General features: G+C 70.7%; 112 protein-coding genes, 1 tRNA gene and 1 other RNA gene. 46 read left to right on the forward strand and 68 right to left on the reverse strand.

Features of this window, described 5'->3' with window-relative positions:
* Window positions 1-274: hypothetical protein (locus VHU88_14225; GenBank protein HEX3612839.1), on the reverse strand; the 274-nt coding region annotated here is incomplete at its 3' end.
* 29 nt (window positions 275-303) lie between these two features.
* The gene (locus tag VHU88_14230; protein HEX3612840.1) at window positions 304-720 is read right to left on the reverse strand and encodes a hypothetical protein; all 417 of its coding nucleotides are present in this window, start codon (window positions 718-720) and stop codon (window positions 304-306) included.
* Window positions 721-779: 59 nt separating this feature from the next.
* Between VHU88_14230 and VHU88_14235 the strand changes: the two genes are divergently transcribed.
* Together VHU88_14235 and VHU88_14240 are read left to right on the forward strand one after the other, a co-directional pair.
* Window positions 780-1,370 (forward strand): TetR/AcrR family transcriptional regulator, encoded by a 591-nt coding sequence (locus VHU88_14235; protein HEX3612841.1) that lies wholly within the window; start codon window positions 780-782, stop codon window positions 1,368-1,370.
* A gap of 1,041 nt (window positions 1,371-2,411) precedes the next feature.
* Window positions 2,412-3,395: a patatin-like phospholipase family protein gene (locus VHU88_14240; protein ID HEX3612842.1), complete on the forward strand. Its 984-nt coding sequence runs from the start codon at window positions 2,412-2,414 to the stop codon at window positions 3,393-3,395.
* 8 nt (window positions 3,396-3,403) lie between these two features.
* Here the strand turns inward: VHU88_14240 and VHU88_14245 are convergent, their stop codons facing one another.
* The 3 genes from VHU88_14245 to VHU88_14255 all read right to left on the reverse strand — a co-directional run bounded on the left by VHU88_14245 (window position 3,404) and on the right by VHU88_14255 (window position 4,718).
* Window positions 3,404-4,027 (reverse strand): hypothetical protein, encoded by a 624-nt coding sequence (locus VHU88_14245; protein HEX3612843.1) that lies wholly within the window; start codon window positions 4,025-4,027, stop codon window positions 3,404-3,406.
* Between the two features lie 48 nt (window positions 4,028-4,075).
* Window positions 4,076-4,369, reverse strand: a complete 294-nt coding sequence (locus tag VHU88_14250) for a hypothetical protein (protein ID HEX3612844.1) — start codon at window positions 4,367-4,369, stop codon at window positions 4,076-4,078.
* 97 nt (window positions 4,370-4,466) lie between these two features.
* Window positions 4,467-4,718 (reverse strand): hypothetical protein, encoded by a 252-nt coding sequence (locus VHU88_14255; protein HEX3612845.1) that lies wholly within the window; start codon window positions 4,716-4,718, stop codon window positions 4,467-4,469.
* A 134-nt stretch (window positions 4,719-4,852) separates the two neighbouring features.
* On the opposite strand from VHU88_14255, the gene VHU88_14260 reads away from it, so the two are divergent.
* A complete protein-coding gene (locus tag VHU88_14260) occupies window positions 4,853-5,476 on the forward strand; it encodes a hypothetical protein (GenBank protein HEX3612846.1) in 624 nt (207 codons plus the stop codon).
* An 85-nt stretch (window positions 5,477-5,561) separates the two neighbouring features.
* Here the strand turns inward: VHU88_14260 and VHU88_14265 are convergent, their stop codons facing one another.
* The 3 genes from VHU88_14265 to VHU88_14275 all read right to left on the reverse strand — a co-directional run bounded on the left by VHU88_14265 (window position 5,562) and on the right by VHU88_14275 (window position 10,473).
* Window positions 5,562-8,561 carry a bifunctional [glutamine synthetase] adenylyltransferase/[glutamine synthetase]-adenylyl-L-tyrosine phosphorylase gene (locus tag VHU88_14265; protein HEX3612847.1) on the reverse strand — a complete coding sequence of 1,000 codons (3,000 nt, stop codon included), beginning with the start codon at window positions 8,559-8,561 and terminating at the stop codon, window positions 5,562-5,564.
* Window positions 8,562-8,648: 87 nt separating this feature from the next.
* Window positions 8,649-9,986 carry a glutamine synthetase family protein gene (locus VHU88_14270; GenBank protein HEX3612848.1) on the reverse strand — a complete coding sequence of 446 codons (1,338 nt, stop codon included), beginning with the start codon at window positions 9,984-9,986 and terminating at the stop codon, window positions 8,649-8,651.
* Between the two features lie 172 nt (window positions 9,987-10,158).
* Window positions 10,159-10,473: an EthD family reductase gene (locus tag VHU88_14275; GenBank protein ID HEX3612849.1), complete on the reverse strand. Its 315-nt coding sequence runs from the start codon at window positions 10,471-10,473 to the stop codon at window positions 10,159-10,161.
* Between the two features lie 92 nt (window positions 10,474-10,565).
* Here VHU88_14275 and VHU88_14280 point away from each other — a divergent pair, with 92 nt between their 5' ends.
* The 4 genes from VHU88_14280 to VHU88_14295 all read left to right on the forward strand — a co-directional run bounded on the left by VHU88_14280 (window position 10,566) and on the right by VHU88_14295 (window position 15,051).
* Entirely contained in the window at window positions 10,566-12,320 is a 1,755-nt protein-coding gene (locus VHU88_14280; protein ID HEX3612850.1) for an NAD+ synthase, read from the forward strand.
* 587 nt (window positions 12,321-12,907) lie between these two features.
* Window positions 12,908-13,552 (forward strand): hypothetical protein, encoded by a 645-nt coding sequence (locus VHU88_14285; GenBank protein HEX3612851.1) that lies wholly within the window; start codon window positions 12,908-12,910, stop codon window positions 13,550-13,552.
* Window positions 13,553-13,730: 178 nt separating this feature from the next.
* A complete protein-coding gene (gene panB, locus VHU88_14290) occupies window positions 13,731-14,591 on the forward strand; it encodes a 3-methyl-2-oxobutanoate hydroxymethyltransferase (protein HEX3612852.1) in 861 nt (286 codons plus the stop codon).
* A 142-nt stretch (window positions 14,592-14,733) separates the two neighbouring features.
* A complete protein-coding gene (locus VHU88_14295; GenBank protein HEX3612853.1) occupies window positions 14,734-15,051 on the forward strand; it encodes a hypothetical protein in 318 nt (105 codons plus the stop codon).
* Here the strand turns inward: VHU88_14295 and VHU88_14300 are convergent.
* The gene (locus VHU88_14300; GenBank protein ID HEX3612854.1) at window positions 15,048-15,869 is read right to left on the reverse strand and encodes a helical backbone metal receptor; all 822 of its coding nucleotides are present in this window, start codon (window positions 15,867-15,869) and stop codon (window positions 15,048-15,050) included. The genes VHU88_14295 and VHU88_14300 overlap by 4 nt on opposite strands.
* 19 nt (window positions 15,870-15,888) lie before the next feature.
* Between VHU88_14300 and map the strand changes: the two genes are divergently transcribed.
* Complete coding sequence (gene map, locus VHU88_14305; GenBank protein ID HEX3612855.1) at window positions 15,889-16,734, forward strand: type I methionyl aminopeptidase; 846 nt, start codon at window positions 15,889-15,891, stop codon at window positions 16,732-16,734.
* A gap of 58 nt (window positions 16,735-16,792) precedes the next feature.
* On the opposite strand, the gene VHU88_14310 is transcribed toward map, so the two are convergent.
* Both VHU88_14310 and VHU88_14315 read right to left on the reverse strand, forming a co-directional pair.
* The gene (locus VHU88_14310; GenBank protein ID HEX3612856.1) at window positions 16,793-17,629 is read right to left on the reverse strand and encodes a hypothetical protein; all 837 of its coding nucleotides are present in this window, start codon (window positions 17,627-17,629) and stop codon (window positions 16,793-16,795) included.
* A gap of 233 nt (window positions 17,630-17,862) precedes the next feature.
* On the reverse strand, window positions 17,863-18,555 hold the full coding sequence (locus VHU88_14315; protein ID HEX3612857.1) for a hypothetical protein: 693 nt from the start codon (window positions 18,553-18,555) through the stop codon (window positions 17,863-17,865).
* 404 nt (window positions 18,556-18,959) lie between these two features.
* On the opposite strand from VHU88_14315, the gene VHU88_14320 reads away from it, so the two are divergent.
* On the forward strand, window positions 18,960-19,238 hold the full coding sequence (locus VHU88_14320) for a hypothetical protein (protein ID HEX3612858.1): 279 nt from the start codon (window positions 18,960-18,962) through the stop codon (window positions 19,236-19,238).
* Between the two features lie 172 nt (window positions 19,239-19,410).
* Window positions 19,411-20,469, forward strand: coding sequence for a polysaccharide deacetylase family protein (locus VHU88_14325; protein ID HEX3612859.1), 1,059 nt, complete (start codon window positions 19,411-19,413; stop codon window positions 20,467-20,469).
* 64 nt (window positions 20,470-20,533) lie between these two features.
* On the opposite strand, the gene VHU88_14330 is transcribed toward VHU88_14325, so the two are convergent.
* Complete coding sequence (locus tag VHU88_14330; protein HEX3612860.1) at window positions 20,534-21,589, reverse strand: NAD(P)-dependent alcohol dehydrogenase; 1,056 nt, start codon at window positions 21,587-21,589, stop codon at window positions 20,534-20,536.
* 198 nt (window positions 21,590-21,787) lie between these two features.
* Between VHU88_14330 and VHU88_14335 the strand changes: the two genes are divergently transcribed.
* Entirely contained in the window at window positions 21,788-21,997 is a 210-nt protein-coding gene (locus VHU88_14335; protein HEX3612861.1) for a hypothetical protein, read from the forward strand.
* Window positions 21,998-22,009: 12 nt separating this feature from the next.
* On the opposite strand, the gene VHU88_14340 is transcribed toward VHU88_14335, so the two are convergent.
* Both VHU88_14340 and VHU88_14345 read right to left on the reverse strand, forming a co-directional pair.
* On the reverse strand, window positions 22,010-22,471 hold the full coding sequence (locus VHU88_14340; protein ID HEX3612862.1) for a hypothetical protein: 462 nt from the start codon (window positions 22,469-22,471) through the stop codon (window positions 22,010-22,012).
* Window positions 22,472-22,689: 218 nt separating this feature from the next.
* On the reverse strand, window positions 22,690-22,905 hold the full coding sequence (locus tag VHU88_14345; protein HEX3612863.1) for an ANTAR domain-containing protein: 216 nt from the start codon (window positions 22,903-22,905) through the stop codon (window positions 22,690-22,692).
* Window positions 22,906-23,533: 628 nt separating this feature from the next.
* Here VHU88_14345 and VHU88_14350 point away from each other — a divergent pair.
* Together VHU88_14350 and VHU88_14355 are read left to right on the forward strand one after the other, a co-directional pair.
* Window positions 23,534-24,127, forward strand: coding sequence for a hypothetical protein (locus tag VHU88_14350; protein ID HEX3612864.1), 594 nt, complete (start codon window positions 23,534-23,536; stop codon window positions 24,125-24,127).
* A 12-nt stretch (window positions 24,128-24,139) separates the two neighbouring features.
* A complete protein-coding gene (locus VHU88_14355; GenBank protein HEX3612865.1) occupies window positions 24,140-24,586 on the forward strand; it encodes a Rieske (2Fe-2S) protein in 447 nt (148 codons plus the stop codon).
* 16 nt (window positions 24,587-24,602) lie between these two features.
* On the opposite strand, the gene VHU88_14360 is transcribed toward VHU88_14355, so the two are convergent.
* On the reverse strand, window positions 24,603-26,756 hold the full coding sequence (locus VHU88_14360) for a LuxR C-terminal-related transcriptional regulator (GenBank protein HEX3612866.1): 2,154 nt from the start codon (window positions 26,754-26,756) through the stop codon (window positions 24,603-24,605).
* Between the two features lie 332 nt (window positions 26,757-27,088).
* On the opposite strand from VHU88_14360, the gene VHU88_14365 reads away from it, so the two are divergent.
* The 5 genes from VHU88_14365 to mobF all read left to right on the forward strand — a co-directional run bounded on the left by VHU88_14365 (window position 27,089) and on the right by mobF (window position 31,695).
* Window positions 27,089-27,250 (forward strand): hypothetical protein, encoded by a 162-nt coding sequence (locus VHU88_14365; protein ID HEX3612867.1) that lies wholly within the window; start codon window positions 27,089-27,091, stop codon window positions 27,248-27,250.
* Window positions 27,251-27,272: 22 nt separating this feature from the next.
* Window positions 27,273-27,674, forward strand: a complete 402-nt coding sequence (locus tag VHU88_14370; GenBank protein ID HEX3612868.1) for a PIN domain-containing protein — start codon at window positions 27,273-27,275, stop codon at window positions 27,672-27,674.
* Window positions 27,675-28,332: 658 nt separating this feature from the next.
* Entirely contained in the window at window positions 28,333-28,881 is a 549-nt protein-coding gene (locus tag VHU88_14375) for a hypothetical protein (protein ID HEX3612869.1), read from the forward strand.
* A 236-nt stretch (window positions 28,882-29,117) separates the two neighbouring features.
* Window positions 29,118-29,591, forward strand: a complete 474-nt coding sequence (locus tag VHU88_14380; GenBank protein HEX3612870.1) for a GNAT family N-acetyltransferase — start codon at window positions 29,118-29,120, stop codon at window positions 29,589-29,591.
* Between the two features lie 730 nt (window positions 29,592-30,321).
* Entirely contained in the window at window positions 30,322-31,695 is a 1,374-nt protein-coding gene (gene mobF, locus VHU88_14385) for a MobF family relaxase (GenBank protein ID HEX3612871.1), read from the forward strand.
* 149 nt (window positions 31,696-31,844) lie between these two features.
* On the opposite strand, the gene VHU88_14390 is transcribed toward mobF, so the two are convergent.
* Complete coding sequence (locus VHU88_14390; GenBank protein ID HEX3612872.1) at window positions 31,845-32,222, reverse strand: hypothetical protein; 378 nt, start codon at window positions 32,220-32,222, stop codon at window positions 31,845-31,847.
* Between the two features lie 202 nt (window positions 32,223-32,424).
* Here VHU88_14390 and VHU88_14395 point away from each other — a divergent pair, with 202 nt between their 5' ends.
* Window positions 32,425-32,550 carry a hypothetical protein gene (locus tag VHU88_14395; protein ID HEX3612873.1) on the forward strand — a complete coding sequence of 42 codons (126 nt, stop codon included), beginning with the start codon at window positions 32,425-32,427 and terminating at the stop codon, window positions 32,548-32,550.
* 64 nt (window positions 32,551-32,614) lie between these two features.
* Here the strand turns inward: VHU88_14395 and VHU88_14400 are convergent, their stop codons facing one another.
* Window positions 32,615-33,328: a helix-turn-helix transcriptional regulator gene (locus VHU88_14400; protein ID HEX3612874.1), complete on the reverse strand. Its 714-nt coding sequence runs from the start codon at window positions 33,326-33,328 to the stop codon at window positions 32,615-32,617.
* A gap of 327 nt (window positions 33,329-33,655) precedes the next feature.
* Here VHU88_14400 and VHU88_14405 point away from each other — a divergent pair, with 327 nt between their 5' ends.
* Entirely contained in the window at window positions 33,656-33,808 is a 153-nt protein-coding gene (locus VHU88_14405) for a helix-turn-helix domain-containing protein (protein HEX3612875.1), read from the forward strand.
* A 2-nt stretch (window positions 33,809-33,810) separates the two neighbouring features.
* Entirely contained in the window at window positions 33,811-34,977 is a 1,167-nt protein-coding gene (locus VHU88_14410; GenBank protein HEX3612876.1) for a site-specific integrase, read from the forward strand.
* 2 nt (window positions 34,978-34,979) lie between these two features.
* Here VHU88_14410 and rnpB read toward each other — a convergent pair.
* An RNA gene (gene rnpB, locus VHU88_14415) (RNase P RNA component class A) lies at window positions 34,980-35,382 on the reverse strand.
* A 105-nt stretch (window positions 35,383-35,487) separates the two neighbouring features.
* Between rnpB and VHU88_14420 the strand changes: the two genes are divergently transcribed.
* Together VHU88_14420 and VHU88_14425 are read left to right on the forward strand one after the other, a co-directional pair.
* Entirely contained in the window at window positions 35,488-38,094 is a 2,607-nt protein-coding gene (locus VHU88_14420; GenBank protein HEX3612877.1) for a circularly permuted type 2 ATP-grasp protein, read from the forward strand.
* Complete coding sequence (locus VHU88_14425; protein ID HEX3612878.1) at window positions 38,091-38,981, forward strand: transglutaminase family protein; 891 nt, start codon at window positions 38,091-38,093, stop codon at window positions 38,979-38,981. Before VHU88_14420 ends, VHU88_14425 begins: the two co-directional genes overlap by 4 nt.
* On the opposite strand, the gene VHU88_14430 is transcribed toward VHU88_14425, so the two are convergent.
* Genes VHU88_14430 through VHU88_14455 form a run of 6 tightly spaced genes read right to left on the reverse strand, consistent with a single transcriptional unit; the run spans window position 38,974 to window position 43,540 of the window.
* On the reverse strand, window positions 38,974-39,447 hold the full coding sequence (locus tag VHU88_14430) for a VOC family protein (GenBank protein HEX3612879.1): 474 nt from the start codon (window positions 39,445-39,447) through the stop codon (window positions 38,974-38,976). The genes VHU88_14425 and VHU88_14430 overlap by 8 nt on opposite strands.
* A 45-nt stretch (window positions 39,448-39,492) precedes the next feature.
* Window positions 39,493-40,122: an NUDIX hydrolase N-terminal domain-containing protein gene (locus tag VHU88_14435; protein ID HEX3612880.1), complete on the reverse strand. Its 630-nt coding sequence runs from the start codon at window positions 40,120-40,122 to the stop codon at window positions 39,493-39,495.
* Window positions 40,119-41,291, reverse strand: coding sequence for a bifunctional RNase H/acid phosphatase (locus tag VHU88_14440; GenBank protein ID HEX3612881.1), 1,173 nt, complete (start codon window positions 41,289-41,291; stop codon window positions 40,119-40,121). Before VHU88_14440 ends, VHU88_14435 begins: the two co-directional genes overlap by 4 nt.
* Entirely contained in the window at window positions 41,288-42,001 is a 714-nt protein-coding gene (locus VHU88_14445; protein ID HEX3612882.1) for a C4-type zinc ribbon domain-containing protein, read from the reverse strand. The genes VHU88_14440 and VHU88_14445 overlap by 4 nt, the downstream gene beginning before the upstream one ends.
* Window positions 42,002-42,027: 26 nt before the next feature.
* Window positions 42,028-43,221: a Nif3-like dinuclear metal center hexameric protein gene (locus VHU88_14450; protein ID HEX3612883.1), complete on the reverse strand. Its 1,194-nt coding sequence runs from the start codon at window positions 43,219-43,221 to the stop codon at window positions 42,028-42,030.
* 34 nt (window positions 43,222-43,255) lie between these two features.
* Window positions 43,256-43,540, reverse strand: coding sequence for a hypothetical protein (locus tag VHU88_14455; protein ID HEX3612884.1), 285 nt, complete (start codon window positions 43,538-43,540; stop codon window positions 43,256-43,258).
* A gap of 278 nt (window positions 43,541-43,818) precedes the next feature.
* On the opposite strand from VHU88_14455, the gene VHU88_14460 reads away from it, so the two are divergent.
* Together VHU88_14460 and VHU88_14465 are read left to right on the forward strand one after the other, a co-directional pair.
* Window positions 43,819-44,043 carry a hypothetical protein gene (locus tag VHU88_14460; protein HEX3612885.1) on the forward strand — a complete coding sequence of 75 codons (225 nt, stop codon included), beginning with the start codon at window positions 43,819-43,821 and terminating at the stop codon, window positions 44,041-44,043.
* A gap of 216 nt (window positions 44,044-44,259) precedes the next feature.
* A complete protein-coding gene (locus VHU88_14465) occupies window positions 44,260-45,420 on the forward strand; it encodes a thrombospondin type 3 repeat-containing protein (GenBank protein HEX3612886.1) in 1,161 nt (386 codons plus the stop codon).
* A gap of 7 nt (window positions 45,421-45,427) precedes the next feature.
* Here VHU88_14465 and VHU88_14470 read toward each other — a convergent pair whose 3' ends face one another.
* The 3 genes from VHU88_14470 to VHU88_14480 are packed head-to-tail and all read right to left on the reverse strand — an operon-like array spanning window position 45,428 to window position 48,225.
* Window positions 45,428-45,808, reverse strand: coding sequence for a limonene-1,2-epoxide hydrolase family protein (locus VHU88_14470; GenBank protein ID HEX3612887.1), 381 nt, complete (start codon window positions 45,806-45,808; stop codon window positions 45,428-45,430).
* Window positions 45,809-45,844: 36 nt separating this feature from the next.
* Window positions 45,845-47,593 carry a helix-turn-helix domain-containing protein gene (locus tag VHU88_14475; GenBank protein HEX3612888.1) on the reverse strand — a complete coding sequence of 583 codons (1,749 nt, stop codon included), beginning with the start codon at window positions 47,591-47,593 and terminating at the stop codon, window positions 45,845-45,847.
* Window positions 47,590-48,225: an MEDS domain-containing protein gene (locus VHU88_14480; protein ID HEX3612889.1), complete on the reverse strand. Its 636-nt coding sequence runs from the start codon at window positions 48,223-48,225 to the stop codon at window positions 47,590-47,592. Before VHU88_14480 ends, VHU88_14475 begins: the two co-directional genes overlap by 4 nt.
* Before the next feature lie 293 nt (window positions 48,226-48,518).
* Here VHU88_14480 and VHU88_14485 point away from each other — a divergent pair, with 293 nt between their 5' ends.
* Entirely contained in the window at window positions 48,519-48,692 is a 174-nt protein-coding gene (locus tag VHU88_14485) for a hypothetical protein (protein ID HEX3612890.1), read from the forward strand.
* Here the strand turns inward: VHU88_14485 and VHU88_14490 are convergent.
* From VHU88_14490 to VHU88_14500, 3 genes are all read right to left on the reverse strand, one after another.
* Complete coding sequence (locus VHU88_14490; protein HEX3612891.1) at window positions 48,686-49,084, reverse strand: type II toxin-antitoxin system VapC family toxin; 399 nt, start codon at window positions 49,082-49,084, stop codon at window positions 48,686-48,688. The genes VHU88_14485 and VHU88_14490 overlap by 7 nt on opposite strands.
* Complete coding sequence (locus VHU88_14495; protein HEX3612892.1) at window positions 49,081-49,314, reverse strand: hypothetical protein; 234 nt, start codon at window positions 49,312-49,314, stop codon at window positions 49,081-49,083. The genes VHU88_14490 and VHU88_14495 overlap by 4 nt, the downstream gene beginning before the upstream one ends.
* A gap of 269 nt (window positions 49,315-49,583) precedes the next feature.
* Window positions 49,584-50,051: a hypothetical protein gene (locus VHU88_14500; protein ID HEX3612893.1), complete on the reverse strand. Its 468-nt coding sequence runs from the start codon at window positions 50,049-50,051 to the stop codon at window positions 49,584-49,586.
* A gap of 152 nt (window positions 50,052-50,203) precedes the next feature.
* Between VHU88_14500 and VHU88_14505 the strand changes: the two genes are divergently transcribed.
* Window positions 50,204-50,848, forward strand: a complete 645-nt coding sequence (locus VHU88_14505) for a hypothetical protein (protein HEX3612894.1) — start codon at window positions 50,204-50,206, stop codon at window positions 50,846-50,848.
* 21 nt (window positions 50,849-50,869) lie between these two features.
* Here the strand turns inward: VHU88_14505 and VHU88_14510 are convergent, their stop codons facing one another.
* The 3 genes from VHU88_14510 to VHU88_14520 form a co-directional block, all read right to left on the reverse strand.
* Window positions 50,870-51,187: an STAS domain-containing protein gene (locus tag VHU88_14510; protein ID HEX3612895.1), complete on the reverse strand. Its 318-nt coding sequence runs from the start codon at window positions 51,185-51,187 to the stop codon at window positions 50,870-50,872.
* Between the two features lie 124 nt (window positions 51,188-51,311).
* A complete protein-coding gene (locus tag VHU88_14515) occupies window positions 51,312-51,779 on the reverse strand; it encodes an ATP-binding protein (GenBank protein HEX3612896.1) in 468 nt (155 codons plus the stop codon).
* Window positions 51,780-51,992: 213 nt separating this feature from the next.
* On the reverse strand, window positions 51,993-52,691 hold the full coding sequence (locus tag VHU88_14520) for a hypothetical protein (GenBank protein HEX3612897.1): 699 nt from the start codon (window positions 52,689-52,691) through the stop codon (window positions 51,993-51,995).
* A 116-nt stretch (window positions 52,692-52,807) separates the two neighbouring features.
* On the opposite strand from VHU88_14520, the gene VHU88_14525 reads away from it, so the two are divergent.
* Both VHU88_14525 and VHU88_14530 read left to right on the forward strand, forming a co-directional pair.
* Window positions 52,808-53,158 (forward strand): hypothetical protein, encoded by a 351-nt coding sequence (locus VHU88_14525; GenBank protein HEX3612898.1) that lies wholly within the window; start codon window positions 52,808-52,810, stop codon window positions 53,156-53,158.
* 27 nt (window positions 53,159-53,185) lie between these two features.
* Window positions 53,186-53,383: a hypothetical protein gene (locus tag VHU88_14530; GenBank protein ID HEX3612899.1), complete on the forward strand. Its 198-nt coding sequence runs from the start codon at window positions 53,186-53,188 to the stop codon at window positions 53,381-53,383.
* Window positions 53,384-53,392: 9 nt separating this feature from the next.
* Here VHU88_14530 and VHU88_14535 read toward each other — a convergent pair whose 3' ends face one another.
* The 6 genes from VHU88_14535 to VHU88_14560 all read right to left on the reverse strand — a co-directional run bounded on the left by VHU88_14535 (window position 53,393) and on the right by VHU88_14560 (window position 56,520).
* Window positions 53,393-53,899 carry a DUF664 domain-containing protein gene (locus VHU88_14535; GenBank protein HEX3612900.1) on the reverse strand — a complete coding sequence of 169 codons (507 nt, stop codon included), beginning with the start codon at window positions 53,897-53,899 and terminating at the stop codon, window positions 53,393-53,395.
* 28 nt (window positions 53,900-53,927) lie between these two features.
* Window positions 53,928-54,188, reverse strand: a complete 261-nt coding sequence (locus tag VHU88_14540; GenBank protein HEX3612901.1) for a hypothetical protein — start codon at window positions 54,186-54,188, stop codon at window positions 53,928-53,930.
* A 145-nt stretch (window positions 54,189-54,333) separates the two neighbouring features.
* Entirely contained in the window at window positions 54,334-55,329 is a 996-nt protein-coding gene (locus tag VHU88_14545) for a substrate-binding domain-containing protein (GenBank protein HEX3612902.1), read from the reverse strand.
* Window positions 55,330-55,435: 106 nt separating this feature from the next.
* Window positions 55,436-55,507 (reverse strand) — tRNA-Val (locus VHU88_14550).
* A gap of 30 nt (window positions 55,508-55,537) precedes the next feature.
* Window positions 55,538-56,044 (reverse strand): peroxiredoxin, encoded by a 507-nt coding sequence (locus VHU88_14555; protein ID HEX3612903.1) that lies wholly within the window; start codon window positions 56,042-56,044, stop codon window positions 55,538-55,540.
* Window positions 56,045-56,088: 44 nt separating this feature from the next.
* Window positions 56,089-56,520, reverse strand: a complete 432-nt coding sequence (locus VHU88_14560) for a DUF3052 domain-containing protein (GenBank protein ID HEX3612904.1) — start codon at window positions 56,518-56,520, stop codon at window positions 56,089-56,091.
* Between the two features lie 306 nt (window positions 56,521-56,826).
* On the opposite strand from VHU88_14560, the gene aceE reads away from it, so the two are divergent.
* Window positions 56,827-59,526, forward strand: coding sequence for a pyruvate dehydrogenase (acetyl-transferring), homodimeric type (gene aceE, locus VHU88_14565; GenBank protein ID HEX3612905.1), 2,700 nt, complete (start codon window positions 56,827-56,829; stop codon window positions 59,524-59,526).
* Between the two features lie 221 nt (window positions 59,527-59,747).
* Window positions 59,748-61,001, forward strand: coding sequence for a DUF1906 domain-containing protein (locus tag VHU88_14570; protein ID HEX3612906.1), 1,254 nt, complete (start codon window positions 59,748-59,750; stop codon window positions 60,999-61,001).
* Window positions 61,002-61,025: 24 nt separating this feature from the next.
* On the opposite strand, the gene VHU88_14575 is transcribed toward VHU88_14570, so the two are convergent.
* Window positions 61,026-62,081: a PHP domain-containing protein gene (locus VHU88_14575; protein HEX3612907.1), complete on the reverse strand. Its 1,056-nt coding sequence runs from the start codon at window positions 62,079-62,081 to the stop codon at window positions 61,026-61,028.
* A gap of 40 nt (window positions 62,082-62,121) precedes the next feature.
* On the opposite strand from VHU88_14575, the gene VHU88_14580 reads away from it, so the two are divergent.
* The 5 genes from VHU88_14580 to fabF all read left to right on the forward strand — a co-directional run bounded on the left by VHU88_14580 (window position 62,122) and on the right by fabF (window position 66,894).
* Window positions 62,122-63,315 carry a helix-turn-helix domain-containing protein gene (locus VHU88_14580; GenBank protein HEX3612908.1) on the forward strand — a complete coding sequence of 398 codons (1,194 nt, stop codon included), beginning with the start codon at window positions 62,122-62,124 and terminating at the stop codon, window positions 63,313-63,315.
* Between the two features lie 78 nt (window positions 63,316-63,393).
* On the forward strand, window positions 63,394-64,320 hold the full coding sequence (locus VHU88_14585; protein ID HEX3612909.1) for an ACP S-malonyltransferase: 927 nt from the start codon (window positions 63,394-63,396) through the stop codon (window positions 64,318-64,320).
* A complete protein-coding gene (locus VHU88_14590) occupies window positions 64,317-65,315 on the forward strand; it encodes a beta-ketoacyl-ACP synthase III (protein ID HEX3612910.1) in 999 nt (332 codons plus the stop codon). Before VHU88_14585 ends, VHU88_14590 begins: the two co-directional genes overlap by 4 nt.
* Window positions 65,316-65,374: 59 nt before the next feature.
* Complete coding sequence (locus VHU88_14595) at window positions 65,375-65,623, forward strand: acyl carrier protein (protein ID HEX3612911.1); 249 nt, start codon at window positions 65,375-65,377, stop codon at window positions 65,621-65,623.
* Window positions 65,624-65,658: 35 nt separating this feature from the next.
* The gene (gene fabF / locus VHU88_14600) at window positions 65,659-66,894 is read left to right on the forward strand and encodes a beta-ketoacyl-ACP synthase II (protein HEX3612912.1); all 1,236 of its coding nucleotides are present in this window, start codon (window positions 65,659-65,661) and stop codon (window positions 66,892-66,894) included.
* 176 nt (window positions 66,895-67,070) lie between these two features.
* Here fabF and VHU88_14605 read toward each other — a convergent pair whose 3' ends face one another.
* Both VHU88_14605 and VHU88_14610 read right to left on the reverse strand, forming a co-directional pair.
* Window positions 67,071-67,568 carry a DUF3145 domain-containing protein gene (locus VHU88_14605; protein ID HEX3612913.1) on the reverse strand — a complete coding sequence of 166 codons (498 nt, stop codon included), beginning with the start codon at window positions 67,566-67,568 and terminating at the stop codon, window positions 67,071-67,073.
* Window positions 67,569-67,816: 248 nt separating this feature from the next.
* Entirely contained in the window at window positions 67,817-70,423 is a 2,607-nt protein-coding gene (locus tag VHU88_14610) for an EAL domain-containing protein (protein ID HEX3612914.1), read from the reverse strand.
* 703 nt (window positions 70,424-71,126) lie between these two features.
* Here VHU88_14610 and VHU88_14615 point away from each other — a divergent pair.
* Window positions 71,127-71,342 carry a hypothetical protein gene (locus tag VHU88_14615; protein HEX3612915.1) on the forward strand — a complete coding sequence of 72 codons (216 nt, stop codon included), beginning with the start codon at window positions 71,127-71,129 and terminating at the stop codon, window positions 71,340-71,342.
* 65 nt (window positions 71,343-71,407) lie between these two features.
* Window positions 71,408-75,412: an ATP-dependent RNA helicase HrpA gene (hrpA, locus tag VHU88_14620; protein HEX3612916.1), complete on the forward strand. Its 4,005-nt coding sequence runs from the start codon at window positions 71,408-71,410 to the stop codon at window positions 75,410-75,412.
* On the opposite strand, the gene VHU88_14625 is transcribed toward hrpA, so the two are convergent.
* The 5 genes from VHU88_14625 to VHU88_14645 form a co-directional block, all read right to left on the reverse strand.
* Entirely contained in the window at window positions 75,409-76,905 is a 1,497-nt protein-coding gene (locus VHU88_14625; GenBank protein HEX3612917.1) for a methyltransferase, read from the reverse strand. The genes hrpA and VHU88_14625 overlap by 4 nt on opposite strands.
* Window positions 76,906-77,091: 186 nt before the next feature.
* A complete protein-coding gene (locus tag VHU88_14630; protein HEX3612918.1) occupies window positions 77,092-77,544 on the reverse strand; it encodes a hypothetical protein in 453 nt (150 codons plus the stop codon).
* A 93-nt stretch (window positions 77,545-77,637) separates the two neighbouring features.
* On the reverse strand, window positions 77,638-80,508 hold the full coding sequence (locus VHU88_14635; protein ID HEX3612919.1) for a vitamin B12-dependent ribonucleotide reductase: 2,871 nt from the start codon (window positions 80,506-80,508) through the stop codon (window positions 77,638-77,640).
* Window positions 80,509-80,608: 100 nt separating this feature from the next.
* Window positions 80,609-81,112, reverse strand: coding sequence for a transcriptional regulator NrdR (nrdR, locus tag VHU88_14640; protein HEX3612920.1), 504 nt, complete (start codon window positions 81,110-81,112; stop codon window positions 80,609-80,611).
* Between the two features lie 260 nt (window positions 81,113-81,372).
* Entirely contained in the window at window positions 81,373-81,807 is a 435-nt protein-coding gene (locus VHU88_14645) for a LysM peptidoglycan-binding domain-containing protein (protein ID HEX3612921.1), read from the reverse strand.
* A gap of 204 nt (window positions 81,808-82,011) precedes the next feature.
* Here VHU88_14645 and lexA point away from each other — a divergent pair, with 204 nt between their 5' ends.
* Window positions 82,012-82,758, forward strand: coding sequence for a transcriptional repressor LexA (lexA, locus tag VHU88_14650; GenBank protein ID HEX3612922.1), 747 nt, complete (start codon window positions 82,012-82,014; stop codon window positions 82,756-82,758).
* Between the two features lie 291 nt (window positions 82,759-83,049).
* Here the strand turns inward: lexA and VHU88_14655 are convergent, their stop codons facing one another.
* From VHU88_14655 to VHU88_14680, 6 genes are read right to left on the reverse strand one after another with little or no spacing between them, the layout of a single operon-like run.
* The gene (locus tag VHU88_14655) at window positions 83,050-85,140 is read right to left on the reverse strand and encodes an ATP-dependent DNA helicase (protein ID HEX3612923.1); all 2,091 of its coding nucleotides are present in this window, start codon (window positions 85,138-85,140) and stop codon (window positions 83,050-83,052) included.
* A gap of 36 nt (window positions 85,141-85,176) precedes the next feature.
* On the reverse strand, window positions 85,177-86,610 hold the full coding sequence (gene hflX, locus VHU88_14660) for a GTPase HflX (protein ID HEX3612924.1): 1,434 nt from the start codon (window positions 86,608-86,610) through the stop codon (window positions 85,177-85,179).
* Complete coding sequence (gene dapF, locus VHU88_14665; protein HEX3612925.1) at window positions 86,607-87,512, reverse strand: diaminopimelate epimerase; 906 nt, start codon at window positions 87,510-87,512, stop codon at window positions 86,607-86,609. The genes hflX and dapF overlap by 4 nt, the downstream gene beginning before the upstream one ends.
* A gap of 19 nt (window positions 87,513-87,531) precedes the next feature.
* Window positions 87,532-88,446, reverse strand: coding sequence for a tRNA (adenosine(37)-N6)-dimethylallyltransferase MiaA (gene miaA, locus VHU88_14670; protein HEX3612926.1), 915 nt, complete (start codon window positions 88,444-88,446; stop codon window positions 87,532-87,534).
* On the reverse strand, window positions 88,443-89,072 hold the full coding sequence (locus tag VHU88_14675) for a hypothetical protein (GenBank protein ID HEX3612927.1): 630 nt from the start codon (window positions 89,070-89,072) through the stop codon (window positions 88,443-88,445). The genes miaA and VHU88_14675 overlap by 4 nt, the downstream gene beginning before the upstream one ends.
* Window positions 89,069-90,316 carry a deoxyguanosinetriphosphate triphosphohydrolase gene (locus VHU88_14680; GenBank protein ID HEX3612928.1) on the reverse strand — a complete coding sequence of 416 codons (1,248 nt, stop codon included), beginning with the start codon at window positions 90,314-90,316 and terminating at the stop codon, window positions 89,069-89,071. Before VHU88_14680 ends, VHU88_14675 begins: the two co-directional genes overlap by 4 nt.
* Before the next feature lie 219 nt (window positions 90,317-90,535).
* Here VHU88_14680 and VHU88_14685 point away from each other — a divergent pair, with 219 nt between their 5' ends.
* Window positions 90,536-91,228: a hypothetical protein gene (locus VHU88_14685; GenBank protein HEX3612929.1), complete on the forward strand. Its 693-nt coding sequence runs from the start codon at window positions 90,536-90,538 to the stop codon at window positions 91,226-91,228.
* Between the two features lie 57 nt (window positions 91,229-91,285).
* Here the strand turns inward: VHU88_14685 and VHU88_14690 are convergent, their stop codons facing one another.
* Window positions 91,286-91,741, reverse strand: coding sequence for a hypothetical protein (locus VHU88_14690; GenBank protein ID HEX3612930.1), 456 nt, complete (start codon window positions 91,739-91,741; stop codon window positions 91,286-91,288).
* Window positions 91,742-92,443: 702 nt separating this feature from the next.
* On the opposite strand from VHU88_14690, the gene VHU88_14695 reads away from it, so the two are divergent.
* Entirely contained in the window at window positions 92,444-93,442 is a 999-nt protein-coding gene (locus VHU88_14695) for a hypothetical protein (protein HEX3612931.1), read from the forward strand.
* Window positions 93,443-93,472: 30 nt separating this feature from the next.
* Here the strand turns inward: VHU88_14695 and ppdK are convergent, their stop codons facing one another.
* The 6 genes from ppdK to VHU88_14725 form a co-directional block, all read right to left on the reverse strand.
* Complete coding sequence (gene ppdK / locus VHU88_14700; protein ID HEX3612932.1) at window positions 93,473-96,166, reverse strand: pyruvate, phosphate dikinase; 2,694 nt, start codon at window positions 96,164-96,166, stop codon at window positions 93,473-93,475.
* A 141-nt stretch (window positions 96,167-96,307) separates the two neighbouring features.
* Window positions 96,308-97,891 (reverse strand): glycosyltransferase family 39 protein, encoded by a 1,584-nt coding sequence (locus VHU88_14705; GenBank protein ID HEX3612933.1) that lies wholly within the window; start codon window positions 97,889-97,891, stop codon window positions 96,308-96,310.
* 6 nt (window positions 97,892-97,897) lie between these two features.
* A complete protein-coding gene (locus VHU88_14710; protein HEX3612934.1) occupies window positions 97,898-99,490 on the reverse strand; it encodes an NAD(P)/FAD-dependent oxidoreductase in 1,593 nt (530 codons plus the stop codon).
* 132 nt (window positions 99,491-99,622) lie between these two features.
* Window positions 99,623-100,885, reverse strand: coding sequence for a tRNA dihydrouridine synthase DusB (gene dusB / locus VHU88_14715; protein HEX3612935.1), 1,263 nt, complete (start codon window positions 100,883-100,885; stop codon window positions 99,623-99,625).
* Between the two features lie 46 nt (window positions 100,886-100,931).
* Entirely contained in the window at window positions 100,932-102,317 is a 1,386-nt protein-coding gene (locus VHU88_14720; GenBank protein ID HEX3612936.1) for a glycine--tRNA ligase, read from the reverse strand.
* A gap of 146 nt (window positions 102,318-102,463) precedes the next feature.
* Window positions 102,464-102,745 carry a hypothetical protein gene (locus VHU88_14725; protein ID HEX3612937.1) on the reverse strand — a complete coding sequence of 94 codons (282 nt, stop codon included), beginning with the start codon at window positions 102,743-102,745 and terminating at the stop codon, window positions 102,464-102,466.
* A gap of 70 nt (window positions 102,746-102,815) precedes the next feature.
* Here VHU88_14725 and VHU88_14730 point away from each other — a divergent pair, with 70 nt between their 5' ends.
* Window positions 102,816-103,160, forward strand: coding sequence for a DUF6703 family protein (locus tag VHU88_14730; protein ID HEX3612938.1), 345 nt, complete (start codon window positions 102,816-102,818; stop codon window positions 103,158-103,160).
* A gap of 73 nt (window positions 103,161-103,233) precedes the next feature.
* A complete protein-coding gene (locus VHU88_14735; GenBank protein ID HEX3612939.1) occupies window positions 103,234-103,629 on the forward strand; it encodes a transcriptional repressor in 396 nt (131 codons plus the stop codon).
* An 8-nt stretch (window positions 103,630-103,637) separates the two neighbouring features.
* On the opposite strand, the gene VHU88_14740 is transcribed toward VHU88_14735, so the two are convergent.
* The 3 genes from VHU88_14740 to recO form a co-directional block, all read right to left on the reverse strand.
* On the reverse strand, window positions 103,638-105,230 hold the full coding sequence (locus tag VHU88_14740; GenBank protein ID HEX3612940.1) for a hypothetical protein: 1,593 nt from the start codon (window positions 105,228-105,230) through the stop codon (window positions 103,638-103,640).
* 378 nt (window positions 105,231-105,608) lie between these two features.
* Window positions 105,609-106,397: an isoprenyl transferase gene (locus VHU88_14745; GenBank protein HEX3612941.1), complete on the reverse strand. Its 789-nt coding sequence runs from the start codon at window positions 106,395-106,397 to the stop codon at window positions 105,609-105,611.
* A 35-nt stretch (window positions 106,398-106,432) separates the two neighbouring features.
* Window positions 106,433-107,194, reverse strand: coding sequence for a DNA repair protein RecO (gene recO / locus VHU88_14750; protein HEX3612942.1), 762 nt, complete (start codon window positions 107,192-107,194; stop codon window positions 106,433-106,435).
* Window positions 107,195-107,276: 82 nt separating this feature from the next.
* On the opposite strand from recO, the gene VHU88_14755 reads away from it, so the two are divergent.
* On the forward strand, window positions 107,277-107,699 hold the full coding sequence (locus tag VHU88_14755; GenBank protein ID HEX3612943.1) for a nitroreductase family deazaflavin-dependent oxidoreductase: 423 nt from the start codon (window positions 107,277-107,279) through the stop codon (window positions 107,697-107,699).
* A 4-nt stretch (window positions 107,700-107,703) separates the two neighbouring features.
* On the opposite strand, the gene VHU88_14760 is transcribed toward VHU88_14755, so the two are convergent.
* Complete coding sequence (locus VHU88_14760; protein ID HEX3612944.1) at window positions 107,704-108,909, reverse strand: hypothetical protein; 1,206 nt, start codon at window positions 108,907-108,909, stop codon at window positions 107,704-107,706.
* 152 nt (window positions 108,910-109,061) lie between these two features.
* On the opposite strand from VHU88_14760, the gene VHU88_14765 reads away from it, so the two are divergent.
* Both VHU88_14765 and VHU88_14770 read left to right on the forward strand, forming a co-directional pair.
* Complete coding sequence (locus VHU88_14765; protein ID HEX3612945.1) at window positions 109,062-109,337, forward strand: type II toxin-antitoxin system prevent-host-death family antitoxin; 276 nt, start codon at window positions 109,062-109,064, stop codon at window positions 109,335-109,337.
* Window position 109,338: 1 nt separating this feature from the next.
* Window positions 109,339-109,731: a type II toxin-antitoxin system VapC family toxin gene (locus tag VHU88_14770; protein ID HEX3612946.1), complete on the forward strand. Its 393-nt coding sequence runs from the start codon at window positions 109,339-109,341 to the stop codon at window positions 109,729-109,731.
* A 30-nt stretch (window positions 109,732-109,761) separates the two neighbouring features.
* Here VHU88_14770 and leuA read toward each other — a convergent pair whose 3' ends face one another.
* The 4 genes from leuA to era all read right to left on the reverse strand — a co-directional run bounded on the left by leuA (window position 109,762) and on the right by era (window position 114,298).
* Entirely contained in the window at window positions 109,762-111,468 is a 1,707-nt protein-coding gene (gene leuA, locus VHU88_14775) for a 2-isopropylmalate synthase (GenBank protein HEX3612947.1), read from the reverse strand.
* Window positions 111,469-111,671: 203 nt separating this feature from the next.
* Complete coding sequence (locus VHU88_14780) at window positions 111,672-112,043, reverse strand: DUF4440 domain-containing protein (protein ID HEX3612948.1); 372 nt, start codon at window positions 112,041-112,043, stop codon at window positions 111,672-111,674.
* 85 nt (window positions 112,044-112,128) lie between these two features.
* Entirely contained in the window at window positions 112,129-113,343 is a 1,215-nt protein-coding gene (locus VHU88_14785) for an FAD-dependent oxidoreductase (protein HEX3612949.1), read from the reverse strand.
* 22 nt (window positions 113,344-113,365) lie between these two features.
* On the reverse strand, window positions 113,366-114,298 hold the full coding sequence (gene era, locus VHU88_14790; GenBank protein HEX3612950.1) for a GTPase Era: 933 nt from the start codon (window positions 114,296-114,298) through the stop codon (window positions 113,366-113,368).
* Window positions 114,299-114,544: the final 246 nt, after the last annotated feature.

Genomic DNA, 114,544 nt, shown 5'->3' on the forward strand with positions numbered 1-114,544 from the left:
TGTCGCCTGCGGCGAGCATCTCCCGCAGGCCATCACCGGCGTCGTCGAGTTCGGCCTCGGTGGCCGCCGCGACTTCGTAGACGGTGTAGTGGGAGCGGTCCATGACCTCCACACCGGGCAGCGTCGGCAGGTCCGTGGTCCGGTAGAGGCCGGCCTTCACGAAGCGTCGCGAACTCATCACCTCCGGCAAGTGGTTGTTCACCACCCACTTCTCGAACGCTTCGACGGCGTCCGGGACAGGGTTGAGGGAGATGATCAGCAATCCGTTGGCCACAGCGGCATCCGTTCTCTAGTGGTGAAGGCTCAGTCCACGATCAGGTCGGTGCGACCGGACTCCGTGAGGATCGTCCGGTAGAGCTTGAAAGCTGGCAGCAGCACGGGCAGCAGCTTCATCATGTTCGGCATCTGGCCCTCGGTGCGGATCTGCCCGCTGCTCAAGGCTTTCGGGATGTTCTTGATCTCTCCGAGCCAGAACTTGTTGCCCGTGTCTGCCGTCATGAACAGCGTCAGCTGTGGCTCGGTCGAGGTGTGGCCGCGTTCCACCGCGATGCCTTCCGCGTTGCAGCTGACCGTGACGCAGGCGTCCGGTTCGGTGTAGTCGAGCTGCATCACCAGACCGGTCGCCGTGAGCTTGGGCGCCAGCTTCGCGTCGGTGCCCATCCGCTCCCAGATCGCACCGAGGAAGCGTTCGGCCTCCTCCGTGTCCTTGAATACGCCCATGAGCTCTCCCGCGGGGCTCCAGTCTTTCATTACGACACGTACCGTATAGGATATTGCTCGTGACCTCAACCGCCCGGGGCCGACCCCGCGACCAGGCCATCGACGCCGCGATCCTCGCCGCCGCACGCGAACTCGTGACCGATGGCGGGTACGCAGCGATGTCGATGGACGCCATCGCGTCTCGAGCAGGTGTCAGCAAGCCGACGCTCTACCGACGCTGGCCGAGCCGCGGTGCGCTACTTATCGAGGCGGCCTTCGGTGAGGTGCCGCAGGTGGACCCCCCCGACACCGGCGACATCGCGAACGACTTCAAGACGACGTTCCGCTGGGGTGTGGCGCACGTGGCCGATCCCGTCGGCCGAGTCGCGCTGCCCGCCCTGCTGGCCGAGGCCGCGGAGAACCCGGTGATGCGCGAGATGCTCGGCTCGAGGCTGACCCAACCTGCGTTCGCTCGGATCGTCACCTCGCTCGAACGGGCTCAACAGCGTGGCCAGGTACGGGAAGGCGTCGACCTGCTGCTTGTTTTGGAAGCCTGCACGGGCGCCGTGATCGCCCGACTGACGATGACGGGCAGGCCCATCGACGACGCCTTCGCAGACGAACTCGTCGAACTGATCATGCTGGGCTTGACGTCGAAAAAGCGGCGCTGAACCAGAGGGCCTGCCGGTTGCGCCAGCACGACCAGGCTCGCTGGGGTGTGGCGAGCGTCGAGCCACACGAGTCGCGGTCCAGCTGTCCAGCTGTCCACGGCCAGGCCCAACCACCGTTGTACCTCCCGACCGGTACCCGCGATCGTTGATCCGACATCACCGCCGAGCCCCCGAGAGGCAGCAAGGACGACCCCGAACTCCGAAACGGATACACGCGGACGATCCGCCGCGTCGCCGCAACAACCGGACCGAAAGCGATCAGCCCTCGACCCGTTTCCGCAGGTCAAGAGCCGAATCGTCCGACTGGTGGCCCGTCCAGTGTCCAGGATTCGACCTGGGAAGCTTCCGCGATGGATTTACAGGCCCCTCCGACATCGGCCTGACCTGAGGATTCGGCGTGGGAGCACCCGCGCATTCGAAGTGGTTCTGTCAAACCCGAACTGGCCCACGTGCCCCGGCTCATCCACCGTGTGGTCAACCTTGTCCCGCAGGACATCGAAGTGGCCCGACGACGGGTGCGAAGTCCCCCAGCAGGCGTTTGGGCCACCAGCACCCGCGAGATCTGTCCAAGATCATTCCCAGGCCGTCGCCAGGCCGCCGGATGTTGCGGAACGGTGAGAACTGTCGACAAGCGATCGAAACAAAACTGCAGGTCAAAGGCTCAATGGTCGTTATCCGTCGAGGTCGAAGGCCCCGATTGTCACTTCTACGACATCTGATCGGCGCGCTGGCGCAGGGTCAGCGATCCGCGTCGGACGCCACGAAGGCCGTCGGCCGCCGCCCGCAGGACGGTGCGGCCGGCGGCCTGCGGCGTTGCCGACGCCTCATCGCGGACAACTCGACCGGGCCCGAGGCCGGCGCGACCGGTCCGGAACGATCTGGGCCGGAAGCGCCCGTGCCGAACGGCTTGATTCGGCGGTCCTTTCGGACGGATCAGACTCCCGGTTGACGAACCGCGATGGTGTTGTTCACCTTCGCCGTGCACAATCCGTTTGCCCGCCCGACCCCGCGGGATCATCCGTTGGTGGATCGGAGTTCGACGTGGCAGTGGTCTTCGTGCTCGGTGGCGGTGGTGCCATCGGGGCTTTCCAGTCCGGTGCACTGCTCGCGCTGGCCGAGGCCGGGGTGGTGCCGGATGCTCTGGTTGCCTGCAGCGCCGGCGCGCTGAACGCCGCGTTCTACGGCGCCGACCCGTCACCGGCCCGCGCCCGGGCGCTGGTGCGGTTCTGGCGGGCCCCGGAGAGCCACGCCGTGCTGGCGCCCTCGCTGCTGTCCCGCTTCCGCGGCGTGCCCAACTTCGTCCGCAACGGCGACTCGCTGCTCGATCCGCGGCCGCTGCGGGCGATGCTCGGCCGTTCGTTGGACGCCCACGACCTGCGCGAACTGGCCGTCCCGCTGACGGTGACCACCACCTGCCTGGACTGCGCCGACGCGGTCCACCACCGGCAGGGCCCGCTGCTGGAGACCCTGCTGGCCTCGTGCGCGTTGCCCGGCCTGCTCCCGCCGGTCGTGCTGCCCGACGGGCACCTGCACGTCGACGGCGGCGTCGTCTGCGGGGTCCCGGTGCAGGCCGCGCTGGACACCGCCGGGCCGGACGACACGGTGCTGGTTCTCGACGCGGGCCTTGCGCCGGTGACCGGGGCGCCGGGTCGGTGCGCCGCGCAGGGTGTCGGCGGGGCCTGCGGGCTGCCGGTGCGCAACTCGCGCCCGTACGCTGCCCCCGCCGAGCGGGCGCCTAACCCGCTGGTAGAGGTCGTGCTGCGGGCGTTCACCGTCGCCCGGGCCGCGGCGAACAAGGCCTCGGTTCACTCGGCCCTGCGCGACCCGCGGGTGCGGGTGCTGCCGCACGTGGCCGACGCCTGGGCCGCCGGTCTGCTGCAGACGATGCCGACCGGGCCCCGGGACTTCGAGCGCACCGCCGATCTCGTCGTCGCCGGTCACTCGGCCACCCGCGAATGGCTGACCTTCGGCGGGCTCGCCCAGTCGGCGTTCCTCCGCCAGGAGACCGACCACCCGGCGGTCTGAGCCCCGGTCTACGCCGACGCGGCGGCCAACCCCTGCCCGCGGGCCAGGAACTCGTCGAGTGCCTCGCCGGGCAGGTCGCGCAGCGGCCGGCACGCGCCGAACGGGGCGTTCCAGAACTCCCCCGTCCGGGGCTGCCAGGGCCCCACGTAGGCGTACGGCTCGGCGAGGTAGTCGTCGCCCGGCGAGACGCCGTAGTTGACCTCGTCGAGAGTGATGCCGACGTCGAAGTGCTCCGGCCACAGCACCGGCGGCTGATCGGGCGCCAGCCGGCGCAGCGCCGCATCGCCGCGCTGCAACGCCGCGCACAACTGTCCGGCCGCTTCGGCGTCGACGACGAGCACCTCATCGGGGGCAACCCCGGTCAGCGCGGCGTAGACGTCGACCGGCGGTCCCACCGCGACCCCGACGGCCGCCGCCAGCCCCGCGCAGGTGCTGCCGTCCAAACCGAACTCGCCGGCCGCGCCGATCAGCCGGGTCGCGGTCACGCGCAGGCCCGGATCGGTGAGCGTGCCGAACCCGTCAGGCGTCACCCGAAGCGCGATCCGGCCGATGGCCCGGTGCTGGGGTCCGGCCAGGACCTGCTCGGCGACGGCATTCAGGGACTTACGGGTCGCCGTGTACTTGTCCGACATGGACCCTGAGTATCACGCGGCGCGCACCGGCGCGGGGCGGGCCAGTCCTTACGGAATGGTGTCCGAGCGGCTCGGGTCGCCAGGCGGCAACGGCCGGCCGCCGGCCTCCTCGGCGGCGTCGTGGTCTCCCCGGTACTGGCCGATCAGGCGGCCGTCGCCGATGCCACGCCGATACGGATTCGCGGGCCTGCGCGGGATCTCCCGGGCGCCGACCACCGACGGCCGCGGCGGGCGCCGTGGCGTCTCGATGTCGTCGTAGTCCTCGCGGGAGGACGGGTGGAACGCCAACCAGACGCACACCCCGATACCGGCCAGCAGAAGTGACTGCAGGAAGACGTCCACTCCGGCTCCTTCCGCGCTTGCGACCCACCGAATTGTCGGCGCCGGCGGCAGCGGACTTGAGTCGGTATTCGTCGGAAGTACCGGAACTGACGGTCCCTCAGCCGGTCTCGGCCGAGGTCCGACCGAGCAGAGCCCGGGTCAGTCCGATGGTCGACACGATCGCCCAGACGCCCTCGAGCAGCAGGAAACCCATGTCCCCGTTCACCCCGGCGACCACGGCGAGGATCCCCGTCCCGACTGCGTTCATCAGCAGGTACGACGCGTTGTCCGTGGGCAGCCGGAACCACTGATTCGCCACGAATGCAGCCAGCACGACCAAAGCACCGAGCATCTGAATCGCCTGTCCCACAAGGCAGACCCTACGAGGTCGGCGAATCTAGTCCCGGTTCGGTCGCGGTCGAACGAACTCCCGTCCCCCGACGTCCTGCTAATGACAGAGTGACGACCGGCGCGGGGTGTACCTGCGCTGCGGCAGGGGGAGACATGAGACGAATTCCGGTGGCCGTCCTGGGACTCGGACTGGTGCTGCTGCTCGGCGGCTGCGGCGGGGGGACCTCGGTCGGCGCCGGCGCGAGTGCCCCGAGCCCGGACGTCTCAGCGGCACCGACCGCCATGGACTCCCCCACCCCGACGTCGAGTTCCAGCAGCTCCCCGACTCCCGGTGCCTCGAGCGCGCCCGGGTCGAGGGGGTCGGGGTCCAGCGACTCCGGGTCGAGCGCCGGCGGGCTGCCCGGCTGGGGGACGGCGACCCCGAGCCCCGTCACGATCGGCGCGAAGCTGGTGACGCCCGAGCCCGGGATGGACAACGTCCACCCGGTCGCCTGGAGCTACGCCGAGCTGGTCAGTAAGCGGACCGTCCGGGTCTACTACTACGCCGGGATCGAGCCGTGCACGGTGCTGGACCACACCTCGGTCAGCTACAGCGCGCAGGCGATCTCGATCTCGCTGTTCGCCGGCTCCGACCCGTCGGCCGGCCAGGTCGCCTGCGCGGCGCTGGCCCGGGCCACCGCGGTCGACGTGACCCTGACCCAGGACCCGGCCGGACGGACCTTCGTCGACGCCAGCACCGGCAAGGCCTCGGCAACCAGCAAGCCGACCGGGCTGTGAGTGACTGCGACGAGCGAGGAACGAGCGAGGAACGCAAGCGAACCTCAGCGCTGTGAGGACGAGCGAACCTCAGCACGGTGACAGCTCAGGCGTAGAAGACGCGCTCGACCACGGCGCGGGCCCGGCGGGCGACCCGGCGGTAGTCCTCGGACAGCCGCCCGGCGTGCCCCGGCGCGTAGCCCAGGCCGCGGGCGACCGCGTCGAGTTCCCGGGCATCGGTCGGCAGCGAGTCCCCGGACCGGCCGCGGACCAGGATGATTGCATTGCGAACCCGGGCGGCCTGTTCCCAGGCGGCGATCAGCGCGGCGGCGTCGGCCTTGGCCAGCAGCCCGGCGTCGGTCGCGGCCCGCAGGGTCGCGAGCGTGCGGGTGGTGCGCAGCTCTGGCACCGCCGCGCCATGGCGCAACTGGAGCAGCTGGGCGACCCACTCCACGTCGGCCAGCCCGCCCCGGCCGAGCTTGGTGTGGGTGTTCGGGTCCGCCCCACGCGGTAGCCGTTCGGCCTCCACACGGGCCTTGATCCGCCGGATCTCGCGGATCTGATCCTCCGTCAGTCCGCCGGCGGGGAAGCGCAACGGATCGACGAGCTCGATGAACCGGGCGCCGAGATCGAGGTCGCCGGCGACCGGCTCGGCCCGCAGCAGCGCCTGGCTCTCCCACACGCTCGACCACCGCTGGTAGTAGCGGGCGCAGGACGCGATCGACCGCACCAGCGGACCGGCGCGGCCCTCCGGACGCAGGTCCGCGTCGACTTCCAGAGCCGGTTCGCTGGTCGGCATCTGCAGCAGGCGACGCAATTCGTTGGCCACCGCGGTGGCCGCGTCGGCCGCCTCGCGTTCGTCGGCACCGGGCAGCGGGTCGTGGACGAACACCACGTCCGCGTCGCTGGCATAGCCGAGTTCGTGGCCGCCGAGCCGACCCATCGCGACCACGGCCATCCGGGTGGGCAGTTCATCGTCGCCGGCCACCGTCCGCACCGCCGCCGACAGCGCCCCGCCGAGGGTGACCGCGGTGATCCCGGTCAGCGCCTCCCCGACCTCGGCCACCTTCAGCAGGCCGAGCGCGTCGGCGGCCGCGACCCGGAACAGCTCGCGCCGCCGGACCGCCCGCACGGCCAGCGCCGCCGCCTCGGCGGACTCGGCCCGCGCCGCGGCCGCAGTCACCTCGACGCGCAACGCATCGAGCCGACGCGGCGTCAGTTCACTGTCGGAGCCGAGGAACGCCACCGCCTCCGGGGCGCCCAGCAGCAGCTCCGAGGCGAACCGGCTGGTCGCCAGCACGTGTGCCAACCGCTGCGCCGCGGTGCCCTCGTCGCGCAGCAGCCGCAGGTACCAAGGGGTGGCCCCGAGAGCGTCGGACACCTGACGGAACGCCAGCAGGCCGGAGTCGGGATCGGCAGCGTCGGCGAACCAGCCGAGCATCACCGGCAGCAACGTCCGCTGGATGGCGGCCCGCCGCGAGAGCCCGGCGGTCAACGCCTCCAGATGCCGTAGCGCACCGGCCGGGTCGGCGTAGCCGAGAGCAGACAACCGCCGCCGGGCCGCCGCCGGGGTAAGCCGCGACTGCTCCCCGGGCAGGCGCGCCACCGCGAGCAGCAGCGGCCGGTAGAACAGCTTCTCGTGCAGCCGGCGCACCTCGCGGGCGTGCCGCTTCCACCGCTCGATCAGCTCGGCCGCCGGGTCGCCGCGCAGGCCCATCGCGCGACCCAACCGACGCAGCTCCGGCTCCTCGGCGGGCACGACGTGCGTGCGCCACATCCGGTACAACTGGATCCGGTGCTCCAGGGTCCGCAGGAAGCGGTAAGCCTCGTCCAGTCCGGCCGCGTCGTCACGCCCGACGTAACCGCCTTTGGCCAACGCGGCCAGCGCCGACAGCGTGGTGCCGCTGCGCAACGCCTCGTCGGCCCGCCCGTGCACGAGTTGCAGCAACTGCACCGCGAACTCGACGTCGCGCAGCCCACCCGGCCCGAGCTTGAGCTGGCGGCCGGCCTCCGCGGTCGGGATGCTCGCCTCGACCCGCCGGCGCATGCGTTGCACGTCGGCGACGAAGTTCTCCCGCTCGGCCGCCTTCCAGACCAGGGGACTGATGGTCTCGACGTACTTCTGACCCAGCGTCAGATCGCCGGCGACCGGGCGGGCCTTCAGCAGCGCCTGGAACTCCCACGTCTCGGCCCACCGCTCGTAGTAGGCCTCGTGCGAGGCCACCGTGCGCACCAACTGGCCGGCTCGGCCCTCCGGGCGCAGTGCCGCGTCGACCGGCCAGATCGTGCCCGCCGGAGTGGCCGCCGAGCAGACCCGCATCAACGTGGTGGCCAACCGGGTCGCGCTGCGCAGCGCGGCGGGCTCGTCGCCACCCGGTTCCGGGGCGCCCACGAAGATCACGTCGACGTCGCTGACGTAGTTCAGTTCGCGGCCGCCGCACTTGCCCATCCCGATCACGGCCAACCGGCACGGTTCGGCGGCGGCCGGGAGTTCGGCCCGGGCGACAGCCAACGCGGCGTCCAGCGTCCCCGCGGCCAGGTCGGCGAGCTCGGCGGAGACCTCCTCCAGCTCGGCCGCACCGGTCAGGTCACGCGCCGCGAGGTTCAACACCCCGCGCCGGTAGGCCAGGCGCAGTTCGTCGTAGACGTGCACGTCGTAGCCGTCGGCGGTCGGCGCCGGGGCGTACGGGTCGGCACCGACCGAGGTCGCCAGGCCGGCGCGCAGGATCTCGGCCGGGATCGGCGCACCCGGCGCGGCCTCCAGCAGGGCCCAGTCGTCGGGGTTGCGCACGAGGTGGTCGCCGAGGGCCAGCGAGGCGCCGAGAACCGCAATCAACCGCGCCCGGAAGCCGGGATTCTGACGCAGCGTCAGCCGCAGCTGCTCCGGGTCCTCAGCCTGGGCCAGCCGGGTCAGGGTGGCCAGCGCCAGGTCCGGGTCGGCCGCCTCCCCCAGCGCCGCCAGCAGTTCCAGGTCGTGGCCGATGCCGAGCAGTGGCGCGTTGATCAGCTCCAGCGCCCGGGCGCCGTCGCTGAACCCGAGTCGGACCAGTCCCGCGTCGGCCTGGGCCCGACGCGCCCGATGTGGACCCGCGGCCCCTACGCTCATGGCCCCAAGCTATCTCCCCGACTTCTGCTGCCTGTCCCACCTATTGGGGCGCCCCGATAGGTGGGACAGGCAGCAGAAGATGTGGAGTCAGAGGACGGCTAGGTAGCGCTCGAGCTCGAACGGGGTGACCTGGGCCCGGTACTCCTCCCACTCCCGGCGCTTGTTGCGCAGGAAGAATTCGAAGACGTGCTCGCCCAGGGTCTCGGCGACCAGTTCACTGCGTTCCATCAGGGCGATCGCCTCGGCCAGGTTCTGCGGCAGCGGCTGGATGCCCATCGCACGGCGTTCGGCCGGCGACAGCGACCAGACGTCGTCCTCGGCGCCCGGGGGCAGCTCGTAGTTCTGCTCGATCCCGCGCAGGCCCGCAGCGAGCAACAGGGCGTAGGTCAGGTACGGGTTGCACGCCGAGTCGATCGAACGGACCTCGATCCGGGTCGACTGGCCCTTGGTCGGCTTGTACATCGGCACCCGGACCAGCGCCGAGCGGTTGTTGTGCCCCCAGCAGATGTAGGCCGGGGCCTCGCCCCCGCCCCACAGCCGCTTGTAGGAGTTCACCCACTGGTTGGTCACCGCGGTGACCTCGGCTGCGTGGAACAGCAGCCCGGCGATGAACGAGCGGCCCACCTTCGACAACTGGTACTCGGCGCCGGCCTCGTAGAAGGCGTTGCGGTCGCCCTCGAACAGCGACAGGTGGGTGTGCATCCCCGAGCCCGGGTGCTCGGTGAACGGTTTGGGCATGAACGAGGCGTAGATGCCCTGCTCGAGCGCGACCTCCTTCATGACCGTCCGGAACGTCATGACGTTGTCGGCGGTGGTCAGCGCGTCGGCGTAGCGCAGGTCGATCTCCTGCTGCCCGGGGCCGCCCTCGTGGTGGCTGTACTCCACCGAGATGCCCATGTTCTCGAGCATGGTGATCGCGAGCCGGCGGTAGTCCTGGCCGGCGCGGTGCGTGGTGTGGTCGAAGTAGCCGCCCGCGTCGATCGGGATCGGGGCCTCGCCGGGCCCGGGTCGCTTCTCGAACAGGTAGAACTCCACCTCCGGGTGCGTGTAGAAGGTGAAGCCCAGGTCGGAGGCGCGGGCCAGGATCCGCTTGAGCACGTACCGCGGGTCGGCGTAGCTCGGGGACCCGTCGGTCATGAGGATGTCGCAGAACATCCGCGCGGTGCCCGGGGCCTCGGTGCGCCACGGCAGCACGGAGAAGGTCGCCGGGTCCGGCTTGGCGAGCATGTCCGACTCGTGGACGCGCGCGAAGCCCTCGATGGCCGAACCGTCGAACCCGATGCCCTCGGCGAACGCCGCTTCCAGTTCGGCGGGCGCGATCGCCACCGACTTCAGGAACCCGAGCACGTCGGTGAACCACAACCGCACGAAACGCAGATCTCGTTCCTCGACCGTACGGAGCACGAATTCCGTCTGCTTGTCCATGAAGCTCATAGTTTCACCGATCGGGTCGCAGCCGGTGCGACACCGTCGGGCAGCACGGCGCGCCGTTCGTTCGACGTTCGCCGGCGGGCCACAAAACGCAGTGTGCCCCGCCGGTGTTTCGGGGCCGTTACGGCGCCGGAGCCGGCGGGGCACACCCCAAGGGCGTCGGGAATCAGCCGACGACGACCTCGCTGACCTGCACGATCGGGGAGGTCTTCGTGTAATTCGGGATGTCGCCCATGATCTGCTCGGCGTGCGGGCCGAAGGCGGCACCGAAGGACTCGACGCTGTCGAACAGCAGCGCGCCGATGCAGGAGAACGCCGGCGGGGTGCCCGGGGCGCCGCCACCCAGACCGGAGTCGACGGACCAGCCCTTGCACGCGTCGCCGGTGAGCTCGGCGACCATCGGCATGTGCTTGGTCTTGTAGTAGTCCAGGTCGAAGGTGTCGCTGGTGTCGTACGGGTACAGGACGCTGACCTTGATCATCGTGCAGACTCCTTCGTCCGGACACAGGTTGTGGTGTCGGTCTATCACCCCGCGGACGTACCGCGAAAGCCCGTCCGACCTACGCTGCAGCCATGCCGCAACTCCGGATCGCGCTGTGCCAGATGAACGCCACGGTCGGGGCGATCGCAGCCAACGCCGAGGCGATCCTGTCCCGGACGGCGGCCGCGGCGGCCGCCGGCGCCGACCTGATCGCGTTCCCGGAGATGGTGCTGACCGGCTACCCGGTGGAGGACCTGGCACTGCGCCGCTCGTTCCAGCGGGCCTCGGCGCAGGCGCTGGAGGAGTTGGCCGTCCGCTGCGCCGACGTGGCCGGCGACGCGGTGGTTGTCGTCGGCTACCTGGACGCGGCCGGTGAGGAGGCCCCGCGGTTGGGCCGACCGGCCGGCGGACCGACGAACTCCCTCGCCGTGTTGCACCGCGGCCGGGTGGTGACCCGTTCGGCGAAGCATCACCTGCCGAACTACGGGGTCTTCGACGAGTTCCGGCACTTCGTGCCCGGCGACCGACTGCCGGTGGTGCGCATCGGCGGGGCCGACGTGGCGTTCGTGATCTGCGAGGACATGTGGCAGGACGGCGGCCCGGTCGCCGCCGCCGCGGCCGCGCTGGCCGGGCTGCTGGTCGTCATCAACGGCTCGCCGTACGAGTTGGACAAGGACGACGCCCGTCTCGAACTGTGCCGGCGGCGGGCCGCCGAGGCCGGCGCGACGGTGGCCTACGTCAACCTGGTCGGCGGACAGGACGAGTTGGTGTTCGACGGCGACTCGTTGGTCGTCGCCCCGGACGGGACGCTGCTGGCGCGGGCGCCCCAGTTCGCCGAGCACACCCTGTTCGCGGACCTGGACCTGCCAGCGGCGGTTGACGACTCGACCGAGGCCACCGACGCGGACGTCGACATCGAGCGGTCCGCTGTCGCGCTCGCACCGCGGGCGCCCCGCGAAGCGGTGCCCGCCTCGATCGCGCCCCGCGCGGGCACCGAGGCCGAGGTCTACGGCGCGCTGGTGGTGGCGCTGCGGGACTACGTCGAGAAGAACCGGTTCGCCTCGGTGATCCTCGGGCTCTCCGGCGGGATCGACTCGGCGTTGACCGCCGCGATCGCCTGCGACGCGATCGGTGCCGACCGGGTCCACGGGGTCTCGCTGCCCAGCCGGTACTCCTCCGACCACTCCCGCTCCGATGCCGAGGACCTGGCCGAGCGCACCGGGTTGAACTACCGGGCCGTGGCGATCGAGCCGATGGTCGCGGCGTACCTGGAGGCGCTGAAGCTGACCGGCCTGGCCGAGGAGAACCTGCAGGCCCGGGTCCGCGGGACGACGCTGATGGGCCTGTCGAACGCCGAGGGCCACCTGGTGCTGGCCACCGGCAACAAGAGCGAACTGGCCGCCGGGTACTCGACGATCTACGGCGACGCCGTCGGCGGCTTCGCGCCGCTGAAGGACGTCCCCAAGTTGCTGGTGTGGCGGCTGGCCGAGTGGCGCAACCAGGACGCGGCCCGCCTCGGCGAGACCCCGCCGATCCCGCCGAACTCGATCACGAAGCCCCCCTCGGCCGAGTTGCGCCCCGGCCAGCTGGACACCGACTCGCTGCCCGACTACCACGTCCTCGACGACCTGCTCGACGACTACGTGGAGCACGACGCCTCGGCCGGCGACCTGGTGACCGCCGGCTTCGAGCCCGAGCTCGTCGAACGCATCCTGCGGCTCGTCGACGCCGCGGAGTACAAGCGGCGCCAGTACCCCCCCGGCCCGAAGATCTCTCGCCGCGCTTTCGGCCGCGACCGACGCCTGCCCATCACCAACTCCTGGCGCGAGACCGCCCCGCCCCCCTGACCGCAGCCGCCTTTTCTGCAGTCGTCGACTGTTATCCCTGCTTGTCGGCGGTTATTTCGACCGACAGGCAGGGATAAGCGCCGACAGGCCCCGGCAACGCGTCATCGCGCGTCCACAGGCCTCTTCCCGCACGAGTTATCCACAGCTGCAACCTCAACTGAAGCGAGCGCCACAAACCCCTGGCAGGGTCGGCGCCTGTGACCGATCCAAAACTGTTCGCCCTCGCCGAGATGCAGGGCGGAGTCTTCAGCGCCCGACAGGCACGAGAAGCCGGAATTGCTGCCGCCGAGTTGGAGCGCGCCCGGCGCAGAGGGACGATCTGCGCCCTTCGCCGGGGGATATTCGTCCCGGCACAAGCTCTCGAGGGGATCGATGTCCGGGCGCGCCACCGACTCGACATAGCCGGAGCCTCCCTGGTGCGGAACGAACATCGTGCCGCCGGCGATTCACGATCGCGTCGGTTCGCGGCCGGTCATCGAAGCGCGGGCCTGATGTGGGGCCTTCCGTCGCCGCCGCCCAAGCCCTCTGCTTGGCACACCGCAACCGGAGGCGGGGCCATCGGGACGCCCGGCACTACCCCACTCGTCGTGGAATTGGTGAGCCACGGCCGTGGCGGCCGAACGCACCGGTTCGGCGTGAGCGAATGTCCAGCGGCTCTGCCGGCCGAGCACTTGGTGCTGCTGGAAGGCATTCCGGTCACCACCGCGGCCCGCACCGCCGCTGATCTGATGCGCGGGCTCGATTGGGAGCATTCCGTCTTCGTCGCCGACGCAGTGCTGCACGCTGGTACGTCCAGACCTGAACTCGAGTCGATGGTCAGGTTCATGTCGATCTGGCCGGGCGGCTGTAAGGCCGTGCGGGCGTGCGAATTCGCAAACGGCGCAGCCGAATCGGTTGCCGAGTCCCTGGCCCGGATCGTCATGGCCGAAGCCGGTCTGCCTGAGGCAGAGCTTCAGACGGAGATTTGGCATGGCGGCCGCTTCATCGCTCGGGTCGACTTCTTGTTCCGAGCTTCTCGAGTGATCGTCGAGATCGACGGCCGGATCAAGTACACCGACCCCCACGGGCCGCCGGGCGAGGTGTTGTGGCGCGAGAAGCAGCGTGAGGATCGGCTGCGTGAGGCTGGCTACGAGGTAGTCCGCGTCACATGGGCCCAGTTGACGCAAGGTCGCGCCGAGGTCGCCGTCCGCATCCGAGCTGCCTTCGCCCGAGCTCAAGCGCGTGCGAGCTGATGGCCCAACCCTCCGCCTGTCGGCGCTAAACCATGCTTGTCGGCCGAAATAACCGCCGACAAGCACGGATAAAGGTCGACGACTGCTGATCCGTCCGCCGCGCAGGACGGGCGTACGCTGGCGGACGAGTCCGGGGACCTCAGCGGGAGGCCTCGAGGCGAACTTCAGAGGAGTCCAGATGAGCTCCGAACCAGCACGTCCGTCGGAGGAGCAGCCCCCGATCTACGGCAACTTGCCGCCGGCCCGCAGGATCCGGGTGCCGGCGTTGCAGGCCATGAAGGACCGGGGCGAGCGGTGGCCGATGCTCACCGCCTACGACATGTACACCGCCGAGATCTTCGACGCGGCGGGCATCCCGGTGCTGCTGGTCGGCGACAGCGCGGCCAACAACGTCTACGGCTACGAGACCACGGTCCCGGTGACCGTCGACGAACTGCTGCCCCTGGTCCGCGCCGTGGTCACGGCCAGCAAACGGGCGCTCGTGGTCGGAGACCTGCCCTTCGGCTCCTACCAGGTCTCCCCCGCGCAGGCGCTGGAGACCGCGATCCGGTTCATGAAGGAAGGCGGCGCGCACGCGATCAAGCTCGAGGGCGGCGTGCGGGTGGCCCCGCAGGTCAAGGCGATCGTCGACGCCGGCGTGCCGGTCATGGCCCACGTCGGGTTCACGCCGCAGAGCGAGCACGGACTGGGCGGCTACCGGGTGCAGGGGCGCGGCGGCGCCGCCGAGCAGTTGCTGGCCGACGCCCATGCGGTCGCCGAGGCCGGGGCGTTCGCGGTGGTGCTCGAGATGGTGCCGTCGCAGGTCGCCAAGCAGGTCACCGCGGAGTTGCGGATCCCGACCATCGGCATCGGCGCCGGCCCGGACTGCGACGCGCAGGTGCTGGTCTGGCAGGACATGGCCGGGCTGCGCGAGGGCCACATCCCGCGCTTCGTGAAGCGCTACGCCGACCTGCGCGGCGTGCTCACCGAGGCGGCCAAGGCCTACGCGGCCGACGTGATCGGCGGGACGTTCCCGGCGCAGGAGCACGCCTTCCATTAGCGCCCCACCCTCGTCCGTTCGGCCGACCCCGCCTCGTCGAACGGACCGTTTCGCCCCATTTGTGCAACCGGATCGGGGCCGCCCGAGTCGAAGCGCCCAAGAACCCGGAAACACACCGGGTCGGGTGAAAAAGGGGCGGAAAATGAGTAACGTCGCGTGGTTCGTCTACCCGGTCGAGGACGGCGTCGAGCTGGTCATCGACGGGACCTCGGACGAGATCTACGAGGCCGCCCTGGCGGCGTTCGTCGCCCAGTACCAGGACATGAACCTGGCCTCGGAGTGGTCGACCGACGGCGGCGACGTCCTGTTCTTCATCCCGGCGCCGGCCGACGCGGTGCCCGCCCCACGCCTCGGCTCTACCGACGAGGGGCGCAGCCGGAGCGCCGCAGAGGAGCGCGCTCGCGCCGCCCACCCGGCAGGCAAGGGCCGCAAGATGCCCGAGCAGCGCTGGGAGATCTAAGCGTCAGATCCGCCGACGGCGGCCCAGTCCGAACCTGGACGGGCCGCCGTCAGCGCGTTCTCCAGCTGCTCGCGGGCCACCGCCATCGACGGCCCGTACCAGGTCAGCAGCCGACCGCTCACCAGCGCGACGTCGAGGTCGCCGAAGGCCTCCGGACCGTCCAGTGCGGTGAACTCGTACGGCTCGTCGGGCAGCACCACGACTTCGGCGCCCCGGGCCAGGATCTCCTCCGGGCTCGTCCGCGGGTAGCGGCCGAACTCGTCGGCGGGTGAATCGTCGAAGACGTTGTCGCAGCCGAGCCGGTCCAGCACCGAGGTGGTGAACGTGTCCGCACCGGCCACCATCCACGGCTTGCGCCAGATCGGCACGGCGACCCGCCGGCGCGACCCGGTCCACGGCTGCGCCCACGACGCTGCAGCCGCCGCCAGCCAGCCCGGTCGGCCCAGCCCGCACGCCTCGAGCATCCGGCCCAGCCCGGTCAGTGCCGACCCGACGTCACGGATGTCGGTGACCCAGACCGCCAGCCCCGCGGCCCGCAGCGCGGCGATGTCGGCGGCCTTGTTCTCCTCGGCGTTGGCCAGCACCAGGTCCGGAGCCAGCGCGACCACCGCCGGCACGTCCGGGTTCTTCGTGCCCCGGATCCGCGCGGCGGCCAGCCCGGGCGGATGAGTGCACCAGTCGGTGACCCCGACCAGCAGTTCCGCGTCGGTCTCCCCCACCGCCTCGGTCAGTGACGGGACCAACGAGACGATCCGCCGGACCGTGCCCGGGAGTCGAACCGGCGCCCCGGTGTCATCGCAGATCGAGTGCTCCGACATACGACTTAGACTGCCGGCCATGCCCCTGCTCGCCGGAACCGTCTCCCCGTTGCGCGTCGTCCCCGCCGCGATCCCCCGCCCCGAGTACGTCGGACGCCCGAACCCCGCGGCCTACACCGGGCCCGAGGTAAAGGACGCCGAGACCATCGAGCGGATGCGGGTCGCCGGGCGCCTGGCCGGGCAAGCGCTGGCCGAGGTGGCCAAGCACATCGCCCCCGGGGTCACCACCGACGCGTTGGACGCCATCGGCCACGAGTACCTCTGCGACCACGGCGCCTACCCGTCGACGCTGGGCTACAAGAGCTTCCCGAAGTCGCTGTGCACCTCGGTCAACGAGGTCATCTGCCACGGCATCCCGGACTCCCGGGAACTCGTCGCCGGCGACATCGTCAACGTCGACATCACCGCCTTCCTCGACGGCGTGCACGGGGATACCGACGCCACCTACCCGGTCGGCGAGATCGACGAGGCCTCCCGGCTGCTGCTCGAACGCACCCAAGAGGCGATGATGCGGGGTATCAGGGCCGTCCGGCCGGGGCGCCCGATCAACGTGGTCGGCCGGGTCATCGACTCCTACGCAGCGCGGTTCGGCTACGGCGTGGTCCGCGAGTTCACCGGCCACGGGATCGGGACCGCGTTCCACTCCGGGCTGGTCGTCCCGCACTACGACACCGAGATGTACGACACGGTGATCCAACCCGGGATGACTTTCACGATCGAGCCGATGCTCACCCTCGGCTCGCCGGCCTGGGACATGTGGGACGACGGCTGGACGGTCGTCACCCGCGACCGCTCACGCACGGCCCAGTTCGAGCACACGCTGCTGGTCACCGACGCCGGCGCCGAGATCCTGACGCTGCCCTGATTGACGCCAGGAGCCTCCGGCACCGAGGTGCCGGGGGCTCCTGAGGTCCTGTCGGTGCTTACTTCTCGCTGGCGTTCGCGATCCGGAACGTGGCGGACTTCAGCGCCTCGGTCTGGGTCGGGTCGGCGAACTGGAAGGCCGCGACCTGCCGGGTCTCGCCCGGGCCCATGCTCTGCTCGAGCAGCTCGTCGCTGGCGATCCGCGTCTTGCCGCTGGGGTCCAGCGCCTCGAGCTGGATGGTGAACGAGCGCGTCTTGTTGGTCTTGTTGCGGACCGTGACCGCGAGCTGGCGGATGGGCTGGCCGATGCCGTTGTAGCCGGTCGTGAACTGGCCGAAGGTGACGTCGACGTCGCTCAGGACCGAGCTGGTCGCCGTGCCACTGGCCTTCTGGTGATCGTCGTGGCCGGTCTTGATGCCCCAGATCATGTTTCCGGCGACCGCCAGGACCGCCGCGACCGCGAGCAGCCGCCCGGTACGCGCGAAGCGTTCGGCGTGCGCCGCCTCGCCGCGCAGGCGAACCCGCGAGGCCGCGGTGTGCCGACGAAGTTCGCGGGTGGCCACCAGCACCGCCAGCACGGCGAACCCGAGCCCGATGTACTTCAGGATCGGCCACCACGCCAGGACCAGCGCGCCGGCGCCGAGCACGAAGGCCGAGACGGCGAAGTCGACGCGCTGCCGCGGCTCGGACTCGCGCTCGACCGGGGCGTCGTAGCCGGCATAGCGGTCGTAACCGCCGTGCGGCCGCGCCTTGCGGACCTCGGCCTTGCGCTTGCGGCCGTACCAGTGGCGCCCCAGGTTGACGTTGCGCTCGGGGACGTTGGGCCGCCAGGACGACGATTCGCCACTGCCGTCGCCGCCGTGGCCGACCTCTCGCCTGTCGTGCAAGCTGAACATTGCCCGTTCGGTCCCTTCCACCTGGAACGGCACTACTCGGAGGCGGTCGTACCGGCGAGGAGGGTCAGCGGGCGCCGGCGACCTGACATGGTGCTTTCAAAGCGTGCGGCTTCGGGTGCGCCGCTGGATACAGACTTGGCGGGATTTGACCGAAGGGCCGCCGGCCCGTGACCAATGGGGCGCCAGGTAACAGTGTTGATCATGGCCCGCGTTGACCATGGTCTGCGTGATCGCTACTGGACCGACGCCTGCGAGACGTCGTAGTGCGCCGTCATCAGCTTCGGCACCAGGGTGCTGTTGACGATGTTGAACACCCGGACCTGGGCGATCTGGCCGGGGCCGACGTTGGGTACGAAGGCCGAGTCGGTGGTGATCACCTGGTTCTTCGCGTCGCGGGCCTCGAACACCAGGTTGTACGACGCAGTGTGGTCGGTGATGTTCTGAACGCTGACCGGGACGGTCGCCATCACCAGTCCCGTGTTGTCAAGCTCGGTGTGCGGGGCGCCGAAAGTCACAGTGATGTCACGGGACAACACCTGGGCGGTCGAGGCGTCGCCGTCCGGGAGCGCCACCGAACCGGCGGCCGGGTTGGGCGGCGGCGCGCTGCTGGTGCCCGTCGACCCGAACGCGGCCGGGGCGACGGTCAGGCCCACGGCAGCGACGATCGACAGCAATATCCCGGCCCACGCAGTCAGCCCGACCGGGCGAGAGGCTGCCCGGGAGCGCCGCCACGCGGCGAGGGCCAGGCCGATCGAGACCGCGCAAGCGGGCAGGCAGAGGAAGTTGACCGACTCGACCACGAACGTGGCCACCGCGAGGACGCCGAGCGCCGCCGATGCAATCGCCAGGGGGTCGTACGAACCCGGCGTGGAAACCGCCGGCTCCTCCCCCAGCCACGGCGGACGGGCGAACCCGATGGTCGTCATCTTTCCCAACCTCCGAAGTGCTTTGCCTGCCCCTCGGTCCCACCTCGCAGCAGGACCCGGCTCAATGACACCGGACGTGCCGTGATCTTCGCGGCCGTTTGACCATGAACTGGCCGAACGGACCATGGACGCCCAACTGAATGTCCCCCTTCGGCGGATGTGCGCCGAAGGTGCACGGCCCGGTCATTACCGGCCACGAACTCGATCCCGGTTGAACTGGACCGGCCTGGCGACCGTCCCCCAACGGTCGGTATACCCAGGTCAGGCATCAACCGAACGTCTGATTCACGTTCGACGAACGGACCGAATCGAAAGGAACGCGAAACCGGACGAAGCTGCCCGCGGTCGAAGCCGCCACAAGGGCCCGACCGCACGGTCGGGAACGGCGGAGGGGACACGCGGGAATGGTCGGTTCGCACTGGTTCGTGTACCCGGTCGAGGACGGCATCGAGCTGGTGATCGACTCAACCGACGCCGAGGTCTACGAACGAGCGCTGGCCGAGTTCGTCAACCACTTCCTCGACTACGACCTCGTCGACGAGTGGACCGTTGACGGCGCCGAGGTCATGCGCTTCGTGCCGGCCCCGGTGAACGCTCCGGCGCCCGAGACGGCGAAGCGCAACCGGCGGAGCAACAAGGTGCCGGCGCCGCGCAGCGCACCGGAGTCCGCCGAGGCCTGCTGAGGGCACAAGTGCGCACCGCGCGCAATGCCGGGCTCACCAGCGCCGCGCCGAAGCCAGGCCAGTGCGTCGCAAATTCCGCGAATGTGGGCAATGCCGACCCGGTGCCCATGGACTGGAAGGCGTACAGCGGGTAAACATCCGCAGACAGCCCTCTGCCCCGGAACGGATCGTCTTGCCCCTCTCGCGCCCAGCGCTGCGCCACGGGCTGGTGCGCCCGGCGATCGGAGGGGTGGCCGTCGCCGCGGTGGTGGCCGGCGCGGCGTTGGCGGCCCCGGGCTTGCACTCGCACTCCGCGGGTCCCGCGCACGCGACCGCCCGGCTGACCTCGGCCTCGACCGCGAACCCACCGGCCGCGCCGGTCGACCCGAACTCCCACCAGGGGCGCATCGACGCGGTCTGGGCCGCCGCCCGGGCCCGGCACCCGCAACCGCCGGTCACCGTCACCAACCCGGACCGCCCGATCGACTGCGACCACCTCAAGTGCATCGCGTTCACCTTCGACGACGGCCCGAACCCGCGGACCACCAGTCGGCTGCTGCCGATCCTGGCCGCGAAGCACGTCCGAGCGACGTTCATGCTGGTCGGCCAGATGGTAGTGGCCGACCCGCACGCGGTGGCCGAGGAGGCCAAGGCAGGCGACATGCTCGGAATCCACACGTGGCGACACCAGTCGTTGCGTGGCCGGTCGGTCCAGAGCATCGCCGACGACCTCACCCGCACCTCGGCGGCGATCACCAAGGCCTCCGGGTACCGACCGTTCGTGGTGCGTCCGCCGTACGGCGCCGTCGGCGGGCAGACCGAGATGAACGTCGAGTTCCCGCTGATCAAGTGGGGCGTGGACTCCGAGGACTGGCGCTCGCGCAACCCGGACGCAGTGTTCAAGCAGGTCACCTCGACCGCCGCGCCCGGCTCGATCGTGCTCATGCACGACACGTACCCGTCGACGATCGACGCGGTCCCCCGGCTGATCGACTGGTTCGCCGCGCGCGGCTACACGTTCGTGACGGTCTCGGAGTTGTACGGGGGCCAGCTGAAGTCGCACCGGACCTATTTCGGCCGCGAGAAGGTCGTCGCCGCCAACCGGGCCACGGACCACAAGGCCGGCATCGTCCGCAAGCCGTGGATCGACCCCGGCCCCGCGCCGGCCGTCCCGGCCCCGGGCACGCCGGCCGCCCCCACCGCGGAGGTCGCGACACCCGCGCCGAGCCCGACCGAGGACAAGTACTCCTGAGCCCGGCGCGCCGGTGCCCGGGGCCCGGGAGCGGGGGCCCCGGGCACCGTGGGTTGCGGCCGGGTCAGTTGAACGTGATCAGCGGTTTGACGATCCCGTCGCTCTTGGAGGTCATGAGCTCGAACGCGTCCTCGATCTGGTCGAACGCGAACGTGTGCGTGGTCATCGGGGTGGGGTCGATCCGACCGCTCTGCATCAGGCGGAGCAGGCGAACCATGCGCTCGGAGCCGCCGGGGCACAGCGCGGTGTGGATGGCCTTGTCGTTCATGCCCAGGCCCCAGGCGTCCAGGTGCAGCTTCAACGGCTCGGGCACCTCGCCGTGGTAGCCGATGTTGGACACCCGGCCGCCGGCCTTGGTGACCGACATGGCGGCCTCGAAGGTGGCGGGGAAGCCGAACGCCTCAATGGCCGCGTCCACCCCGACGCCGCCGGTGAGGTCCATGATCGCCGCGACCGGGTCGCCCTTGCTGAAGTCGACGATGTCGGTGGCGCCGAACTTCCTGGCCAACGCCTGCCGCTCCGGCCGGGACTCGACGGCGATGATCCGGCCGGCGCCCATGACGCTCGCGCCGATCGTGGCGCACAGGCCGACCGGGCCCTGGGCGAAAATCGCGACGGTCTCGCCGAACTGCAGGTAGCAGTGTTCGGCGCCGACGAAGCCGGTGGAGAGCATGTCGCAGCAGTAGACGGCCTGCGCGTCGGTGATGTCGTCCGGGGTGTGCGTGAGGTTCGCCGAGGCGGCAGGCACGATGAAGTACTCGGCCATGTTGCCGTCCATCTGGGTCGTGTACTTGTACCCGCCCAGCGGGCCGCCGCACTGGCTGGTGAAGCCGCGCTGGCAGTAGCTGCAGCGGAAGCACGGCGTGACCGCGCCGACCGTGACCCGCTGACCGACCTCGAACCCGGTCACCGCGGCGCCGAGGGAGTGGATGACGCCGACGGACTCGTGCCCGAGCGTGCGGCCGGGCTCGACCGGGAGTGCCCCGTTGACGGTGTGGATGTCCGAGGTGCAGATGAGTGCGGCCGTCGTGCGGACCACCGCCTCCTCGGGACCGGGCGTGGGGATGGGCTTCTCCACCACTGCGGTCTCGTGAGGTTTGTTGATCACGAATGCACGCATCGTCGACGCCATACGAGATTCCCTTCGCTTCGGGTCCGGCAGCGCTGCCGGTTGCCCCACCCAATCGCGCGAATCTCAACAGCACATCAACTCTGCGTCGCCGAAGCGAGGATCATGTCCGTTTGGTCCGGTCTGTCCCGGGTACCTACGCTCCACGACCGGCACGCCGAAGCCGGCCAAAACCGCGGAGAGCAGCGCATGACCACGACGGAGTCGACCGAGACCGATCCAGCGGACGCCCGTGAGCTGACCGAGCGCATCCGGGAGGCCGCCGAGACGGTCTACGAACTCGTGCTCGAGGCCCACGACCGGAACGTGTGGGAAGCGCTCGGCTACGGCTCGTGGCAGGACTACGTAGGGGTCGAACTGCACCTTGAGGCGCCGGAGACCGTCAGCGCGACTGCCTGAGCCTCGCCGGCGTCAGAACCCGCACGCCTTGGTGAGGGTCGTGACGTCCTTCTCCATGGTCTTCTCGGTCGGCAGGAAGTGCTCGAGCTGCGCCTTGGTGTGAATGGTCTTCGTCTCGGATGCGGCCGTCCGCAGCACGCTCGCCAGGTTCTTGACGTCGGAGCGGACCTTGGCGGAGGTGCCCTCGGGGGCCGACACCGCAGCGATCTTCTTCGCACCGCTCGAGGCCTTCTTGCTCCAGCCGTGCAGGGCCGTCAGGAACACGCTCTCGGTGTTGCCGGCCGAGCCCAGCGCGGTGGACGCCTTGGCGAAGGGCTGCAGGTCCTCGAACACCGTTGCGCAGTACAGCAGCGTGGGGGTGCCGGTCGTCGCCGCGGCCGGGCTCACCGCCGCCTGGGCGTTCGGGGCACCCGCGCCGATGATGGCGATTGAGGCCACGAAAGCGGTGACTGCGGCAATCCCGGTCCGGCGCATTTCTTGCTCCCCCTGCTCGAAAAGAACGTCTGGGAGGAGCTTCCGGCGAAACCACCCGCACCGGATCGGGCCTTCGGCCGGCCCTACCCGCCGAACGGATGATTCGGGACGGATCGGGCGCAATCGGGCGGGACGGACCAACGACGAGGTGCTCGTCCTGGCGCAGGAGGTCCGCACGCTCCGCCGCGCCTGCGCGCCCTACGGCGAAGCGCCCACGATCAGCCCCTCGGGCAGGGCCGGTCCAGATGCAGCCGGCGGGACACGATGTCGTTGGCGACGTCGCTCAGCGGTCGGTGCATGGCGACGGCATAGGAACGCAGCTTGGCCTCGGCTTCGTCGATGTCGACGTTGAGCTGAGCCATCACCATGCCGGCCGCGTGGCAGACGGTCAGTGATTCACCGGGATAGGTGTTGGACCTGGGGATCGGGTTCATGCCGTGACCTTCCGGCGAGAGGAATTTTCGACTGTCGCCGGGGTCCGGAGCGCGTTAGGCGTTCTGCCCACTAACGGCTCGTCTAGTCCTCCGCCGCCGAGCCGTACGCTCGGCGACCGGGCCGTCACGCGAGGTTATCGAGCGACGGGCCACGTTGTCACCCGGCTTGTATGCCAGGTTCTCCCACGCTGTATGCCCTTCAGCAGATGTTGGACCCGCCCGCTCGATGTCAGCCTTGCGAACCCCAGCCGTCGACTCCGGAGCGACGCCGAAGGTTCGTGGAGGTCCCGACGTGAAGTGGACGAAGTCCTCGGTGGAACGGTCGTGGTGCTGAGCACCGTCCTGGCCACGGGCGTGGCAACGGCCACGCCGCCGCACGGAGTCGCCGTGTTGAGAGAATCGCGCGCGGGGCGTTGCGATCGGATCCGGCGTCATCACGGTCACGCCGGGTTCCGGCGCCTACGTCGGGTCGTACGCTCTGGAACCCAATTCGACCGCCGGGTGGCGCACGCAGCCGGGGCTCTCGATCCTGGCGATCACCGAGGGCACGGTTCGGGTCGTCCAGGCGCAGGGGTGCACGATCCGCGAGTACCAGACCGGGGAGGTCGCGGTCCTGCCGGCCGGTCGGGTGCTGGTCAGCAACGCCGCGAGCAGCGCGCCCGCGACGTTTGTCGGCTACTTCGACAAACTCGACAAGGGCGCGGCACCGCCGCTCGCGGACGGGGCCGAGACGAAGGCACCCACTGGCTGTACAGGCGGGGACTACCGAGCCGCCCCCGTTGGGCTCACGGCGGTCGACGGCTCCCGGGGCACCTTCACGTCGATCGCCATGTGCGGCTACGACAAGGCGTTCGAGGCCCGGCGGCTGACGGTGCCAGATGGCGGGGACGTCCTGATACTCAGGGTCACCGCCCTCCCGGGTACCAGTACCGGCTGGTATCGCCACTCCCCCGGCCTCGCGATCACCACCAGGGGCCAGGTAGGCATTTATCAACCCACCGCCACCGGTTGCGCAAAGGTCGAGGAGAGCCACGCCGGGGACGCCGTCTCGCACGCCCACCACGACCTCCACCTGAGTGTCGTGGAGGGCACGGAACCGTACGAGGCCACGCTCATCTACTGGTGCATGGGGAACAACAAGATCCCCATGCCCGGTATCGCCAATTTCGCCGAGGCGAACGACTTCACCCCTGGCCCGCCCAACGGCTGCACGACGTTCTGACCAGCTACGGACATGGGAACTGACGCAGGCTCAGGCGCTGCGAACCTCAGCCCGGAATTCGAGGATCGGGTCGCCCGCCGCGCGGTGGTGCGGGGCGCGGTCACGTTGTGCGCGGTCGGACTCGGGGGCACCCGGTCGGAGTCCGCCGGGCCGTCCTCGGCGGCGCCCGGCGGCGAGCCACTCGGCCCCGCCGACAAGGTGCCCGTCGGCGGTGGCGCGGTGTACGCCGAGCAGAAAGTCGTCGTAACGCAGCCGAAAGCCGGGGAGTACAAGGCGTTCAACGCGATCTGCACGCATCAGCGGTGTCTGGTCGCAAACGTCGAGGGCGGGACAATCAATTGCGCCTGCCACGGCAGCAGGTTCTCGATCAACGACGGAGCGGTCGTCCGGGGCCCGGCCCTGCTGCCTCTGGCCGCCAAGGCAGTCAGTTCGAACGGTGGCACCCTCACGCTGACCTGACGCCCGGGCCACAGCTCTATTCCGCCGTCAGGCGCCGTTCGGTTGCCCGGGAGGCCAGTTCGGCGCGACGGGTGATGCCGAGTTTGGCGAAGATGTGGTGCAGGTGGATCTTTGCTGTTCCGGGCACGATCAGCAGGCGATCGGCGATCTGATTGTTCGTCAGGCCCTGGGCGGCAAGCTCGACGACCATGAGTTCGGTCCGGGTGAGGGAGTCCCATCCGGCGCTGGGGCGTTTGCGTTCGCCACGGGCGCGGGCGGTGTAGGCGATGGCCTCAGCCAGGTCGAGGGAGTAGCCGGCGGTGCGCGCCTGTTCGAACGCCTCCGGTCCGAGCGCCTGCGTGATCCCGGCGGTGACGTCGTTGCGGGCCGCTGCGTCCAGCGCGTGGATCACGGCCCCGGTGCGTGCTCGCAGGCCGTCGGCGGCGCCGAGGAGGCGTGCGGCCTCGGTCCAACTCTGCGCGTCGGCGGCGAGGCGGGTGAGGCAATCGAGGGTGTCCGCGGCGACCAACGCGAAGCCGTGTGCCAGGCACAGGGCCAGGGCCTGGTGGTGAGCGGTCTCGGCGTCGATGCGCCGGTCCTGCACGCGGCGCAGTCGGCCGGTGGCGTTGGCCGCGCGGGTCAGGTACCAGGGCATCGGGACGGTTGCCGTGAGCCGGGTCGTCTCCTCCTCGGCGGCGGTCGCGGCGGCGAGGTCGCCGCGGTACAGGGCGATCCGGCCTCGGATCAGCGCCAGTTCGAGGGAGACGAAGCCGAACCCGGTGGCGCTCAACACCGGGGTCACCGTCTCGAGGGCCGTCTGCGCGCCGTCCAGATCGCCGCGGGCCAGCGCGAGGGTGGCGCGTCGGAACAGCACCCATTCGAGTCTGGCCCACGAGGAGCGGTCCATCCACGCCGCGCTGCGGCGCAGCATCTCCTCCGCGGCCTCGAGCCGACCGGCCTCGAGCATGGCGTCGGCGGCCCAGGCCGCGCACCACGATTCCAACACCGGCTCGCCCAGTGCCCAGGCCGCCGACTCGGCCGCGGTCAGGGCGTCGATCGCCTCGGCGAGCCGCCCCTGGCGCCAGTGACCGATGCCGACGATCAGGTCCCGCCACGCCGTCCAGAGCGGACTGCCGGTGTCGGTAGCAGCCTCGTGCAGGCCGGTCATCCATTCCTCGGCCAGGTCGGGGCGGGCGCACGCCCAGATCATGGCGAAACCGGCGCAGACGTCGGCCATCGTCACCCCGAACGGGTCGCCCGCGGCCGCGGCCGCGGCCCGCGCCTGCCGGGCGACGTCCGGAGCCATGGCTGGGGCACCGAGGGCGGCCACGAGCGCTTGCATTCCCAGCGCTCGGCCGAGGGGGAGTTTGTAGTCGTGGCGCGCAGCGAGCTCCACCGCGGCCGTCGTCTCGGCGATGCCGTAGCCGCCGGGGAGGTCCATCGCCGCGGCACCGAGCTGGCCCGCGGCCCACAGCAGCCCGGCGCGCACTGCTGACGGGTCATCAGGTAACGCGGCGAGGACGTGGCGCACCCGGATCACCGACTCCCCGTGGCGCCCACGTAACTGCCAGAACAACGCCAGATCGGTGACCAGCGCAGCGGCGACGTCGAGCATCCCCCGGTGCAGCGCCCAGTCGACCGCCGCGGTCAGGTCCACCCGGATCGCGTCGAGAGCATCCAATGTGGCGATCTGCGGCGCGGCCGCAAGCTCGGCGGCCGCCTGCGCGGCGACCCGCACGAACTCGGCCAGATGGGCGTCGTGCACGCCTTCGGCCTCACCGGCCTCCAGCAGCCGCCGCCGGGCGAACTCGCGCACCGGGCTGAGCAGTCCGTAGCCGCGACCGTAGAAGGCGACCAGCGACTTGTCCACCAACACGGCCAGCGCGGCCACGACGTCGTCACTGTGCAGGTCTGGGCCCGAGGTGATCGCCTCGGCCGCATCGATACCGAAGGGGCCCCGGAACACCGCCAGCCGCCGCAGCAGCACCTGCTCCGTCGGCTCGAGCAGGTCGTGGCTCCACTGCACACACCCGGCGATGGTCTGCTGCCGCGACGGTGCACCACGCACAGTGCTGCTCAGCAACCGGAAGCTGTCCGCCAGCCCGGTCAGGATCCGCTCCGGCGACAACGCCCCGACCCGGGCTGCAGCCGACTCGATGCCCAACGGCACCCCGTCGAGGCGCCGGCACAACGCCGCGACGGTCGCCGCGTTGCCCGCATCCAGCTAAAATCCCGCGCGAGCCGCCTGGGCCCGTTCGCAGAACAGTTGCACCGACTCCGCTGCGGCGACCGCTGCGACGTCGGCCTCGCCGTCCGTGACCTCGGGGGGCAGGGACAGCGGCCCGATCCGCCACACCTGTTCCCCACCGACCCCCAGCGGTTCGCGGCTGGCTGCCTTCGTCGCTCGTGCGGACTGATTGCGGACTGAAATGCGAGGTTGTCTGGCGTCCCGTCTGACAGTTCGGTTGTTTCAAGGGCCGAAGTGCGGGCCCTGCGGGTACGTGCGGGTACCGTGGTGCAGCGATGACCAGTCAGCCGATCGAACCGGTCACGCCGGGCAGCCTTGCGCGGCCGGTGGCCGAACTACTGGCGCGCGCACGACCGCTGCCCTCCCCGGCGGAGATGGTGATCGCCGATCTCGACGAGGCCGAGGGAGCCGCGTTCCTGGCCACGTTGACCGGGTGAACCAGGCTCCAGGTCGCGGCCGGTGGTGATCGACACCGACGTCTACGGTGCGCAATTGGTCCCCGATTCGCCGCTGGCCCGCCGCTACGCGCCGATCATCACCGGGCGTCCGGTCTTTCTGAGCTTCCAGACGGTGGCAGAGTTGCGTTACGGCGCTTTGCTACGGGGGTGGGGCCCGACCCGCAGCGCGGCGTTGGACGCCAGGATCGCCCGCGCCGAGATCGTGCACACCGGCCCAGAACTTATAGCCGCCTACGCTCGGCTGCGGGTCGACTGCCAGCGCGCCGGGCATGCCCTGGCCCAGCGGGAGCACGACGCGGACCGGTGGGTAGCTGCGGTTGCGGTCCGTCTTGGGATCCCGCTGGTGGCCAACGACGGCATCTACACCAACACGCCCGGGCTGCTGGTCGAGAGCGCGGGGTAGAACCGGCGGCTGAGCGCGGATCAGGATCCAGCGGTAAACCCGGGGGCTGACATCAGCCTCACCGCTCGTTTCAAATACGGAGGGTTTTGGGCACAGGTCCCGCCGGACCATCGGGGCCCCCGATCGGGCTCGACGTACGCTGCCGGGCAAGCGGACAGAACCATCCCCTGCGGGGGCGGGCCCTTTGGTTCGCATTGCCTCGCGTGCAGGGGTGGTTCCGCGGCGGGTGGTTCCGCGGCCAGGGCCCTATGCCACAGGATATCTGACGTAGCATCAGTTCAGTCTTGGTTACCCCGGCGTGGCGGTGTGCGGGAATTCACCCCTGGGTTACCAGTCGGTAACCATGATCCCGTAGGCTCTTCGGAGCGAGCCGGGACGGGGTGGGAGCCCCGCGCGGCGTCGTTTTTGGCAAGGGGGCCTCGCGCGGGTCGATGACGCCGTGCGCGAGTTATGGGGATTCCACCGGCGCGGCAGGTCGCACCCATGGGCGCGTGCGACCGCAACAGCAGGTGAGCGATCCACGGGTCGCTACAGCCCACGGCTGTGGTCCTCGACGTGGAGGACGCACCGACGGCCGCGGCCCGACACCGGAAGTTCTTTTGTGCTTTCTGCAGCCGGACAACTTCATCGCACGTCCGGCGCCATTGGGAGGTATCCGATGAGTTCAACTCTTCGCGGCTATCCGAGCGTCTCGCACGTGTTCCTGCTCGCCCCCATGGCGGCGGCGGCCGCGTTCGACGTGATGATTCTGGATCCGGCGGTCGCGGTGGATCTGATCCCGGCCGGGCCGTTGTTCCGCGACCAACCACACCGCTACGCCGCCCTGCGCAAGCTTCCGGCCACGTTGCGGCTGCCTGGCGGCCGCGGGCGCCGCCTCGATGTGGTCCTCGAGCTGCTTCCTTGGTCCGAGCACCGTTCCGAGCTCGCGATCTCGACGACCGCGCGCCCGCATCTGCTGGTCGAGCGCAGCGTCGCGGGCTACCTGCAGGCCGCAAATCGGTACCTGTCGACGCTGGCAGAGCGGATGGACCCGCGACACCTGCAGGCCGACCGGGGAGTCGACCCAGTGGCCGCACAAGTCCTGGCGGCGCTCCGGCACGGGGGAGCGACCCTTCCCGAGCCGCGCACGACCGCGGCCACGAAACACGCGAACGTGCTCGACCAGCTCTGCCAACAAATCGGCCGCGAGATCACGTCGAGGTCGTGAACCCGCTTCCGCGGCCGGGACGTCGCAAGCACGCAGGTGGAGCTCCGCCGGGAAACGGAACCACCACCTGCCCGCGGCAGGTCCGCAGGATCGAGAACGCTCACGATCCGAAGGGCCCGCCCGATGGGTGGGAGCCCGGTACCGGGACGACCGGGCCCCCACCCCACCTCAACACAACACCTGAGATCAAGGAGGCGGGGGCGGCAGAGCAGGTGAAGCTCCGCGGCGGAGCGGTGGTGCTGATCCGTCCAGTCGAGGCCGCCGACGCTCCCCTGCTCGCCACGGCATTCGAGCGGCTGGGCAACACCTCCCGCGCGTCTCGATTCCTCACCGCAAAGCCGTGCCTGTCCGCGCAGGAACTGCGTGCTCTCACCGACGTCGACCACTACGACCACGAGGCGCTCGGCGCGCTGGACACCCGGGACGGGCGCCTCCTCGGCGTCGCCCGCTACATCCGCCACGCCGCCGACCCGACCTCCGCCGAGGTTGCGATCACCGTCGCCGACGAATGGCAGGGCCGCGGCCTGGGCGGTGAGCTGATCGCCCGCCTGAGCAGGCGCGCCCGCGAGGATGGCATTGACCGGTTCACCGCCTTGGTCGCCCCCGGAAACCTCGCGGTCGCTCGGTTGCTCCGCGGCTCCGGCGCCGACGTCAACGTCACCACCCGCGACAGGTACAGCATCGGGTACGAGATAGCCCTGGCGGATTGAGGTTTGACCCAGTTCGCGGAGGTTGGTGAGAGAACTTCGCGGTCTTGGCTATGTCAACCCGAACTGGCCCACCCAACGTGAGTGCGCCGATCGCATCGGATGTGGTGGCCGAGGTTCGCGGACCCGTTGCGAGCTTGCAGCGGGACACCCCTGGTCCGAGGGCCGGCTGGGCCCAGGCCTGTCTCTGCCGATGGGGCGTCCCGCTTCCGGTCACTACCGGACGTCCCAACCCCAAGGCGACACGCCGATCCGGGGGCGCCCGGAACCCGTGTTCAAAACTGTTCGAACGGCCTCAGGCTCCCGGGGTTTGCGGGGCGCATCCAAACACGACTAACGCGCCCACCACCACCGGCACCGGTACCGGTACCGGCAGCCCGCGGAGCAGCGGACACCGCATGCCTCGTCAGCGCGCATCGGGTCAAGGCGTCGGCCCGGTTTGCTCGAACAAGGCTGGGCGACGGTGGCTTCGTGGGTCGGCGACCACCCGGTCGTGAACGTTCTGACCTCATCGGGAAGCCGGCTCCGGCCGCGACAGCCTCACCCTTCGGCAGCAAGCTCGCTCCCCGTCCCGAGGAATTCAACTGCTCGATGATTTCATCTCAACATTGTCCGTGAGTTTCCGTTGCTGGCTATTCCCTACCGCCATCAGCCATCAATTCGATAGCACCTCCGGAGGATTGAAAGCGATTGCCGAAAGGGACAGGCATGTGCATTCTTCGAATGTACGGTGGTGGCAAACCTGGGGTGGTCGGGCGGGGGTCTGGCGGTGTTGAGTTCGGCGAAGATCGGGACCGCGTCGTGGCGTTACTACACCGGCGCCGTGGCCTGCGCGACCACGGAGTACTACCTCGGGATAGGTGAGGCCCCGGGTCGCTGGCACGGCCGCGGACTCGACCGCCTCGGCCTGGAGGCCGGCGCGGTGGTGGCCGAGGCGCAGCTGGAGGCACTCTTCGCCCGGGCGCTGCACCCGGCCACCGGGGAGCGGTTGGGGCGGGCTTGGCGGGCCGACGGGGTGACCGGGTTCGATCTGACGTTATCGGCGCCGAAGAGCGTCAGTGCCCTGTGGGCGTTGGGTAATCCCGAGGTCGCGGCCGCGGCGACGGGCGCGCACCGCGCCGCGGTGGCGGCCGCGTTGGCCTACCTCGACACCCACGCTTCCCTCTCGCGGCGGGGGACGGACGGCACCGAACAGCTACGGACGGACGGTCTGGCGGTGGCGTTGTTCGACCACCGCACGAGTCGGTGCGCGGATCCGCAGCTGCACACCCACGCATTGGTGGTGAACAAGGTGTTCTGCGCCGACGGGATCTGGCGCACCATTGACGCGAGCGAGTTGTATCACCACAAGAACAGCGCCGGGATGATCTACCAGAGCGCTTTGCGGAATGAACTCACCGGCCGGCTCGGTGTCGTGTTCGAGGACGTGAACGAACACGGACAGGCAGAGATAGCCGGCGTCCCCCAGGGTCTGATGAAGTTGTGGAGCAAACGCACGACCGCTATCGAGACCGAGGCAGCACCGAAAATCGCCGAATACGAAACCACTCTCGGCCGGACCCTTTCCGCGGGCGAGCGTGCCGTGGTGGTGAAGACCGCTGTCCTCAAGACGCGCCCGGGCAAGACCCACCCGGAACCGGCCACCCTGCGCCAGACCTGGGTGGCCGAGGCCGGGGCGGCCGGGTTCACCCCGCCCGCCCTGATGGCCGCCGTTGCGGCCGCGGCCCGGGAACGCCCGACACCCGCCGAGCGCAGCGAACCGGAGTTGCTCTTCGACGCGGTGCGGGCAGCCGGCCGCGCGCGTGCGGTGTTCTCCCGGGCGGATGTGGCCGCTCAGGTCGCCGCGCGCCTCCCGGCCGACGGGAGCAGCGCGGCGCAGGTAGCTGCCCGGGTGGAAGAACTCACCGAGATGGCCCTGGTCCACAGCGAAGCAGTCTCGGTCGGGGAGCACCCGAAAGGTGTCACCTCCCGGGCCTCCGACGGGCGGTGGTCCATGGACCGGACACCTTCTGGGCCGCCCGGCCCACCCGAACGACATGTGGCAAAGCGATCAGGTTCGAAACCAACCCTTGTAGCGGGACATACCGCCGAGGAACCATCCACCTAGGATGAGACCGAACCCATCGAGCCAGAGGTTCTCGTGGAGGGCGTTGGAGAGCCCGACGGCGCTGGCGAGCCCGACGATCGGCACGGCGACCGCCGGGACGGCGGCGTATACGGCGGCGGCCTTCGACACGCTCCTGGGCTGATCCCGGGTCAAGAGGCGAGTGCGCCGGCCGTTACCAGCGGGTAGAACCAGTCCGCCAAGAAAAGCGGTGCACCGGTGATGCAGGCGAGATCGAGGTCCCACATCGACCCGGCAACCCCCATAGCCGCCGACACGACACAAACCGTCACCAGCGCCACCCCCCGCAACCCGGCCAGCACATCCGGGAGCAGCCGGGCCAACAGCAGCGGGAGCAGTACGGCGCATGCGACTGCCAGCCCGATCGAACCCCACAACACTTCCCCGGGTACCTCCACCGAGAGGGGCGACGCGCACTGCGCGCCCGGCGCGGCCGCACCCAGACACCCTCCGGCAGCCACTCCCACCACCAGGACGGCCCCGGCGGCCCAGGCGGGATTGCGTGTCACCCCACGCAGCCGGTCAGGTACCACCCCTCACCCTCCCGGGCCGCGTCGATCCGTACCCGCGCACGGATCCCGACGAAACCCGCGCAGCGGTTGGACGCCGTGGCCGAACACTCGGCCGCGTACTTTCGGTCAGTTCGTCATAGTCCCAACGGCCGGCGCGTTCGCTCGCGGCCTGACCATCCGTCCCTCCCGAGTCGCGGCCGTGCCGAATGACCCATTGTTCGAGGAGTTCGACGCCGGGGAACAGTTGCAGGTCGAGTTCGACGCTGACGCCGCCGGTCCAGCTGGCGCCGACACCCACACCGAACTCGCCGCACAATCCGAGTGATCCGTCGTCACATCGGCTGCGGCCCCGCTGAACCGGCCCAGGTCTCGATCGGCGTCACCGAGCTTCACGAACCGGCGGTCCTCGGCACGCTGGACTTGGCAGGTGCTTTCCGACCGGTGCTCGCGGGCGCAACGCTGTAGTCGGGGTCGTTGAGCTGTTCGGCGACCAGGCCCCGGATCCCGACCTGGCGCAGGTGATCGAAGAAGGCGCCCAACTCGTCCGCCGAGGCATCAACCCGATCCGCGTAATCGGCCAGCAGCGCCAGCAGCAGTTCCTTGCGGCGATGGCGGTAGTCCTGCAACGTCACCCTGGTCGGGGTCCCCATCACCCGCGCGAGCGCCTCGTCCTGCGCGCCCGGTTCGCTCATCCCCAGCTCCCGGAACCGGGTGTAGAGATCGTCGAGCTGATCCTCCCGACCCAACGCCAGGGTGTAGAGCTCGTTCACCTGATCCGAGGTACCTACCAACCGCCGCGCATCACCCGGCGGGGGCAGGAAGAACCACACCAACGGCACGTCGAAGCCGCACGCGAACGCGAGGATCTCCTGCGCGTCGAACTCCCGACGCTTGTCCCCGCCCCACGAACGTTCCAAAGCCGAGATGCTCGCCTGCGGCAACCGCTGCCCCAGAAACGGCTCCAACCTGATGGCGGCCTCGTCCTGCGTCAGCCCGCGCAACTCCCGAGCCCGCCGGAAGTTGTACGCCACGATCTCGTTGAGATCCACCGGCGGATCCGGCGGCGCAATGTTCACCGCCGCCCGCTTGCCCTTCAGTGCCATGACCACAAGCCACATGGTTCCCGAACCATGTTGACACTTGCGACAGCACATGTACTGCGATACGTGCTAGCCAGTGTTCGGGAACAAGCGTCAGCAACTATGGGCCGCCGGGGCGCCAGACGCCTCGCGCAGTCGAACAGGTCGCCGAACGTCAGGAACCGGCCGACGCAACTCCGGTTATCCAGGTAGCGGGATAACCGAAGTCACCTTGCCCCGCGGCTGCGCAGCACCGAGATTCTTGAACCGACAACCCCCGCACAACAACCCAATACCAATCCCCAAGGCGAGAGGAGCACCACCATCGCCGCCATCGCACCCCTGTGGACCATCAAGGCCGTCTCCAAATTCCTCGGCATCCCCGTGCAAACGCTCTACACCTGGCGCCACCACGGCACCGGCCCGAAGGCCTACCGCTGCGGTCGGCACCTGCGCTACGACCCCGACGAGATCCGCCGCTGGCTCACCGAGGAGACGAACTAGCCATGGCCAGCATCCAAAAGCGGCCCGACGGCAAGTGGCGCGGCCGCTACCGCGACCCCGCGGGCAAGGAGCACTCGCGGCACTTTCCGCGGAAGATCGACGCGCAGAGCTGGCTTGCGACGGTCCAGACCGACATCCTGCGCGGGACCTACGTCGACCCGAAGGCCGGCCTTCTCGCGTTTCGGGCCTACGCCGAGGAGTGGCGTCTTGCCCGGATGCACCGGCCGAGCACCACGGCGTACTTCGAGACGATGCTGCGCCGCCACGCCTACCCGACGTTCGGCGACCGGCCGCTCGCGTCGATCCGGCCGTCGGAGATCCAGCTCTGGGTGCGGAAGCTTTCGGTCGTCCTGGCGCCTGCCACGGTGAAAGTGGTGCACGGAATCGTCGCAAGCATCTTCAAGTCGGCGATCCGCGACCGCCGAGTGATCGAGTCGCCGTGCGTCGGCACACGCTTGCCGAAGGTGGAACCGAACCGCGTCGAGCCTATGAGCACCGAGCCGGTCGAGCTGCTGATCGGCGCGCTACCCGCACGCTTCCGCGCGCTCGCCGTACTCGGCGCCGGCTCAGGGGTCCGCCAGGGAGAGGCGCTGGGCCTGACCGTCGACCGGATCGACTTCCTCCGGCGAACCGTTCGAATCGACCGGCAGCTCGTGCTCGTGCAGGGCCACGACCCATTCCTCGCAGCCCCGAAGACCGCGGCCTCGCACCGGACGATTCCGCTCCCCCAAATCGTCGTCGACGCCCTGGCCGAACATTTGGCGAGGTTCCCTCCGGTCCTGACCTCGATATGGGTCGGCGGACCGGACGCCACGATCGAGGACGTCTTGCTCGTATTCGTGGCCGAGCAGGGCGCCCCGATCCGGAGGACGGGGTTCTCCGCGACATGGCGCCCGGCGGCGGTAGAGGCGAGCCTGGCTGCGGGCACCGGCTTCCACGCGTTACGCCACTACTACGCGTCGTTGCCGATCCGGCATGGCGAATCGGTGAAGACCGTGCAGGCCCGACTCGGCCATGCGAGCGCCGTCGAGACCCTCGACACCTACTCACACCTGTGGCCGGATTCGGAGGACCGGACCCGCGAAGCCGTCGACAGTGTTCTCGGTGCTGCGGACTGGCTGCGGACCGGACCCACGCCCGGTCCGCAAACACGCAGTTCAGAGGCCTAGTAGCGACGAGCCGGCCTGTAAGCCGGATTCTGTGCGCCGGGGTTGCCCCCGGCCGGCGGCCATCCATCTGGGACCGGCGTTGCCGTCGGCCTCGGTGCGGCCTACCCGCAGGCTCGGGCGGGCAGCCCTCGAACGCCTGCGCACGACGGGCCGAGGCCCGTCGATCTTGACCTTGCTCCGGGTGGGGTTTGCCGAGCCGCCCGGGTCGCCCCGGGCGCTGGTGGTCTCTTACACCGCCGTTTCACCCTTACCCGCGCGCCGAGGCGCTCGGGCGGTCTTTTCTCTGTGGCACTTTCCCGCGGGTCGCCCCGGGTGGGTGTTACCCACCACCTTGCCCTGTGGAGTCCGGACTTTCCTCGGCGTGGCCCCCGAAGGAATCACCACCGCGGCCGCCCGGCCGGCTCGTCGCCGCCTGGATCCTATGCCCGGGGGTCGGGCCCCGGGGGGCGCCACCGGGCTGCGCGGTGCGGGACCGCCCGGGGGGTGGTCCGGCATGACAGGCTTTCCGCCGTGCCGCAGTCCACCCCGAGGTCGCCAACCGGCGCGCCGGGGATGATCCATGCCTACGCGGCCCGGCGGACCTCTGGGCGCCTCGAGCGCCGGCAGTGGGACGAGATGGTCGGCTTCCACGGCCGCGTCCGCCGGGGGTGGCGCGACCTGTCGGCGGTCGCGGAGGAGTTGGGCCCACTCGGCCTGGCCGCCGCCTCGGCCGAAGCCGCCCGGCTGCTGGTCGAGGACGGCGTCACCTACCGCCCGCCCAGTGCGGCGGAGGAGCAGACCTGGGCGCTGGACCCGTTGCCGGTCTTCGTCGAGGAAGGCGAGTGGGCCGGCCTCGAACTCGGGTTGGCGCAACGGACGCTGTTGCTCGACCGTCTGCTGGCCGACCTGTACTCCCAGCGGCGCACGATCCGGTCCGGGATGATCCCGGCCGAGCTGATCTACGGCCACCCGGGGTTCCTGCGGGCCTGGGACCGCGTGGTGCCGCCGTCGGGCCGGCAGCTGTTCCTGGCCGCGACCGACCTGGCCCGCGACGGCGAGGGCGCCTGGTGCGTGGTCGCCGACCGGGTGCAGGCGCCCTCCGGCGCCGGGTACGTGATGGCCAACCGGCGGGTGGTGTCCCGCGTACTGCCGACGCTGCACCAGCAGGCCGAGATCCACCGCCTCGGTCCGTTCTTCCACGCGATGCGGCTGGGCCTGGAGCACGTCGCACCGGCCACGGCCGAAGGCCCGCGGATCGTGCTGCTGACCCCGGGCATGTACAGCGAGACGGCCTACGAGCAGGCGTTCCTCTCGGTGCTGCTGGGCCACCCGTTGGTCCGTGGCTCGGACCTGGTGGCCACCGACGGGCGGGTGTGGCAGAAGACCCTGGGCCGGTTGGAGCCGGTCGACGTGATCCTGCGCCGCGTCGACAGCTGGTACTGCGACCCGTTGGACCTGCGGCCGGACTCCGAGCTCGGCGTGGCCGGGCTGATCGAGGCGGCCCGCAACGGGTCGGTCACCGTGGTGAACTCGCTCGGTTCCGGGGTGCTGGAGAACCCGGCGTTGCTGCCGTTCCTGCCGGCGGTGTGCCAGGACCTGCTCGACGAACCGCTGCGGCTGCGCTCGGCTCCGACCTGGTGGTGCGGGCACCGGCAGTCGCGGTCGCTCGTGCTCTCCCGACTGACCGAACTGGTGCTGAAGCCGATCGCCCGCGGCTTCGGGCGCAAGACCGCGTTGGGTTGGGAACTTTCCGCCTCCGCGCTGGCCGAACTGCGTGCCCGCGTCGAGTCCGAGCCGTGGGCCTGGGTGGGGCAGGAACCGATCGCGTGCAGCACCGCGCCGAGCATCCTGGGCGACGGTCTGCATCCGCGCGAAATGGTGCTGCGGACGTTCTCGGTCGCAACCGCGGCCGGCTTCCAGGTGATGGCCGGCGGGTTGGCGCAGGTCGGGGTCCGCCAGAGCCGTCCGGGCGGCGGGCCGGACACCCCGATCACCAAGGACGTCTGGATCCGCAACACCCGCGGCGCCCCGACCGTCCAGCCCTGGGTCCGCGAGGCGACGCCGTCGCAGATGGTGCCGATCACGTTGTCGCCCCGCGTGCTGGAGAACATGTTCTGGCTGGGCCGCTACGCCGAACGCGCAGAGGACACCGCACGCCTGCTGCGGGCCGTGCTCGACCGCTGGGGCGACTTCCACGGTTCCCCGGAACCGGCCGGTGCCCCGGCGCTGACCACCCTGCTGGGCACGCTGACCACGTTGACCGCGACCTGGCCCGGGTTCACCGGCCCGGACGCGGCGAAGCGGGCCCTGGCGCCGTCCGGCGAACTCGGCTCGCTGATCCTGGACGACCGCCGCCCGGGCACGCTGGCGCACGCGGTGCGCCGGCTGACCGAGGTGGCCGGTGAGGTCCGCGAACAGCTGTCGACGGACACCTGGCTGGTGCTCGGCAGCCTGGAGCACGAGTTGGCCGGCCTCGGCGACCCACCGGCGCCGGGTGCGCCACCGCGGGGCCCGGACACGGCCACCCCGACGGCGATCGGCAAGGTCATGGAGGGCCTGCTGGCGCTGTCCGGCCTGATCGCCGAGAGCCTGGTCCGCGACGCGGGTTGGCGGTTCCTGGAGCTCGGTCGCCGGATCGAACGGGCCTGCGGGGTGGCCGCGTTGCTGCGCGGGGCGCTGGGCACGGCCACTGACCCGGCCACCGAGAGCCTGGTTCTGGAGTCGGTGTTGATCGCGACGGAGAGCATCATCACCTACCGGCGCCGCTACGCCGCCCGGGCCGGGGTGGCCACCGCGCTGGACCTGATCGTCGTCGACCGGGAGAACCCCCGGGCGATCGCCTACCAACTCGATCGCATCGGCGAGGCGCTGGGTCGGTTGCCCGCGGAGGACGAGCACTCGGCAGCGCTGCGCGAGCGGGTGGCCGCGCTGCGCGAGCTGCTCCGGGGCCTCGACACCGCCGCAGTGGCCGCCACCGACGAGTCCGGAACCCGCGTGGCGCTGCAGGAACTGGCCGAGGCGATCACCGTCGGCCTCGTCGACCTGTCCGACGCGATAGAGAGCGACTTCTTCGTCCGGGCCGCCCCGCAGCGCAGCCTGTCGGCCCACACCTCCACCAACGGCTGGACGGTCGCATGAGCGAACGCGTCTACGAGGTGACCCACCGGACCGTCTACAACTACGAGGACGAGGTCACGGCGAGCTACGGCCGGGCGCATCTGACGCCCCGTCACGGCGAGGGGCAACGCCGGGTGGCCGCAGAGATCACCGTCGATCCGGCGGCCGCGGAACTGCGCGACCACACCGATTTCTTCGGCAACCGGTCCACGTACTTCGCCGTCACCGCCGTGCACACCCGGCTGGAGATCACCTCGCGGAGCACGGTTGCGGTCAGCCGAGCTCCGGTGGATCCCCATGAGCTGAGTGATCTGACGTGTGATCAGATCCGGGAGTTGCTCGACGGGACCACCGATCCGGACCTGATCGAGGCCGCCACATTCCGGCTGCCCTCACCACGTGTGGTCCCGAACCCGGCGGTGCGGGAGTTCGCCGCTGTCCTGCTCGCCCCGCACCGCCCGGTCGGCGTCGTGCTCCTCGACCTCCTCGAGCGCATCCACGACGACTTCGCCTACGTCAGCGGATCGACCTCGGTGAGCACCACGACCGCGGAGTTCCTCGCGCGCCGCGAGGGCGTCTGTCAGGACTTCGCGCACCTGGCGGTCGCCGTCCTGCGCACCGCCGGGGTGCCCGCCCGCTACGTCAGCGGCTACCTGGAGACCCGCCCGCCGCCCGGGCGCCCACGGCTGCAGGGCGCCGATGCCTCGCACGCCTGGGCCTCGGCCCACGTGCCCGGGCACGGCTGGGTCGACCTGGACCCCACCAACCGCAAGCTGGTCGACGACTCCTACGTGGTCGTCGCCGTCGGTCGCGACTACGGCGACGTCCCGCCACTGCGCGGGGTGATCTTCACCGAGAGCTCCGGCAGCACCTTGGACGTCTCGGTCGACGTCGTCCCGGTCAGCTGACCTTGGCCTCCACTGCGGCCACGTCGATCCGGGTCATGTCCATCATCGCGGTGAACGCCTTCTGCGAGCGCTCCGGATCGGGGTCCTGGAGCAGCTCCAGCAGGCGGACCGGGATGACCTGCCAGGACAGTCCGAAGCGGTCCTTGCACCACCCGCACGGTCCCGCCTCACCACCGTCGGTGAAGGCGTCCCAGAAGTGGTCCAGCTCGGCCTGATCGGCGACGTGGACCTGGAACGAGACCGCCTCGGTGAACTTGAACTGCGGCCCGCCGTTGAGCGCCACGAAGTCGCGCCCGTCCAGGTTGAACTCGACGACCATGACGGAACCCGCCGCGTTGCTGGGTGTCCCGCCCTTCGGGGCGCGCACCACGTTGCTGATCTTCGAGTTCGGGAACACCGAGGTGTAGAACTCGGCGGCCTCCTCGGCCCGGCCGTCGAACCACAGGCACGGGGTGATTCCGGTCATCGGCGCTCCCTCGGGTCGGGTCTCGCCGCGGAACCTTCCCCGAAGTCAGTCGAACAAAGCAGGCAGCGAAGGGTCGGCGTGGTGCGCGAACGCGGCGGACAGCACCCGGTGCGGGGTGCGGCGGTGCGACAGCGGCGGCAACTGGTCGGGGGCGTAGAAGCCGACCCCGTCGGTCTCGTGGTCGCCGCCTGCCGTGCCGCCGGTCAGCACCCCGGCGAACACAACCTTGTAGGCGCTGAACGGGGTCCCGGCGTCGTGCGCGTCGAACACCCCGACCAGATGCGTCAGGCGGGTGAAGTACCCCGACTCCTCGACGACCTCCCGAGCCGCGGAGGCCGCCGGGCTGTCGCCGACATCGGCCCAACCCCCGGGCAGCGACCAGCGGCCGTCGGCCACCTCCCGCACCAGCAGCACCCGCCCGGAGTCGTCGAACACCGCGGCCCGGACATCGACCTTCGGGGTCACGTAGCCCTCGCTGGGCAGGTACAGCTCCGGGAGCTCGACGTCGGGCCGCGCGGCCAGCTCGACCAGCATCGCCTTGGAGATCGCGGCCAGCTCGCCGTAGCGCCGGACCTCGTACGGGTTCTCTGCGAACGTCGAGCCGATCCGGGCCATCGCGTCGAGCTTGCGCGCCCAGTTCAGCCAGACCGACCCGCTCTCCGGCTGCTCCGTCATCTGCCGTCCTCCCCCGGCTCCAGATGTCCGGTGTCGTTGAACGAGTGCAGCGCGCTGTTGCCGTCCGCGTACCAGGCCACCGTCGACAGCGACGCCGGCGCCAGTTGGAGCCGGTGCACCAGGTGCATCGGGGCGTCCAGAGCAGTGCGGATGATCAGTTTTATCGGGGTGACGTGGGCAACCACGAGCACCCCGCGACCGGCGCGGCGGTCCAGCACCCGCCGCAGAGCGGCGTCGACCCGACGGGCGACCTGGGTCAGGCTCTCCCCGCCCGGGGGCGGCAGGGCCGGGTCGGCCAGCCAGGCCGCGAGCTCCTCGGGCCACCCGGACCGGACGGCGGCGAAGGTCAGCCCGTCCCACGCGCCGAAGTCGCACTCGCGCAGGTCTGCCTCGGTCTCGACGGTGAGCCCGAGCTCCTGTGCCACCGCCGCCGCGGTCTGCTGCGCCCGGCGCATCGGGGAGGACACGACCACGTCGATGCCGCCGCGCCGGGCCAGCCGCGCGGCCACCCGCCGGGCCTGCTCCAGGCCGACCTCCGACAGCGCCGGGTCCGACGAGCCGCCGGAGAACCGCCGGGCGGCGGTGTGCTCGGTCTCCCCGTGGCGCAGCAGCAGCATCGTCGTGCTCGAGCCGAGGTCCTGAGCCCAGCCGATGATCTTCGGCCGGGGGCCGACCGCCTCGGCCGCCGTCGGGTCGCTCTCAACCGCCGCCCCGGCCGGCGCCGGACGCGCTGCGACGACCGACGCGGTCGTGCCGTCCAGCGCGGCGTTGGCAAGCCGGTCCGCGTGGCCGTTCTGGGCTCGCGGCACCCACGTCCACCGGACTTGCTCGGACGCCGGGATCAGCGACCAGGCCCGCGAGGCCAGGGGTTTGAGGTTGGGGTGCTTGACGCCCCAGCGGCCGGCCATCTGCTCGATGACCAGCTTCGAGTCCATCCGGACCTCGACGCTGGCGTCCCGGTCGAGCTCGAAGGCCGCCTCGAGCGCGGCGATCAGCCCGGAGTACTCGGCGACGTTGTTCGTGGTCTCCCCGAGCACGTCGGCCCGCTCGGCCAGCACCTCGCCGGTGTCCGCGTCGCGGACCACCGCCCCGTAGGAGGCAGGGCCGGGATTGCCCCGGGCCGCGCCGTCCGCCTCGACCACCAGGCGGCGGCCGGTCGCCCGGGTCACAGCCCCGAGTCGGGAACGCGGACCAGGATCCGCCGACACTCCTCGCAGCGGATCACCAGGTCGTCCGCGGCGGTCCTGATCGTGTTCAGGTCGACGGTCGACAGCTCCACCCGGCAGCCGTCGCAGCGGCCGCGGCGCAGGGCCGCGGCGCCGACGCCGTCGGAGGAGGCGCGGATCTTCTCGTAGAGCGTGACCAGGTCGCCCGGGAGTCCGCCGGCCAGCATGTTGCGCTCGCCGCGCAAGGTGGTGACCTCGTCGTCGATCTGGGCCAGCGCCTTGTCGCGATCGGCGGAGACCCGGATCAGATCGGCGCCGATCGAGTCGCGTTCGCCGGTCAGTTCCCCGGCCCGCGTCGCGGCGCCCTCGCGCCGTTCCATGATCTCCAGGACCGCGTCCTCCAGATCGCCCTGCCGACGGGCCAGGCTGACCAACTCCGACTGCAGACTCTCGAGTTCCTTGGCCGAGGTGACCGACCCGTTGTCCAGCCGCTGCTGGTCGCGCGCCGCCCGGGTCCGGACCGCGTCGACGTCGGCCTCGGCCTTGAGCTGCTCCCGGCCGATGTCCGACTCCTCGGTCCGGGCGGCGATCAGCAGGTCGCCGACCGTGACCTGACGCGACGTCAGCTCGGCGCAGGTGACGGTCTCCGGCAGGGCGGCGCGGCGGTGCGCCAGACGGTCCAACCGCTGGTCCAAGTCGGCCAGATCGAGCAAGCGCCACTGGTCCGCGAGCGCGACGTTCAGCGTTCCTCCTCGACCGGGTACGGCCTGTGCAGGGTCCAGGGATCGGTCACCGTCGTCGATACCCGGGTCTCCACCGTAGTCGCGGCCGGACCAGGGCGATCGCGCAACCCGTCGCGCAACACCGCCGCGGCATCGGCCAGCCACGGCCACTCACTGGCCCAGTGCGCGACGTCGACCAGCGCCGGGCCGCCGCCCTGCGTCGCCTCCGAGGCCGGGTGGTGCCGCAGGTCGGCGGTCAGGAACACATCGGCACCGATCGCCGCGGCCGCACCGAGCAGCGAGTCGCCGGCGCCGCCGCAGACCGCCACCCGACGAATCGGGCGGTCCGGGTCGCCGGCCACGCGGATCCCGGCCGAGGTGGCGGGCAGTCCACGGGCCGCCCGGTCGACGAAGTCCGCGAGGGTCTCCGGGCGGTCCAGGTCGACGACCCGGCCGATGCCGCACCCCGAGGGCAGCGCGGCCAGCTCGAACACATCGAAGGCCGGCTCCTCGTACGGGTGGGCGGCGCGCAGGGCCGCGACCACGGCGGCGCGGGCCGAGCGCGGCAGCACGGTCTCCAACCGGGTCTCGGCCACGGTCTCGATCGCACCCACCGAGCCGATGGCCGGGTTCGCGCCGGGCAACGGCCGGAACGTGCCGATGCCGGGTGCGCCGAACGCGCACCGGTCGTAGTCCCCGATGGCCCCGGCGCCCGCGGTGGCCAGCGCATCCAGGACCGCCTCGGCCGCGGCGTGCGGGACGAACGTGACCAGCTTGTCCAGCTCCGGTCCCGGCAGCGGGTCCAGCGGCCGACCGGCCGGCAGGCCGAGCGCGGCGGCCAGCGCGTCGGAGACGCCGGGGCGGGCGGAATCGGCGTTGGTGTGCGCGACCAGCAACCCGCACCCGGCACCGAGCAGACGGTGCACCACGCGGCCCTTGGGCGTCGTGGCGGCGACCCCGTGGACCGGGCGCAGGAACAGCGGGTGGTGGGTCACCAACAACTCGGCACCCCACTCGAGCGCTTCGTCGACCACTGCCGCCACCGGGTCTACCGCGAACAACACCCGACGCACGAGCGTGTCCGGGTCGCCGCAGACCAGTCCGATCGCGTCCCAGGAGGCGGCCAGCGATGGGTCGTAACGGCCGGCGAGGATGCCGACGATCTCGCCGAGACGAGCCGGCGCGGCGTCGGCGGAGCTGCGGTCGGGCACGCTCGGAGGCTATCGGGGCCGCGCCCGGGATCGATCAGCCGACGGGGGTGACCTTGGAGCAGGTCTTGCCGTGGCAGGTCACGCTGGCGACGCCGGTGACGGTGTCCGAGCCGGCGGTTCCGGTCGAGGTGGGCAGGGTCTTGGCCAGCAGCAGGCCGCACAGGAGCAGCAGCAGGACCATCCAGTTGAGCAGGGCCAGGCCCAACCCGACCGCGTCGTGGCGGGAGACGGTTGCCGGTGCGGACTCGATCGGCTGCCACACACGGCGCAGCAACAAACGCTGGGTGCCGACTGGCCTGTCCAGACCAAGCACGACCATCAGCCCGCTCCCCTCTCGCCCGCCGCCGCTGCAGCGCGCAGTGGGACTGAGACGCGCCGTGGTGGGTGTTCGGTTCCGAGATACGGCAAATCCACCCAGGGCGTGCCGGATTCCCAGTTCGGTTCACCCGGACGCCGGGGGCGGTCGTCCGTTCGGCCGATGTCCACGGCTCTCCCAGTGCGAATCGCTTGTGCCCTCGAATTCCACCGAAGATTCGGAAACCACGGGGTGGGGAATTTACGTCGAAGGTGCAAAACATCGGCAAGGGAAGCGTGGGAATGATCAGGTTGCTCGACCCCTTCGGGCTGGTCGCCGGGACGTGGGACCACATGGGCGCGTACAGCGGCGACGGCTTCGGGGCCCTGGTCGCGACGGAGCTCGTGATCTGCCTGCATTTGTTCGCGATCGCGGCGGTACTGCGTCCGTTCCGCGCCGCCGGCGTGGTCCGCGGCTTCGTCCAGTACGTCCGCGAGCGCGTGCCGCAGGCCCCACGACCGACCTGATCGGCACCGGTCCGCAACCGGGCAATGCTTCTGACTGGCCGTCAGATCCGGTGGGACGCCGACCCGGGCGCTCCGGCCGAGCGCGCGAGGCGCATCCGGAGTCGGGGGTCCGGTTCGCGCAGTTCAGTGCGATTCGTTCTTGAAACGGCGGCTGGACCGTGCCAAGGTGAGCGTACTTACCAACGGTAAGTTACGCGACACCGGCAGGAGTCGACCATGGCAAAGCACTCGTCACGTCGCCCCCGGACGGCAGCCGTGCGCAGGTCGCTGTCCGCGGTCGCGATAGCGGGACTGCTGCTCGGAGTGCCGGTGACCGCCGCCGCGGCCGGCGCCTCCTGCGGCGACTGGGGTTGCCCCGACGACCAGCCGCGCCTGTCGCGGCCCGTCCCGCCCGCCGAACCGGCCGGCGCCTGGGGGGACGAGGACTGGGACCACGACGGGATCCCGAACCGGTTGGACAACTGCCCGCTGGTGCCCAACCCGGATCAGCAGCCAGCCGTGCGCCCGGCCGGCGCGGTGCTCGACCCGCTCGCCGTGCAGTGGAAAGCCGCCCACCCCAACTCCGGGTTCCGGACCGCGGACCAACTCGGCGAAGCCTGCTCGGACTGGAACGGCCACTGGCACCGAACCGAGGAGGCGCAGATCCTGGCGCCGGAGGCAGTCAAGCGCCAGTTGTTCGCTTGGGAGGGCGAGGGCGGCCCGATGTTCGGCCCGGACACGCTGGTCTACGGCGGCCCGGTGTGCACCGACATGAACGTCTGGCCGCGGATGGGCGAGTACTACTTCGGCTCGCCGGAGTACGAGTTCCCCACGCCTGCCGAGTTCGGCTGCCCGGACGGCGGTTTCAGCCGGCCCGGCCAGGATTTCGTCGCCGCCAACATCTGGGGCGGCAAGCGGCTGTTCACCCCGACTCAGGCCGGCGGCCAGATCACCAACCGGTTCTTCCCGTCGGTCTCGGAGAGCCCGGTCGCCGAGCCGATGCTGCCCTATGCGCCCGATCAATGGTTCCCGCACAAGCACCCGCAGACCGTGCTGGGCCACGTGATCCGCGGCCGCAGCTACGTCGACGGCCGACCGGCGATCATCCTGGACTGGCGGGCCAACTCCGGGGAGAACTTCGGCGGCTACCCCATCGCCAACACCGGGATGCCCGGGTTCGGCCAGTTCCTGGTCTACGACGAGTGCCGCGGCCTTCAGGAAGGCGTGTGGACGTGCAACGCCAACGCCGACATCGTGCGCTCGTCGACCGATCGCAAGCTGTTCCAGTTCGCCTGGATGATGTTCCAGAAGCTCGACCCGTCGATCCCGGGCTGGAAGGCCTGGGAGGCCGCCAACCCGCAGTGGAGCAACGCGACCGATTACGGGTTCACCCGCTGAGGATCCCTCAGCCCATCAGCGGGCGCGGGTCGAAGTAGTCGCGCCAGGCGGCGATCTTGCCGTCGCGCACGACCAGCACCCCGGCCAACGGGATCGAGGCGAAGACCTCGCCGGCCGCGTTCAGCAGGTGATCGATCCGCTCGGTCACGACGGTGGTGCCCGTCACGGCGGCCGCGATCATCTCCACGCGCAGGCCGACGAAGCCGGAGGCCTGGTTGAACCCGTCCCAGAAGCCCAGACAGGCCGCCTTGCCCTCACACGTCGGAAATCCGCTGTTCATCCATACGCAGTCCTCGGTGATCGACTCGCCGAAGGCCAGCCGGCTCTTCTCGAAGTCGGCCACGTCCAGGCGCGCGAAGAAATCGGCTACGACCAGCTCAGCATTCACCGCGAAACTCCTTGCTCGTAAGGGAAATCCGCCCACTCAGCCAATTCGGGGTCCGAGTGCCTCTCGGGCCTCCAGCGCGTGGACGGCGACCTGCATGGCAAATCTGGTGGCCGGGTCCGACAGGTCGTGCCCGGTGATGTCGACGATGCGCTGCAGGCGGTACTTCACGGTGCTCTCGTGCAGGTGCAGCACTCCCGCAGTGCCGGTGATCGAGGCTCCGGAGTTGAAGTAACTGCGTAGTGTCCCGACCAGGTCGGCCGCCGCGTGGTTGCGGCTGCCGTACTGGATCAGCGCGCCGAGCCACTCCTCGATGTAGTCGTCCAGGTCGCCGGCGTCGTTGTTCAGCGCCAGCAGCCGATGGATGCCGAGATCGTCGAAGCACACCAGTTCCCGGTCGGTGTGCTCAGTCAGAGCGGCGGCCTGTCGGGCGTGCCGCAGGCTGGTCGGGAACTGCGGGACGCTCCGGCACAAGCTGCCGACGGCCACCCGCCACGGTCCGACACCGGCCTCGGTCCGCAGCTCCTTGAGGCTGTCGGTCCAGGACAGCGCAGCTGGGGCCAGGCAGATCAGCTCACGTCCGCGCACGACGGACAGGACCGATTCGGCGTGCCGGCCGAGCAGCCGTCCGATGGCGCTGCGCAGCGACTCGAGGGACACCGGGTCGGCCTGCGGGCAGGCCGGGCGCAGCAGGACCACCCGACGAGGCGCGTCCAGGTCGACGCTGAGTGCCTCGGCCCGGGCCCGGGCCACCGCCTCCGGCATGCCCAGCAGCAGCTCGTCGACCAGATCCGCACGCAGTTGGCGCTCGGCCGCGGACAACTTCGCCGATCGGGCCAGTTCGACGGCGGCGATCGCGGCGGCGTACTCGAGCACCAGCGCCTCGTAGTCGCCTGCAGTTCGGCCCGGGTCGGCCAGTTGCAGCAGTGCGGCGGCAGGCGTGCGGCGCCCGACCAGGGCGACCAACTGGTCGCCGTCGCGCACCGAACGGGGCTCGCGGCGCAGCCGCTCGACGAGCCGCTCGCGGGCCCGTGGGGAGCGTGCGACTTGGCCGGACCAGTCGCCGGTGGCCGGATCCAGAGTCCCGTCGCCGACGTCCAGGGCCACCGGATGCCCGGTCAGCTCCCCCACCGCCGCGGTGATCGCCGCGACGTCGCCGTCGGCGGCCACCGTGATCAGCCGCTCGTGCATGTGCAGGATCCGGCCGACCCGGTCGACCTTGTCGGCCAGGCTCGAGTTGACCACGGCGAGCTCGTCGGCCAGCGCCAGTTCCCGGGCGTGCCGGCGAGCGTTGTCCAGAGCGACGGCCAACTGCTGGGCCAGGACCTGGACGGCGAACAGTGCATCGTCGTCGGGCTCGGCCGGGCCCACGACCACCAGGTGGCCCAGCGCGAGCCGCAGGCTGCGCACCGGCACCGCCCAGCCGGCCGTCGCGCCGGCCAACCGCACCGGCAGGCCCTCGGCGTCGGCAGCCGGCACGGCGGCCAGCGCCGCGTCGCTCGGCGGGCCCGGGATCCAGCCGCCCTCGGTCAGGTGCAGGTGGACGTCGTCGCAGGCCAGCAGCGTGGGCACGGTGGCCAGGGCGAGTTCGACGATGTCCCGCTCCGGGCGCTCGGTCATCAGCATCGAGAGCAGGGTGAGCTTGTGCAGGTCCGTGCACGCCATCCCGGGTGGCGCCGCGCCGGAACGGGCCAGCTCCACCAGGCGCGGGTCACCGGAGAAACCGGCCGTGCCGGTGTCGAGCATGTGGGGCGCTCCGTGCTCGGCCGAGAGTGGGTACCTGGTCAACCGGTTCCACCGGCGGGGCCGCCGGGGTCCGGCAACGGCAAGGGCCGCAGGTCCTCGTCGTCGTAGAACGGACTGTTCCAGACCTGACCGGAAACCACCAGACGAGGATGGGCCCGCATCACGTTCACGACCTCGGCGGCCGGCAGCCGGGCCAAGTCGTAGAAGCAGGCCAGGCTGTGCCGGGAGGTGGGGGCCAGCAGGTTCAACGTCGACTCGTAGCGGAACAGGTCCTGATACCCGGCCGGGTCGAGGTCGTCCACCCAGTCCAGCACCCCGGCGATGCACCCCCGCGGTTCTGTGCTGCCGATCGGGGACTGGGCGGCCAGCTCGGCCAGCCAGCCGAGCATGAACTCCCCGGAGAACCGTCCGTCGTGCAGGTAGGAGCCGACGGTCGGGACCACGTCGACCCCCGCGGCGGGGTCACCGCCGGTCCGGCGGGCCACCCGCGCGCGCAGCTCCTCGGGCGCCTCGGCGGTCACGCACACCGCGTTCTCACCCCGGCGGACAGCCCCGGCGAGGTAGGTGGCAAGCAGGTTCTGCCGCTCGCCCGGATCGGCGCACAGCACAGCGAAGTGCGCGCCCTCGCCCGGTGAGTCCAGGTCCGAGGGCGGTTGCCCGACGGGAACAGTCATCTTCCGGCGCCTCCCCGCCGAAAACTAGCTGCCGCCGGGGGTTCGCGCCTCGTCCTGCGGGACGAGAGCCGTCGACCCGGTTCCCCTGCCGGGCCGGGATCCGCCGCGCTCAGCCGCCCCGGCGCACCCGGACGACCACGGACGCGCCGGCCGTGGGGACCCTGCCAAGGGAATAGCCGGATGATCTGAGCCGGTTCGAGTACGTCCGGTCATGGGTTGCGCCGCTCGGACCGGCGCCGTTGGGGTCGTTGGACACGCGGCAGTCGTGCTGGTGACGGGGCGGCGGGAGCGGTATGCGGGTGAACGTGGGGGTCACGGTCACCAGCGCAGTGGTTTCCGCCTTGTGCATGTGCTTGGCGTGGGAGCTCGCCAGGACCGTGCCGACGGTCACCGTGCAGACGTTCCCAGTGACGCTGTCGCAGCCGGTCCAAGAGGTGAACACCGATCCGGCGGCCGGCGGCTACTGAGGCGGTCGGAGAACGCGTACGTCGACACCGATCTGGCGAGCTGCGGCCAGCTTGCCGTCGACGGTGATCAGCGGGACCTCCAGCGCTTGCGCAAGCACTACATACGCCGCGTCGTAGACCGTGAAGTTTTCCCTCAGGTCCAGGACATCGCGGATCATGGCTGACAACGGATACCGCTCGATGTGCAGCGCGGTGAAGTCCTCGGTCGCATCCTCGAGTTGTTCCTCGGCAAGTTTCCCACCGAGCAGATGACCCCGCAGCGCGCTCGCCACCTCGTAATCGATCAGCGAGGGCGCGTGCAGATCGCTGCCCGCAATGAGGGCCAGCAACTCCGGGTTGGCCGGATCGTCAACAAGCGCGTCGACCATCGCTGACGACTCGATGACGATCACGAAGCCTCGCGGGTCCGGCGGATCTCCGCCACAGTGTCGGCGACCGTTGGCCCACCGCGCCGGTTACGCCGGGCCAGTCGCTCGACGATCTCTGCGTTGGTCGGTACGGCCGCGATCCTGTCCAGTTCGCCGCGTAGGTAAGCGCTGAGCGTGAGGCCGCGTTCGGCGGCGCGCGCCTTGAGCGCTCGCAGCGTGACCTCGGGGACATCGCGTACCTGGACGAGTGGCATGCACCGAGAGTATGCGTTTCGATGCAGGACATGCAATCTGCATACACTGTCAAGGGTGAGCCGTTCCCGAGTCGGTCCCGGCGGTTCGCCTCGCCCGACGGGGGCGCGGCGGTACTGGGTTCCGAGAAGTACAGCGCCCGAAAGGGAGGACCGCGAGTCGCGCAAGTCTCGGTTGTCGGACGTGCCAAGCCACGCTTGCGTGCCTGCAGCAACCACCGCGGTTTCGGTGTGCCGGTCCTGGAGTTGCAGGGGTGCAGCGGGCGCGCGGGTCAGGCCTCGCCGGCCGGCTCCAACAACTTCTCGGCCGGGTCCTCGGCCGGGGCCGCCGGCGAGGTCTCCGGCGCCGACTCGGCCACCGCCCGGCGTGCGGAGCGCCACTGGCGGGCGTACGACGCGGCGCTGGTGCCGCCGTGCACGCGCTGTGCCAGCCGCGAGGCCCGTACCGGCACCCGGCTGGCCTCCCGCCGGCGCCGGGCCTCCTTCAGGAACGACGTCGCCGCGGTGTAGGCGTCCAGTCGCGCCGGGGCCGGACCCCAGTACGGGGTCAGCCCGAGCGCGCCGAGTCGGCCGTCGCGCTCGGCGACGTCCCGTGGCAGCTTGGCCGACACCGTGGCGGCCTCGAACAACGCGACCCGCTCCACGTTCACTGCACGGAAGTCTCTGCACGCCTCCGCGAGGTGCCGCAGCACGTCGGCGTCGAGCGTGTTCCCCGGTAGCGGTACGTCGGTCGTGGCCATCAAGAACCTCCCCATGAGCTGATTCATCAACCCCCGAGATACCCCGGTCGGTTCAGCCCATTCGCTGCGATACCGGAGCCGGGCCGCGACCGTGCGCGGGTTCGGACCGGCGCCGGCCGGGCAGACTCTCGCGAGGTGCGTGAGCAGGAGAGGTGGCGGGCGGACGATTGGACTGGGCAACCGCGTCCTCGCTGGCCACCGGGGGTGGGACGGTGCTGCTCGCGAGCGCGACGTACGCCTCGGTCCGGTCGGCGAACCGGGCCGCGCGGGCCGCGGAGCGGTCGCTGCTGGCCGGACTGCGGCCGGCGCTGCTGCCCTCCCGGGTCCAGGACCCGGAGGAGAAGGTGGGCTACGCGGACGGGCACTGGGTGGCCGTGCCCGGTGGGTACGCGGTCACCGAGATTGCGTCCGAAACCATCTACCTCGCGGTGGCCCTGCGCAACGTGGGCCAAGGCTTGGCCGTGCTGCACGGGTGGTCGATCGGACCGGCCCGCGACGCCGACTCCAACGCGCCGGAGGAGCGGGAATTCCGCCTGTTGCGGCGCGACATCTACGTGCCGGCAGGTGACACCGGGTTCTGGCAGGGTGCGTTCCGGGACACCGACGACGAGGTCTTCCGGGTGGTCCGGCGGGCGATCGAGCATCAGGAGGTGCTGACCCTGGACCTGCTCTACGGCGACCACGAGGGCGGGCAACGCACGATCAGCCGATTCATCCTGACCTGCGACGATGCGGACGGTCCGCGCCTGGCCTCCGCGGCCCGGCACTGGAACCTGGACCGTCCGGAACCGCGGTGACCCGTCGGCTCCGGGTCGACGTCACGACCCCGGGGGCAGCAGTTCCACGGTGGCCGCCGCGACCAGGCCGCCGATCTCGAGGACGGTCGCGACAGCGGTGTTCGGCGCCGCGATCAGGTGCAGGTGACGGGCATGGTCGTAGAGCAGGGAGAGCCCGGCGCTGTCCAGATACGTCACCTCGCGCAGGTCGATCCGCAGGGCGCCGTCGTGCCCATCCGGGCCGCCGACGAGCGCCGCGCGCAGGGCCGGCGCCGTGGTCATGTCGACCTCGCCGCGCAGCACGATCGTCCCGTCCGGAGCGCGGCTCAATTCCAGCCGTTGCGGTGCGGCGTGCGTCACGAGTCAACTCCTCGGTCGGTCCGTGCGGGCAGAAACAGGCTCGGTGCAGAGTTGCTGATCATCGCCGAAAGGCACTCGTCCGTCGACCGGGTCCGGTCGGTGGCGAGAACCCGGCGAAAGCGAGTCAGCGGGATCCGGGTGGTAGCGCCTTGCGAAGCGTCACCGTCGTGCCCGAACCGCTCGTCGAGATCTCGCACTCGTCCATGAGTCCGGCCATGAGCAGCCTGCCCCGGCCGCGGTTGCGGCGCTCGAAGGCCGCTGGGCTGCGCTCGATCCAGCGCCCGTTGTCCGCGATGACGACGTGCACGAAGCCGTCGTCGAGGCAGGCCTCGATCCAGCCCGCCGGGGCCGCGTCGGTACGTCGGGCACCCGAGTGCTCCAGGACGTTCGCGCACGCCTCGCCGGCGGCGACCAGGATCTCCGCGGCGACGCGGTCGTCGACGTCGGCCTCACGCAGCCATTCCCTCATGGCGTCGCGCACCAGGGCCATCTCGCCGGCTCGCCGCGCCGGGTCGAGCTCGACGCAGAATCGGGGTCCGTTGCCCGAGCACGAGGGCACCGGTCTGGACGACTCCCGTCGCGTCGTGTTCACGGACCCCCTTCCCTGCTGCGCACCGGTTCGGCGCTGTCGCGGACGAAGGTCCTCCTACCCGCACCGACCCACCCGGAAGCTTCGTCCGGTGATCGGAGAGACATGGCTCTCAAACTATTGCCGCGGGTTTGCACCACCGAGGTCCAGCGGCTCTCCGAGCCACGCCGACGATGGGCAGCATCCCCGGGCCCGGGAGAACCGCCGCGCCCTTGGTCAGTCGGCCCCGGGCGCGGACAGCCCGCGGGCGCGCTGCTCGGCCGCGTTGATCACGGTGACCCGGGCCTTGTTGTCCTGCTCGTGCTTGGCGATCGCCGCCACCTTGTCCACCTCGGACAGGGAGCGGATCGCGGTGATGGCGTCGGCTGCGGACAGCGATTCGTAGTCCTTGACGGGTAATCCCTTACGGGCCGGTGCACGGCGCGCGGCCGGGGCCTGCTTCTTGCGGGCGACCGGCGCCGTCGCTGCGGCCTTGCGAGCTACGGGCTGGGCCGCAGCCTTCGGTGCCCGAGGCGAGGCCGTCTCGCGAGTCGGCTCCGCCTTCCGAGCCGCCGGCGGGGCCGCTTCCGTTGCGGGCGTTGCTTTTTTCGGAGCGGGCGCAGCCACAGGCCGGACCGGCGCGGCCGCTTCGCGAACAGGCTCCGGCTTGCGCAGCACCGGCGTCGTCGGCCCGCGGGGCGGTGCCGACTTGCGCGGGTCCGGGGCGGTCGCCCGCGGCGCGGGGGCGCTGTCCCGTCCGGTGAGTCGGTGGATCACGGAGGTGAGTACCCGGGGGACCTGACTGACCAACTGGTCGACCAACCGCGCGGGTCCGCTGATCATGGAGCCGCCGATCCCGGGCGAACTGGGCAACTTCCACCGGCCGTCCGGTTGCGCGGCGGTGGTCACGTCGGAAGAACGGGTACTGCTGGGCAATTCGGCTCCCCCTTGGGCGGTGTGCGTCGATCGAGGCTATCCGCTCCAGGCATCCGCAATCCCGAGGCGCACACCGGCGGGCGGTTCGGCGCGCCGGTGCGGGGTAACCGGGACACATGACTGTTCGTGATCCGAAGGGCAACCCGATCCCCGGGCTGGGGTCGGACCCGGCCGCGCTGGGCCCCGACCAGGTCGACGAGGCCCTCGACGGCCTGCCGGGCTGGCAGCGGCACGGCACTTCGTTGGTGCGCCAGTTCGCAGTCGCGGACGACAGCCGCGGGGCGCTGCGGGACGGCGTTCGCGAGGCCGCCGGTGCCGGCGCCGACCTGACCGTGGATGACTCCGACGGCAGCCTGCGAATGGTGCTCGGACCGGGCGCGGGCGATCTGACGGTGCATCACCTGGAGGCTGCGGCCCGGATAGACCAGGTACTCAGCGGCGCGGCCGTCGATCACGGGTCCACCTGATCCACCAACTGCGATCGGGAGGTCGACGTGTTGCGAAAGCTGGTTTTCCTCGGTGGTGTCGGCATCGGCTACACCCTCGGCGCCCGTGCCGGTCGCGAGCACTACGAGAAGATCAAGTGGGTGGCGCAACGAATCTCGCCCACGGTCGGCGGACCGCAGACGACCGCGTCCGGACTCCCGCCCGACGGGGAACCGGCGAGCATCATCCACCCGCAGTCGGTGTAGCCCTGGCGCTCAGGAGGACTTGAGCAGGCCCCGCACGTACGCCATCTGTCCGGCGTGCTGCAGGCAGTCCTCGACCACGCTGACCAGGCGCACGCCCAACGTGACCGGCGGATCGTAGGAGCGGTCCACGACGCGCTCCAGTTCGGCCGCGTCGACCTTGGCGATGACGGACCGCGCTTGGGCGTGGGTGGCGACCAGGTACTCGACGACGACCGCCGCACCCTCCGGCGCCAGCGCCTCGACCTGCGCCCGGGTGTGACCGTAACCGGTGTCCATCGCACCCGCGGCCAACCCGAACCGCGGCGCCCAGCCGTCGCGCACCCAGACCTGCCGGACGTCGAACGCCTCGGCCACGTGGTCGTCGAGCACCCGAGTCAGGTGCCAACCCAGCCATCCCACCGGATTGCCGTCCCCCGGCGCCCGGCGCAGCCCAGCGGCATCCAGCTCCCCGACCCCGGCACGCACCGCGTCGGGGATCCGGTCGAGGAACTCCAGCAGAACTTGCGCGACATCCATGCCTGCCGACTGCCACCAATCGGCGGGTTCAACCGCGAACCAGGACGGAAACCATCCGGCGGCGGGTCACACAATCGGCGACGCGCTGCCCAGCATCTCGACGGCGCGCGGGGATCAGGACCGGCAGACAGTTGGAGATCTTCGCGGTGGACGAAACTCGTCGCGACGCCTCGTTGACGGCTGCACGCACCGCCCCCGGCAAGGAGGTGGGAAAGCGCAGTTCCAGATCGGTGGTGATCTTGTCGAGCTCCCGGGCCAGCCAGTCGGGATCGACGATTGCATCGCTCACCGCCGTGCCTCCTCGAGCCACGCCGGGGTCTGGGACACCGCTCACCTGGAAGCGTCCTCCGGGCGCCGCCCGTCGCGCAAGACGGCGGCGTCGTGGCCGTTTCTACTTTCGGTCGACGGCCTTGCCCTCGACGAGGGCGGCGACGCTACCCAGGCCAGTCCCCGGCCGCGTACTTCGCGACAGAGGGCGGGACGGCAGAGCGGTCGCCGCCGATCAGCACCGGTATAGCCAAGAACCCGAGGGATCGAGTCAATTTCTGACCCTCGTCGGAGAGCAGGAATTCGATGATGCGCAAGGCCTGCGCGGAGTGTGCGGCACCTTCAACAGGAGCGATGCTGTAGGCGATCATGGCGCCGGTGTAGGTGATACCGGATTTGGTTGTGAACGTCGCGCGGGCGTAGCTCTTGTTCTGGCTGGGATCGCTGAGGTTGATCTGCTTGGGCAGCTCGACGAATGGCAACCCGGCGGCCAGGGCCTGGGTGCGGTACATGAACGAGGCATCGATGGCGCCGCTCTTGGGCTGGCCGGCGGCCCCGGGGCGCACCTGAGCGGGGTTGCGATCGTCCCCCAGGAGGCGGTTCTTCAGACCTGGGTCCTTGGCGTCCAAGCCGGCGAGCTGAGCCACCATGACCGTGAAGTAGCCACCGGGATCGGTATCCGGATCGCTACGAGTGACCCGGACGCCCTTCTCCTCCAGCGGCGCATACCACGTGGTCTTGCCCGCTTCGGCCTTCTCGAAGTCCGCCAGCTTCGGGCTGATCAGGCTGTAGGCGACAACGACGGAGTTGCTCGCGAAGGTCGCGAACCAGCGGACCTTGTCGCCGTTGGCCGCACCCATCAGCACCTTGTTGGTGTTGGCGTCCGCGGTGGCGTACAGCTCGGTAGGCGTGCCGTCCTTGATCTTCTGGGCCGCTGCCAGCGAGGCGCCCGGCTCACTGTGGATCGCGATCCCCGCAGCGGCCATCGCGGCGGTCAGCTTGTCCTGCACCAGCCCGTTCAAACTGCCCGCGTGGCCGATGACGACCGCGTTGGGGTCGACGCTCGGGCCGGCGGTCGGGGCCACGGTCGGACCGGCCGCGTCGTGGTCATCGCCGCAGGCAGCGGGAAGAACCAGCGCGCCGGCAGCGACGCAGGCGGCCAATCGGAATCGGCAGCCGGAGCGATCGCGGCGACGGCGCACGGCAACTCCGGAGGTCGCGGTTACGTAGGCCGAACGCGCTTGACCGTATCTCGGACCGTGTTGCCAGTGGGCGCAGCAGGGGTCGAACCTGCGACAGCCGCCTTGTAAGGGCGGTGCTCTACCGCTGAGCTATGCGCCCCGGGTCGGCCGTCGCACGCTCACGCGCGGCTCAGGCGAACTCGGCAGCGTAGAGATTAGCGAGAGCGGCGTGGTAATCGGCCTGATTACGCGGGCGACCGAGATCGCTCACGATCTTCCAGCGCACGACGCCCCCCGAGTCGATGAGGAATGTCGCCCGGGTCGCCACGCCTGCGTCGGCGTCGAAGACGCCGTAAGAAGTGGCCACGGCGCCGTGCGGCCAGAAGTCCGAAAGCAGCGGGAACCTCAGACCCTGGGTGTCCGAGAACACGCGCAGCGCGTACGGGGAGTCGACCGAGACCGCGAGCACCTGGGTGCGCTCGTTCTGGAACGCGTCGATCTCCGACTGGATCAGGTTGAGCTCACCGGAGCAGATCCCGGTGAAGGCCAACGGGTAGAACACCAGCAGGACCGCTTGCCCACGCAGGTCGGACAGTGCGATCTGGACGTTGTGATGGTCGCGAAGGGTGAAGTCGGGCGCACGGTCGCCGATCTCCACCGGCTTGCCCTCCAGAGCCATGCATTGACGGTACGCCACCGTTCCTCCTTCGCGCCGTGCGGGGCAGCGAAGAGACGACGCCGTCAGCGCTTGGAGCGTGCGGCCTTGGGCGCGACCAGGCGGGTGCCGGACCAGTCCGGCGCGGCACTGACGTGGCTGGTCTGGGCCAGCCCCGCGGTGGGGGCCGCCTCGCCGATGTCGCTGGGCTCGACGTGGCCGTCCCGACCCGCCTTGGGGGTCAGTACCCAGATCACGCCGCCATCGGCCAGCGAGGACAGCGCGTCCACCAGCGCGTCGACCAGATCCCCGTCGCCGACGCGCCACCACAGCAGCACCGCGTCGGCAACGTCGTCGTAGTCCTCCTCGACCAGTTCGCCGCCGATGTGGTCCTCGATCGCGGCGCGCAGATCATGATCGACGTCGTCGTCGTAGCCGAGTTCTTGGATCACCTGGCCAGGAGTGACCCCGAGCCGCCCGGAGACCGTACCGCCGGCGCCGTCGGCGCTCGCGCTCACGGAAGTGCCCTCCCCCTTCGACTCGTGCATGCGCACGTCGCGTAGTGGACCTTCTACTCACGCGTAGTCCACCGCGCCGGAGGCTCGAAGGCAAGTACCCCGGCCGGACGATGCCGGCGTCGGGATGAGCGATCACACAGTCGGCTACCCGAGGGTAGAGATGCGCCGACGGGCGCGACCGACAACGATGGGAGCACACTGCTCGCTCGGAGGCGCTCGATCAGCGCTCCCGCCGGAAGAAGGAAGTAACGCGTGGCAACGGGACGCGAACGTTTCTCAGTCATCAGCGACGGGCTACCCACCCAGATCCCCGACGTGGACGGCGAGGAGACGCAGGAATGGCTCCAGTCGCTGGACTCAGTGGTCGACACAGCAGGCCGTGCGCGGGCTCGATACCTGATGCTGCGTCTGCTCGAGCGGGCGCGGGAGCGTCAGGTCGGCGTCCCCGGCCTGCGCAGCACCGACTTCATCAACACGATCGGGTCGGAGTCCGAGCCGTGGTTCCCCGGTGACGAGTTCATCGAGCGGCGCATTCGCGCGTTCATCCGCTGGAATGCCGCGATCATGGTGTCCCGCGCCAACCGCCCGGGCATCGGCGTCGGCGGCCACATCGCGACCTACGCCTCCTCCGCCAGCCTCTACGAGGTCGGCTTCAACCACTTCTTCCGCGGCAAGACCGGCGGGGAGTCCGGCGACCAGGTCTTCATCCAGGGCCACGCCTCCCCCGGCATCTACGCCCGCGCCTTCCTCGAGGGCCGGCTGAGCGAGAGCCAACTCGACGGCTTCCGGCAGGAGCTGACCAACCCGGGCGGCGGCCTGCCGTCCTACCCGCACCCGCGGCTGATGCCGGACTTCTGGGAGTTCCCGACCGTCTCCATGGGCCTGGGCCCGATCAACGCGATCTACCAGGCCCGGTTCAACCGCTATCTGTTGAACCGTCAGATCAAGGACACCTCGCGCAGCCACGTGTGGGCATTCCTCGGCGACGGAGAGATGGACGAGCCCGAGTCGCTGGGCGCGATCGGCCTGGCCTCCCGCGAGGAGCTCGACAACCTGACCTTCGTCATCAACTGCAACCTGCAGCGCCTGGACGGCCCGGTCCGCGGCAACGGCAAGATCATCCAGGAGCTGGAGAGCTACTTCCGCGGCGCCGGCTGGAACGTCATCAAGGTGATCTGGGGCCGCGACTGGGACCCGCTGCTGCACGCGGATGTCGACGGCGTCCTGGTCAACGCAATGAACACCACCCCGGACGGCCAGTTCCAGACGTTCACCACCGAGGACGGTGCGTACATCCGCGAGACGTTCTTCGGCAAGGACACCCGGCTGCGCAAGATGGTGCAGCACCTGACCGACGACCAGCTGATGAAGCTGTCCCGCGGTGGCCACGACTACCGCAAGGTGTACGCCGCATTCAAGGCCGCCCAGGAACACGTCGGCCAGCCGACGGTGATCCTGGCGCACACCATCAAGGGCTGGACGCTGAAGAGCTTCGAGGCCCGCAACGCCACGCACCAGATGAAGAAGCTGACCAAGGCCGACCTCAAGGAGTTCCGCGACCGGCTGCACCTGCCGATCACGGACGAGGCCCTCGAGGATCCACTGCCGCCGTACTTCCACCCGGGCGCGGACTCCGAGGAGGTCCAGTACCTGCAGGACCGGCGCAGTTCGCTGGGCGGCTACGTGCCGAGCCGGACGGTCAACCCGAAGCCGATCAAGCTGCCCGGCGACGCCGTCTACACCGAGCTGCGCAGCGGTTCGGGCAAGCAGTCGGTGGCCACCACGATGGCATTCGTCCGGCTGTTCAAGGACCTGATCAAGGACCCGGAGATCGGCCACCGCTTCGTGCCGATCATCCCGGACGAGGCCCGCACCTTCGGCCTGGACGCGATCTTCCCGACCGCCAAGATCTACTCGCCGCACGGCCAGACCTACGAGGCGGTCGACCGCAAGCTGCTGCTGTCGTACAAGGAGTCGAAGCAGGGTCAGATCCTGCACGAGGGCATCAGCGAGGCCGGCGCGATGGGTTCGCTGGCCGCCTCGGGCACCGCGTACGCCACGCACGGCGAGCACATGATCCCGGTTTACATCTTCTACTCGATGTTCGGCTTCCAGCGGACCGGCGACGCCGCCTGGGCGTTCGCCGACCAGTTGGGCCGTGGCTTCATGCTCGGCGCGACGGCCGGACGCACGACGCTCAACGGTGAGGGTCTGCAGCACGAGGACGGCCATTCGCAGCTGCTGGCCTCGACCAACCCGGCGTGCGTGGCCTACGACCCGGCGTGGAGCTTCGAGGTCGCGCACATCGTGAAGGACGGCCTGCGTCGGATGTACGGCAGCTCGCCGGAGCACCCGCACGGCGAGGACGTCTTCTACTACCTGACGGTCTACAACGAGCCGTATCTGCAGCCGGCCGAGCCGGCCGACCTCGACGTCGAAGGCGTCCTGCGTGGCCTGTACCGCTACGCCGCCGCACCGGCCCTGCCGGAGACGGCGCCGGCGGCGCAGATCCTGGCCTCCGGCCCGGCGATGATCTGGGCGCTCGACGCGCAGCGCGAGCTGGCCCAGGAGTGGGGCGTGGCGGCCGCGGTCTGGTCGGCCACCTCCTGGACCGAGCTGCGCCGCGAGGCGATGGAGTGCGACGAGCACAACCTGCTCCACCCGGAGGAGCCGGCCCGGATTTCGTTCGTGGTCCAGGCGCTGGAGTCCGCCCCGGGCCCGGTCGTCGCGGTCAGCGACTGGATGAAGGCGGTGCCGGACCAGATCTCCCGCTGGGTGCACACCGACTTCTCGGTGCTCGGCACCGACGGCTTCGGCTGCTCGGACACCCGGGCCGCGCTGCGTCGGCACTTCAAGGTCGACGCCCAGTCGATCGTCGTCCAGACGCTGTCCGACCTGGCCCGCCGCGGCGAGGTCAAGCGCGAGACGGTCCGCGAGGCCCTCGACCGCTACCGCCTGGCCGACGTCACCGCCACCACGGCCACCGAGGCCGGCGGCGACACCTGAATCATCCGACTTCTGCTGCCTGTCCCACGTATCGGCGCGTCCCGAAGGGTGGGACAGGCAGCAGGAGTGCGGCGAGGGGGCGACGCGCCGTGAGTCACATCCGTCACATTTGCAACTCTGGTCCCTAGGCTTTCCCGGGTCAGTCCCCCGACCGGAAGGCCGTCATGCCACGTGGTCTCTGTTGCGCGAAGCGGCGCGACCGGGCCGTCGGCCTACTCGCCGTGGGACTGCTCCTGGTGGGCGGGGCAGTGGCCGTGTTCTACGGGCCGGCCGCGCACGCCGGCGGTGAGGCGGCCGCCACCGGCCCGGTGTACCCGCCGGGCGCCGCGGTGACCCAGTACTCGGGGCTGGCCTTCGACACCTGCGAGACCCCGCCCGCCTCCACGATGGAGGCCTGGCGGACGTCGGAGTACCACGCCGTCGGCATCTACCTGAGCGGCGCGAACCGGGGCTGCCGGCAGACCCAACTGACGACGGAGTGGGTCAACAGGGTCACCGACATGGGTTGGCGACTGCTGCCGATCGACCTCGGCCTGCAGGCGCCGTGCCGGGACAACGTCGCCAAGGCGGCGATCAAGCCGAACCAGGCGCGCGCCCAGGGCGCCACCGAGGCCGACCACGCCGTCGCGGCCGCGCAGAAGCTCGGCCTGCGCCCCGGCAGCGCGATCTACGAGGACATGGAGAGCTACCACCTCGGCGACGCGGCCTGCGCCAAGGCGGTCGGGCAGTACCTTTCCGGCTGGAGCAACGGGCTGCACCGCCACGGCTACCTGGCCGGGATGTACGGCAACCTGAACTCCGCGATCGCCGACGCCGCCGCCCGCTACGTCGACCCGGAGTACACCCGCCTCGACGCGATCTGGGCCGGCCACTGGGACGGCACGACGACGATGACCGGCTGGCGCGCCGTCCCGGACAACCGGTGGTCCGGCCACCAGCGGGCCAAGCAGTACAGCGGCAACCACTACGAGAAGCACGGCGGCATCACCCTGAAGGTCGATGCCGACGCCCTGGACGCCCCGGTCGCCACGGTGGCCTCGACCATCCCGGTAGGACCACGCAAGGCTGTCGCGCACCACGCTCCGGACACCCACGCCGGCCGTGCCGGGACGGTGTCCGGAGGCGGCCTGGCCAAGGTGGTCTGCCGCCTGCGCAGCGCCGACGACCAACTGTGGGACGAACTGGTCGCGGGCAGTTGGGTCGTCGACTCCGACCTGGCCGTCCCGACCGCGACCGCGTTGCCGGGCTGCGCCTACCCGCAGTCGGTCGTCGCCCCGGCCGGGGCCGTCCTGCGGATCGGGCCCGGCTTCGGGCACCGGGCCGGCGGGATGCTGCCCCTCGGTGCCTTGGCCTGGGTCAGTTGCCGCGACGCCGCCCGCCCCGACTGGCTCCGGCTGCCCGACCTGGCCTGGATCGCCGCGGACAACCTCGGCTCCGGCGCCCGCGCCACCCGGGCCCTGCCGATCTGCAACTGACTCCCGCCGGCCCCGCGGAACACCTCAGGACGAAGCCCGGGCCGTCCAGGCCAACAGGTCGGGCAGGGCCCAGGTGTTGACGATCTGATCGGGTGTCAGGCCCCGGGCGGCAGCGCGGGCGCAGCCGTAGGGCTGCCAGTCCAGCTGGCCCGGCGCGTGGGCGTCGCTGTCGATCGAGAACCGGCACCCGAAATCGACGGCCAGGTCGATCAGCCGGCTCGGCGGGTCGCGGCGTTCCGGCCGCGAGTTGATCTCCACGGCGACGTCGAACCGCGCGCAGGCCGCGAAGACGAGCTCGGCGTCGAACGTCGACTCCGGCCGCCCGCCCCGTCCCCCGCGTCTGCCTTCCGGGTCGGTACCCACAATCCGGCCCGTGCAATGGCCGAGCACGTCGGTGTGCGGGTTGGCGATCGCGGTGACCATCCGGCGGGTCATGGCCTCGGTGTCCATGCGCAGCTTCGAGTGCACGCTGGCCACCACCACGTCCAGCCGCGCCAGCAGCTCCGGCTCGGCGTCCAGCGTGCCGTCCTCGAGGATGTCGACCTCGATCCCGGTCAGCAGGCGGAACGGCGCGAGCTCGTCGTTCAGCGCGGCCACCACGGCCAACTGCTCACGCAACCGCTGGGCGGTCAACCCGTTGGCCACGGTCAGCCGGGCCGAGTGGTCGGTCAGCGCGACGTACTCGTGCCCGATCACGTCGGCGGCGGTACGCGCCATCTCGGCGATCGGACTGCCTCCGTCGGACCAGTCCGAGTGGGTGTGCAGGTCCCCGCGCAGCGCCGCGCGTAGCTCCTCGCCCCCGGTGGCCACCGCGGCCGGCGCCTGGCCCAGCAGGTCGGCCAGGTACTTCGGGACCTCGCCCGCCAACGACTCCGCGATCACGTCGGCGGTCTTGGGTCCGACGCCGGACAGCTCCTGCAGGGTCCCCACCCGCGCCCGACGCTGCAGCTCCCCCGGCGGCAGCGTGTCGACGACGGCGGCCGCGGTCCGGAACGCCCGCACCCGGTAGGTCGGGGCATGGGCTCGCTCCAGCAGGAACGCGATCCGACTCAGGTCCACCGACGGGTCACCTGCAGCCACCGAACCACCGTACGGGCTCCGACGCGCCTACGCTTCGCGCATGACCCCGCGCGCGAACGCAGGCCCGCGGATCGCGCACGACCACCCCCGGACCGTCCGACGGGTCACCCGCGCGACCGGGATGATCTCCACCGCCGCGCTCGACCGGATGCACCGCGACCTGGTCTGGTACCGGACGCTCCCCCCGGAGCAGCGCTCGTGGATCGGATTGATCGTCCAGACCGGTATCGAGAACTTCACCGCCTGGCTCGACGACCCGGACCGCGGTGCCCGCCTGCCCATCGAGGTCTTCTCCGCGGCCCCGCCCGAGATGACCCGGGCGGTCAGCCTGCAGCAGACGGTCGAGCTCGTGCGGCTCACCGTCGACGTCCTGGAGGGCCGGGTCGAGGAGCTCGCTGCCGCCGGCGAGGCCGACTGGCTGCGCACCGCCCTGCTGCGGTACTCCCGGGAGCTGGCTTTCGCCGCCGCCCAGATCTATGCCCAGGCCGCGGAGTCCCGCGGCGCCTGGGACGCCCGGCTCGAGGCCGCGGTCATCGACGCGATCCTGCGCGGCGAGCCCGACGGAGCGCTGCAGTCGCGGGCGGCCGCGCTGGGCTGGGCCCGGCCCGGCCCGGTGTCGGTGCTGGTCGGCAGCACGACCGAGCACGACCCCGCGGTGGTGGCCAAGGCGGTGCACCGCATCGCGCGGCACCAGGACATCGACGTGCTGGTCGGCGTCCAGGGTGCCCGGCTGGTCGTGGTCGTGGGCGGCACCGACGACCCCCGGCCGGCCGCCGCCGCGTTGTCCGCCGCCTTCGGCCCCGGTCCGGTGGTGGTCGGTCCGACAGTCGTCGACCTGGCCGCGGCCACCCGATCCGCCGAGGCGGCCCTGGCCGGGCAGCGAGCCGCGCCGGCCTGGCCGGACGCCCCGCGCCCGGTCGAGGCCGACGACCTGCTGGCCGAACGCGCCATCGCCGGCGACGTCCTGGCCAAACGGCAGCTGATCGAGGAGATCTACCGGCCGCTGGTGGCTGCCGGGCCGGCCCTGCTGGACACCGTGTCGACGTTCCTGGAACAGGCCGGTTCCCTGGAGGCCACCGCCCGGTTGTTGTTCGTTCACCCCAACACCGTCCGGTACCGACTACGCCGTGTGGTCGAGGTCACCGGCGCATTACCCACGAGTTCGCGGTCGGCGTTCACGCTGCGTATAGCTCTTACGCTGGGCAGACTCGAACCTGACGAGGGGTCGTTGTAGGAAACACACAAACGCAGGTCGGCAACTTGGTGACCGGCGTTACGGCGCAGCGACCCACCGATCGCCCATCGTTGGAACGTGCTCGCGATCGTCGCGCCCGGCCAGGGCGCCCAGACCCCAGGTTTCCTCGCGCCGTGGCTCGAACTGCCCGGCTTCGCCACCCGGATCGAGTGGTTCTCCGCCGTGTGCGGACTCGACCTGGTCGCTTTCGGGACCAAGGCCGATGCCGACCAGATCCGGGACACCGCGATCGCCCAGCCCTTGCTGGTGGCCGCCGGGCTGGCCGCCCTCGGTGAGCTCGGGATCTCCGCCGAAGCTCGCTCCGGGATGATCTTCGCGGGCCACAGCGTCGGCGAGCTGACCGCCGCCGCGACCTGCGGGGTGCTGTCCGAGGAGCAGGCTCTGGTGCTGGTCCGGGAGCGTGGCCGCGCGATGGCCGCCGCCTCGGCTGTCACCCCGACCGGCATGACAGCGGTGCTCGGCGGCGACCGGGAGCAGGTGCTCGCCGCGATCGCCGCCGCGGGGCTGACGGCCGCCAACGACAACGGCTCGGGCCAGGTCGTCGCCGCCGGAACCCTCGAGCAGCTCGACGCGTTCGCCGCCGCCCCGCCGGAGAAGGCCCGACTTGTCCCGCTGCCGGTGGCCGGCGCGTTCCACACCGTCCACATGGCTCCGGCGGTCGATCATCTGGCCAAGCTGGCGGCCTCGATCACCCCCGGCGACCCAGCCGGCAGACTGCTCTCCAACGCCGACGGCGCGGTGGTCGCCGACGGCGCCGACTTCCTGTCCCGGCTGGTCAACCAGGTGTCCAACCCAGTGCGCTGGGACCTGTGCTCGACGACGTTGCTCGAACTCGGGGTGACGGGGATGATCGAGCTGCTCCCGGGCGGGACGCTGACCGGCCTGGCCAAGCGCGCGATGCGCGGCGTCACCGGAGTGCCGCTACGGACCCCGGACGACCTGGAAGCGGCGCGTGCGCTGCTGCCGGAAGGAGCCCGTCAATGAGCACCGCGATCCGTCCGTCGGCCGGTGCCCCGTACTCGAGCATCCTCAGCGTCGGCGGGCACCGCCCGGCACGTGTGGTCACCAACGACGAGATCTGCCAAAACATCGACTCGACCGACGCGTGGATCCGGTCGCGCACCGGCATCGCCACCCGCCGGTTCGCTGCCGACGACGAGACCGTCGCGGACATGGCGGTAGCCGCAGGCGGTAAGGCGCTGGCCGCGTCCGGCATCGACCCGGACCGCGTCGGCGCAGTGATCGTCGCCTCCTGCACCACCACGATCCAGGTCCCGGCCGCGGCCCCCGAGGTCGCCCACCGGGTCGGGTCGCTGCAGGCCGCCGCGTTCGACGTCAACATCGCCTGCGCCGGGTTCTGCCACGGGGTGGCCCTGGCCGACGGCATGATCCGCACCGGCTCGGCCGAGTACGTGCTGGTGATCGGCTCGGAGAAGTTCTCCCCGCTGATGGACCCGACCGACCGCGGCATCGCGTTCATCTTCGGCGACGGCGCAGGCGCGGCGCTTCTCGGCCCGTCGCAGACCCCGCGCGTCGGCCCGACGGTGTGGGGCGCCGACGGCTCTCAGTCCCAGCTGATCGCGATGGACGGCGACTGGATCGACAAGGCCGCCGCCGGCCAACGGGCGTACCTGACCATGAACGGCCAGGCGGTCTTCCGGTGGGCCGCCTACGAGATGGCCGCGGTGTGCCGCCGCGCGGTCGAGGCAGCCGGCCTGACGCTGGAGGATCTCGACGCGTTCATCCCGCACCAGGCCAACCTGCGGATCACCGACGCGATGACCCGGGCCTTGAAGCTCCCGGCGAAGGTCGCCGTCGCGCGCGACATCATCGAGACCGGCAACACCTCGGCTGCGTCGGTCCCGCTGGCCATGGAGACCATGCTGGAACGCGGTGAGACCCGCAGCGGCGACACCGCACTGTTGATCGGCTTCGGCGCCGGACTGTCCTACGCCGCCCAGGTCGTGACCATCCCCTAGTTCTGACACGCCGTCAGTTTGTATCCCCGCCCCGAGAAACCCGATTAGGAGAAGCATAAATGGCAGCTGTGACCGAGGCTGAGATCGTCGAAGGCCTGGGCGAGATCGTGAACGAGATCGTCGGCATCCCGGCCGAGGACGTCCAGCCGGACAAGGCCTTCATCGCCGACCTGGACATCGACTCGCTGTCGATGGTCGAGGTCATCGTGGCCGCCGAGGAGCGGTTCGGCGTGAAGATTCCGGACGACGAGGTCAAGAACCTGAACACGGTCGGCGACGCGGTCAAGTACATCGCCGCCAACGCCTGATCAACCGGTACAGGTCCCGAGGAGGAGCAAAGGCCATGAGTTCGAGCACGGTGGTCGTCACCGGGCTCGGGGCGACCACCCCGATAGGTGGCGACGTCCCGAGCACCTGGTCGGCGATGTTGGCCGGGAAGTCCGGCATCCGCACTCTTACCGAGGACTGGGTCTCCGAACTCCCGGTGCACATCGGCGGCCGGGTCCTGGTCGAGCCGATCGAGGTCCTCAGCCGCGTCGAGGCGCGTCGCTTGGACCGGGGCGGGCAGTTCGCCGTGGTGGCCGCCCGGGAGGCCTGGGCGGACTCCGGGTTGGCGGGCAAGGTCGACCCGGAGCGGTTCGGTGTCGCGGTGGCCAGCGGCATCGGTGGCATCACCACGCTGCTGCAGGCTTACGACACCCTGCTGGCGAAGGGCGCCCGGCTGGTCTCCCCGCTGGCGATCCCGATGCTGATGCCGAACGGGCCCGCGGCGGCCATCGGCCTCGAACTCGGGGCCCGGGCCGGAGTGCACACCCCGGTCAGCGCCTGCGCCTCGGGCGCCGAGGGCATCGCGCTCGGACTGGACATGATCCGGTCCGGACGGGCCGACGTGGTGATCGCCGGTGGCACCGAGGCCGCGATCCACGCCCTCCCGATGGCGGCCTTCGCCTCGATGAAGGCGATGTCGACTCGCAACGACGAGCCGGAGCGGGCGTCGCGGCCCTACGACAAGGCCCGCGACGGCTTCGTCCTGGGCGAGGGCGCCGCGTTGGTCGTGCTGGAGTCCGAGGCGCACGCCAAGGCTCGCGGCGCGAAGATCTACTGCACCCTCGCCGGCGCCGGGATCACCTCGGACGCGCATCACATCGCGCAGCCGGACCCGTCCGGCAGCGGCGTCGCCCGCGCGTTGCGACTGGCCCTGGTCGACGCGGGCATCTCCCCGCAGGACGTCGGCCACGTCAACGCCCACGCCACCTCGACCCCCCAGGGCGACGTGGCCGAGGTGCTGGCGCTGCGCAGGGTGCTCGGCGACGCGGCCGACGGGGCCCCGATCTCGGCCACCAAGTCGATGACCGGCCACCTGCTCGGGGCGGCCGGCGCGCTCGAGGCAGTGGTGACGGTGCTCGCCCTTCAGGAGCGCAAGGCGCCGCCGACGATCAACCTCGACGACCCCGACGACGAGGTCGACGTCGACGTCGTCCGGCACGAACCCCGCGCGCTGCGTTCCGGGCCGCTGGCGGCCCTGAACAACTCCTTCGGGTTCGGCGGGCACAACGTGTGCCTCGTCTTCACCGAGTGAGCCTTACTGCCTGAAGGCTCAACTGCCTGAAGAAGCAAGCGAAAAGAAGCGGGTGCCGCGCGGCGTAAGCGCGGCACCCGCTCATTTGGTGTGGCCGGCTGCGCAGGTCCGGGTTCGCTCGCACCGGACGGGTGCAGAACGGCCACGCTCTCCAGGCCGGTGGTGGTGCGGAGGGGTTACCCGACCTGATGCAACCAGCGGACCGGGGCGCCCTCGCCCGCGTGCCGGAACGGCTCGAGTTCGTCGTCCCACGGCTGGCCGAGCAACAGGTCGACCTCGTCGGACAGGTCGCAGTCCTCGGTCTCGACGCAGCGCTGCACAGCGGCACGCAGTCGGTCCTCGGAGATCATGATGTCGCCGTGCACGCCGGTGACGGCATGGAAGACCCCGAGGCTGGGCGTGCAGCTGTAGCGCGCGCCCTCATGCCCGGCCACCGGTTCCTCGGTGACCTCGAAGCGCACCATGTGCTTGCGCAGCGCGGAAGCCAGGGCGGCGGCCGTTCCGACCTCGCCCTGCCAGGACAGCTCAGTCCGCCACTGTTGAGGGGCGATCGGCTGCGGCGTCCAGTCCAGCCGGACGGACAGCCCGAGCACCGCCTCCACGGCCCACTCGACGTGGGCACACATGGCGGACTTGGCAGAGTGCACATAGAGCACTCCACGAGTGGTGGTCACCGAGTTCCTCCTGGAGTTGCACCGGCCGAGATACGCCTTCCCCTGCGATCTCGTCGGGCCCCATTCGGTTCGGCGACGCGCCGTAATTGTGCCGTCAGGTTCCGCGGCGCGCAAAGCCTGGAACACCGCGACACGCCGGGCAAATCGGGATGAACTGAGCCACGCGCGCGACGAAGGAGCACGTGTGGCCAGGAATCCGATCAGTGCACGCTGCGGGACGAACCGTGACTCGGGGTTTGGCCGGCCGATCAGGCGGCCGCGTCGGACCGGCGCCGGCGGGCCGGCAGCACCGGATGATGGCGGTCGCCACGCCCGGCGTGGTACTCGGCCAACCAGGCCGGGAAATCAGCCGCAGGCATCGGTCGGCCCAGGTGGTAGCCCTGCGCGGTCTGTGCGCCGAGGTCGGCCAGGGCCTGCCAGGTCGCCTCGTCCTCGACGCCTTCGGCGACGATTTGCATGCCCATGTTGCGGGCCAGGTCGGAGATCGAGCGGACGATCATCATGACCTTCGGCTCGGACACGATCCGGGAGGTGAACTCCCGGTCCAGCTTGACCTCGTCGACCGGCAGGCGGCGCAGGTAGGCCAGCGACGAGTAGCCGGTCCCGAAGTCGTCGATGGACAGCCGCACGCCCAGGGCGTTCAGCCGGCACAGCAGGTCGACGGCCTGCGGGCTGTCGGCCATCAGCGAGGTCTCGGTGATCTCGATGGTCAGCAACTGCGGCTCGACAGCGTGGCGGGCCAGTGCCGCGGCCACCGTGTTCAGGAAGCTCGGGTCCTTGAGGCTGCGCGGTGAGACGTTGACGGCGACCCCGGCGGTGATGCCGAGGGCTCGCCAACTGGCCGTTGCCGACAGGGCCGCGTCGAGCATGGCCTCGGTCAGCGAGCCGATCATCCCGTTGGCCTCGGCGACCGGGAGGAACTCGGCCGGGCCGCGGACGCCGTCGACCGGGTGCCGCCAGCGCGCCAGGGCCTCGACGCCGGTGACCCGACCGTCGGCCAGGGACGCCTTGGGCTGCACCCACGCCTCGATACCGCCGTCGCGGATCGCGCAGCGCAGGTCGCTGACCAGCGTGAGCCGGCTCGGGTTGGCAGCCTCCTGCAGGCCCTCGTCGTAGAGGCGCACGCCGCCGCCGTTGGCCTTGGCCGCGTACATCGCGACGTCGGCGCGCTTGAGCAGGCCCGAGGCGTCCTCGGCGTGCAACGGGGCCATCGCGACGCCGATGGAGGCGCTGACCTCGACGCTGACGCCGTCGATCCGCACCGGCTCGGCCAGCGAGGTCGCCAACTCCCGGGCCAGGGCCGCCGCCGCGGCGGGGTCCGCCATGTCGGTGAGCAGCATCGCGAACTCGTCGCCGCCGAGCCGCGCGACCAACGCCCGCGAACCGGCCACGGTGACGAAGGAGTGCGCCACCATCCGCAGCAGCTCGTCGCCGTGCTGATGGCCGAGGGTGTCGTTGACCTCCTTGAACCCGTTGAGGTCGCTGATCATCACGGCGCACCCGGCCGACGATCCGGCCCGGATCGCCGCAACCGCGATGTCGAGCTCCTGCTGGAGCAGGTGCCGGTTCGGCAGCCCGGTCAGGGTGTCGTGGTGCGCCTCGTAGGACAGCCGGGCGATCAGGCTGCCGGACTTCAGGGCCACGCCTGCGTGGTTGGCGACGGTCTCCAGCAGCCGCACGTCGCCGGCGTCGTAGCCGCGCACCTCGCCCAGCCGGTTGGCCACCGACAACGTCCCGACGATCACGCCGTCGCAGCTCAACGGGACCACGATCGCCTCACGCAGGCCCAGCTCGTCGAGGTAGGCGCGCTCCTCGGTGTCGCGGGTGGTCCGGGCGACGAGGATCGACCGACGCTCGCCGCGGACCCGCTCGACGATCCGGTCGGCGAACGGGATCTCGGAACCGGCAGAGACCCGCTGCATGCCGTCGGACAGCAGCGTCATCCGGTGCGGGGCCAGCCCGGACGGGAAGCTGTAGGCCAGGAACTCCGCCCGGTCGGCGCGCAGCAGCTCGCGGGCCTGCTCGAGCACGCTGTGCAAAACGGTGTCGATGTCGTGCGCGCCGGAGACGACCTCGCTGAAGTGGTAGAGCTGCTCGAGGCTCTCGTGGCGCTCGCGCAGCGAGGCGTAGGCCCGGTAGCCGAGCAGCAGCAAGGCGCCTGCGGCCTCCACCAGGAACGCACTGCGGACGTCGTAGGTGATCGAGGTGGCCGCGACCAGGCCGACCGTGCCGAGCGCCGCGGCCAGCACCCCGGCCGATGCGATCTCGCGCAGGACCCGGTGCAGGCGCAGCGAGTTCTCGTAGCAGGCGATGGCCAGCGTGGTGACCACCGCGTCGAAGGTGCCGCCGGCGATGAGCGCCGCGAACACCGCGGTCCAGGCACTCGGGCCGGCGTTGATTCCGGTCCAGGCCAACGACCAGATGGTCAGCGCCAGGCTGGTGCTGGCCATGACCAGCGCGGTGTTGAACGCGATCTTGATCGGCGCCTGCTTGCGGTGCAGCGCGAACACCCCGAGCGAACCGAGGGTGCGACCGACGAGCAACGGCACGGGCCCGGCCATGAACAACCCGATGACAAGGGGGATCTCGGACAACGAAACGGTCTGCGCCTCGCGCTGGACCTGGATGTGCAGCACCACCATCTCGGCGGCGGCGAACATCATCATCATCGTCCACCAGGGCAGGTGGACCGGCCCGGTGATCGGGGTCGACAGCGCCGGTGTGCGGGTCAACAGCAGAACGGTCAGGCCGATCAGCGAGACCACGAGGCCGGCGACGCGCAGCGCCCGCCGCGTACCGGGCCCGAAGACCCGGGCGGCCCGCCCGGCACGACGCTTACCCGCCCCACCCGCCAAAACCGACTCACCCCGTCACGACCGATGACAACGCCTGTCACGCGATTGCCGTCAGTCCCCCCGGACGTGACCCCCGCGCCTCGCACGGCGCTGCCCGTCGACGCGAACGCGGTCGAGGAGCAGGCCTGCTACTTGGACGCGGCTTTGCTGAAACCCGTTCCGTCCATGCCGAAACCGGGCCCGACGGCCGGCGACTCGGCAGGGCCTCGAGAGTTCCCGGCAGGAGTCGGGAACATGGACGCGGGTCCGATCGTTGGGGGAATAAGTGCATTCCGGGGGCCAGATTCTACAAGCGGTCAGCGCGTCGTACCGTCGGCATGGAGTGAATTCCCTTCCGATTCGGCCGCTTCGACCCGGCCCGCACACGGCGGAATTGACGAACCGTCAGACGCGGACACCCCGTTTCCCGGAGTTGGCCGACACATGGCCCACCGAGGCGAAACGTCCTGGTAGCGGCCCTGCATGGGCCTGTCAGGCGGGCGTACGGCTCTCCCGAAACGATCTTGACCGCAGCCCGCGGGACCGTATTCTGCGCGGTCGCACAATGCCCCGCCAGGTGGCCGAGGTTTCATATGGAGTTAACAATGTCGTGATTCAGGCGCCACGCCGATAGCCCATTGTCGTCATCGGGACGCCGGGTTAGCGTGACGGTCCCCAAAGGTGGAAATACATGACGCCAATGTGCGTCGGAAAGGAACCGAGAGTGTTTCCCGCATCTCGTTCCCGGCTCGGATCGATCACCGCGCTGGCGTTCGACGCGACTCTCACGGCTCTGTCCGAGCCGATCCACCGCCGGTCGCTGTCGAACGCCCGCGAGGCGATGCAGGAACGGCAGTTCCAGGACCGGGCCGCAGCCGTCGGGTGGCAGCAGTTCGTGGAACGTGCGCCCGTGCCAGAGGCGCACCGCTTCGGCGCCTGAGCCCCACTGCGCGCCGGCTCCCGGTTCGGCGCAATCCCGGAATGTTCCCCTAGGTTGTCCCTGCGATGGCGGGGACAACTGACCGGGACAGGATCCGAGAACTCCGGTCCCGACTCGAGACGCTCACCTTCACCGATGCGCACTCACTCGGTCGGCGCCTGGAGCGGCTCACTCGGACCAGCCGGGGCGATACCCCGGATCTCGCCGAACTCGTAACCGCCGTGGAGGCCGCCGAGCTGCGGGTCGCAGCTCGGCAGGCTTCCGTCCCGGTGCCGCAGTACCCGGTCGAGCTCCCGATCACCGGCCGGCGCGAGGAGATCGTCGCCGCGCTGCGGGAGCACCAGGTGCTGATCGTGGCCGGCGAGACCGGGTCGGGCAAGACGACCCAGCTGCCCAAGATGTGTCTGGAGATCGGTCGCGGCGTCCGCGGCCAGATCGGGCACACCCAACCCCGGCGGCTGGCCGCGCGTACCGTCGCCGAGCGGCTGGCCGAGGAACTCGGCACCGAACTCGGGTCGGTCGTCGGCTGGACGGTCCGGTTCACCGACCGCGCCGGGCCCGACACCCTGGTTCGGCTGATGACCGACGGCATCCTGCTCGCCCAGATCCAACGCGACCCCAGGCTGCTGGCCTACGACACCTTGATCGTCGACGAGGCCCACGAACGCAGCCTCAACATCGACTTCATCCTCGGCTACCTGCACCAGCTCCTGCCGCAACGCCCGGACCTGAAGCTGGTCATCACCTCGGCCACGATCGACCCGGGTCGGTTCGCCGCGCACTTCGCGACCCCGGACCGACCGGTTCCGCTCGTGGAGGTGTCCGGGCGGACGTATCCGATCGAGATCCGCTACCGGCCGCTGGTCGTCGACCAAATCGACGCCGCAGGGGACGACGCCGGCGAGGCCGAACCGCGCGACCAGCCGACCGCGGTCTGCGACGCCGTCGAGGAACTCCTCGAAGGCGGGCCCGGCGACGTGCTGGTGTTCCTGTCCGGCGAACGCGAGATCCGCGACACTGCCGACGCGCTGCGCGCCCGACCGGCCACCTCGCCGGACCGCGGGCCGCGCGGCGGACCGCCGGTGGAGATCCTCCCCCTCTATGCCCGGCTGTCGGTGGCCGATCAGCACCGGGTGTTCGCACCGCATCCGGGCCGGCGGATCGTGCTGGCCACGAATGTCGCGGAGACCTCGTTGACGGTCCCCGGCGTCCGGTATGTCGTGGACGCCGGCACTGCCCGGATCTCCCGCTACAACTCACGCCGCAAGGTGCAGCGGCTGCCGATCGAGGCGATCTCGCAGGCGTCGGCCAACCAGCGATCCGGTCGTTGCGGGCGGGTCGCGGCCGGGGTGTGCATCCGGCTTTACTCGGTGGAGGACTACGCCGGGCGGCAGCAGTTCACCGATCCGGAGATCCTGCGGACCTCGCTGGCCGCGGTGATCCTGCAGATGGCTGCGCTCGGCCTCGGTGAGGTCGGCGCCTTCGGGTTCATCGATCCGCCGGACCGGCGCAGCATCGCCGACGGCGTGGCCCTGCTCGACGAACTCGGTGCGCTGCGCCCGGCCGGGACCGACTCCGCTCCGCGACTGACCGAGGTGGGCCGCAAGATGGCCGCGCTGCCGGTGGACCCGCGGCTGGCGCGGATGATCCTGGCCGCCGACACCGTGGGCGCACTGCGCGAGGTGATCATCATCGTCGCGGCGCTGTCGATCCAGGACCCGCGCGAGTACCCGACGGAGAAGCTCCCGGCGGCGCGGGCCAAGCACGCCCGGTTCGCCGACGACAGCTCGGATTTCCTGGCCTGGCTGAACCTCTGGCGCTACCTGCGCGAGCGGCAGAACGAGTTGAGCTCGGCGGCGTTCCGTCGACTGTGCACCGCCGACTTCCTGCACTACCTGCGGGTGCGGGAGTGGCAGGACCTGGTGGCCCAGCTGCGCGAACTGGCCGGGGGGTTGGACCTGCGGTGGAACTCCTCGGCGGCCACCGAGGACCACATCCACCAGGCGTTGCTCACCGGGCTGCTCACCCACGTGGGTACCCGCGACCCGGCGTCACCGGACCAGACGTTCCTCGGCACGCGGAACATGCGGTTCGCGGTGTTCCCCGGATCCGGGTTGGCCCGTCGACCGCCGCGTTGGGTGATGGCCGCCGAACTCGTCGAGACCTCACGGCTGTTCGCGCGCACGGTCGCCCGGATCCAGCCGGACTGGGTCGAGCCGTTGGCCGAGCACCTGGTGACGCGGCAGTACTCGGAGCCGCGGTGGGACCCGGACCGCGGCGCGGTCGTCGCCACCGAGCGGGTCACCTTGTACGGGCTGCCGCTGGTCGTCGGCCGCCGGGTCGACTACGCCCGCATCGACCCGGAGCTGTGCCGGGAGCTGTTCATCCGCCACGCGTTGGTCGAGGGCGAGTGGCGGACGCAGCACAGGTTCTTCGAGCACAACCAGCGGCTGCGCGAGCAGGCCTCCGAGCTGGAGGAACGGGCGCGCCGGCGCGGCCTGATCATCGATGATTCAGTTGTCCTGGCGTTCTACTCGGCACGGGTCCCGGCCGATGTCGTCTCCGTCCGCCACTTCGATGCCTGGTGGCGCAAGCGACGTCGCTCGCATCCGCACGACCTTGACCTGGATCCTGAACTGCTCCGCACGCCGGCCGCCGGCACGGTGAGTCCCGGCGACTTCCCGGACGTGTGGCAACAGGGCGGGACGGCCTACCCGCTGCGCTACGAGTTCGCGCCGGGCACCGACTTCGACGGCGTCACCCTCGAGGTGCCGCTGGCGGAGCTGAACCGGATCCGACCGCAAGGCCTCGACTGGGGCGTGCCCGGTCTGCGCGAGGAACTGGTGACCGCATTGCTACGGGCCCTGCCGAAATCCGTGCGGCGAAGCCTGTCACCGGCCACGACCTACGCCGCGGGGGTGCTGCCGCACCTGGACGCCGAGCATGGTGAGCCGCTGACCACGGCACTGGAGCGCGAACTACGTGCTCGCTTCGGCGTGCGGGTCGAGGCCGAGGACTGGGACCGCGAACGCGTGCCCGGGTACCTGCGGCTGACCTTCCGGGTGCTCGACGACGCCGGGAAGCCGCTCGGCCACGGCAAGGACCTGGCCGCGCTGCGGACGCAATTGCGCCCCGCGCTGCAGGACCTGGTGGCCACCGGAGCCGGTGCCCTGGAACGAACCGGGTTGACGCAGTGGCCGGACCTGGCCGGAGCTGACGGCCCGTCAGGAAATATCCCGCCCCGCCACGAGCAGGTGCGCGGCGAGACCGTCGTGCAGGGCTTCCCGGCGCTGGTGGCCGAAGGTCGCTCGGTCTCGCTGCGGGTGCTCACGGACCCCGCCGTGGCGCAGGCCGCGATGTGGGCGGGGACCCGACGGTTGCTGCTGACCGCTTTCCCGCCGCCCACGAAAGCGGTGTTGGGCGGGTTGTCGAACCGGGCCAAGTTGGCATTGGCCGGCGCGCCGCACGGGTCCGGGTCCGACCTGTTCGACGACTGTGCCGCCGCTTGTGTGGACGCGATCCTGGCCGAAAACGGCGGGCCGTCGTGGGAGGGCGCCGGCTTCCAGTCCTTGGCCGAGGTCGTCCGCACCGAGCTCAAGCCGCGGCTGACCGAGGTGCTGAACACCGTCGTGGAGATTCTGACGGTGGCTCAGGTTGTCGACACCGCGCTGGCGGCCGCTGCCAAGAGCCCATTCCCCGACGCGGTGGCCGACATGCGGGCCCAGTACGACGGTCTGCTGCATCCCGGGTTCGTGACGCAGACGGGCACCGACCGACTCAAGCAACTCCCCCGGTACTTGCGCGGCATCGGCCGACGGTTGGAGCGCCTGCCCGCCGACCCGGTGCGGGACGCGACCCACCAGGCCACGCTCGCGCAACTGAGCCGCGAGTTCGGCCAGTTCCGGGCGGGGTTGCCCGCGGCGCGGCAGCACGCGGAGGACGTGGTCGAGATCCGCTGGTTGCTGGAGGAACTGCGGATCAGTCTGTTCGCCCAGACACTCGGGACCGCGCTGCCGATCTCGGAGAAGCGGATCCTGAAGGCGATGGACGAGGCCGAGGCCCGGTCCTAGTTGTCCTGACCCGAGGGCTGCGGGGAGAGGAAGCCCTCCGCCACCAGTTCCCGCAGCAGCGGCAGGACCTGTTCGCGGACCTGGCCCACCGGCTCCTCCAGGACCTCCGCGACCGCGTCGACCAACACGCCGACGGGCAGCTCCCCGTCGCACGCCCCGACCAGCGCCGCGGTTGCCGTGTCCACCCGGCGGACCCGGCGCATCCCGTAGTTCTGACGTAGCGTCAGTTCGGTCGGGTCCTCGGCACCGGGTAAGCCGCGTTGCTCCTGGACCACGTCGCCGACCAGTTGCAGTTGAGCCGCCAGCAGCGCCCGCGGATCCTCGTGCGCCCGCAGCCAGTCCATTCGTTCGAAGGTGTCGGCCACTGTCGGTCCAAGCGGGTGCTCGACCGGGTGCGGCCACTTCTCGATCCGCACGACCGGTGCGGCCTCGGTCCGGCGCAGGGTAAGCCAGCCGAAACCGATCGCCTCCACCCCGGCTCGTTCCAGTCCGTCCAGCCACCGGTCATACCGCTGCGGGTAGTCCAGTCCCGCGACCTCGCCGGAATCGTGCAACCACAGCGACACGTAGGCGGCCGGGTCGAGCACCTCACGCTGGAGCGCCCACGCGTCGACACCGTCCGGCAGCCAACCGCCGACACGATCGCGCCAGTCCTCCCCCCGGCGATGGACCCAGTTCGCCAGCAACTGGCACCAGCCGCCGGGGTTGAGGTGCTCCGGCACTGCGGCCACCAACCGCCGGCAGACCTCGTCGCCGGCCAGGCCGCTGTCGCGGTAGGTCCGCGCGCCGTCGGCCACCGCGCCGATCGCGAACGGCGGGTTGCTGACGACCAGGTCGAACCGCTCACCGGCGACCGGTTCGAACAGGCTGCCCTCGCGCAGGTCCACGAGTACCCCGGACAGCGCCGCACCCAGCGCAGCGAAGCGCAACGCCCGCGGCAGCACGTCGGTAGCGACGACCCGATTCGCGTGCCTGGTCAGGTGGAACGCCTGAACCCCGCAACCGGTGCCGAGGTCGAGGGCCGACCCGATCTGCTGACGGACAGTCAGATCCGCCAGCGACATGGAGGCCCCGCCGATGCCGAGGACGTGATCGCCGGCGACGGGACGGATGCGCGCGTCCAACCCGCACGCGAGATCGGAGACCACGTAGAGGCCCTCCTCATGCGGCCGGACGGCGAGCAGCGCGCGCACGACGTTTCGCTCATCGATGATCAGGGAGAGTCGTCCAGCTGCCTCGAGAGGTAGTGCCCGAGCGGCTTCGGAGATCGGGATCGTGTCCTGCAGGACGAAGAGCCGGGTCAGCGTGGCGGCGGTCGACCCGTCGGCCAGGCAGGCGCGGCGCGCCGGGACGGTCTCGTTGCGCGCCAACGCCGCCGCGGCGACATCGCCGAGGATCTCCGCGATCCGGTCGACGGTCCAGCCGGCCCGGTCGAAGGCGGTGCGCAGTTCGGCGACGTCAGCCTGGGCGGGTTCGAGGTTCGCTGCGGCCACGTGGCGATCCTGTCAGGATGCCGTCCGAGGACCACGCCGAAAGGCCCCCTAAGCCGATCAACACGATTGCCGGGCAGAGTTGCAACGTGTGGGGCAATGTCGGCCCGAGGTCGCCCCACACGTACCAACTCCGCCCGCTGGTGGTGGCGTGGTCGGCCAGGTAGGGGGCGGCTAGGGGCCGGCTGGCTAGCTCCTGTTCGGCAGCGGAATCGTCACCGAGCGGGTGCCGTCGCGGCGCCGCGAACCCTTGCCCGTGCGGCCGAGCAGCACCAGACCTGGGATCACGACAACCGCGGAACCAGCGGCGATCAGCGAATCGACGTCGGTGGGGCCCTGGGGGTCAACGCCGAGCTCGATCAGCACATCGGCCTCGGCGATCTCGAGCGGAACCAGCGCCATCGGCGAAGCCAGAACCCGTCGGGACGCCCGCACCGAGTCGTAGACCTCCCGGTTGGTGGCGCCGGCGAACGACCACCCCTGGCCCTCGGCGTCCTGGGCCAACGCGTTGGCGAGCGTGAACTGCCCCTCGTCGCTGACCGGGGTCAGGTCGCGGTGCAGCCCTGATCCGAGAGCCGTGAGCACCGTGAACAGGTCGAGCTCGTAGACCTCGTCGGACCCGCCGCTGCCGGATTGCGCCATCGGAGTCCTCTCAAAACCGTGCGGGGCACGGCCGACGAACCGACCGCGCCCCGCACCCTACGTGTCGTGCTTAGCCGACGCCCCACCGACCGATCAGGAACAGCCGCTGGTGGAACCGCAGCCTTCGCAGACGTAGCAGGAACCGGCCGGCCGCATCTTCGTGCCGCAGGTCAGGCACAGCGGAGCGTCCGCGGTGCGGCCCTGGTGGGCCTCCATGAGCTCCACCGAGGAACCCGCCGGCTCCCAGGTAGCCGACGCCCCGCCGACCGACAGGTCGACCGGTTCGATCGGCGCCGACTGCGCCAACGCCTGGACGTCGAGCTCGGCGGACGACTCGTCCGGGTCGAAGTAGTGGCCGGTCTCCAGCTGACGGGCCCGCTCCTCCGCAGTGTGGATGCCGAGCATGGCTCGCTCGTCCGCCGGGAGATAGTCCAGCGCCAGGCGACGGAAGATGTAGTCCATGATCGACGCCGACATCCGGACGTCCGGGTCGTCGGTCATGCCCGCAGGCTCGAACCGCATGTTCGTGAACTTCTGGACGAAGGTGTCCAGCGGAACGCCGTACTGCAGGCCGATCGAGATCGCGATCGAGAACGCGTCCATCATCCCGGCCAGGGTCGAGCCCTGCTTCGACATCTTCAGGAAGATCTCGCCTAGCGTCCCGTCGTGATAACCGGCCGCGGTCATGTAGCCTTCCGCGCCGCCGACCGAGAACGAGACGGTCTTGGAGTCGCGGATCTTCGGCAGGCGCTTGCGGACCGGGCGGTACTCGATCAGCGGTTCGGCGGCGCCGGCATCCCTGGTGACTCCGCTGGGGGCCGAGCTGCCGGCCGAGAGCGGCTGTCCCACCTTGCAGTTGTCTCGGTAGACGGCCAGCGCCTTCAGCCCGCGCAGCCAACCGGCGAGGTAGACCTCCTCGATCTCCTCGATCGTGGCGGTCTCCGGCATGTTCACGGTCTTGGAGATCGCGCCGGAGATGAACGGCTGCACCGCGGCCATCATCGACACGTGCCCCATCGGGCGGATCGCCCGCGGACCCATCGCGCAGTCGAAGACCTCGTAGTGCTCGGGACGCAGCCCGGGCGCGTCGACGACGTGGCCGCGCTCGCCGATGTACTCGACGATCGCCTCGATCTGCTCGACCTGGTAACCGAGCTTGTTCAGCGCGCGCGGCACGGTCTGGTTGACGATCTGCATGGAGCCGCCGCCGACCAGCTTCTTGAACTTGACCAGCGCCAGGTCCGGCTCGATGCCAGTGGTGTCGCAGTCCATCATCAGGCCGATGGTCCCGGTCGGGGCGAGCACCGAGGCCTGGGAGTTCCGCCAACCGTGCTCGCCGCCGACCTGCAGGCACTTGTCCCAAGCCTTGGTCGCCAGCGCGAGGATCGAGCGGTCCACCGCGCCGACCGAGCGGATCGCGTCGTTGGCGGCCGCGTGCTTGCGCATGACCCGGGTGTGCGCGGCGGCGTTGCGCGCGTAGCCCTCGTACGGGCCGACCACCTCGGCCAGCTCGGCCGAGCGGCGGTAGGCGGTGGCCGTCATCAGCGAGGTGATCGCCGCCGCGAGGACACGGCCGCCCTCGGAGTCGTAACCGTGACCGGTCGCCATCAGCAGCGCGCCGAGGTTGGCGTAGCCGATGCCCAGCTGCCGGAACGCCCGGGTGGTCCTGCCGATCGGCTCGGTCGGGAAGTCCGCGAAGCAGATCGAGATGTCCATCGCGGTGATGACCAGCTCGACCACCGCGGCGAACCTCGCCGCGTCGAACGTGCCGTCGTCGCCGAGGAAGGTCATCAGGTTCAGCGAGGCCAGGTTGCAGGAGGAGTTGTCTAGGTGCATGTACTCCGAGCACGGGTTGCTGGCCGTGATCCGCCCGCTCTCCGGGCAGGTGTGCCAGTCGTTGATCGTGCCGTCGTACTGGATGCCCGGGTCGGCGCACTCCCAGGCGGCCTGGGCCATGGAGCGGAACAGCTGACGGGCGTCGACCTGATCGATCGCCTCGCCGGTCGTGCGGGACCGCAGCCCGAACTGCGAACCGGACTCCACCGCGCGCATGAACTCGTCGGTCACGCGGACCGAGTTGTTGGCGTTCTGGTACTGGACGCTGGTGATGTCCACGCCACCGAGGTCCATGTCGAACCCGGCGTCGCGCAGCGCGCGGATCTTGCGCTCCTCGCGGGACTTCGTCTCGATGAACTCGGCCACGTCCGGGTGGTCGACGTCGAGGATGACCATCTTGGCGGCCCGCCGGGTGGCGCCGCCGGACTTGATCGTCCCGGCCGAGGCGTCGGCACCGCGCATGAAGCTGACCGGCCCGGAGGCGGTGCCGCCGGAGGACAGCAGCTCCTTCGAGGACCGGATGCGGGACAGGTTCAGCCCGGCGCCGGAGCCGCCCTTGAAGATCAGCCCCTCCTCCCGGTACCAGTTCAGGATCGAGTCCATGGTGTCGTCGACCGAGAGGATGAAGCAGGCCGAGACCTGCTGCGGCGCCTCGGTCCCGACGTTGAACCACACCGGGGAGTTGAACGAGAAGACCTGGTGCAGCAGCGCGTGGGTGAGCTCGTCGGCGAACGCGTCGCCGTCGGCGGGCGAGGCGAAGTAGCCGTGCTCCTCGCCAGCCAGCCGGTACCGGTCGACGACGCGGTCGATCAACTGCTTGAGGCTCCACTCGCGGGTCGCCGAGCCGAGCGCGCCGCGGAAGTACTTGGTCGTGACGATGTTGGTGGCGTTCACCGACCAGAACGACGGGAACTCCACGCCCTTCTGCTCGAACACCATCGAGCCGTCACGCCAGTTGGTCATGACGACGTCGCGGCGCTCCCAGGTGACCTCGTCGTATGGGTCGACTCCAGGCTTGGTGAAGATCCGATTGACGGTCAGGCCGCGTCGCGCCCGGCGCGCAGTCGGCCCACCGGGCCAGGCACTCTCTGCCACGGGCGTCGCCTCACCGTTCACCGTCTCCGTCACGTCTCGTCCTCCTAGTGTGTGCAACAACCGCGACCGCTCGTTCATTGCCGAGCGAGGTCATCGCCCCGTTTGCGCTCAAGCCCTCAGAACTGGTGCTGCATCAACCCGCGGCCACCACGCGCTCGGCGCGCAGTGCCGCTATCTCGGCCTCGAAATCGGCCATCGAGTCGAACCCCCGGTAGACGCTGGCGAACCGCAGGTACGCCACCTCGTCCAGCTCGCGGAGCGGACCGAGAACGGCCATTCCGACGTCGTGCGCGCGGATCTCCGCGCCGCCGGCGGTCCGAACCGACTCCTCCACCCGCTGCGCCAGCAGGGCCAGGGAGTCCTCGCTCACGGAGCGGCCCTGGCACGCCTTGCGCACGCCCGCCAGCACCTTCTCCCGGCTGAACGGCTCGCTCGCGCCACTGCGCTTGACCACGTACAGACCGGCCGTCTCGAGCGTGGTGAAGCGCCGCTGGCACCGCTCGCACTGCCGACGGCGACGGATCGCCGCGCCGTCCTCGGTAGTGCGCGAATCGACCACACGGGTGTCGGCGACGCGGCAGAAGGGGCAGTTCAAGACCGACTCCCGGGAGCTGTGGGCCGTTGTCGTGTGGATCACTTGTGCACTGCCTGCGGAAGGTTTGTGCACAACCTGTGGACTACTTACAGCGGTGTAACTACTAGATGTGGGAACCGTAGGACTCGGCCGCACCGTCTGCAAGCGACGCCGTCGGGCAGATTCGGCCTCCGCCACTGCCACGACGCGCAAGTGCAGGTCAGAGGCATCCGCCCGGCCCGGGGGGTCCTCGAAACGCGGCGTGTCCCCCACAATTCGGGCGTGTCGCGACTTATCGCGATAACCACTTGGGCTAACAGGAGTCACGGCAGCACCAGCGTGCGCCCGGCCTCGATCTCGGCACCGCGCAGGGCGTTAGCATCGACGATCCGCTGCACAGTGTCGCGAGGGTCCGCACCCGGATCCAGCGCCCGGGCGATCTGCCACAGCGTCTGCCCGGGCTGCACGACCATCGTGTGCCGGACGACCGGGACGACCCCCCGGGAGTCGGCGCCGAGGGCGTGGGCACCGGAAGCGAGCCCGGCGACGAACATCGCCCCGAGCAGTCCACCGAACAACACCCCGCGGCCCCGCCGGGTCAACCGCACCTGCGGCCCCGACTGCGCGACCGCGGCCCCGGGCTCGCCCGGAGCCTGCACCAGCCGGAGCGCCGGCCGAACGGGCGCCGCCGCGCGCTGCGGCAGGCGCGAGCCCGCCGGGTGCCGCAACCGGGCCGCCTCGAGAGTCCCTGCGTTCATCTCTCCCCCTCCAGACACCTCGTCGCCGACGAGGTTTGGTCGAACATCTATTCGATTCGTTTCGATGCGGACAGTTGTACCGGAGGGCACCGACACTTTCGAGCATTGTTCGAACATGTGTTTGAAAGACGTCGCCGGCCGCGCTACGGTCGGTGACAAGTCGGCAGGTGGGAGCACCTGTCCGGGGAAGTCGAGGAGGCACAGATGGTCGGCCGTTCCAAGGACGGCGCCCGCGCCGGCGGCGTCGATACCGAAGCTGGCGAAGGCGTGGGCGAACTGCATTCACTGCCCGACGGTCCGCCGGACGACCACGGCCTGACCCCGCGGCAGCGCAAGGTGCTCGAGGTGATCCGCGACGCGGTCGAACGCCGGGGCTACCCACCATCGATGCGCGAGATCGGCGACGCGGTCGGCCTCACCTCGACCTCGTCGGTGTCGCACCAACTGATCACCCTGGAGCGCAAGGGTTATCTGCGGCGCGACCCGAATCGCCCGCGTGCGCTCGAGGTGCGACTTCCGGAGGGCGTGGCACCGTCGCTGGACTTCGATGAGGCCGAGTTGCGAGCGGCGCGCCCGGCCGCCGCCTACGTCCCGGTGGTCGGCCGGATCGCGGCCGGCGGGCCGATCCTGGCCGAGCAGGCAGTGGAGGCGGTGTTCCCACTCCCCCGCGAGCTGGTCGGCGAAGGAACGCTGTTCATGCTCCGCGTCGTCGGCGACTCGATGGTCGACGCCGCGATCTGCGACGGCGACTGGGTCGTGGTCCGGCAGCAGTCGGTCGCCGAGCCGGGCGAGATCGTCGCGGCCATGCTCGACGGCGAGGCGACAGTCAAGACGTTCAAGCGCCGCGGCAACAAGGTCTGGCTGATGCCGCACAACGCCGCGTACGAGCCGATCCCCGGCGATGACGCGGTGATCCTCGGCCGCGTGGTCAGCGTCCTGCGTCGGATCTGAGCTCGAGACTCGGGTGAAGTGTGTCCGCGGAAAGCGCGGACCGGGTCGTCTCTCGTTGTCTCATTGCGACGCTGCGCGTCGCGAACGCTCGCTGCGCTCGCAGACACCCGTGTGTCCAGCCCAGATCGGAGACTCGGGTGAAGTGTGTCCGCGGAAAGCGCGGACCGGGTCGTCTCTCGTTGTCTCATTGCGACGCTGCGCGTCGCGAACACTCGCTGCGCTCGCAGACACCCGTGTGTCCAGCCCAGGTTGGACACACAGATCTGACCCAGAGTCAGATCTGATGTACAGTCACAATGGCTGGCCGGCGACGATCGGGTCAGCCTGCCCGGACAACCGGCGCAGCGCTGCCCGCACCACTGCCGGGTCGTTGGAGTGCCAGAACGGCGGGAGCGAGGAACGCAAGAACCGCCCGTAACGCGCAGTGTCGAACCGGGAATCCAGCACGGCAACCACGCCACGGTCGTCGTCGGATCGCACTAGCCGGCCGGCGCCCTGCGCGAGGCGGACCGCCGCCGCGGCCGCGTAGACGGACATGAACCCGTTGCCGCCGGCCTCGTCGGCAGCCCGCGCCCGGGCCGCAGCCAGCGGTTCGTCCGGGCGCGGGAACGGGATCCGGTCGATCGCGACGAGTTGGCACGAGGCGCCCGGCACGTCGATGCCGTGCCACAGCGACAGCGTGCCGAACAGGCACGCGGATGGGTCCTCGGTGAACTGTCGCACCAGTTCCGACAGCGTGTCGTCGCCCTGGCACAGCACCGGGACCGAAAGGCGCGGGCGGAGCGCGTCGACGGTCTGCTCCGCCACCCGCCGCGAGGAGAACAGGCCCAGGGTGCGGCCACCCGCGCACTCGATCAGCTCGGCAAGCTCCTCGAGCGCCGCGTCGGACAACCCGTCCCGCCCCGGCGGCGGCAGATGCCGCGCCACGTAGAGGATTGCCTGCTTGCGGTAGTCGAACGGCGAGCCGACATCCATGGCTCGCCAGCGCAGCGATTTGGCCTCGACGGCCACCGCGTCGCCCTCGGTGCCGGGCTCGTCCTGGGCCCCCTCGGCATCGTTCGCAACATCCACCAGACCTGACGGAGCCTCAGTTCGCATCGGGGCCTGGGATTCCACGTTGCCGGCAATCGGCAGCCCGAAGCTGCGGACCGCATGCTCGAAGTTCCCCCCGATCGCCAGGGTCGCCGAGGTCAGCACGACGGTCCGGGTGGCGAACAGTGAGTCCCGCAGCAAGCCGGCCACCGACAGCGGGGCGACCCGCAGCACCCGACCGCGGCGTTCCTCGACCGACAGCCAAGCCACGTCCCACTCGGTCGGCGCCGCCAGGCGGCCGGCGGTCTCGACGATCTCCTCGACCCCGACCCGGGCGATCCGCTTGGCCAGCAGCACATCCGCGCCGTCGTCCTTGGACGTCGAGATCGACCCGAGGACCGCACGGGCCGCGTCGCGTAGCGCGGCGAGTTCGGCCCGCAGCAGGTCCGGCATCGGGCGCAGCGCCCCCGGCTCGACCTGCGCGAGCGTCGCCGCGACCCCATCGGCGACGCCGGAAAGGATCTCCACGGCACGCTCGTCGGCGACCCGGGTCGCGGCGCGGGCGGCGCGCTCGGCCATGGCCGGCGTCAGTTCGGCGGTTGCGACCGCCGAGACCCGATCGATCAGCTCGTGGGCCTCGTCGATGACCACCGCCCCGTGGTCGGGCAGGACCGGGATGCTCTCCAGAGCGTCGATCGCCAGCAGCGCATGGTTGGTGACGACCACGTCGGCCTCACCGGCCAACCCACGGGCCAGCTCCGAGAAGCACTCCGCGCCCTGCGGACAGCGGGTCGCACCGAGGCACTCCCGGGACGAGACCGCGACCTGCGCCCACGCGCGGTCGCTCACCCCGGGCACCAGATCGTCGCGATCGCCGGTGTCGGTCTCCTCCGCCCAGGCCCTGGCCCGCATCACCTCGCGCCCCAGGGCGCTGGTCGGCGCCTCGAGCGCGGCGGAGCCGAACAGGCTGTCCTCGCCGGAGTCGCCGGACTCACCACCGCCGAGGCGGTGCTTGCACACGTAGTTGTTCCGGCCCTTGAGGATCGCGAACGTCGGGGTCCGGCCGAGTTCCGTCGCGGCCGCGGCGACCAGGCGCGGCAGGTCGCGGCGGACCAGCTGTGCCTGCAGACCGAGCGTCGCCGTGGCGATCACCACCGGACGCCGGTTCAGCAGGGCCGGGACCAGGTAGCCCAGCGACTTGCCGGTCCCGGTGCCGGCCTGGACGAGCAGATGCTCCTTGTCGGCCATCGCCGCGGCGACCGCCTCGGCCATGACCAGCTGCCCGGGCCGTGCGGTGCCACCGAGCTCGCGGACCGCAACCGCGAGCAACTCCCCGACCGACCGCCCCATCCGGCCGAGACTAAAGCACCAGCCGCCGGGGTGCGGTCAGGACTGATTCGCTGTGGAGAACGGCGCGAGTTCGGCGGCCAGCGCCTCACCGACCCGGGCCCGCAGGCGGGTCCCCCGGCCGGTGTGCTCCAGCTCCAGCACGTCGCCCTGCTCATGTACCCGGGCCACCAGGGCGCCGAACTCGTAGGGCACGAGCACGTCGACCTCGATCTCCGGCCGCGGGATCGCGGCCGCTATCGCGGCGATCAGCCCGTCCAGCCCGGCGCCGCTGCGCGCCGACACCACCACGGCGCTGGACTCCCGGCGCACCAGGCGCTCGAGCACGTACGGGTCGGCCGCGTCCGACTTGTTCACCACCACCAGCTCAGGCACGTCGCGGGCATCGATCTCGGCGAGCACGGCACGGACGGCGCTCAGCTGCGCCTCGGGCTCCGCGTCGGAGCCGTCGACCACGTGCAGGATCAGGTCGGCCTGGCCGATCTCCTCCAGCGTGGAGCGGAACGCCTCGACCAACTGGTGCGGCAGATGCCGGACGAACCCGACCGTGTCGGTGATCGTGAACTCGCGCCCGTCCGGGGTCGTCGCCCGGCGGACGGTCGGATCCAGGGTCGCGAACAGCGCGTTCTCGACCAGCACTCCGGCGCCGGTGAGCCGGTTCAGCAGCGAGGACTTGCCCGCGTTGGTGTATCCGACGATCGCCACCGAGGCGACCCCGTGCCGGCGCCGCTCGGTGCGCTGGGTCTCCCGAGCCGTGCTCATCTCGGTGATCTCCCGGCGCAGCTTCGCCGTCCTCGTCCGGATCCGCCGGCGGTCCGTCTCGATCTTCGTCTCACCTGGCCCGCGGCCACCGATACCGGCACCGCCGGCCACCCGGCCACCACCCTGCCGGGACATCGACTGACCCCAACCACGCAGCCGCGGCAGCATGTACTGCAGCTGCGCCAGCTCGACCTGCGCCTTGCCCTCCCGGGACTTCGCATGCTGGGCGAAGATGTCGAGGATCAGCGCGGTCCGGTCGATGACCTTGACCTTGACCACGTTCTCCAGCTGCACCAACTGGCCGGGGGTCAGTTCACCGTCGCAGATCAGGGTGTCGGCGCCGGTCGCGACGATGACCTCTGCCAGCGACTTCGCCTTGCCGGAACCGACATAGGTCGCCGGGTCGGGCCGGACGCGCCGCTGCACGAACCCGTCGAGGACCACCGCACCCGCCGTCTCGGCCAGCCGGCGCAGTTCGTGCAAGGAGTTCTCGGCCTCGGCGCCGGTCCCGGAGGTCCAGACCCCGATCAGGACGACCCGCTCCAGCCGCAGCTGCCGGTACTCGACCTCGGTGACGTCGACCAGCTCGGTTGACAGCCCCGGCACCCGACGCAATGCGTGACGTTCGGCCAGGTCGAGCTGGTCGCCGTCCGGGTCGAGCGACTCGGACTCGTCGAACTCGTCGAACTCCCACGCGTTGGTACTCGTCATACGCTCCCGATTCCCAGGCCGGAGATCTCCATCGCAGCGTCCCATGCGGAGCGTCCGGATTCCCAGTCGTTTCCGCCCAGCCACTGGCCCCGGGCGACCAGCACGGCCGGCCCGGTCATCAGAACCCGGTCATACCCGGAGGTCTCGATCTCCAACCGCCCGCCGCGGACGTCGACAGTGCACCGCCCGGGCGGCACCCGCCCGGCGCGCATCGCCGCGGCCACCACCGCACAGACGCCGGTGCCGCAGGAGCGGGTCTCCCCCGACCCACGCTCGTGGACCCGCAGCGCCAGGTGTCCCGGGCCTGCGTCGACCACGAACTCGACGTTGACGCCGTCGGGGAACGCCCCGGGAGGGTCGACGAGCGGGGCGTGGAGCAGGTCGCCGGCCTGCCCGAGATCCTCGATGAAGCTGACCGCGTGCGGATTGGGCATGAGCACCGCGGTGGCCGGCCACGACCGCTGTCCGACGGTGACCCTGACCTCGCCGACCTCGGGAAATGTCGCCTCGCCCATGTCGACGGTGACCGGACCCGATTCCGGGCACCGGACCGTTCGCGGGCCGCCTCGGGTGGCCACCACGAACTCGCCCGGCTTTGCCAACCCCTCGTCCACCAGGAAGCGGGCGAACACCCGTAGCCCGTTCCCGCACATCTCGGCGATCGAACCGTCGGAGTTGCGGTAATCCATGAACCACTGCGCCTGGCCGGCCTGGTCCGCGGCGACCGGGTCGGCGTCGGCCCGCACCACCCGCAGGATCCCGTCGCCGCCGATGCCCGCGCGCCGGTCGCAGATCGCCGCGACCTGCGCCGCGGCGAGGGTCAGCCTGCCCGCCGGGTCCGGCAGGAGGACGAAGTCGTTCTCGGTCCCGTGACCCTTCACGAACGGCAGCGGCTGCGTCATCACGAACAAGATTACGTTCTTACGACTCCGGTTGCTCGGCAACGAGGCGCAACGCCGCGGCGACCAGGTCCGGCCGCAGGCCGTCCAGCCACGCCACGCGCGGGTCGCGGGCGAACCACCGCTCCTGCCGCCGGGCGAACTTCCGGGTCGCCGCGACTGTCGCCTGGCGGGCTTCCTCGGCCGAGCAGCGGCCGTCGAGTTGGTCGAGCACCTGCGCGTAGCCCAGCGCCCGCGAGGCCGTGCGGCCCTCCCGCAGGCCGTCGACCGCCAACCCGGCGACCTCCGCCACGAACCCGGCTTCCCACATCGCCGCGACCCGCTCGGTGATCCGCCGGTCGAGCTCGTCACGGTCGACGCGCAACCCGATCTGCAGTGCCGGCTGCCGGTAGACCGGCGCGGGCAGCGAAGCGGTGAACGCCGCCCCGGTCAGCTCGATGACCTCCAGGGCGCGGACGATCCGTCGGGTGTTGCCGGGCAGGATCCGGGCCGCGGCCTGTGGGTCCAGGGCAGCCAGCCGGGCGTGCAGCGCGCCCGGTTCGGCATCGGCTGCCTCGGACTCCAGCCGGCCGCGTACCGCCGGATCGGTGCCGGGGAACGCCAGGTCGTCGAGCACCGCGCGGACGTAGAGCCCGGAGCCGCCGACGAGCACGGCGGCCCGGTCGGCCGCCTGCAGGACGGCGATGCGGTCGCGGGCCAACCGCTGGTACTCGGCCACCGCGGCCGGCTCCCGGACGTCCCAGATGTCGAGCAGGTGATGCGGGACGCCACCGCGCTCGGCCTGCGTCAGCTTGGCGGTGCCGATGTCCATGCCGCGGTAGAGCTGCATCGAGTCGGCGTTGATCACCTCGGCACCCAACTCCCGCGCCAGTGCCACGCCGAGAGCCGACTTGCCGGAGGCGGTAGGGCCGACCACCGCCAGCAGCGACCGCGTCATCGCCGCTGCCAGGCAGCCACGAAATACCCGACGCCATAAGGGCATTCCCGGTGCAGGGCGCTCGCCGACCACGGCCCACCGGCGGCCTCGACGGCCCCGGCGAGCACCTGCCAGGCGGCGCGACCGGCGGCCTTCAGCTCGGCCGCGCACACCGGGTCGACCCGCAGCAGCGCGGCGGCGTCGGCGGTGCTCAGCGCCGTCCACACCGCGTCGTCGAACGGCTCGGCGGCCGCGACCGCGGCGCCCGGCGGGGCGTTGCGGCCCACCCCGCTGCCGTCGCCCAGGACCAGCAACAGGACTGACGGCCCGTCAGTCAGCCGCTTGCCCAGCGCCACGCACTCGGCCGGCGCAGCCGCCTCGTGCACCGCCCAGAACTGCGTCGGCCCGGCCCAACCGACCCGGTCGAGCAGCTGCCGCCCGACGCTCAGCGACAACGGCAACGGCAACGGGGGCGGTCGCGGCGGCGGCAGCGCACCACCGAAACCCAACGGGGCAAGTGGCAACTCCGCGCCCGGCGCGCCGAATCCGGCCGTGGCGTCGGGCCCCGGTCGCCCGAACCTGGCGGTCGCCGGGGCACCCCCGATCACCACAACCCGTTCGCGTCCGTGTCCGCCACCGGCAGTCACGACCCGCCCCGACACAGCCGGGTGTGCCAGGTGGCTGCGCCCGCATCCGACAGCGAGGCGACCTGGTCCAGCACCACTCGGCGCCGCGCCACGTCGTCGGCGGCGGCCGCCCAGTCGAACTGGAACGCCGGCTCGAGGACCTCCGGGGCACCGGCGTCGAGGGCGTCGACCAGTTCGGCGATCAGCACCCGTTCCTGGGCCTGCACCCCGACCCGGAACGGGGTCCGCATGACATACCGAGCCGCGACCGCCTTGAGCAGCGCCACTTCCACCAGCGTGGCGCGAGGCACGACCAGATCGGCCGCGTACCGGGTCAGTTGCGCGCCGTCGTGGTGCCCCCGGGTGGCGGCTTCCGCCGCGTGGCAGAACCGGCCGATCAGTTGGCTGGTCAGGTTCTTCAGCGCCGCCAGCCCGCGCCGGGTGCGGTCCGGGGTCGCCGGCCAGAACGGCTGGGCCAGCAGCGTGTCGATGGCGTCGGTGAGTTCGGCGCCGCCGACATCCATCAGGTAAGCCTCCTTGACGACCTGCGCCAGGTCGGCCCGCTCGTCGTCGGCCCGTAACGAGCGCAGGTCGATCGTGCCTGCGTAGATCCCGTCCTCCACGTCGTGCACCGAGTAGGCGACGTCGTCGGCGAAATCCATGATCTGCGCCTCGAGGCAGCGCACGCCGTCGGGGCGCCCGGCCCGCAGCCACCGGTACACGGCGACGTCGTCGGCGTAGCAGCCGAACTTGCGCAGCTGACTCTGCCGCGACCACGGGTACTTCACGGTGGCGTCCAGGGCCGCCCGGGTCAGGTTGAGCCCGGCACTGCTGCCGTCGGCCCGGATCGTCTTGCCCTCCAGCCGGGTCAGCACTCGCAGCGTCTGGGCATTGCCCTCGAAGCCGCCGCACCCGGCCGCCGCCAGGTCCAGGGCGTCCTCGCCGTTGTGACCGAACGGCGGGTGTCCCAGGTCGTGCGCCAGGCACGCGGTCTCGACGAGCTCCGGGTCGGCCCCGAGTCGACGGCCGAGTTCGCGGCCGATCTGGCCGACCTCGAGGGAGTGGGTCAGGCGATTGCGGGCGAAGTCGTCGCTGTCCGGGGCGACGACCTGGGTCTTGGCGGCCAGGCGCCGGAACGCCGCGGCGTGCAGGACCCGCGCGCGGTCGCGCTGGAACGCGTTCCGGCCGGCCCGCTTCGGCGGCTCGAGCACCCAGCGTTCGATGTCCGCGGGCTCGTACCCGGCCGGGAGTTCCTGGTCCTCCATGACGTCCTCGACATTAGAGGGTGCACCGCATCCGGCGACGTGACGCCACCTCAGACCGGCGATGGGCATCCGGCACGTGCCGCGATGTGAGCACTTCATGAACTGCGGGGCCGGACGGGTGAACGGCGCCCGGAACGCCCGGCCGGACAGTGATCCGCGGCGCTAGAAGGGAGATGTCCGGCGTGCTCACGGTGCCGGCGCCTCTCTGACGGAGGAGACGTGGCTCGTCGCAGGCTCGGTCGCGCGTTCGCTGCCGCTGTGCCGGCGGGCGGGGCGCTGGTCGCACCGGTCGCGGGCGCGGCCGCGCACGTGACGCCCGCCGGGACGACAGTCGGGATCCCCTCGGTGGCCAGTGACGGTTCGGACGCGCAGGCGCCCGGACAGGACGGGCAGAACGCCGCTCTGGTCGGCAACGGCGGGAACGGTGGGAACGGCGGCTTCGGCTACGCCGGAGCGAACCCGTCCGCGGCGGGCACGGCATCCGCGGGCGCGGACCAGACGGCTCCCGGCAGCATCAGCAGCCCCGGCGCGAATGGCGCGCCTGGGCACGCTGGGGGGCCCGGCGGCGCCGGTGCGCCCGCCGACTCGATTCACGGCGCGGGCAGCGGCGGGTCGGGCGGCGCGGGCGGCACCGGCGCCGCGGGGGGTCCGGGGGGCGTCGGCAGCAGCGGTCTCGCGGCCGGGTCGGGCGGCTCCGGCGGAGCGGGTGGGCCGGGTGGGCCCGGTTCCGTGGGCGGCCCGGGCTCGGTCGGTGGCCGCGGCGGACCGGCCGGACCGGGTGGGGACGGCGGCGGAGCCGGCCTGCTCGGCAACCAAGGTCCGTCGGGCGCCTCCGGTCAGAACGGCACGGGCGGATCCGCCGGCGGCTCCGGCTCACCCGGGGTCAACGGCCCGGCCGGGCCCGTGAGCTAACGAAGTCGATCGACGGGAAAAGGGGAAACCGTGACTCGCCAACCGCTCAAGCGCAAGCTACTCGTCGCCGTGCTCGCGACGGGCGTCCTTGGCGCCGCGGCTCAACTCGCCGGCGCCGCGCCCACAACGGGACACGGCGGCGCGGCAGCGCCGGCGTCCCGGATCGCACTCCTGGGACCGCTGATCGGCAACGGCGCCGCAGGCTCCGCGCCGGGACAGAGCGGTGCTGATGCGGTACTGCTCGGAAACGGTGGAGCCGGAGCGCCGGGCGGACCGGGTCAACCCGGAGGGCAAGGCGGTAAGGGCGGACTCCTGTTGGGCGCCGGTGGCGTGGGCGGAGCGGGCGGCGCCGGCGCACCCGGCGCCCCAGGGGCGAATCCCGCACCGGGCGCCCCGGCGGCGGGCGGCACCACCGGAAGCACGGGTGCTGCCGGCGGGGCGGGCGCCGACGGCACGGTGGCCGGTCAACCCGGTGGTTCGGGTGGCGCAGGCGGGCAGGCCGGTACCGGCCAAGCTGCCGGGGTGGGGGGTCCCGGCGGTGCGGGCGCGCTCGGCTCAGCCGGCGGAACCGGCGGAACCGGCGGGCCGGGGCTCGGATCCGAACCGAGCGGGACCGGTGGTGCGGGCGGATCCGGAGGTAGCGGCGTCACAGGCGGAGCAGGCGGATCCGGCGCGCCGGGTGGAGCGGGCGGCGACGCCTCCGGTCTGCTGAGTCCAGGCGGGAACGGTGGGGCCGGCGGCCAGGGTGCCGCCGGCGGCGCCGGGGCGCCGGGTGCGACCGGGGGTGATGGCGGCTCCGGCGGCGCCGGCCGCAATGTGGCCGGCCAGGGCCCGGTTACGCCCTCCGGGGCGGGCGGGCCAGGCGGCCCCGGCGGGTCCGGCGGCGCCGGTAGCGCAGGCGGTCAAGGCGCGCACGGTGGTAACGGCGGATCGGGCGGCCTTCTCGGCACCCGGGGAGCGAGCGGCAGCTCTGGAGCCCCCGGTTCCCCCGGCGCCGCCGGGGCCGCAGGTGCCCCAGGTGCAGCCGGTACGGCGCAGCTTCCCGCCGGCACGACTCTCACCGCCGGCGAGGATCACACGTGCGCGCTGGTCCCGTCGGGCCAAATCGAGTGTTGGGGCGACAACTCGGGCGGGGAACTCGGCAGTCCCATCGGTGCCGGACTCTCCGCCCCGCAACCGAACCCGCTCACTGTCGTCGACGCTTCCGGCAAGCCGTTGACAGCCGTCGCGATCAGCGCCCACGAGGTCCACACCTGCGCGATCTCGACCCAGGGTGCCATTTACTGCTGGGGCCAGAGCACCGTCGGAGACCTCGGCCCCAACGGCGGCGAGGACAGCACAGCGACCCCCGTTCTCCCCGTGGTGGTCACCGGCCTGCCCGCAGGCTCCACGCCAGTTGCTGTCGCTGCCGGCGGGGCCTTCACCTGCGCGCTGCTGTCCGCGGGCACGATCTACTGCTGGGGTTACAACGGATACGGCCAACTCGGCCCGCAGGGCGGTTCCGGCGGCGGCACCCCCGTGCAGCTCACCGGCTTACCTGCGGGAACGAAGGCGATCGCCGTGGCAGCCGGCGAGCTGCACGCGTGTGCCCTGCTCGACAACGGAACCGCGTACTGCTGGGGCGACAACCAATACGGCCAGCTCGGCCCCAACGGCGGTTCCGGCGGCGGCACCCCCGCGCAGGTCACCGGGCTGCCCGCCGGAACCAGGGTCGTGGGCCTGGCAGCCGGTACCAATCACACCTGCGCGACGCTCGACGACGGAAAGGCCTACTGCTGGGGCCTCAACGAGTTCGCGCAGCTCGGACCGAACGGTGGAGACGGCAGCAACACCCCCGTGGTGGTCGCCGGACTACTCGCCCCCGGCACCAAGGCCATTGGTATTGCGGCCGGCGAGCTTCACACCTGCGCCGTTCTCGACAACGGTGCCGCCTACTGCTGGGGAGGAGACACCGTCGGTCAGGTCGGCCCCGGTTTCCCCAGCGGCGGGCTCGACGACCCGGCTCCTACCCTGATCACCGGGTTGCCCGCCGGAAGCAAGGTGGTGGCCCTGGCATCCGGCGGGTACCACAACTGTGCGCTGCTCGACAGCGGGCAGGTCTACTGCTGGGGTTTCGATGCCGACGGACAACTGGGCCCTGCCGGCACCGCCGGCAGCGAAACCGGTTCCTCCACGCCACTCCAGGTCACCGGTTTCGTTGCGAAGGTCGACTGAAGCTTCCCCCGACCTGCCCCGGCTCGCGCGTCAGCGGCTGTCGCTGCCCGCCGCCGAATTCGCCGCGCGGCCGGCCTCCAGCCGGGCGACCGGCACCCGGAACGGCGAGCAGGACACGTAGTCCAGGCCCACCTCGGCGAAGAAGTGGATCGAGTCCGGGTCGCCGCCGTGCTCGCCGCACACTCCGAGCTTCAGCCCCGGCTTGACCTTGCGGCCCTCGGTGCTGGCGATACGAACCAGGCGGCCGACGCCTTCGCGGTCCAAGGACTCGAACGGCGAGACCCCGAAGATGCCCTTCTCCAGGTACTGGGTGAAGAACGCGGCCTCGACGTCGTCGCGGGAGAAGCCCCATGTCGTCTGGGTCAGGTCGTTGGTGCCGTAGGAGAAGAAGTCGGCGGCCTCGGCGATCTGATCCGCGGTCAGCGCGGCCCGCGGCAGCTCGATCATCGTGCCGATCGGGATGTCCAGGGACTGTCCGGACGAGGAGACGACATCGGCGATCACGCCGACCGCCTCATCACGCACCAGCTCCAGCTCCTGCACCGCGCCCACCAGCGGGATCATGACCTCCGGCAACGGGTTGCCACCGGCGGCCTTGCGCTCCGCGGCCGCTTCGGCGATCGCGCGGACCTGCATGGCGAACAGACCCGGGATGACTACGCCGAGTCGCACGCCCCGCAACCCGAGCATCGGGTTGGACTCGTGCAGCCGGTTGACCGCGGCCAGCAGTTCCTTGTCGTGGCCCGGATCCTCGCCCTTGGCCTCGGCCACGGCCACCTTCACCGCGAGCTCGGTCAGGTTCGGCAGGAACTCGTGCAGCGGCGGGTCGATCAGCCGGACGGTGACCGGCAGGCCGTCCATCGCCTCGAAGATCTCCAGGAAGTCCTGCTTCTGCAGGGGTTCCAGGGCCTCCAGGGCCGACTCGCGCTCGTCATCGTTGGTGGCCAGGATCAGCTTCTCGACGTGGGCAGCCCGGTCGCCGAGGAACATGTGCTCGGTGCGGCACAGGCCGATACCCTCTGCGCCCATGCGCCGGGCCCGGGCCGAGTCCTCCGGGGTGTCGGCATTGGTGCGGATCTTCAACTTGCGGGCGGCGTCGGCGTGGCCGATCAGCCGGTGCACGGCCTTGACCAGGTCGTCGGCGTCCGCGGAGTCCGGCTTCAGGCGGCCCTCGAAGTACTCGACCACGGGCGAGGGCATGACGGGGACCTCGCCGAGATACACCGCGCCTGAGGAGCCGTCGATCGAGAGCACGTCGCCCTCGCGGATCACCTGACCACCGACGGTGATGGTCTTCGCGCGGGTGTCGACGTCGAGTTCCTCGGCGCCGCAGACGCAGGTCTTGCCCATGCCGCGGGCGACCACAGCCGCGTGGGAGGTCTTGCCACCGCGGGAGGTCAGAATGCCGCGAGCGGCGATCATGCCCTCGAGGTCGTCGGGGTTGGTCTCCCGACGAACCAGGATCACGGCCTCGCCACGCTCGGCCCAGGCCACGGCGTCGCGCGAGGAGAAGACCGCCTTGCCCACGGCTGCGCCGGGCGAGGCGTTCATGCCCTTGGTGAGCCGCTTGGGCTTACCGCTCTCGTCGAAGCGCGGGAACATCAGCTGCGTCAGCTGAGCCCCCGTCACCCGCTGCAGGGCCTCGTCGAGGTCGATCAGGCCCTGGTCGACCAGCTGGGTGGCGATTCGGAACGCGGCGCCGGCGGTGCGCTTGCCGACGCGGGTCTGCAGCATCCAGAGCTTGCCCCGCTCGATGGTGAACTCGATGTCGCACAGGTCGCGGTAGTGATTCTCCAGCTTGGCCATGATGGCCATCAGCTCGTCGAACGACCTCTTGTCGAGCTTCTCCAGGTCCTGCAGCGGCAGCGTGTTCCGGATGCCGGCCACGACGTCCTCGCCCTGGGCGTTGGCCAGGTAGTCGCCGTAAAGTCCCTGCGCGCCGGAGCCCGGGTCGCGGGTGAACGCAACACCGGTGCCGGAGTCCATGCCGAGGTTGCCGAACACCATCGTGCAGACGTTGACCGCGGTGCCGAGGTCGGCCGGGATGCGCTCCTGGCGGCGGTAGAGGATCGCGCGCGGCGCGTTCCAGGAGTCGAAGACCGCCTTGACCGCCAGGTCCATCTGCTCCCGCGGGTCCTGCGGGAACTCGCGGCCGGCGTGGTGCCGGATGATCCCCTTGAAGCCGTCCACCAGCACGCGCAGGTCCTCGGCGTCGAGGTCCAGGTCCGCGGTGGTGTTCTTGGCCCGCTTGGCGGCGTCGATGGCGTCCTCGAAGTGCTCGCCCTCGATGCCCAGCACGGTTTTGCCGAACATCTGCAGCAGGCGGCGGTAGGAGTCCCAGGCGAAGCGGTCGTTGCCGGACTGCTTGGCCAGGCCCGCCACCGACTCGTCGTTCAGGCCGATGTTCAGGACGGTCTCCATCATCCCGGGCATCGAGAACTTGGCACCGGAACGCACGGAGACGAGCAGCGGGTCATCGGCCGCACCGAGCGCCTTGCCCATCTTCGCCTCGAGCGCGCGCAGATACTCGGTGACCTGCTCCGACAGCTGGTCGGGCGCGGAGCCGGTGACGAGGTAGGCCTTGCAGGCCTCGGTCGTGATGACGAATCCCGGTGGTACCGGCAGGCCGAGGTTGGTCATCTCGGCGAGGTTCGCGCCCTTGCCGCCGAGCAGGTCCTTCAGGTCGCGGTTGCCCTCGGTGAAGTCGTACACGAACTTCGGCACTGGCTTTCCTGCCTCCCCGGATACCCCACCGGGTATCGCGACCTGATTGACCCGCCAACCCTACCCAGCCCAGGTTCGGGGTCACCCGTTCGGCCTGACGGTCGTTGTAGCGGGCCGGGCGGGGCCTACTGACGCCCGGACTCAGCGCTTGGGCGGGGAGAAGCGCTCCAGGACCGACTTCTCGTAGCCGCGGTCGAGGCCGTCGTGCATCAACGTCGGGGCGCCCAGCATCGCGACCAACCGGTCGCGCAACGGGCCGCAGACCGAGACGTGCGTGCGGTAGCCCCAGCCGTTGATGAACCACACCGAGGCGTCGAACTGGGTCTTGAGGTAGGAGACGATCGAACGCGCGGTGTTCTGCGGGTTGAAGTCGGACAATCGCGACATGTAGTCGGTCCAGTCGACGACCGCGGGATTCTTCTCCGCGGGCAGCTCGACGCGGTTGACCCCGACGACGTCCAGACGGGCCTCGATCGACGGCGCCAACTGGTCCGGGCAGTAGACGATCAGGTCGCCGTAGCCGGCGTGCTTGTTGAGGACGTCGGCCACCTGGTCGGCCTGGGTGTGCGGGGTGGTCGCCGCGGTCAAGCCGCCGGAAAGCCCGATCGCCACCAGGACGGCCAGCGCGGCGTGGCCGGCCTGCCGCGGCAGCCGGGTCACCCCGATCGCGAGCAGCAGGATGAACACCGGCACAACGACCGCGGTGTAGCGGATGGCGACCGCGCTGCCGGAGACAACCGCCGAGGTCAGCCCGGTCAGCAGCGTCGCGACGAGCAAGGCCGCGAGCAGGCCGCTGCGCAGCGCCGGTCGCCCGGAGAACAGCAGCGCCCCCGAGGACGTCCGACGGCCGAACACGGCCACGAACAGCAGCGGCGAGACCAGCAGCCCCGCGCACATCCCAGCCGGCCCCGTGCCGCCGAACCAGTCGATCGGCAGCTCAGCCAGCGTGCCGAGGTCGGGGGTGTCGGCCCAGGGCGCCGCGGTGTGCCGCGACTGCCAGAGCATCGAGGGCACCCACGGCAGGTAGGCCAGCGCGCCACAGGCACCAGCCGTCAGGGCGCGGGTCACGAAGCGCCGTTCCATCGGGCGGCGCCAGGCCACCACGAGCAGGAACGCGGCCGCGTTGACCACCAGGAACAGGGTCCAGTAGTGGGTGTAGAGCAGGGCCGCGGTCAGCGCGCCGACCGCCAGCAGGCTCGCGGTGTCGTCCAGTCGCCGCAGCCGCTCGAGGGCGAGCACCCCGAGCAGGACCTCGAGGAACACCAGCGAGTACATCCGGGCCTCGCCGGAGTACCGGATCGCCCACGGGCTGGAGGACAGCAGCAGCAGGACCACCGCGGCCAGTTCCCGGGAACCGCCCAGCCGCCGGGTGACCCGCCAGGACAGCGGCAAGGCCGCGATCGAGGCGAGCATCGACATCGAGCGGATGGCCCAGACGCCGTGGCCGAACACCTGCATCCAGAAGTGCAGCAGCACGTAATACAGCGGCGGGGCGCCGTCGGTGCGCAGCGCGTCGGGGAGGTCGGACAGCGGCATCCGGGCGAACGCGACGGTCTGTGACTCGTCGAGCCAGAGAGCCGAGAACGACCACAGCCGCAACCCGACACCGAGCGCCACGACCACACCGACCAGCACGGCGGGTCGCCGAAGGACCCGCTCGCGGCGGCTCTCTGACGCTACGTCAGGCAGGCCCGCGGCGCGGACCGGCGTGGTCAACAGGCTCACGATCGGCTACCGGCTCGCAGAGACTCGATCAGCTCGGGGGTTGTTCACCTCGGCCGCCCGGGCACGCTTCCAGGCATCGGTCACGCGGGCGGGCAGAACCGGCGCGGACCGCCCGGTGCCCCCGGTGCCCGTGCCTCCGCCGGACCCGTCGGACCGCTTCTCCTCGTGGTACTCCTCCTCGACGTTCACCGACCACAGGTCGCGCGGCCAGGGTTCATTCTCGGGGGCACAGATGTTGTCGACCGCGTACATGGCGGTGACCATCGAGTGGTCCTGGTTGTTGTAGCGGTGCATGCCGTTGCGGCCGGTGGCCTGCACGTTCAGCGTCTGTGCGGCCAGCCAGTCGCGGATCACGTCGACGCGGCGGTCGTAGCCCTCGTCGTAGATCGGGTACGCCTTCGGGACCCGGACCACGTAGCCGGCCTCGACGGCGGCGCCCTTGATCAGCCCGAGCTGGGCCAGTTCGCGCTTGGCCAGCGCGATCAGCTCCTCGTCGGAGGCGGTCCAGGTGCCGTCGCCCTCGTTGACGAAGTACTCCAGGCCGAGGCAGGTGCGGCCGTCCTTGACCAGGTACGGCGACCAGGAGCCGTAGTTCTGGATCCGGCCCACCTTCACGCCCGGGGTGTGGATGTAGATCCAGTTGTCCGGGAAGCCGGCCGACTCCGGGACGACCAGGGCGACGGTGACGAAGTCGCGGTAACCCAGCCCGTTGGCGGCGTCGGCCACGTCCTTCGGGGCCTTGGGGTCCATCGACAGGACCAGCTGCGAGAGCGGCATCGAGGAGATCACGTGGCTGCACTCGAGGAGCTGCTCGCGGCCCTCGCGCAGGACCGTCACGGCCCGCACCCGGTCGCCCTCGCGGTGCAGGGCGACCACCGGGGTCTCCATCAACACCTGGCCGCCGGCCTCCACGACGAGGTCGCGGCACTTCTCCCACATCATCCCGGGCCCGTACTTCGGGTACTGGAAACGGTCGATGAGCGTGGTGATCTCGGTCTGGCCCTTCGGCTGCAGGATCGCGTTCTTGATCGCGCCGAACAGGGACAGGTTCTTGATGCGTTGGGCCGCCCAGTCCGCCTGGATCTCGGTGCCCGGGATGCCCCAGAGCTTCTCGGTGTAGGTCTTGAAGAAGATTCGGTAGAGCCGCCAGCCGAACCGCGCCGCGACCCAGCCCTCGAAGTTCGACTGGTCCTTCGGCGGGTGCACGCGGACCCACACGTAGGACAGCACGCAGCGGATGGCCTCGAGGATGCCGAGGCCCTTCAGCGCGTTGCCCGCCTTCAGCGGGTAGTCGAAGAGCTTGCCCCCGTACAGGATCCGGCTCATCCGGGGACGTTGGAGGAAGTCCTCGTCCGGCAGCACCTCGTGCCAGAACTGCTCGACCTCAGGGACCTTGGTGAAGAACCGGTGGCCGCCGATGTCGAAGCGCCATCCGTCCCGCATCTCGGTCCGGCTGATGCCACCGACCTGGTCCGTCGCCTCCAGGACGACGACCTGACGGCCGCGTCGTACCAGCTCCAGGGCCGCGGTGAGACCCGCGGGCCCGGCGCCGACTACAACGACCGGATCCGTCTCGGCGGTCGGCTCCGCAACTGCCATCGATGTGATTCCTCTCGGTCGCACGGACGCGATCCCCGGGGGGATTCTTTCGGGTTTCTGCCCACAACTGAGCCGTCAGGAGCTGAGGAGCGCGACACGTGCCCAAATTGGAATGAAAGGGGTGGTCCCGAATCAGCCGCCCGAGGTCGGCGCCAGTCCCGTCTCGTCGGGGACGACCGCGTCGGCGAAGGCGTCGCTCAGCCACCCGTCGGGCAACGCCACCTGCCGCGGCGAGCCGGTCCGGCCGCGCGGCACTCCGACGGCGTCCGCCGGGAACGGCTGTCCGGTGTCCAGGCGGTCGAGCAGGCTGTCCAACTCGGACAACGAGTCGACCAGGCCCAGCGAACTACGGATCTGGGGACCCACGGCGAACCCCTTCAGGTACCAGGCGATGTGTTTGCGGATCTCCCGGCAGGCCCACAGCTCCGCAGCGGATGGGCTGCGGCCCTCACCCACGGCGTCAGCAGCCATCAGCGCAGCGTGCCGCCGCAGCGTGGCGACAACCTGCTCCAACCCCGGATGCCCAGGGTCCGACTCACCGCCCAGGACGGCGGCGAGATTGCCGAACAGCCAGGGCCTTCCCAGACATCCGCGCCCCACGACTACCCCGTCGCAGCCCGTCGAAGCCATCATCGCGACCGCATCGGCCGCCTCCCAGACGTCGCCGTTGCCCAGCACCGGGACGTCGAGGGCCTCTTTCAGACGCGCGATCGCCGACCAGTCCGCGGTTCCGGAGTAGTGCTGGGCCGCGGTCCGGGCGTGCAGCGCGACCCAGCTCACACCCTCGGCAGCGGCGATCCGACCCGCGTCGAGGTACGTCAGGTGCTCGTCGTCGATGCCCAGCCGCATCTTCACCGTGACCGGGATCCGCCCGTCGGCCCCGGCCACGGCCGCCCGCACGACCCGGGTGAACAGCTTGCGTTTGAACGGCAAGGCCGCCCCGCCGCCCTTGCGGGTGACTTTCGCCACCGGGCAGCCGAAGTTGAGGTCGACATGGTCGGCGAGGTCCTCGGCGACCACCAACCGGACCGCGGCGCCGATCGAGGCCTCGTCGGTGCCGTAGAGCTGCAGGCTGCGGGGCTGCTCCTGCGCCCCGAACCCGACCATCGCCCAGGTCGTGCGGTCGCGTTCGACCAGGCCACGGGCGGTGACCATCTCGTTGACGTAGAGCCCGGGCGCGGCCGACCCCCCGGAAACACCCATCTTCTGTGCGTGTCCGCGCCCTTCCGACCCCTCCGAAGGGCGCGGACACCCACAGAAGATGGAGTCAGTCGCGGCGTCGCGGCACAGCGAACGGAACGCACGGTTGGTGATCCCGGCCATCGGGGCCAGCACGACCGGAGGCCACACCTCGTGCGCCCCCAGGCGCAGCGCGGCGGCCGGTACGACGGTCATGGCAGGCGGTCCTCCGAAGGGCTTACCGGCCGGCCTGCCGATGGGCTCAGTAGCAACCGCGCAGTCGCTCGGCGAGATAGGACTGGAGCCGGTCCAGCGAGACCCGGTCCTGCTTCATGGTGTCACGTTCCCGGACGGTGACCGTGTGGTCGGCCAGGCCGGAGAAGTCCAGGGTCACGCAGAACGGCGTCCCGATCTCGTCCTGCCGGCGGTATCGCCGGCCGATCGCGCCGGAGTCGTCGAACTCGACGGTCCAGTCCTGGCGCAGCGCCGCGGCCAGGTCGCGGGCGGCTGGTGAGAGCTCCGGGTTGCGCGACAGCGGGAGCACAGCGACCTTGACCGGGGACAGCCGGTGGTCCAGTCGCAGCACGCTGCGCGGCTTGGCCACCCCGTTGGCGTCCGGCGCGAAGTCCTCGGACATCGCCGAGGCCAGGAAAGCCAGCAGACAGCGGTTCAGCCCGGCGGTCGGGGTGATGACGTACGGCATCCACCGCAGGCCCGTGCGCTGGTCGTAGCAGCTCAGGTCGACGCCGGAGGCTCGACTGTGTGCCAGCAGGTCGGCGTCGTTGCGGTTGGCCAGCGCCTCCAACTTGCCCCACGTGGCATCCGACAGCCCGTAGCGGAACTCGATGTCGGTGGCCCGGGCGGTGGCGCCGGCGCGCGGATCGACGTCCCGCTCGACGCGACGCAGATCCTGCTCAGGCAGGCCCAGGTCGATGTACCAGTTCCAGCGCTGCTCGATCCAGTACCGGTGCCAGTGCGCGTCAGTACCGGGTTGGACGAAGTACGCCATGCCCATCTGCTCGAACTCGTTGGTGCGAAAGCCCTGGTCGGTGGCGACGGCGTTGCGGAACGAGCGACCGATCTGGGCGACCCCGAAGGGCGGTTGCCGGCGCGCCGACCGCATGATGTTGGCGAAGTTGACCAGGATGCCCTGGATGGGGTCGTGCCGCAGGAAGTGCATCGCCTGCTGGCCGTCCGGCATGGTGGTCCGCGCGTGCACGCCGACCTCGAGCACCTGCGGCTCACCGAAGGTCCCGACACTGCCGCAGTGCGGGCAGCGAATCTCGGCCAGCGCCCGACTGTCCGGGACGGGCAGGCCGATCCGCACGCGTTGTCGGCACACCTGGCACTGGATCAGCGCGATCCGCCGCCCGTCCGGCCGCTCCGCGGCCCGCCACATCGCGGGCGCCGCGATGACCGCGGACTCCATCCCGACGACGTCCTCACGGCTGCGGACGCAGACCTTCCACCACTGCCGCTTGATGTTCTCCTTGAGCTCCACACCCAGCGGCCCGAGGTCCCAGGCGGAGGCGAACACCTCGACGCCCATACCGGCCGGACCGGATTCGGGGTAGATCTCGGCAGACGGATATCCGAAGCCGCGCCGCTTGCTCAGCCCGACGATCTCGTCGATTCGGTCGGGAGACAAGAGGCGGACTCCGAGGCGCTATGGCGGTGGAGGCAGCACCTTACCGTCGGATCGAGCCTGCCGACACCCCTGTCGGCGTTTCTGACGGAGCGTCAGTTGTCTTGACTCTCACGTTTGTCGACCCGTCGGAAATGGATCATGTTCTTTCACACACGGGTGATGATTTCGAAAGTGCACGGCTCGTCGGCGAAACGCGACGTCAGGGGCATCACGGCGGCGCGGATCATGCTCGCGGTCAGCCCGCGACGCCCACTTCCCACGTCGGTCCACTCGGCCGTGAGCACCCAGCACTCCGGATCGTCCACCGCCTGCCCGAGACGTCCGCCCACCCAGCCCGGACGGGTCGCCAGCGCCGCGAACGCCACCTGGGCGTCAGCCGCCAGGGCAGCGGAGTCGGTGACTTTCTCCAGGCGGGCGACCAGCAGCACCGGGACAGCCTGCCATGCCGTCACTCACCCGCAGCTGCCTGCTCCGCATCGACGCCGGCAGGATGTGCCCATGTCCAGCCGACCGCCCAGGCGACCACCGAGCCGGCCGCCGAGCCGGCCGAAGAACGTCGTGCCCGCCGAAGCGGTGGCCAACCGCGTTGCCGTCTCCACGGCGACCGGCCTGGCCCTGCTGCTCGGGCTGCCCAAGTTCGTGCTGCCGGTGACTTCGGCGATCCTGCTGCTGATCGGCCTGATCACGGGCGGGATCGTGGGCATGGTCCTGCTGCTGGCAGTGGCCGGCGTACTGGGCTGGCTGCTGGTCGCCTTCTGGCCGGTCACGCCGCCGCGCGGCCGGATGATCCGGGCGATCGTGGTGCTGGGGATCGCGGTCGTCGGGGTGCTCAAGGCCGTCTGAGCGAGCTGTTGGAATTGACAACGATTGCCAACAAGTTCAGCATCGTGGTCGCGCCGATGGTGCAGGAGGCAGCATGAGCGAGGGCACCGTCGGCATGCAGCGGACTACCCGGCAGCGCGCAGCCGTCTCCGCGGCGCTGGACTCGGTCACCGACTTCCGCAGCGCCCAGGAACTGCACGACCTGCTGCGCCGCCGCGGCGAGAACGTCGGGCTGACCACCGTTTACCGCACGTTGCAGAGCTTCGCGGAGGTCGGCGAGGTCGACATGCTGCGCACCGACGACGGTGAGTCCGTCTACCGCCGCTGCAGCCGCGGACACCATCACCACCTGGTCTGCCGAGTGTGCGGCCGAGCCGTCGAGGTCGAGGGACCGGCCGTGGAGCAGTGGGCCGACCGGGTCGCCGCCGAACACGGATTCACCGAGGTCAGCCACACGATGGAGATCTTCGGCCGCTGCGCCGACTGCTAAAGCGTGTCTCAGCCGACCTCGAACACCCGCGAGGCCGGCGCCGGGTCGACGTGCCCGGCCGAGTCCACCGCGCGGGCCCACAACCGGTGCTTGCCCGGCCTGGCGTTCCAGGTGACCGTGCTGCCGCAGCGGTGCCACCGCCCGGCGTCGAACCTGCACTGGAACCAGGTCGGGGCCGTGTCGGAGGTGAGCACGAACCGCTGCAGTCCGGCCGCGACCTTGCCCACCGGGCCGACGTCGATCTGGGTGTGCGGCGGGACCAGCGGCGCGGTCACCGGGGTCTGCGCCGCCGGGTAGGCCGGACCGGACCAGTCGATCACGAACGCGTCGCCGGCGTGGTTGTTGTCGGCCGGGACGAGGTTCTCCGCCGCGGAGGCGAAGACCACGTGCGCGGCGTCCGGGGTGAGGAAGACCCCGAAGCTCGAACCGCCGGGGAACGGGTGGCCGGGCACCGCGGCGATCATCCGGATCGCGCCGGTCCGCATGTCCTTCAGGTAGGCGCTGTCGGTCCGCGCCACGTGGCCGGCGCCCAGGTCGTCGGCGAAGGAGGTGAAGGCCACCCAGCGGCCGTCGTAGCTCAGCGAGGCACCGTAACTGGCGCCGCGCTCGTCGAGCAGGCCGGGCAGTTTCCGCTCGCTGACCAGCGTGGTGGTGTTCGCGGTCAGGTCGCGCACATAGACGTCCGGGGTTAAGTCGTGGTCGGCGGACGACAGCGGCCAACTCGTGGCGAACGCCAGGTGCTTGCCGTCGCCGGACATCGCCACGTCCTCGATGTGCCCGCAGCCGCCCGCGGAGTCGGTGGCCACGCTGGCCACCGTGCCCAGACCGGTGACCAGGTCCTTCACGTAGGCGTCCTCGCAGGTACCACCGCGGGTGCCGGCCTCCACGAACGCGACCTTGTTGCCGTCGGCGCTGATCGACGGGCCCGCGCTGCCGGCCGCCAACGGGCCGCCGGTGGGATCGAGGGAGATCTGGCGGACGCCACCGCCGTTGCGGTCCCAGACGTACACCTCGCCCCGGTGGGTGTCGTCGTTGTGGCCGGCCACGAGGTTCCCGGCCCGGGAGTCGAACGCCACCCGGTCGCCGGCGGAGTCGATGCTGACCGAACCGCTGTCGTCGTCGGCGGCGACACCGGGGCCGGCGGTCAGCAGGGTGGTACGTCCGGTCCGCAGGTCGCGCAGGTAGACGTGGCCGACCCCGGGCCGGGTCGGTTGGGGCACGAGGTCGGTGGCGTAGGACTCGAAGGCGACGTAGTGGCCGTCGGCCGAGATCGCCGGCCCGGTGCTGGCCTGTCCGCCGGGCGCACCGGAGGGCGTGGCGCTGACCAGCGTCGTGGTTCTTCTCTGCCGGTCGCGGACGAGCACCTGGGACCGTCGGACACCGGAGGCGCCGAGGTTCTTGGCCAGCGTGGCGAACGCGACGTAGCGGCCGTCGGCGCTGATCGAGGGTCGGTCGAGGATTCCGGCGTCCGCCTGGGCGTCGCCGGGGGCGAGGTCGACCCGGTCGACGGTCCCGTGCGGCAGGATCTGGGCTGCCCCGGGGGCGGGGGCCGACCGTGTGGCACGGACGGCCGGCGGTCGACCCCGCGCCGAACGGGACACCGAATCCGTGGCAGCGGATTTCGGCTGCGGGATGGGGGCCAGAGCCGCGTCGAGAACGGCAGCGGAGGGGTTACCAGCCCCAGCCGAGCCCTGCCCGATCGCAAGCATCGTCGTCATCACGGCGACGAGAAGCAGGCCGGTGGCCGGCCGCGCACGGCGGCCTGCCACCGACTGCCGGTGACCGCACGGGCGGCGAACATCTCGCCCGCTTTCCGGTGTCACTTCTTGGCCCTCCCGCGCTTGTCCTACAACCGGAGGCTAGGCAGGCGAGGCGTTGTCCAAACGTGACCGACACGCGGCTCTGCACACAATGTCGGAACTATCTCAGGATTGCTTAGGTAACTGAATATCCAGCCCTGTCTGGCCTTTTTTCTGACGCTATGTCAGATTGTTTTCCGAGTTGGGAATCGCGCCTCCGTAGCGGCGGTCGCGGGAGGCGTAGAGCTCGATCGCATGCCACAGGTGCCGGCGGTCGAAATCCGGCCACAACGTGTCGAGGAACACCATCTCGGCGTAAGCGCTCTGCCAGATCAGGAAATTCGAGGTGCGCTGCTCCCCCGAGCTGCGGACGAACAGGTCGACGTCGGGCAGGTCCGGCTCGTCGAGGTAACGGGCGAAGACGGTCTCGTTGATGCGGTCCGGCTTCAGTCGTCCGGCCGCGACGTCGGCTGCCATCGCCTTTGCCGCGTCGGCGATCTCGGCCCGCCCGCCGTAGTTCACGCAGAACTGCAGCGTGATCTTGTCGTTGTCGCGGGTGCGTTCCTCGGCGTGCTCCAGCTCGGAGATGACGCTGCGCCACAGCTTCGGGCGCCGACCGGCCCAGCGCACCCGGACGCCCATCGCGTCGAGTTCCTCGCGCCGCCGGTGGATGACGTCGCGGTTGAAGCCCATCAGGAAGCGGACCTCGTCCGGGGTGCGCTTCCAGTTCTCGGTGGAGAACGCGTACGCGGAGATGCACTCGACGCCGATCTCGATGCCGCCGCGGATCACATCCAGCAGGGCCGTCTCGCCGGCTTGATGACCGGCGGTCCGGGGTAGGCCTCGGGCCTTGGCCCACCGGCCGTTGCCGTCCATGACGATGGCGACGTGACGGGGGATCAGATCCGTGGGCACCTGCGGCGGCCGGGCCCCGGACGGGTGCGGTGGTGGGGCCGCGTAGCTGCGCATGGTTTTCGCTTGTGCTCCTCGCTCGTGTTGCCGGCTCATGCCTGCGCCGCGCCCGGTTCCAACTGCCCGTCGCGCTCGACGTGCCGCAGCGACCGCAGCCCCCGCTCGAGGTGCCACTGCAGGTACGCCGCCACCAACCCGCTGGCCTCGCGTCGGGCCCGGCCCTCGGCCGCCTCGGCGGTGTCCCAGTCGCCGTTCAGCAGTGCGGACAACAGCATCAGCGTGTCGGCTCCGGGCGCCGCGCAGGCCGCCGGCCGGCACGCGGCGCAGGTCGCCCCGCCCCCGGGGATCGTGAAGAACCGGTGCGGACCGAGCGCCCCGCAACCCGCACACGCGTCGAAGCTCGGCGCGTAGCCGCCGAGTGCCAGCGACCGGATCAGGAAAGCGTCGAGCACGAGCACCGGGTCGCGCGGGGTCTGCGCCAACGCCCGCAGCCCACCGACCAGCAGGAGGTACTGCCGCAACGCCGGTTCGCCCTCGTTCTCGGCGAACCTCTCGGCCGCCTCGAGCATCGCCGAACCGGCAGTCCACCGCGCGTAGTCGCGGGACAGCATGCCGCCGAACGGGTCCAACGTCACGACCTGGGTGGCGATGTCCAACGACCGGCCCGTCACGCACTGGATGTCGACGTGGCTGAACGGCTCCAGGCGGGCACCGAACCGGGACGAGGTGCGCCGCACGCCTTTGGCGACCAGTCGGACCCGGCCGTGGCGACGCATCAGCAACGTGACGATCCGGTCCGCCTCACCCAGTTTTTGGGTGCGCAGGACGACCCCGTTGTCACGGTAGTAGCTCACACCGGCATTGTTCCTCAGCGCACCGACACCGACAGTGAGGCGGCCGTGGAATCTGCGGTCGCGTCCTGCGGTTGGATTCCTCATGAGCGATTACGCAGAGTGGAACCGCGGCATCATGACCGAGTTCCGCGCCAACGACGGCCAGGTCGGGGGCCCGTTCGCGGGGGCGCCCATGATCATCGTCCACCACGTCGGGCGGTCGTCCGGCAAGACGTTCGAGACACCGCTGGTCTACCAGCCGGCGGCCGACGGCCGCATGTACGTCATCGCCTCCGCGGCGGGTGCGCCGGAGCACCCGCAGTGGTACCGCAACCTGACCGCCGCCGGCTCAGCCACGGTCGAGGTGGGCGACGAGACCTTCGTGGTGAAGGTCAGCGAGCTCACCGGCGCTGAGCGCGATCGGATCTACGCGAACCAGGTGGCTGCGATGCCCGGGTTCGCGGAGTACGAGCAGAAGACCGCTGGGATCCGCACGATCCCGGTGCTGGCGCTCGACCGAAGCTGATCGTTCATCCCGCCACCGCTTGGACCAGTTGGCCCGGGTCCGTGGGGAATCCGGTGTCGCCGCACCACATGCCCGGGTTCTCGCGGCTGAAGTCGTACTCCACCTTCGCGTCCTTGCTGTAACCGCTGGTGGCCCGGCCGGTCAGTCTGCCCAGGCCAATAGGCGCGAAGCTGAAGTCGCCGTCGTAGGTGTGGGCGCGCTCGGACTCCGTGGCGACCACCGCACTGGCGGGCTGGCTGCGACGTGGGTCGGCGCAGTCCCAGTCGACCGGATGCCGGGAGTCCGGATCGAGCGCGTAACCGCTGGCCCGATCGGCCGAGGTGACGACCTGCGGCCCGTCGCGCCAACCGCCACGCAGACCCAGGCACTCCTGCCGCAGCACCGTGTGCTCCCACCCCACGATGTAATCGCGGGCCACGGTCCGGCCCGGTCCCGAGGTGATCGGCGCCCACTGCGCGTCCAGGTGCGAGACCCGCGTGCGAGTGCCTGAGACGTTGAAGCTCATCCCGCCGTCGTAGGAGACCCCGGTGGTGCTCTCCGTGCGGGCCTCGCTGGTGTAGGTGACATGCCCGACGGCACCGTTGCGCACGATCGCGGTCGCCACGGTCTCCGGCACGACCTTGGTGTCGACCTTCCGATAGCGCGGGCACCAGCGGAACGAGCGATCGGCGACGGCGGACCGACCGGAGGCAGGCAGCGCGCCGAGCAACTGCTCGCCGCCGGCCGGGTCCAGGACCACGTCGAGTGCGTGGCTCGCTACCTGCGCCGTTGACCCGGCGACCGCTCGTGCCCAGCCCCCTCGACCGGGCACGACCTGTGTCAGCCACGTCCAGTGCCGACCGTCTCGGAACACGTCCAACTGCAGGTCCAGGCCGTTCTCGCCGCTGAGCGCGGCGGCCACCGGCGGCGCGACCAGTCGGTACCGACCGGCGCCGTCGGTGACGGTCCGGCCCAGCGGCGTCAGGTCGAACTCGCCGCCGATCGGCAACCGGTGCACCGCTTCATTCCGCGGCCAGGCCGACACCAGCACGCTTGCCCCGGACAACACCTGACCGGTCGTGTCGGCCAGTTGCCCGGCCAGCAAGGTCGGATCGGCCTCGTCCGTCTCCTCGCCCCAGGCCGTCCCCGAGGACAACACGGACGCCGAGACCAACGCCGCCACCACCAACCGACGCCGCCTACGGCGCCGCACATTCTCCACGTAACCCATCAATCCCCGTTCGAAGTGGAGGTTTCGCCACTTCGACGGATCAACCGGACGGATGGTTCCAAGATCGGTCGAAAGGTTGACCAACGAGAGAGCAGGCAAGCACTGGCGCAAGCTCAACCGACGGACTGGCAGTAGGTGCTACATTGACGCACATGGGTGATTCGGTGGGAATCCGCGCGCTGCAGCAGCATGCGTCCGCCGTCGTTTCGCGAGCGGTCGCGGGCGAGGTCGTGGAGATCACCGACCGGGGGCGACCGGTGGCCGCGCTCATCCCACTGGCGTCGGACCGCTTGACCGCGCTGGTGTCGGCGGGTCTGGCTCGACCGGCCCGGCGCAGGTTGCGCGATCTTCCGCAACCCGTGTCGGCACCGCCCGGCGCACCGTCGCTGGGCCAACTGCTCGCGCAGGCGCGGGACAGCGAGCGGTGAGGTGGCGTTCTACCTGGACACCTCGGCATTCCTGAAGCTGGTCGTCGCCGAGGATCACTCCGCCGCGATGCGCGAGTGGGCGCAGGACGCCGACCCCGACGTGTTCGCCACCGACCTTTTGCGCATCGAGGCACTGCGCACCGCGCGCAGGCACTCGCCGCGCGCGCTGCGAGCGACCAGGCAACGTCTTGACGGCGTGACGCTCCTGCAGCTGACGACGCAGCTCTGCGAGCGGGCGGAAGAACTGGATCCGGCGATTCTGAGGTCGTTGGACGCGCTGCACCTGGCCGGCGCGCTGACGATCGGGGATGACCTGGAGGGGATCGTCACCTATGACGAGCGACTCGGCGTGGCCGCCGAGGCCCACGGGGTCGCTGTGGTGACGCCGACCTGACCTGATGGAGGCCAGGTCGGCGCCCCCGATCTACCGGTTGATCGCCGACACCACAGCCTTGAGCGAGGCGGTCACGATGTTCGCGTCTATGCCCACGCCCCACACCACGGCGCTCTGACCGTCGGGGCCGACCACCGCGCACTCCAAGTAGGCAGCGGCGCGGGCGTCGCCACCCGCGCTCAGCGCGTGCTCGTGGTAGTCGAGCACGCGGACGTCGACGCCGACCTTGGACAGCGCGTCGGTGAAGGCCGCGATCGGTCCGTTGCCGGAGCCCTCCAGGGCCTGCACCTGGCCGTCGACGAACACGTTCACCGACAGCTGGTCCTGCTCACCGGCGGCCGAGGACGTGTGGTGCGAGTTCAGCCGGATCCGGCCGTTCTCGGCGAGGTACTCGGCGGCGAACATCTGGTACATCGCCTCCGGGCCGACCTCGCCGCCCTCGGTGTCGGTGTGCCGCTGGATCACCTGGCTGAACTCGATCTGCAGCCGGCGCGGCAGCTCCATGTGGTACTCGGTCTTCATGATGTAGGCGACGCCGCCCTTGCCGGACTGCGAATTGACCCGGATGACCGCCTCGTAGCTGCGGCCGACGTCCCTCGGGTCGATCGGCAGGTACGGGACGGCCCAACCGAAGTCCTTGACCGGGACGCCGGCTGACGCGGCGTCACGTTCCATCCAGTCGAAGCCCTTGTTGATCGCGTCCTGGTGCGAGCCGGAGAACGCGGTGTACACCAGGTCGCCGCCGTACGGGTGCCGCTCGTGCACCGGCAGTTGGTTGCAGTACTCGACCGTGCGCCGGATGTCGTCGATGTCGGAGAAGTCGAGCTGCGGGTCGACGCCCTGGCTGAACAGGTTCAGGCCCAAAGTAGCCAGGCAGACGTTGCCGGTGCGCTCGCCGTTGCCGAACAGGCAGCCCTCGATGCGATCGGCCCCGGCCAGGTAGCCGAGCTCGGCCGCGGCCACGGCGGTGCCCCGGTCGTTGTGCGGGTGCAGCGAGAGCACGACCGCGTCGCGGTAGGCCAGGTTGCGGTGCATCCACTCGATCGAGTCGGCGTAGATGTTCGGCGTCGCCATCTCGACGGTCGCGGGCAGGTTGATGACGACCTTGTGGTCGACGCTGGGCTGCCAGATGTCGTTGACCGCGTTGCAGACGTCGACCGCGAAGTCCAACTCGGTTCCGGTGTAGGACTCCGGGGAGTACTCGAAGTAGACGTCGGTCTGGGGCACCGTCTCGACGAGCTTGCGGCAGATCTGCGCGCCTTGGGTGGCGATGTCGCGGATGCCGTCGCGGTCCAGGCCGAACACCACCCGGCGCTGCAGCGTTGACGTCGAGTTGTACAGGTGGACCACGGCCTGCCGAGAGCCGCGGATCGACTCGAAGGACCGGGTGATCAGTTCCTCACGGGCCTGGGTGAGGACCTGGATGGTGACGTCGTCCGGGATCCGGTCTTCCTCGATCAACTGACGGACGAAGTCGAAGTCGGTCTGGCTGGCCGCCGGGAAGCCGACCTCGATCTCCTTGAAACCCATGCCGACCAGCAGGTCGAACATGCGGGTCTTACGGGCCGGGCTCATCGGGTCGATCAGGGCCTGGTTGCCGTCGCGCAGGTCGACCGCGCACCAGCGCGGGGCCTGCGTGATGACCTTGTCCGGCCAAGTGCGGTCGGTCAGCGCGACCGGTACGTAAGGCGCGTAGCGGTGAATCGGCATACCGCTGGGCTGCTGTGGGTGGTGCATCGGGGCTCCTGAGTCTCGTCGTGGGCGCGTCCGGCAGGCGCAGCAGAAACCCCGCGACGAGGGAGCCGGCCCTTAGAGGGCCTCGTCGCGGCGGCTAAGAAGGAGGAACGCCGTCAGCACACCTGGAGAATACACGACGGCGCCGCGCCCCCCGGGGGTCGCGGCGCCGGCGGTGACGAATGTAATTCCTTCGGTCGGCAGGCTCAGCCCTTGGTCCAGAAGTCGTCGATGACCGGCACCCAGCCGTCGCCGGTGTCCCGGAAGACCACGGTCGCGAGGCCCTCGAGCGGGAACTCCCCGTCCGGGCCGGTGAAGGTGCCGGTCCACGGTGAGTACGAGACGGCAATGTCGCCGTTGATGACCACGGCGGACTCGGCGATGCTCACGCTGGCCGGCTGCATGTCCAGGAAGCCCTGAATCGCGGCCTCGATGCCGGCCAGACCCTGCACGTGCGTACCCGGCTCAGGGACGACGATCGACTCGGGCCCGTAGAGGTCGAGGATGCCCTTGATGTTCTTGGCGTTGAAGTTCTCTTCCCACTGGACCTGGAAGTCGCTGGGGTGCTTTACGGCCATCTGCCGTCCCTTTCGTCGTGACTGAAACGCTGGTCTGCATCCTTGCCGGTCCCGCACCGTGATCGGAAGGCGTCCAGGGACAAATTCAGCGCCGCGCGAATTCCGGCGCGTGCTCCTGGCGCAGGCCGAGCCCGATCAGGCGGGCCGGGAGCCAGGAGACGGCCGGGAACTTCCGGACCAGGGTCATCAGCCGGGCAGGCGGGGCGGTCAGCTTGCCCTCCATCAGTGGCTGCATCAGTGTCCGGTGCAGCAGTCGCTGGAGGCCCTGGATCGCCATCGTGGCCGGGATTCTGCGCCTGCGGACGCGGGACAGGTCCGTGGGCTCGGGGCGGCCGCGGCGCAATGGTCCGGCGAGCAGGCGGGCCGCGGCGACCGCGTCCTGCACGGCCAGGTTGATGCCGACGCCACCGATCGGCGACATCGCGTGGGCAGCGTCCCCGATGCAGAGCAGACCGTCGAGATGCCAGACCGGGAGCCGGTTCAGTCGGACGTCGAGCATCTTGACGTCATCCATCGAGGTCAGTTCGTCGAGCCGGTCGGCAACCTCCGGCACGACTGCAGCCACTCCGGCCCGGAACTTCTCGACGCCCTCGGCGCGCAGGTCGCGGCCCTTGGGTCCCAGGTATGCGATCTGGAAGTAGCCCTCGCGCGGCAGCGCGATCGCGAACTGCCGTTCGCGCATGCGCGGGGCGATCATCCCGTCGCTCTCGCCGGGGCGGCGGGAGACGCGGAACCACCAGACGTCGAACGGGCACGGATACTCCCGCGGCGTCAAGCCGGCCTCGCGCCGCACGATCGAGGTGCGTCCGTCGGCGGCGATCACCAGATCAGCGCGGAGTTCCTCCTCCGCCCCACCCGGGCCGCGCAGTCGAACACCGCGCACGGTTTCGCCGTCCCGGATCAGCCCGGTCACCTCGGTGGACATGCGCAGGGTGAAAGTCGGCTCGGTGCGTCCCGCCTCGGCCAGCAGGTCGAGCAGGTCCCACTGCGGGACCAGCGCCACGTAAGGGTGCGGCACCCGGAGTCGGCCGAAGTCCGCGAACCGCATCTCGCCGTCCGGGGTAGGGAACGCCGCGTAACGAACCTTCGAGTGCGGCAGTTCCTCGAACTTCTGCCAGAGCCCGAGTTCGTCGAGCAGACCGAGGGTCGACGGGTGCACGGTGTCGCCGCGGAAGTCGCGCAGGAAGTCGGGGTGCTTCTCGCAGACCGTGACCGCTATGCCGGCCCGGGCCAGCAGAAGGGCGGACACGATCCCGGCGGGGCCTCCCCCGACCACGACGCACTGGGTGGCTCCGGTCATTTCTACCCTTCCTGATTCTGCGTCAGAACCCCAGCTTCCGTAGTTGTTTCGGGTCGCGCTGCCAGTCCTTCGCCACTCGGACGTGCAGGTCGAGATACACCGGCGTGCCCAGCAACGCCTCGATCTGTTGCCGGGCCCGGGTGCCGACGTCGCGCAAGCGGGCGCCGCCCTTGCCGATCACGATGCCCTTCTGGCTGTCGCGTTCCACGTAGACCTCGGCCCGGACGTCCAGCAGCGGCGAGTGCTCGGGGCGGTCCGGCCGCGGGATCATCTCCTCGACCACCACCGCCAGCGAGTGCGGAAGTTCGTCGCGGACCCCCTCCAGGGCCGCCTCGCGGATCAGCTCGGCGACCATCACTTCCTCCGGGGAGTCGGTCAGTTCGCCGTCCGGGTACAGCACCGGGCCTTCCGGCAGCCGCGCCATCAGCAGGTCGGTGAGCAGGTCGATCTGCTCGTCGGCGACCGCGGACACCGGCACTATCTCGGCGAACTCCACACCGGTCTGCGTACCCAGTTGCGAGACAGCCATCAGCTGCGCGGCAACTTGTTCACGGCCGGCCCGGTCGGTCTTGGTGACGATCGCGACCACGGGGGCCCGCCGGGCCGCCCTCGCCATCTCGCCGACGATGAACCGGTCACCCGGGCCGATCTTCTCGTCGGCCGGGAAGCAGATGCCGAGAACGTCGACCTCGGCGATGGTCGCGCGGACCAGGTCGTTGAGCCGCTCCCCAAGCAGAGTTCGCGGACGATGGAACCCAGGGGTGTCGACCAGCACCAACTGCGCGTCCGGGCGCGAGACGATCCCCCGCACGGTGTGCCGGGTCGTCTGCGGCCGGTCGGAGGTGATTGCAACCTTCACGCCGGTCAACGCGTTGGTCAGCGTCGACTTGCCGGTGTTCGGACGCCCGACCAGGCAAGCGAAACCGGAACGGTGGGCGGAGGATTCAGCGGACACCAGAGGATCCTCCCAGGCACGGCTCAGCGCAGGTGCAGTGCGGTCTGGGTGAGCCAGTGCTGGTTGCGTCTGGGTCTTCGCTGCGGGTCCAACCATGGTGGGGGCCGGAACTCGGGTTTTCCGTCTGCCGCGATTGTGACTTCCCAGCCGCGGTGGTGAACGGTGTCGTGGTGCCGGTCGCACAACAAGACGGTGTTTGTCAGGTCCGTCGGCCCGCCCTGTGACCAGTGACGAATGTGGTGCGCC

The sequence above is a fragment of the Sporichthyaceae bacterium genome (assembly GCA_036269075.1).
Classification (GTDB): domain Bacteria; phylum Actinomycetota; class Actinomycetes; order Sporichthyales; family Sporichthyaceae; genus DASQPJ01.

Bases quoted from the DNA above. Each gene is read 5' to 3' on its own strand.
- VHU88_14595 (HEX3612911.1), top strand. From the start codon at position 65,375: ATGGCAGCTGTGACCGAGGCTGAGATCGTCGAAGGCCTGGGCGAGATC.
- hrpA (HEX3612916.1), top strand. From the start codon at position 71,408: ATGGCGGGGACAACTGACCGGGACAGGATCCGAGAACTCCGGTCCCGA.
- VHU88_14260 (HEX3612846.1), top strand. From the start codon at position 4,853: ATGAGACGAATTCCGGTGGCCGTCCTGGGACTCGGACTGGTGCTGCTG.
- VHU88_14425 (HEX3612878.1), top strand. From the start codon at position 38,091: ATGAGCGAACGCGTCTACGAGGTGACCCACCGGACCGTCTACAACTAC.
- VHU88_14785 (HEX3612949.1), bottom strand. From the start codon at position 113,343: ATGACCGGAGCCACCCAGTGCGTCGTGGTCGGGGGAGGCCCCGCCGGG.
- VHU88_14580 (HEX3612908.1), top strand. From the start codon at position 62,122: ATGACCCCGCGCGCGAACGCAGGCCCGCGGATCGCGCACGACCACCCC.
- VHU88_14320 (HEX3612858.1), top strand. From the start codon at position 18,960: ATGGTCGGTTCGCACTGGTTCGTGTACCCGGTCGAGGACGGCATCGAG.
- VHU88_14765 (HEX3612945.1), top strand. From the start codon at position 109,062: ATGGGTGATTCGGTGGGAATCCGCGCGCTGCAGCAGCATGCGTCCGCC.
- VHU88_14295 (HEX3612853.1), top strand. From the start codon at position 14,734: ATGAGTAACGTCGCGTGGTTCGTCTACCCGGTCGAGGACGGCGTCGAG.
- VHU88_14335 (HEX3612861.1), top strand. From the start codon at position 21,788: ATGACCACGACGGAGTCGACCGAGACCGATCCAGCGGACGCCCGTGAG.
- VHU88_14315 (HEX3612857.1), bottom strand. From the start codon at position 18,555: ATGACGACCATCGGGTTCGCCCGTCCGCCGTGGCTGGGGGAGGAGCCG.
- VHU88_14430 (HEX3612879.1), bottom strand. From the start codon at position 39,447: ATGACCGGAATCACCCCGTGCCTGTGGTTCGACGGCCGGGCCGAGGAG.
- VHU88_14310 (HEX3612856.1), bottom strand. From the start codon at position 17,629: ATGTTCAGCTTGCACGACAGGCGAGAGGTCGGCCACGGCGGCGACGGC.
- panB (HEX3612852.1), top strand. From the start codon at position 13,731: ATGAGCTCCGAACCAGCACGTCCGTCGGAGGAGCAGCCCCCGATCTAC.
- VHU88_14645 (HEX3612921.1), bottom strand. From the start codon at position 81,807: ATGAACGCAGGGACTCTCGAGGCGGCCCGGTTGCGGCACCCGGCGGGC.
- VHU88_14330 (HEX3612860.1), bottom strand. From the start codon at position 21,589: ATGCGTGCATTCGTGATCAACAAACCTCACGAGACCGCAGTGGTGGAG.
- leuA (HEX3612947.1), bottom strand. From the start codon at position 111,468: ATGCACCACCCACAGCAGCCCAGCGGTATGCCGATTCACCGCTACGCG.
- lexA (HEX3612922.1), top strand. From the start codon at position 82,012: ATGGTCGGCCGTTCCAAGGACGGCGCCCGCGCCGGCGGCGTCGATACC.
- VHU88_14465 (HEX3612886.1), top strand. From the start codon at position 44,260: ATGGCAAAGCACTCGTCACGTCGCCCCCGGACGGCAGCCGTGCGCAGG.
- VHU88_14655 (HEX3612923.1), bottom strand. From the start codon at position 85,140: ATGGGGCGGTCGGTCGGGGAGTTGCTCGCGGTTGCGGTCCGCGAGCTC.
- dusB (HEX3612935.1), bottom strand. From the start codon at position 100,885: ATGACCGTCGTACCGGCCGCCGCGCTGCGCCTGGGGGCGCACGAGGTG.
- VHU88_14300 (HEX3612854.1), bottom strand. From the start codon at position 15,869: ATGTCGGAGCACTCGATCTGCGATGACACCGGGGCGCCGGTTCGACTC.
- VHU88_14760 (HEX3612944.1), bottom strand. From the start codon at position 108,909: ATGGGTTACGTGGAGAATGTGCGGCGCCGTAGGCGGCGTCGGTTGGTG.
- VHU88_14375 (HEX3612869.1), top strand. From the start codon at position 28,333: ATGAGTTCAACTCTTCGCGGCTATCCGAGCGTCTCGCACGTGTTCCTG.
- VHU88_14265 (HEX3612847.1), bottom strand. From the start codon at position 8,561: ATGAGCGTAGGGGCCGCGGGTCCACATCGGGCGCGTCGGGCCCAGGCC.
- dapF (HEX3612925.1), bottom strand. From the start codon at position 87,512: ATGACGCAGCCGCTGCCGTTCGTGAAGGGTCACGGGACCGAGAACGAC.
- VHU88_14780 (HEX3612948.1), bottom strand. From the start codon at position 112,043: ATGGCCGTAAAGCACCCCAGCGACTTCCAGGTCCAGTGGGAAGAGAAC.
- VHU88_14365 (HEX3612867.1), top strand. From the start codon at position 27,089: ATGACCAGTCAGCCGATCGAACCGGTCACGCCGGGCAGCCTTGCGCGG.
- VHU88_14535 (HEX3612900.1), bottom strand. From the start codon at position 53,899: ATGGATGTCGCGCAAGTTCTGCTGGAGTTCCTCGACCGGATCCCCGAC.
- VHU88_14495 (HEX3612892.1), bottom strand. From the start codon at position 49,314: ATGCCACTCGTCCAGGTACGCGATGTCCCCGAGGTCACGCTGCGAGCG.
- VHU88_14730 (HEX3612938.1), top strand. From the start codon at position 102,816: ATGTCCAGCCGACCGCCCAGGCGACCACCGAGCCGGCCGCCGAGCCGG.
- VHU88_14245 (HEX3612843.1), bottom strand. From the start codon at position 4,027: ATGTCGGACAAGTACACGGCGACCCGTAAGTCCCTGAATGCCGTCGCC.
- VHU88_14500 (HEX3612893.1), bottom strand. From the start codon at position 50,051: ATGGCCACGACCGACGTACCGCTACCGGGGAACACGCTCGACGCCGAC.
- VHU88_14485 (HEX3612890.1), top strand. From the start codon at position 48,519: ATGCGGGTGAACGTGGGGGTCACGGTCACCAGCGCAGTGGTTTCCGCC.
- VHU88_14590 (HEX3612910.1), top strand. From the start codon at position 64,317: ATGAGCACCGCGATCCGTCCGTCGGCCGGTGCCCCGTACTCGAGCATC.
- VHU88_14400 (HEX3612874.1), bottom strand. From the start codon at position 33,328: ATGGCACTGAAGGGCAAGCGGGCGGCGGTGAACATTGCGCCGCCGGAT.
- VHU88_14745 (HEX3612941.1), bottom strand. From the start codon at position 106,397: ATGCGCAGCTACGCGGCCCCACCACCGCACCCGTCCGGGGCCCGGCCG.
- VHU88_14525 (HEX3612898.1), top strand. From the start codon at position 52,808: ATGACTGTTCGTGATCCGAAGGGCAACCCGATCCCCGGGCTGGGGTCG.
- miaA (HEX3612926.1), bottom strand. From the start codon at position 88,446: ATGACGCGGTCGCTGCTGGCGGTGGTCGGCCCTACCGCCTCCGGCAAG.
- VHU88_14460 (HEX3612885.1), top strand. From the start codon at position 43,819: ATGATCAGGTTGCTCGACCCCTTCGGGCTGGTCGCCGGGACGTGGGAC.
- VHU88_14230 (HEX3612840.1), bottom strand. From the start codon at position 720: ATGGGCGTATTCAAGGACACGGAGGAGGCCGAACGCTTCCTCGGTGCG.
- VHU88_14435 (HEX3612880.1), bottom strand. From the start codon at position 40,122: ATGACGGAGCAGCCGGAGAGCGGGTCGGTCTGGCTGAACTGGGCGCGC.
- VHU88_14630 (HEX3612918.1), bottom strand. From the start codon at position 77,544: ATGGCGCAATCCGGCAGCGGCGGGTCCGACGAGGTCTACGAGCTCGAC.
- VHU88_14270 (HEX3612848.1), bottom strand. From the start codon at position 9,986: ATGGACAAGCAGACGGAATTCGTGCTCCGTACGGTCGAGGAACGAGAT.
- VHU88_14455 (HEX3612884.1), bottom strand. From the start codon at position 43,540: ATGGTCGTGCTTGGTCTGGACAGGCCAGTCGGCACCCAGCGTTTGTTG.
- VHU88_14710 (HEX3612934.1), bottom strand. From the start codon at position 99,490: ATGGCAGTTGCGGAGCCGACCGCCGAGACGGATCCGGTCGTTGTAGTC.
- VHU88_14280 (HEX3612850.1), top strand. From the start codon at position 10,566: ATGCCGCAACTCCGGATCGCGCTGTGCCAGATGAACGCCACGGTCGGG.
- VHU88_14480 (HEX3612889.1), bottom strand. From the start codon at position 48,225: ATGACTGTTCCCGTCGGGCAACCGCCCTCGGACCTGGACTCACCGGGC.
- VHU88_14355 (HEX3612865.1), top strand. From the start codon at position 24,140: ATGGGAACTGACGCAGGCTCAGGCGCTGCGAACCTCAGCCCGGAATTC.
- VHU88_14680 (HEX3612928.1), bottom strand. From the start codon at position 90,316: ATGGAGGACCAGGAACTCCCGGCCGGGTACGAGCCCGCGGACATCGAA.
- VHU88_14345 (HEX3612863.1), bottom strand. From the start codon at position 22,905: ATGAACCCGATCCCCAGGTCCAACACCTATCCCGGTGAATCACTGACC.
- VHU88_14410 (HEX3612876.1), top strand. From the start codon at position 33,811: ATGGCCAGCATCCAAAAGCGGCCCGACGGCAAGTGGCGCGGCCGCTAC.
- VHU88_14755 (HEX3612943.1), top strand. From the start codon at position 107,277: ATGAGCGATTACGCAGAGTGGAACCGCGGCATCATGACCGAGTTCCGC.
- fabF (HEX3612912.1), top strand. From the start codon at position 65,659: ATGAGTTCGAGCACGGTGGTCGTCACCGGGCTCGGGGCGACCACCCCG.
- hflX (HEX3612924.1), bottom strand. From the start codon at position 86,610: ATGACGAGTACCAACGCGTGGGAGTTCGACGAGTTCGACGAGTCCGAG.
- VHU88_14735 (HEX3612939.1), top strand. From the start codon at position 103,234: ATGAGCGAGGGCACCGTCGGCATGCAGCGGACTACCCGGCAGCGCGCA.
- VHU88_14340 (HEX3612862.1), bottom strand. From the start codon at position 22,471: ATGCGCCGGACCGGGATTGCCGCAGTCACCGCTTTCGTGGCCTCAATC.
- VHU88_14275 (HEX3612849.1), bottom strand. From the start codon at position 10,473: ATGATCAAGGTCAGCGTCCTGTACCCGTACGACACCAGCGACACCTTC.
- map (HEX3612855.1), top strand. From the start codon at position 15,889: ATGCCCCTGCTCGCCGGAACCGTCTCCCCGTTGCGCGTCGTCCCCGCC.